Origin of the sequence: Pseudomonas linyingensis (genome assembly GCF_900109175.1) — a bacterium.
Classification (GTDB): domain Bacteria; phylum Pseudomonadota; class Gammaproteobacteria; order Pseudomonadales; family Pseudomonadaceae; genus Geopseudomonas; species Geopseudomonas linyingensis.
Map to the genome: position 1 here is coordinate 161,894 of NZ_FNZE01000002.1, position 113,295 is coordinate 275,188.

Annotated in this window: 93 protein-coding genes (2 of these 93 only partly in view); 45 read left to right on the plus strand and 48 right to left on the minus strand. The window is 68.1% G+C overall.

What is annotated here, in order from left to right:
• Window positions 1-391: the 5' end (the start) of a methionine adenosyltransferase gene (metK, locus tag BMZ19_RS03225; RefSeq protein ID WP_090306773.1), read on the minus strand. The gene continues 800 nt to the left of window position 1, outside the view; 391 of the gene's 1,191 nt are visible here — the first part of the coding sequence; the start codon lies at window positions 389-391; the stop codon falls past the left edge of the window.
• Window positions 392-457: 66 nt separating this feature from the next.
• Window positions 458-1,447 (minus strand): ArsR/SmtB family transcription factor, encoded by a 990-nt coding sequence (locus tag BMZ19_RS03230; RefSeq protein WP_090306776.1) that lies wholly within the window; start codon window positions 1,445-1,447, stop codon window positions 458-460.
• Between the two features lie 235 nt (window positions 1,448-1,682).
• On the opposite strand from BMZ19_RS03230, the gene tkt reads away from it, so the two are divergent.
• The 4 genes from tkt to fba all read left to right on the plus strand — a co-directional run bounded on the left by tkt (window position 1,683) and on the right by fba (window position 7,436).
• Window positions 1,683-3,683, plus strand: a complete 2,001-nt coding sequence (gene tkt, locus BMZ19_RS03235; protein ID WP_090306779.1) for a transketolase — start codon at window positions 1,683-1,685, stop codon at window positions 3,681-3,683.
• A gap of 217 nt (window positions 3,684-3,900) precedes the next feature.
• Window positions 3,901-4,959 carry an erythrose-4-phosphate dehydrogenase gene (epd, locus tag BMZ19_RS03240; RefSeq protein ID WP_090306782.1) on the plus strand — a complete coding sequence of 353 codons (1,059 nt, stop codon included), beginning with the start codon at window positions 3,901-3,903 and terminating at the stop codon, window positions 4,957-4,959.
• Window positions 4,960-4,964: 5 nt separating this feature from the next.
• Window positions 4,965-6,140 carry a phosphoglycerate kinase gene (locus tag BMZ19_RS03245; protein WP_090306785.1) on the plus strand — a complete coding sequence of 392 codons (1,176 nt, stop codon included), beginning with the start codon at window positions 4,965-4,967 and terminating at the stop codon, window positions 6,138-6,140.
• 231 nt (window positions 6,141-6,371) lie between these two features.
• The gene (gene fba, locus BMZ19_RS03250; protein ID WP_090306789.1) at window positions 6,372-7,436 is read left to right on the plus strand and encodes a class II fructose-bisphosphate aldolase; all 1,065 of its coding nucleotides are present in this window, start codon (window positions 6,372-6,374) and stop codon (window positions 7,434-7,436) included.
• A gap of 103 nt (window positions 7,437-7,539) precedes the next feature.
• Here fba and BMZ19_RS03255 read toward each other — a convergent pair whose 3' ends face one another.
• Window positions 7,540-9,345 carry a sensor domain-containing diguanylate cyclase gene (locus BMZ19_RS03255; protein ID WP_090306792.1) on the minus strand — a complete coding sequence of 602 codons (1,806 nt, stop codon included), beginning with the start codon at window positions 9,343-9,345 and terminating at the stop codon, window positions 7,540-7,542.
• Between the two features lie 184 nt (window positions 9,346-9,529).
• Between BMZ19_RS03255 and BMZ19_RS03260 the strand changes: the two genes are divergently transcribed.
• The gene (locus tag BMZ19_RS03260) at window positions 9,530-10,036 is read left to right on the plus strand and encodes a YgjP-like metallopeptidase domain-containing protein (protein ID WP_090306794.1); all 507 of its coding nucleotides are present in this window, start codon (window positions 9,530-9,532) and stop codon (window positions 10,034-10,036) included.
• A gap of 87 nt (window positions 10,037-10,123) precedes the next feature.
• On the opposite strand, the gene BMZ19_RS03265 is transcribed toward BMZ19_RS03260, so the two are convergent.
• The 5 genes from BMZ19_RS03265 to yccS form a co-directional block, all read right to left on the minus strand.
• Complete coding sequence (locus tag BMZ19_RS03265) at window positions 10,124-11,068, minus strand: p-hydroxyphenylacetate 3-hydroxylase reductase component (protein ID WP_090306796.1); 945 nt, start codon at window positions 11,066-11,068, stop codon at window positions 10,124-10,126.
• A gap of 140 nt (window positions 11,069-11,208) precedes the next feature.
• The gene (locus BMZ19_RS03270; RefSeq protein WP_090306798.1) at window positions 11,209-11,562 is read right to left on the minus strand and encodes a hypothetical protein; all 354 of its coding nucleotides are present in this window, start codon (window positions 11,560-11,562) and stop codon (window positions 11,209-11,211) included.
• A complete protein-coding gene (locus BMZ19_RS03275) occupies window positions 11,559-11,951 on the minus strand; it encodes a phage holin family protein (RefSeq protein WP_090306801.1) in 393 nt (130 codons plus the stop codon). Before BMZ19_RS03275 ends, BMZ19_RS03270 begins: the two co-directional genes overlap by 4 nt.
• Before the next feature lie 4 nt (window positions 11,952-11,955).
• Window positions 11,956-12,264 carry an ElaB/YgaM/YqjD family protein gene (locus BMZ19_RS03280; protein ID WP_090306803.1) on the minus strand — a complete coding sequence of 103 codons (309 nt, stop codon included), beginning with the start codon at window positions 12,262-12,264 and terminating at the stop codon, window positions 11,956-11,958.
• 89 nt (window positions 12,265-12,353) lie between these two features.
• A complete protein-coding gene (yccS, locus tag BMZ19_RS03285) occupies window positions 12,354-14,558 on the minus strand; it encodes a YccS family putative transporter (protein ID WP_090306806.1) in 2,205 nt (734 codons plus the stop codon).
• A gap of 169 nt (window positions 14,559-14,727) precedes the next feature.
• Here yccS and BMZ19_RS03290 point away from each other — a divergent pair, with 169 nt between their 5' ends.
• Entirely contained in the window at window positions 14,728-16,104 is a 1,377-nt protein-coding gene (locus BMZ19_RS03290) for an NfeD family protein (protein ID WP_090306809.1), read from the plus strand.
• Between the two features lie 4 nt (window positions 16,105-16,108).
• Complete coding sequence (locus tag BMZ19_RS03295) at window positions 16,109-16,867, plus strand: slipin family protein (RefSeq protein ID WP_090307347.1); 759 nt, start codon at window positions 16,109-16,111, stop codon at window positions 16,865-16,867.
• Between the two features lie 9 nt (window positions 16,868-16,876).
• On the opposite strand, the gene BMZ19_RS03300 is transcribed toward BMZ19_RS03295, so the two are convergent.
• The 3 genes from BMZ19_RS03300 to dbpA form a co-directional block, all read right to left on the minus strand.
• Entirely contained in the window at window positions 16,877-18,073 is a 1,197-nt protein-coding gene (locus tag BMZ19_RS03300; protein WP_280142141.1) for a BaiN/RdsA family NAD(P)/FAD-dependent oxidoreductase, read from the minus strand.
• 64 nt (window positions 18,074-18,137) lie between these two features.
• Window positions 18,138-19,547: a diguanylate cyclase gene (locus BMZ19_RS03305; protein WP_170847694.1), complete on the minus strand. Its 1,410-nt coding sequence runs from the start codon at window positions 19,545-19,547 to the stop codon at window positions 18,138-18,140.
• 248 nt (window positions 19,548-19,795) lie between these two features.
• Window positions 19,796-21,196 (minus strand): ATP-dependent RNA helicase DbpA, encoded by a 1,401-nt coding sequence (gene dbpA / locus BMZ19_RS03310; protein ID WP_090306814.1) that lies wholly within the window; start codon window positions 21,194-21,196, stop codon window positions 19,796-19,798.
• 748 nt (window positions 21,197-21,944) lie between these two features.
• Between dbpA and BMZ19_RS03315 the strand changes: the two genes are divergently transcribed.
• The 4 genes from BMZ19_RS03315 (at window position 21,945) to BMZ19_RS03330 (ending at window position 26,785) form a co-directional block, all read left to right on the plus strand.
• On the plus strand, window positions 21,945-22,205 hold the full coding sequence (locus tag BMZ19_RS03315; RefSeq protein WP_090306817.1) for a DUF4212 domain-containing protein: 261 nt from the start codon (window positions 21,945-21,947) through the stop codon (window positions 22,203-22,205).
• Window positions 22,206-22,211: 6 nt separating this feature from the next.
• On the plus strand, window positions 22,212-23,981 hold the full coding sequence (locus tag BMZ19_RS03320; RefSeq protein ID WP_090306820.1) for a sodium:solute symporter family protein: 1,770 nt from the start codon (window positions 22,212-22,214) through the stop codon (window positions 23,979-23,981).
• Window positions 23,982-24,080: 99 nt separating this feature from the next.
• Window positions 24,081-24,620, plus strand: a complete 540-nt coding sequence (locus tag BMZ19_RS03325) for a hypothetical protein (protein ID WP_090306822.1) — start codon at window positions 24,081-24,083, stop codon at window positions 24,618-24,620.
• 323 nt (window positions 24,621-24,943) lie between these two features.
• A complete protein-coding gene (locus tag BMZ19_RS03330) occupies window positions 24,944-26,785 on the plus strand; it encodes a putative nucleotidyltransferase substrate binding domain-containing protein (protein WP_090306825.1) in 1,842 nt (613 codons plus the stop codon).
• Between the two features lie 61 nt (window positions 26,786-26,846).
• Here BMZ19_RS03330 and BMZ19_RS03335 read toward each other — a convergent pair whose 3' ends face one another.
• From BMZ19_RS03335 to BMZ19_RS03370, 8 genes are all read right to left on the minus strand, one after another.
• Window positions 26,847-27,566: a 3'-5' exonuclease gene (locus BMZ19_RS03335; RefSeq protein ID WP_090306828.1), complete on the minus strand. Its 720-nt coding sequence runs from the start codon at window positions 27,564-27,566 to the stop codon at window positions 26,847-26,849.
• Window positions 27,563-29,497: a putative nucleotidyltransferase substrate binding domain-containing protein gene (locus BMZ19_RS03340; RefSeq protein WP_090306832.1), complete on the minus strand. Its 1,935-nt coding sequence runs from the start codon at window positions 29,495-29,497 to the stop codon at window positions 27,563-27,565. Before BMZ19_RS03340 ends, BMZ19_RS03335 begins: the two co-directional genes overlap by 4 nt.
• 80 nt (window positions 29,498-29,577) lie before the next feature.
• Entirely contained in the window at window positions 29,578-30,126 is a 549-nt protein-coding gene (locus tag BMZ19_RS03345) for a glutathione peroxidase (RefSeq protein ID WP_090306834.1), read from the minus strand.
• Between the two features lie 185 nt (window positions 30,127-30,311).
• Window positions 30,312-32,489, minus strand: a complete 2,178-nt coding sequence (locus BMZ19_RS03350; RefSeq protein ID WP_090306837.1) for a malate synthase G — start codon at window positions 32,487-32,489, stop codon at window positions 30,312-30,314.
• 878 nt (window positions 32,490-33,367) lie between these two features.
• Window positions 33,368-34,252, minus strand: coding sequence for an EamA family transporter RarD (gene rarD, locus BMZ19_RS03355; protein ID WP_090306839.1), 885 nt, complete (start codon window positions 34,250-34,252; stop codon window positions 33,368-33,370).
• A gap of 134 nt (window positions 34,253-34,386) precedes the next feature.
• Window positions 34,387-35,361, minus strand: coding sequence for a serine/threonine protein kinase (locus BMZ19_RS03360; protein ID WP_090306842.1), 975 nt, complete (start codon window positions 35,359-35,361; stop codon window positions 34,387-34,389).
• 59 nt (window positions 35,362-35,420) lie between these two features.
• Window positions 35,421-35,600, minus strand: coding sequence for a hypothetical protein (locus BMZ19_RS03365; RefSeq protein ID WP_090306844.1), 180 nt, complete (start codon window positions 35,598-35,600; stop codon window positions 35,421-35,423).
• A gap of 93 nt (window positions 35,601-35,693) precedes the next feature.
• Entirely contained in the window at window positions 35,694-36,398 is a 705-nt protein-coding gene (locus tag BMZ19_RS03370) for a ComFC family protein (protein ID WP_090306847.1), read from the minus strand.
• Between the two features lie 109 nt (window positions 36,399-36,507).
• Here BMZ19_RS03370 and bioB point away from each other — a divergent pair, with 109 nt between their 5' ends.
• The 7 genes from bioB (at window position 36,508) to BMZ19_RS03405 (ending at window position 44,869) form a co-directional block, all read left to right on the plus strand.
• Window positions 36,508-37,560 carry a biotin synthase BioB gene (gene bioB, locus BMZ19_RS03375; protein ID WP_090306850.1) on the plus strand — a complete coding sequence of 351 codons (1,053 nt, stop codon included), beginning with the start codon at window positions 36,508-36,510 and terminating at the stop codon, window positions 37,558-37,560.
• A gap of 102 nt (window positions 37,561-37,662) precedes the next feature.
• Entirely contained in the window at window positions 37,663-38,841 is a 1,179-nt protein-coding gene (gene bioF / locus BMZ19_RS03380; RefSeq protein WP_090306852.1) for an 8-amino-7-oxononanoate synthase, read from the plus strand.
• Window positions 38,838-39,560, plus strand: a complete 723-nt coding sequence (locus BMZ19_RS03385) for an alpha/beta fold hydrolase (RefSeq protein WP_090306855.1) — start codon at window positions 38,838-38,840, stop codon at window positions 39,558-39,560. Before bioF ends, BMZ19_RS03385 begins: the two co-directional genes overlap by 4 nt.
• Window positions 39,553-40,353 carry a malonyl-ACP O-methyltransferase BioC gene (gene bioC, locus BMZ19_RS03390; RefSeq protein WP_090306858.1) on the plus strand — a complete coding sequence of 267 codons (801 nt, stop codon included), beginning with the start codon at window positions 39,553-39,555 and terminating at the stop codon, window positions 40,351-40,353. Before BMZ19_RS03385 ends, bioC begins: the two co-directional genes overlap by 8 nt.
• 59 nt (window positions 40,354-40,412) lie before the next feature.
• A complete protein-coding gene (gene bioD / locus BMZ19_RS03395) occupies window positions 40,413-41,096 on the plus strand; it encodes a dethiobiotin synthase (RefSeq protein WP_244517092.1) in 684 nt (227 codons plus the stop codon).
• An 87-nt stretch (window positions 41,097-41,183) separates the two neighbouring features.
• On the plus strand, window positions 41,184-42,989 hold the full coding sequence (locus tag BMZ19_RS03400) for an acyl-CoA dehydrogenase C-terminal domain-containing protein (RefSeq protein WP_090306863.1): 1,806 nt from the start codon (window positions 41,184-41,186) through the stop codon (window positions 42,987-42,989).
• A 107-nt stretch (window positions 42,990-43,096) separates the two neighbouring features.
• Complete coding sequence (locus tag BMZ19_RS03405; RefSeq protein WP_090306865.1) at window positions 43,097-44,869, plus strand: acyl-CoA dehydrogenase C-terminal domain-containing protein; 1,773 nt, start codon at window positions 43,097-43,099, stop codon at window positions 44,867-44,869.
• A 365-nt stretch (window positions 44,870-45,234) separates the two neighbouring features.
• Here the strand turns inward: BMZ19_RS03405 and feaR (BMZ19_RS03410) are convergent, their stop codons facing one another.
• Both feaR (BMZ19_RS03410) and BMZ19_RS03415 read right to left on the minus strand, forming a co-directional pair.
• On the minus strand, window positions 45,235-46,185 hold the full coding sequence (feaR, locus tag BMZ19_RS03410; protein WP_090306868.1) for a transcriptional regulator FeaR: 951 nt from the start codon (window positions 46,183-46,185) through the stop codon (window positions 45,235-45,237).
• 214 nt (window positions 46,186-46,399) lie between these two features.
• Window positions 46,400-47,821 (minus strand): APC family permease, encoded by a 1,422-nt coding sequence (locus tag BMZ19_RS03415; RefSeq protein ID WP_090306870.1) that lies wholly within the window; start codon window positions 47,819-47,821, stop codon window positions 46,400-46,402.
• A 351-nt stretch (window positions 47,822-48,172) separates the two neighbouring features.
• Here BMZ19_RS03415 and BMZ19_RS03420 point away from each other — a divergent pair, with 351 nt between their 5' ends.
• The 7 genes from BMZ19_RS03420 (at window position 48,173) to BMZ19_RS03450 (ending at window position 57,938) form a co-directional block, all read left to right on the plus strand.
• Window positions 48,173-49,471: an NAD(P)/FAD-dependent oxidoreductase gene (locus BMZ19_RS03420; RefSeq protein WP_090306872.1), complete on the plus strand. Its 1,299-nt coding sequence runs from the start codon at window positions 48,173-48,175 to the stop codon at window positions 49,469-49,471.
• 35 nt (window positions 49,472-49,506) lie between these two features.
• Entirely contained in the window at window positions 49,507-49,866 is a 360-nt protein-coding gene (locus BMZ19_RS03425) for a cupin domain-containing protein (RefSeq protein ID WP_090306874.1), read from the plus strand.
• A 288-nt stretch (window positions 49,867-50,154) separates the two neighbouring features.
• Complete coding sequence (locus BMZ19_RS03430; protein WP_090306878.1) at window positions 50,155-51,483, plus strand: alginate export family protein; 1,329 nt, start codon at window positions 50,155-50,157, stop codon at window positions 51,481-51,483.
• Window positions 51,484-51,562: 79 nt separating this feature from the next.
• The gene (locus BMZ19_RS03435; protein WP_090306881.1) at window positions 51,563-53,248 is read left to right on the plus strand and encodes an arylsulfatase; all 1,686 of its coding nucleotides are present in this window, start codon (window positions 51,563-51,565) and stop codon (window positions 53,246-53,248) included.
• A gap of 62 nt (window positions 53,249-53,310) precedes the next feature.
• Entirely contained in the window at window positions 53,311-55,635 is a 2,325-nt protein-coding gene (locus BMZ19_RS03440) for a cytochrome c3 family protein (protein ID WP_090306883.1), read from the plus strand.
• 137 nt (window positions 55,636-55,772) lie between these two features.
• The gene (locus tag BMZ19_RS03445) at window positions 55,773-57,122 is read left to right on the plus strand and encodes an alginate export family protein (RefSeq protein WP_244517093.1); all 1,350 of its coding nucleotides are present in this window, start codon (window positions 55,773-55,775) and stop codon (window positions 57,120-57,122) included.
• A 123-nt stretch (window positions 57,123-57,245) separates the two neighbouring features.
• Entirely contained in the window at window positions 57,246-57,938 is a 693-nt protein-coding gene (locus tag BMZ19_RS03450; protein WP_090306889.1) for an SDR family oxidoreductase, read from the plus strand.
• A 15-nt stretch (window positions 57,939-57,953) separates the two neighbouring features.
• On the opposite strand, the gene BMZ19_RS03455 is transcribed toward BMZ19_RS03450, so the two are convergent.
• Entirely contained in the window at window positions 57,954-59,030 is a 1,077-nt protein-coding gene (locus BMZ19_RS03455; RefSeq protein ID WP_090306893.1) for an extracellular solute-binding protein, read from the minus strand.
• Between the two features lie 320 nt (window positions 59,031-59,350).
• On the opposite strand from BMZ19_RS03455, the gene BMZ19_RS03460 reads away from it, so the two are divergent.
• Both BMZ19_RS03460 and BMZ19_RS03465 read left to right on the plus strand, forming a co-directional pair.
• On the plus strand, window positions 59,351-60,850 hold the full coding sequence (locus BMZ19_RS03460) for an aldehyde dehydrogenase family protein (RefSeq protein WP_090306895.1): 1,500 nt from the start codon (window positions 59,351-59,353) through the stop codon (window positions 60,848-60,850).
• A 241-nt stretch (window positions 60,851-61,091) separates the two neighbouring features.
• Window positions 61,092-61,637, plus strand: a complete 546-nt coding sequence (locus BMZ19_RS03465) for a hypothetical protein (protein ID WP_090306897.1) — start codon at window positions 61,092-61,094, stop codon at window positions 61,635-61,637.
• Window positions 61,638-61,692: 55 nt separating this feature from the next.
• Here BMZ19_RS03465 and tatA read toward each other — a convergent pair whose 3' ends face one another.
• From tatA to tyrS, 7 genes are all read right to left on the minus strand, one after another.
• On the minus strand, window positions 61,693-61,926 hold the full coding sequence (gene tatA / locus BMZ19_RS22865) for a twin-arginine translocase TatA/TatE family subunit (protein ID WP_090306899.1): 234 nt from the start codon (window positions 61,924-61,926) through the stop codon (window positions 61,693-61,695).
• A gap of 70 nt (window positions 61,927-61,996) precedes the next feature.
• Window positions 61,997-63,334 carry an alginate export family protein gene (locus BMZ19_RS03475; protein WP_090306902.1) on the minus strand — a complete coding sequence of 446 codons (1,338 nt, stop codon included), beginning with the start codon at window positions 63,332-63,334 and terminating at the stop codon, window positions 61,997-61,999.
• Window positions 63,335-63,495: 161 nt separating this feature from the next.
• Window positions 63,496-63,951, minus strand: a complete 456-nt coding sequence (locus BMZ19_RS03480) for a Cif family virulence factor (protein WP_090306904.1) — start codon at window positions 63,949-63,951, stop codon at window positions 63,496-63,498.
• Window positions 63,952-63,955: 4 nt separating this feature from the next.
• Complete coding sequence (locus tag BMZ19_RS03485) at window positions 63,956-64,336, minus strand: c-type cytochrome (RefSeq protein ID WP_090306906.1); 381 nt, start codon at window positions 64,334-64,336, stop codon at window positions 63,956-63,958.
• Entirely contained in the window at window positions 64,333-65,793 is a 1,461-nt protein-coding gene (locus BMZ19_RS03490; protein ID WP_090306909.1) for a flavin monoamine oxidase family protein, read from the minus strand. Before BMZ19_RS03490 ends, BMZ19_RS03485 begins: the two co-directional genes overlap by 4 nt.
• Before the next feature lie 157 nt (window positions 65,794-65,950).
• A complete protein-coding gene (gene feaR / locus BMZ19_RS03495) occupies window positions 65,951-66,922 on the minus strand; it encodes a transcriptional regulator FeaR (protein WP_170847695.1) in 972 nt (323 codons plus the stop codon).
• 133 nt (window positions 66,923-67,055) lie between these two features.
• Complete coding sequence (tyrS, locus tag BMZ19_RS03500; protein WP_090306916.1) at window positions 67,056-68,294, minus strand: tyrosine--tRNA ligase; 1,239 nt, start codon at window positions 68,292-68,294, stop codon at window positions 67,056-67,058.
• 559 nt (window positions 68,295-68,853) lie between these two features.
• Between tyrS and hpaC the strand changes: the two genes are divergently transcribed.
• The gene (gene hpaC, locus BMZ19_RS03505; RefSeq protein ID WP_090306919.1) at window positions 68,854-69,360 is read left to right on the plus strand and encodes a 4-hydroxyphenylacetate 3-monooxygenase, reductase component; all 507 of its coding nucleotides are present in this window, start codon (window positions 68,854-68,856) and stop codon (window positions 69,358-69,360) included.
• Window positions 69,361-69,541: 181 nt separating this feature from the next.
• Here the strand turns inward: hpaC and BMZ19_RS03510 are convergent, their stop codons facing one another.
• Complete coding sequence (locus BMZ19_RS03510; RefSeq protein WP_090306921.1) at window positions 69,542-71,065, minus strand: 4-hydroxyphenylacetate 3-hydroxylase N-terminal domain-containing protein; 1,524 nt, start codon at window positions 71,063-71,065, stop codon at window positions 69,542-69,544.
• A gap of 101 nt (window positions 71,066-71,166) precedes the next feature.
• On the minus strand, window positions 71,167-71,904 hold the full coding sequence (locus BMZ19_RS03515; protein WP_090306925.1) for a LuxR C-terminal-related transcriptional regulator: 738 nt from the start codon (window positions 71,902-71,904) through the stop codon (window positions 71,167-71,169).
• Window positions 71,905-72,199: 295 nt separating this feature from the next.
• Between BMZ19_RS03515 and BMZ19_RS03520 the strand changes: the two genes are divergently transcribed.
• Window positions 72,200-73,459, plus strand: coding sequence for an MFS transporter (locus tag BMZ19_RS03520; protein ID WP_244517094.1), 1,260 nt, complete (start codon window positions 72,200-72,202; stop codon window positions 73,457-73,459).
• Window positions 73,460-73,582: 123 nt separating this feature from the next.
• Here BMZ19_RS03520 and ntrC read toward each other — a convergent pair whose 3' ends face one another.
• The 5 genes from ntrC to glnA all read right to left on the minus strand — a co-directional run bounded on the left by ntrC (window position 73,583) and on the right by glnA (window position 79,159).
• Window positions 73,583-75,013, minus strand: a complete 1,431-nt coding sequence (gene ntrC, locus BMZ19_RS03525; RefSeq protein ID WP_090306931.1) for a nitrogen regulation protein NR(I) — start codon at window positions 75,011-75,013, stop codon at window positions 73,583-73,585.
• Entirely contained in the window at window positions 75,010-76,095 is a 1,086-nt protein-coding gene (glnL, locus tag BMZ19_RS03530; protein ID WP_090306934.1) for a nitrogen regulation protein NR(II), read from the minus strand. Before glnL ends, ntrC begins: the two co-directional genes overlap by 4 nt.
• A gap of 293 nt (window positions 76,096-76,388) precedes the next feature.
• Window positions 76,389-77,003: a DUF4124 domain-containing protein gene (locus BMZ19_RS03535; RefSeq protein WP_090306936.1), complete on the minus strand. Its 615-nt coding sequence runs from the start codon at window positions 77,001-77,003 to the stop codon at window positions 76,389-76,391.
• 4 nt (window positions 77,004-77,007) lie between these two features.
• Window positions 77,008-77,556, minus strand: a complete 549-nt coding sequence (locus BMZ19_RS03540) for a DUF4124 domain-containing protein (RefSeq protein ID WP_090306938.1) — start codon at window positions 77,554-77,556, stop codon at window positions 77,008-77,010.
• 196 nt (window positions 77,557-77,752) lie between these two features.
• Window positions 77,753-79,159: a type I glutamate--ammonia ligase gene (glnA, locus tag BMZ19_RS03545; RefSeq protein ID WP_090306941.1), complete on the minus strand. Its 1,407-nt coding sequence runs from the start codon at window positions 79,157-79,159 to the stop codon at window positions 77,753-77,755.
• Between the two features lie 330 nt (window positions 79,160-79,489).
• Here glnA and thiI point away from each other — a divergent pair, with 330 nt between their 5' ends.
• The 4 genes from thiI to BMZ19_RS03565 all read left to right on the plus strand — a co-directional run bounded on the left by thiI (window position 79,490) and on the right by BMZ19_RS03565 (window position 84,614).
• Window positions 79,490-80,944: a tRNA uracil 4-sulfurtransferase ThiI gene (thiI, locus tag BMZ19_RS03550; RefSeq protein ID WP_090306943.1), complete on the plus strand. Its 1,455-nt coding sequence runs from the start codon at window positions 79,490-79,492 to the stop codon at window positions 80,942-80,944.
• 141 nt (window positions 80,945-81,085) lie between these two features.
• Window positions 81,086-82,906 (plus strand): translational GTPase TypA, encoded by a 1,821-nt coding sequence (gene typA, locus BMZ19_RS03555; RefSeq protein WP_090306945.1) that lies wholly within the window; start codon window positions 81,086-81,088, stop codon window positions 82,904-82,906.
• Between the two features lie 218 nt (window positions 82,907-83,124).
• Window positions 83,125-83,379 carry a DUF2790 domain-containing protein gene (locus BMZ19_RS03560; RefSeq protein ID WP_090306948.1) on the plus strand — a complete coding sequence of 85 codons (255 nt, stop codon included), beginning with the start codon at window positions 83,125-83,127 and terminating at the stop codon, window positions 83,377-83,379.
• 299 nt (window positions 83,380-83,678) lie between these two features.
• Entirely contained in the window at window positions 83,679-84,614 is a 936-nt protein-coding gene (locus tag BMZ19_RS03565) for a LysR family transcriptional regulator (RefSeq protein ID WP_090306950.1), read from the plus strand.
• On the opposite strand, the gene BMZ19_RS03570 is transcribed toward BMZ19_RS03565, so the two are convergent.
• Genes BMZ19_RS03570 through BMZ19_RS03585 form a run of 4 tightly spaced genes read right to left on the minus strand, consistent with a single transcriptional unit; the run spans window position 84,602 to window position 89,379 of the window.
• Entirely contained in the window at window positions 84,602-85,483 is an 882-nt protein-coding gene (locus BMZ19_RS03570; RefSeq protein WP_090306952.1) for an efflux RND transporter periplasmic adaptor subunit, read from the minus strand. The two genes, BMZ19_RS03565 and BMZ19_RS03570, sit on opposite strands and share 13 nt — an antisense overlap.
• Before the next feature lie 14 nt (window positions 85,484-85,497).
• Window positions 85,498-85,713 carry a DUF1656 domain-containing protein gene (locus BMZ19_RS03575; RefSeq protein WP_425287157.1) on the minus strand — a complete coding sequence of 72 codons (216 nt, stop codon included), beginning with the start codon at window positions 85,711-85,713 and terminating at the stop codon, window positions 85,498-85,500.
• Window positions 85,703-87,865, minus strand: a complete 2,163-nt coding sequence (locus BMZ19_RS03580; protein WP_090306955.1) for an FUSC family protein — start codon at window positions 87,863-87,865, stop codon at window positions 85,703-85,705. Before BMZ19_RS03580 ends, BMZ19_RS03575 begins: the two co-directional genes overlap by 11 nt.
• Window positions 87,862-89,379: an efflux transporter outer membrane subunit gene (locus BMZ19_RS03585; protein ID WP_090306959.1), complete on the minus strand. Its 1,518-nt coding sequence runs from the start codon at window positions 89,377-89,379 to the stop codon at window positions 87,862-87,864. Before BMZ19_RS03585 ends, BMZ19_RS03580 begins: the two co-directional genes overlap by 4 nt.
• 257 nt (window positions 89,380-89,636) lie before the next feature.
• Between BMZ19_RS03585 and BMZ19_RS03590 the strand changes: the two genes are divergently transcribed.
• A complete protein-coding gene (locus tag BMZ19_RS03590) occupies window positions 89,637-90,710 on the plus strand; it encodes an AraC family transcriptional regulator (RefSeq protein ID WP_090306962.1) in 1,074 nt (357 codons plus the stop codon).
• Window positions 90,711-90,856: 146 nt separating this feature from the next.
• The gene (gene hpaD / locus BMZ19_RS03595; protein ID WP_090306964.1) at window positions 90,857-91,708 is read left to right on the plus strand and encodes a 3,4-dihydroxyphenylacetate 2,3-dioxygenase; all 852 of its coding nucleotides are present in this window, start codon (window positions 90,857-90,859) and stop codon (window positions 91,706-91,708) included.
• 48 nt (window positions 91,709-91,756) lie between these two features.
• Here the strand turns inward: hpaD and BMZ19_RS03600 are convergent, their stop codons facing one another.
• On the minus strand, window positions 91,757-92,167 hold the full coding sequence (locus BMZ19_RS03600) for a YkgJ family cysteine cluster protein (RefSeq protein WP_090306967.1): 411 nt from the start codon (window positions 92,165-92,167) through the stop codon (window positions 91,757-91,759).
• A gap of 185 nt (window positions 92,168-92,352) precedes the next feature.
• Here BMZ19_RS03600 and BMZ19_RS03605 point away from each other — a divergent pair, with 185 nt between their 5' ends.
• The 3 genes from BMZ19_RS03605 to bamE all read left to right on the plus strand — a co-directional run bounded on the left by BMZ19_RS03605 (window position 92,353) and on the right by bamE (window position 94,292).
• Window positions 92,353-93,360 (plus strand): class 1 fructose-bisphosphatase, encoded by a 1,008-nt coding sequence (locus BMZ19_RS03605; RefSeq protein WP_090306970.1) that lies wholly within the window; start codon window positions 92,353-92,355, stop codon window positions 93,358-93,360.
• A gap of 3 nt (window positions 93,361-93,363) precedes the next feature.
• Window positions 93,364-93,966, plus strand: a complete 603-nt coding sequence (locus tag BMZ19_RS03610) for a DUF924 family protein (protein WP_090307356.1) — start codon at window positions 93,364-93,366, stop codon at window positions 93,964-93,966.
• A gap of 71 nt (window positions 93,967-94,037) precedes the next feature.
• Window positions 94,038-94,292, plus strand: a complete 255-nt coding sequence (gene bamE, locus BMZ19_RS03615; protein WP_090306972.1) for an outer membrane protein assembly factor BamE domain-containing protein — start codon at window positions 94,038-94,040, stop codon at window positions 94,290-94,292.
• Between the two features lie 47 nt (window positions 94,293-94,339).
• Here the strand turns inward: bamE and BMZ19_RS03620 are convergent, their stop codons facing one another.
• The gene (locus BMZ19_RS03620) at window positions 94,340-94,771 is read right to left on the minus strand and encodes a CBS domain-containing protein (protein WP_090306976.1); all 432 of its coding nucleotides are present in this window, start codon (window positions 94,769-94,771) and stop codon (window positions 94,340-94,342) included.
• Window positions 94,772-95,054: 283 nt separating this feature from the next.
• Between BMZ19_RS03620 and BMZ19_RS03625 the strand changes: the two genes are divergently transcribed.
• Complete coding sequence (locus tag BMZ19_RS03625) at window positions 95,055-97,016, plus strand: PhoX family protein (RefSeq protein WP_090306979.1); 1,962 nt, start codon at window positions 95,055-95,057, stop codon at window positions 97,014-97,016.
• Window positions 97,017-97,219: 203 nt separating this feature from the next.
• Here BMZ19_RS03625 and BMZ19_RS03630 read toward each other — a convergent pair whose 3' ends face one another.
• From BMZ19_RS03630 to BMZ19_RS03640, 3 genes are all read right to left on the minus strand, one after another.
• Window positions 97,220-98,617, minus strand: a complete 1,398-nt coding sequence (locus BMZ19_RS03630) for a sodium-dependent transporter (RefSeq protein WP_090306982.1) — start codon at window positions 98,615-98,617, stop codon at window positions 97,220-97,222.
• A gap of 65 nt (window positions 98,618-98,682) precedes the next feature.
• Window positions 98,683-99,726 carry a Glu/Leu/Phe/Val family dehydrogenase gene (locus BMZ19_RS03635; RefSeq protein WP_090306984.1) on the minus strand — a complete coding sequence of 348 codons (1,044 nt, stop codon included), beginning with the start codon at window positions 99,724-99,726 and terminating at the stop codon, window positions 98,683-98,685.
• Between the two features lie 77 nt (window positions 99,727-99,803).
• Window positions 99,804-103,271 (minus strand): indolepyruvate ferredoxin oxidoreductase family protein, encoded by a 3,468-nt coding sequence (locus BMZ19_RS03640; protein ID WP_090306987.1) that lies wholly within the window; start codon window positions 103,269-103,271, stop codon window positions 99,804-99,806.
• A 197-nt stretch (window positions 103,272-103,468) separates the two neighbouring features.
• On the opposite strand from BMZ19_RS03640, the gene BMZ19_RS03645 reads away from it, so the two are divergent.
• The 3 genes from BMZ19_RS03645 (at window position 103,469) to BMZ19_RS03655 (ending at window position 106,348) form a co-directional block, all read left to right on the plus strand.
• Window positions 103,469-103,936, plus strand: a complete 468-nt coding sequence (locus BMZ19_RS03645; protein WP_090306989.1) for an Lrp/AsnC family transcriptional regulator — start codon at window positions 103,469-103,471, stop codon at window positions 103,934-103,936.
• Window positions 103,937-104,126: 190 nt separating this feature from the next.
• Window positions 104,127-104,642: an ATP-dependent zinc protease family protein gene (locus tag BMZ19_RS03650; protein ID WP_090306993.1), complete on the plus strand. Its 516-nt coding sequence runs from the start codon at window positions 104,127-104,129 to the stop codon at window positions 104,640-104,642.
• A gap of 101 nt (window positions 104,643-104,743) precedes the next feature.
• A complete protein-coding gene (locus BMZ19_RS03655; RefSeq protein ID WP_090307359.1) occupies window positions 104,744-106,348 on the plus strand; it encodes an FMN-binding glutamate synthase family protein in 1,605 nt (534 codons plus the stop codon).
• Window positions 106,349-106,357: 9 nt separating this feature from the next.
• Here BMZ19_RS03655 and BMZ19_RS03660 read toward each other — a convergent pair whose 3' ends face one another.
• Window positions 106,358-109,072 carry a cation-translocating P-type ATPase gene (locus BMZ19_RS03660; protein ID WP_212633196.1) on the minus strand — a complete coding sequence of 905 codons (2,715 nt, stop codon included), beginning with the start codon at window positions 109,070-109,072 and terminating at the stop codon, window positions 106,358-106,360.
• A gap of 188 nt (window positions 109,073-109,260) precedes the next feature.
• On the opposite strand from BMZ19_RS03660, the gene pip reads away from it, so the two are divergent.
• The 3 genes from pip (at window position 109,261) to BMZ19_RS03675 (ending at window position 111,970) form a co-directional block, all read left to right on the plus strand.
• Window positions 109,261-110,232: a prolyl aminopeptidase gene (pip, locus tag BMZ19_RS03665; protein ID WP_090306999.1), complete on the plus strand. Its 972-nt coding sequence runs from the start codon at window positions 109,261-109,263 to the stop codon at window positions 110,230-110,232.
• Window positions 110,229-110,666 carry a D-aminoacyl-tRNA deacylase gene (gene dtd / locus BMZ19_RS03670; RefSeq protein WP_090307001.1) on the plus strand — a complete coding sequence of 146 codons (438 nt, stop codon included), beginning with the start codon at window positions 110,229-110,231 and terminating at the stop codon, window positions 110,664-110,666. Before pip ends, dtd begins: the two co-directional genes overlap by 4 nt.
• 95 nt (window positions 110,667-110,761) lie before the next feature.
• Entirely contained in the window at window positions 110,762-111,970 is a 1,209-nt protein-coding gene (locus BMZ19_RS03675; protein ID WP_090307003.1) for a YbfB/YjiJ family MFS transporter, read from the plus strand.
• Window positions 111,971-111,988: 18 nt separating this feature from the next.
• Here BMZ19_RS03675 and BMZ19_RS03680 read toward each other — a convergent pair whose 3' ends face one another.
• Both BMZ19_RS03680 and tatC read right to left on the minus strand, forming a co-directional pair.
• A complete protein-coding gene (locus tag BMZ19_RS03680) occupies window positions 111,989-112,699 on the minus strand; it encodes a 16S rRNA (uracil(1498)-N(3))-methyltransferase (RefSeq protein WP_090307005.1) in 711 nt (236 codons plus the stop codon).
• Window positions 112,696-113,295 carry the 3' portion of a twin-arginine translocase subunit TatC gene (gene tatC, locus BMZ19_RS03685; RefSeq protein WP_090307008.1) on the minus strand. 225 nt of this gene lie beyond the right edge of the window, so only the last 600 of its 825 coding nucleotides appear in the window; its start codon lies off the right edge, out of view — the gene reads right to left on this strand; its stop codon occupies window positions 112,696-112,698. The genes BMZ19_RS03680 and tatC overlap by 4 nt, the downstream gene beginning before the upstream one ends.

Genomic DNA, 113,295 nt, shown 5'->3' on the forward strand with positions numbered 1-113,295 from the left:
CGTTGCTGGCGTAGCCGAACATCAGGCCCTGGTCGCCGGCGCCCTGGTCTTCCGGCTTGGCACGGTCGACGCCCTGGTTGATGTCCGGGGACTGCTTGCCGATGATGTTGACGATGCCGCAGGTGGCGCCGTCGTAGCCGACGTCGGAGCTGTTGTAGCCGATGTCGACGATCACGTCGCGGACCAGCTGCTCGAGGTCGATCCACGCGCTGGTGGTGATCTCGCCGGCGACGATGGCCACACCGGTCTTCACCAGGGTCTCGCAGGCCACGCGGGCGTGCTTGTCCTCGGCGATGATGGCGTCGAGGACGGCATCGGAAATCTGGTCGGCGATCTTGTCCGGATGGCCTTCGGACACGGACTCGGAGGTGAAAAGGGAATATTCGCTCATCAATCGGTTCCTGTTATTACCGGTGGGTGAGTCGGCCTCGCGGCCGTGTCAAGACAACAGTGTGGTTCATGTTCGGGATGCCGCTTCGGCGCGGGCGAAGTGGCGCACCTGGATCTGGAAGCCGTTGCGCAGGCCCAGGTACAGGCTTTCGCCGGCGACCAGGCCGGCCTCTGCGGCCCAGCGCGCCAGCTCGTCCTGATCGAAGCCGAGCCAGATATCGCCGCAGGCCTCGCGGGCCCAGCTCTGGTGGTGGCTGCACAGCTCGGTGAGCAGCAGACTGCCACCGGGGTTGACCAGCCGCGCCAGCTGGCCCATCGCCGCGGCCGGGTCGGCGAAGTGGTGCAGGACCATGTTCAGCACCACGCAATCGGCCGCGGCTTCTGCGTCATGCAGGGCATCGGCCAGTTTCAGCTCGACGTTGGCCAGGCCCTCGGCGGCGCAGCGCTGGCGGGCCAGCTCGAGCATCGCCGGGCTGCTGTCCAGCGCGCTGACGCGGGCGAAGCGCCGGGCCAGCTCGGGCAAAAAGGCGCCGTCGCCGGGACCGACCTCCAGCGCCGTGGCGCTGGCGGGAAAGTGCAGGGCATCGAGCAGGGTCAGCAGGCTGTCGCGGTACTGCGCCAGCCCTGCGATCAGGTCCTGCTGGGCGCGGAACTTCTCCAGGGTGCGGGCGAAGAAATCGCGCGCCGCCGCCGAGCGCTGCGCCTGCACCTCCTTGATGCGGGCCTGCACTTCGCCGGGCAGCTGCAGGGCGTCCACCTCGTCGAGCAGCGCGGCATGCAGCGCACCGCCGGTCTGCTCGCTCTGCGCCAGGGCGCGGCGGTAGAAGATCGCGTTGCCTTCGCGGCGCGTCGCGACCAGCCCGGCCTGGGCCAGCACCTTGAGGTGGTGGCTCATCCCTGACTGGCGCATGGCGAAGATCTGCGCCAGCTCCAGCACGCCGAACGAATCGCTGGCCAGCACGCGCAGCACGCTCAGGCGCAGCGGGTCGCCGCCGGCCTTGCACAGGGCGGCCAGTTCGTCGCTGGGGTCGTGGCGGAATGCGGGCTGGGTACTCATAAGGCGGCGAAGTCTAGTCGCCGCGGCGACGGGCTGCAACTTCTGCATCAAAAAGTTTTGATATTGCCGGGCGCCGACCGGGGCGGATTGGCCCTGCGCCGCCGCCGCGGCCGGGCGCTGGCGGCGCGTGCCGGCAGCCAATTCGTTCGCTGCGACCATCTGTGATTGCCCGTTCCCCTCCGGCTGGGCGAAAATAGCCGCCTTTTTGATCAGCCCCCCCTGCAGGAGACCAGCGATGCCCAGTCGTCGTGAGCGAGCCAATGCCATTCGTGCCCTCAGCATGGATGCCGTGCAGAAAGCCAACAGCGGCCATCCCGGTGCACCCATGGGCATGGCGGACATCGCCGAAGTGCTGTGGCGCGACTTCCTCAAGCACAACCCGCAGAACCCGCAGTGGGCCGACCGCGACCGCTTCGTGCTGTCCAACGGCCACGGCTCGATGCTGGTCTACTCGCTGCTGCACCTGACCGGTTACGACCTGGGCATCGACGACCTCAAGCAGTTCCGCCAGCTGCACAGCCGCACCCCTGGCCACCCGGAATACGGCTACACCCCGGGCGTCGAGACCACCACTGGCCCGCTGGGCCAGGGCATTGCCAACGCGGTCGGTTTCGCCATCGCCGAGAAGGTGCTGGGCGCGCAGTTCAACCGTCCGGGCCACGCCATCGTCGACCACTTCACCTACGCCTTCCTCGGCGACGGCTGCATGATGGAAGGCATCAGCCATGAAGTCTGCTCGCTGGCCGGTACCCTGGGCCTGGGCAAGCTGGTCGCCTTCTACGACGACAACGGCATCTCCATCGACGGCGAAGTCGAGGGCTGGTTCACTGACGACACCCCGGCGCGCTTCGAGGCCTACGGCTGGCAGGTGATCCGCAACGTCGACGGCCACGACGCCGACGAGATCAAGACCGCCATCGAGACCGCCCGCGCCGAAACCGCGCGGCCGACCCTGATCTGCTGCAAGACCACCATCGGCTTCGGCTCGCCGAACAAGGCCGGCAAGGAAGAGTGCCACGGCGCGCCGCTGGGCGCCGACGAGATCGCCGCGACCCGCGCGCAACTGGGCTGGAACCACGGGCCGTTCGAAATCCCCGCCGACATCTACGCCGAGTGGGATGCCAAGGAAGCCGGCGCCGCCCGCGAAGCCGCCTGGAACGAGCGTTTCGCCGCCTACGCCGCCGAGTTCCCCGAGCTGGCTGCCGAGTTCCAGCGCCGCATCGCCGGCAAGCTGCCGGCCGACTTCGCCGAAAAAGCCGCCGCCTACGTCGCCGACATCGCCGCCAAGGGCGAGACCATCGCCAGCCGCAAGGCCAGCCAGAACGCGCTGAACGCCTTCGGCCCGCTGCTGCCGGAATTCCTCGGCGGCTCGGCGGATCTCGCCGGTTCCAACCTGACCCTGTGGAAGGGCTGCCAGAGCCTCACCCACGCCGACGCCTCCGGCAACTACCTGCACTACGGCGTGCGCGAGTTCGGCATGAGCGCGATCATGAACGGCGTCGCCCTGCACGGCGGCTTCATTCCCTACGGCGCGACCTTCCTGATCTTCATGGAATACGCGCGCAACGCCGTGCGCATGTCGGCGCTGATGAAGCAGCGCGTGCTCTACGTGTTCACCCACGACTCCATCGGTCTGGGCGAGGACGGCCCGACCCACCAGCCGATCGAGCAGCTGGCCAGCCTGCGCGGCACGCCGAACCTCGACACCTGGCGTCCGTGCGACGCGGTCGAGTCCGCGGTGGCCTGGAAGTACGCCATCGAGCGCAACGACGGTCCGAGCGCGTTGATCTTCAGCCGCCAGAACCTGCCGCACCAGGCGCGCGACGCCCAGCAGTTGGCCGACGTGGCCCGCGGCGGCTACGTGCTCAAGGACTGCGCCGGCGAGCCGGAGCTGATCCTGATCGCCACCGGTTCGGAAATCGGTCTGGCCGTGCAGGCCTTCGATGCACTGACTGCCCAGGGCCGCCAGGTGCGCGTGGTGTCGATGCCGTCGACCAGTGTGTTCGACCAGCAGGATGCCGCCTACAAACAGGCCGTGCTGCCGGTGCAGGTCGGTGCGCGCATCGCCATCGAGGCCGCGCATGCCGACTTCTGGTACAAGTACGTCGGCCTGGAAGGCCGCATCATCGGCATGACCACCTTCGGCGAATCCGCACCGGCGGCGCAGCTGTTCGAGGAGTTCGGTTTCACCCTCGACAACGTGCTGAGCACCGCCGAGGAGCTGCTGGACGTCTGAAAACCTTGAATAAATCTGCTGCGCTCGATATCTCGCGTTTCGGCGGTGCTCGGAATCCTCACGTATTTCAATACGTTGCGGTTCCTGCGCCCGGCGTCACGCGACCTGTCTTCGCTCGCGACGATTTCTTCGAAGGTTTTAAGTGCCAAATAGAGTCCCGGTAGGGTGGAAAACCGCAACGCGGTTTTCCACCTGCCCAGCCGAGCAAAGAGCACCCATGCCCAACCGCCCCTACAAAGTCGCCCTAAACGGCTACGGCCGCATCGGCCGTTGCGTGCTGCGTGCGCTCTATGAACGTGGTGCGGATGCCGGGCTGGAAATCGTCGCGCTCAACGACCTGGCCGACCAGGCCAGCATCGAGTACCTGACCCGCTTCGACTCCACCCACGGCCGCTTCCCCGGCGAGGTGAAGGTGGCCGGCGACTGCCTGCACATCAACGGCGACTGCGTGAAGGTGCTGCGCGAGGCCACCCCGGAAGCCATCGACTGGGCCGCGCTGGGCGTCGATCTGGTGCTGGAGTGCACCGGCGTCTACCACACCCGTCTGCAGGCCGAACGCTTCCTGGCTGCCGGTGCGCCGCGGGTACTGTTCTCCCAGCCGATGGCCAGCGAGCACGACGTCGACGCCACCATCGTCTACGGGGTCAACCAGGCCAGCCTGAGTGGCGCCGAGCGTTTGCTGTCCAACGCCTCCTGCACCACCAACTGCAGCGTGCCGCTGCTCAAGTTGCTCGACGAGGCCATCGGCCTCGACTACGTGACCATCACCACCATCCACTCGGCGATGAACGACCAGCCGGTGATCGACGCCTACCACCACGAGGACCTGCGCCGTACCCGCTCGGCGTTCCAGTCGGTGATCCCGGTGTCGACGGGCCTCGCCCGCGGCATCGAGCGCCTGCTACCCGAGCTGGCGGGCCGCGTGCAGGCCAAGGCGATCCGCGTGCCGACGGTCAACGTGTCCTGCCTGGACATCACCCTGCAGACCCGCCGCGACACCAGCGTCGCCGAGATCAACCGCGTGCTACGCGAGGCGGCCGAGCGCGGCCCGCTCAAGGGCCTGCTCGACTACACCGAGCTGCCCCACGCCAGCTGCGACTTCAATCACGATCCCCATTCGGCCATCGTCGATGGCAGCCAGACCCTGGTTTCCGGCCCGCGGCTGGTCAACCTGCTGGCCTGGTTCGACAACGAATGGGGCTTTGCCAACCGTATGCTCGACGTGGCGGACCACTTCCTCCGCGTCGCCCATTGCCCACAGCCCATGAAGGACTGAAGCCCATGACCACGCCGTTCGTAAAAATAGCGAAGATGTCCGACCTCGACCTCGCCGGTAAGCGCGTGCTGATCCGCGAAGACCTCAACGTCCCGGTGAAGGACGGCGTGATCAAGAGCGACGCCCGCATCCTCGCCTCGTTGCCGACCATCAAGCTGGCGCTGGAGAAGGGCGCCGCGGTGATGGTCTGCTCGCACCTGGGTCGCCCGACCGAGGGCGAGTTCTCCGCCGAGAACAGCCTCAAGCCGGTTGCCGACTACCTGAGCAAGGCGCTGGGCCGTGAAGTGCCGCTGGTTCAGGACTACCTGGGCGGCGTCGACGTGCAGCCGGGCCAGATCGTGCTGTTCGAGAACGTGCGCTTCAACAAGGGTGAGAAGAAGAACAGCGACGAGCTGGCCCAGCAGTACGCCGCGCTGTGCGACGTGTTCGTCATGGACGCCTTCGGCACCGCCCACCGCGCCGAGGGTTCGACCCATGGCGTGGCCAAGTTCGCCAAGGTCGCCGCGGCTGGCCCGCTGCTGGCCGCCGAACTGGACGCGCTGGGCAAGGCGCTGGGCAGCCCGGCGCGGCCGATGGTGGCCATCGTCGCCGGCTCCAAGGTGTCGACCAAGCTCGACGTGCTGACCTCGCTGGCCGACATCTGCGACCAGTTGATCGTCGGTGGCGGCATCGCCAACACCTTCCTCGCCGCCGCCGGCTACAAGGTCGGCAAGTCGCTGTGCGAAGCCGACCTGCTGGATACCGCCAAGGCCATCGCCGCCAAGGTCAGCGTGCCCCTGCCGGTCGACGTGGTGGTCGCCAAGGAGTTCGCCGAAACTGCCGCAGCGACGGTCAAGCTGATCGCCGACGTGGCCGACGACGACATGATCCTCGACATCGGCCCGCAGACTGCGGCGATGTTCGGCGAAATGCTCAAGGCCTCCAAGACCATCCTGTGGAACGGCCCGGTCGGCGTGTTCGAGTTCGACCAGTTCGGCAACGGTACCAAGGTGCTGGCCCAGGCCATCGCCGCCAGCGATGCCTTCTCCATTGCCGGCGGTGGCGACACCCTGGCGGCCATCGACAAGTACGGCGTGGCCGAGCAGATCTCCTATATTTCCACCGGCGGCGGCGCCTTCCTCGAGTTCGTCGAGGGCAAGGTCCTGCCGGCCGTGGCCGTGCTCGAAGAGCGCGCCAAGTAAGCACGCCCGGCACCCCGCCATGATGGCGGGCGGGATGCCGTGGTTGCGGACCGTCGACGCCCAGGACGGGCGTCGTCGAGCCTACAGGGAGGTATCCACGGCGTGTCCGTAGCCGCGGTATCCCGCTTGCAGCGAGCCTGCCCGTCGATGGCAGGCGCGAACACTTGAACCCGGCTCGCCCCTGCGGCAGGCTGGTCTCCGAATAAACGACCCTTACTGGGAGCTACACAGATGGCACTTATCAGCATGCGCCAGATGCTGGACCACGCCGCCGAATTCGGCTACGGCGTGCCGGCCTTCAACGTCAACAACCTCGAGCAGATGCGCGCCATCATGGAAGCGGCCGACAAGACCGACTCCCCGGTGATCGTCCAGGCCTCCGCCGGTGCCCGCAAGTACGCCGGTGCGCCGTTCCTGCGTCACCTGATCCTCGCCGCCATCGAGGAATTCCCGCACATCCCGGTGTGCATGCACCAGGACCACGGCACCAGCCCGGACGTCTGCCAGCGCTCGATCCAGCTGGGCTTCAGCTCGGTGATGATGGACGGCTCGCTGCGCGAAGACGGCAAGACCCCGGCCGACTACGACTACAACGTGCGCGTGACCCAGCAGACCGTGGCATTCGCCCACGCCTGCGGCGTCTCCGTGGAAGGCGAGCTGGGCTGCCTGGGCAGCCTGGAAACCGGCCAGGCCGGTGAAGAGGACGGCGTCGGCGCCGAAGGCACCCTCGACCACAGCCAGATGCTCACCGATCCGGAAGAGGCCGCGGCCTTCGTCAAGGCCACCCAGGTCGACGCCCTGGCCATCGCCATCGGCACCAGCCACGGCGCCTACAAGTTCACCAAGCCGCCGACCGGTGACATCCTCGCCATCGACCGCATCAAGGAAATCCACAAGCGCATCCCCAACACCCACCTGGTGATGCACGGCTCCTCCAGCGTTCCGCAGGAGTGGCTGAAGGTGATCAACCAGTTCGGCGGCGACATCAAGGAAACCTACGGCGTGCCGGTCGAGGAAATCGTCGAGGGCATCAAGCACGGCGTGCGCAAGGTCAACATCGACACCGACCTGCGCCTGGCCTCCACCGGCGCCATCCGCCGCATGATGGCCGAGCAGCCGAGCGAGTTCGACCCGCGCAAGTTCTTCGCCAAGACCATCGAGGCCATGCGTGACATCTGCATCGCCCGCTACGAAGCCTTCGGCACCGCCGGCAACGCCTCGAAGATCAAGCCGATCTCCCTGGAAGGCATGTACCAGCGCTACGCCAAGGGCGAGCTGGCCGCCAAGGTCAACTGATCCGGCGCGTTCGCTTCAGTTAGTCCCACAAGGCCCGCTGCGTGCGGGCCTTGTGCTGTCCGGGGCTCCGGTTCGCCCACGGCAGGGATGCGCGCGGCGCCGATCACAGGCATTCGATGCGGTTGCGGCCGCTGGACTTGGCGCGGTAGAGCGCCATGTCGCTGCGCGAAAGGGCGGCATCGACGCTGGTATCGCTGGCAGTCAGGACGGCGATGCCGATGCTGAGGGTCATGGCGATGCACTGATCGCCGTGCTGCAGCGGGTTTTGCGCCAGTTGTTGCTGCACGCGCCGGGCAAAGGCCGTGGCCTCGGTGAGGTTCGCACCGCTGAGGATCACGGCAAACTCCTCGCCACCGACCCGGCCGGCCATGTCGCTTTTGCGCAACTGCGCGCGCAGGATGTCTGCGAAATGCCTGAGCGCCAGGTCGCCGGTCGCATGCCCCCACCGGTCGTTGATCGACTTGAAGTGGTCCAGGTCGCACATCAGCACCGCCGCGCAGTGGCCCGCGCTGCGCTGCATGCGCGCCAGCTCGGCCTCGATCTGCGTCATCAGGTGGCGCCGATTGGGCAACTGGGTGAGGAAGTCGGTGGTGGCGAACTCCAGCAGCTCGGCCTCGATGCGCTTGCGCTCGGTCACGTCAGTGATGAAGCCGTGCCACAGGGTGCTGCCGTCCTCCAGCCGCCGCGGTTGCGCGGCGCCGTGTCGCCAGCGCAGTCCCTGTCTGGGCAGTCGGACGCGGTACTCCAGGTCCCAGGGCGTCAGGCTGGTCGCCGAGGCGTCGAGCGCAGCCCTGTAGGCGGGCAGGTCATCCGGGTGAATCAGCGCGTCGATCATCGCGTCGCTGTCGGCGACCTGCTCCGGGGTGACCTCGTAGATAGACTGGATGCCGGCGCTGGCGTAGGAGAACAGCGACTCGCCAGTCGGCCAGCGCCGGTACTGGAAGACCAGGCCGGGAACCTCATTGGTCAGGTTGGTGAGCAGGTCGACGGACTGCTGCAGCCGCTCCGACAGCGCGTGCATGGCGGTGATGTCGGTGGTGGTGCCGATCATGCGCAGCGGTCTGCCCTCGCGGTCGCGGCTGACCACCTTGCCGCGGCTGGAGATCCACTTGTAGCGGCCATCCTTGCAGCGGATGCGGTGCTCCACCGCGTAGCCTTCCGTCTTGCCCTCGAAGTGCGCCTGGATAGTGGCCTGCACGTAGGCCAGGTCGTCGGGATGGATGCGCTGGTAGCTGTCTTCGATGCGATTGCCGACCTCGGCATCCGCATAACCGAGAATCGCTTTCCAGCCGCTGGAGTAGTGGATCTCCCCGGTCTGCACATTGCGGTCCCAGATCCCGGTGCCACTGCCGGCGATGGCCAGTGCCATTCTGCGTTCGCGGTCACGCAGGTCGGCGGTATCCGCCTGCAGCCGGGCGGCAGCGCGGTCGCTTTCCACGCTGGCGGCCGCCAGGCGGGCAAGGTCGCGGAAGCATTCGCGCTGCCCGCCATCCAGTGCCTGCGGCTGGTCGTCGAGCAGGACAAAGACCCCGATCGTGCTTCCGTCCGCGGCGAGCAGTGGGCAGGCGGCATAGAAGCGCATGCACGGATTGTCGATGACCAGCGGGTGGTGGCGAAAGCGCTCGTCGGTGTGGGTATCGGGCACCACCAGCATCCCGTCGCCAAACAGTGAGTGCTCGGAGAACGGCAGGTCGCCGGGCTTTTGCCCGCCGGGTGGGCCGGCGCAGGAGACAAGTCGTTGCCGGTCGGCGTCGATCCGCATGATCAGCGCGACGGCGACGCCGAAGTGGCGTTTCGCCAGACGAGTCAGGCCGTCAAAGCGCTCGTCCGCTACCGGGGGCGTAGCGTCGGGCGATTTGCGGCTCGCGATCTGCGGGCTGGCGGCGTCAGGGGGCGCGGAAGTCAGCATATCCAGTTAACTCGACGGTGGCCGGGAGGCGATGCGTTGGGTACAGGAAGGACAACTGTAGCCTGTAGTCTAGCTGCGTGCTGCAAGGCTCGGTGGGCAGACCTGGTCTGTCTGACGGAGTGGCACGCCCGCAGTTGCCGCGGCCGGGTAGAATGCGCCCATTGTCTGCCGCCCCCCGATGCCCATGACCCCGCTCAAATACCTTTCCGCCTACCCCCTGCAATTGCAGGACCAGGTACGCCGGCTGATTGCCGACGAGCGCCTGGGCGAGTACCTGGCCAAGCGTTACCCCGAGCGCCACGCGGTGCAGAGCGACAAGGCGCTGTATGCCTACGTCATGGAACTCAAGCAGCAGTACCTGCGCAATGCGCCGGGCATCGACAAGGTGCTCTACGACAGCAAGCTGGACGTGGTGCGCAAGGCCCTCGGCCTGCACACCGCGGTCTCAAGGGTGCAGGGCGGCAAGCTCAAGGCGAAGAAGGAGATCCGCGTCGCCGCGCTGTTTCGCGACGCGGCACCGCAGTTCCTGCAGATGATCGTGGTGCACGAGCTCGCGCACCTGCGCGAGTTCGACCACAACAAAGCGTTCTACCAGCTCTGCGAGCACATGCTGCCGGGCTATCACCAGCTGGAGTTCGACCTGCGGGTCTATCTGACCTGGCGCGAGCTGGGCGCCAACCAGCCCGTGTAGGCGGCCCGACCCTGGGGCGATGCTCCTGGCCCTTGGCGGACCTGCGGATCGCATCGCGGCGAGGGCGCGCTTCTCCGGGTCGAGTCCTTATTGCGCCGCCATCACCACCTTCAGCACCTTCTTGAAGGTCTCGATTTCCTCGGTGCTGACCCCGGCGAACACCGCTTCCTGTTGGCGCCGGGAGATGTCCCACAGCGCCTCGGTCTGCGCCCGACCGGCGTCGGTCAACTGGTGGCCGGCGGTCGTTTCGCTGACCAGGCCCTTCTGTTGCAGGTTGGCCAGCGCCTCCTTGATCTCGCGGGTCGGCATCGCCACCTCGCGCTGCAGGGCGACCAGGTCCAGCTGGGCGCTGTCTTCCAGCACCATCAGCATGCGCGCCTCGCTGGTGCTCAGGCCGGTGGACAGCTGCTTGGGGGCGTAGCTGGCCTGGTAGGCGTTGACCGCCTGGATCATCAGATAGAACAGGTTGCTGCTCATCAGCCGGCCGTGCATGGTGGCTGGCGCGGCGTTCGGGTCGCTCTTCTTCGGCGCGCGCGGATGCGGCAGGACCATCGAGTAGGCGCCCTGGTGGTAGAGCAACGGCGAGCGGCCGAAGTCGTCGAAGGCGGCGACCTTGCCGATCAGGATCCAGTGGTCGCCGCCGTCCACCTGCTGGAAACGCTCGCACTGGAAGCGTGCCGCGCAGTCGGGGAACAGCGGCGCGCCGCCCAGGCCGGCTTCGTAGACGACGCCGGCGAACTTGTCCTCCTGCGGGCGGGCGAAGTGGTTGGACAGCTCGATTTGGTCGGCGGCGAGGATGTGTACCGCGAAGTGGCTGGCGGCCTCGAATACAGCCTGGCTGCCGGAGCGCTTGTCGATGCTCCACAGCACCAGCGGCGGCTCCAGCGACACCGAGTTGAAGCTGTTGGCGGTCACCCCGACCTGCTCGCCGGACGGGCTGCGGGCGGTGACGATGGTGACGCCGGTGGCGAAGTTGCCGAGGGCGCGGCGGAACACTCGGGGGTCGAAGCCGGTTGCGCTGGTTGTGGTCATTGCGGACTCTCCGGTCGTGGCGTCTGGGGCCTGCCTGCACCGGCAGGCTGGGCTGCGTGGCGCTTGTGAATTTCAGTCTAGGGTGGCTGGGTGGGCAAGACCAGCGGCCGGGGCGCCGTGTCCCGCTCGGCGTGCGGGCCTCAGGGCGGCGGCTGGCCTGGCGGCGGCGCTGCACCACGTGGCTGGGGCGTGCCGAGCAGGCGCAGGGCGCTGACCAGCAGCGGTACGTAGGGGCCGGCCTGGCGCAGCCAGCGGCGCAGGCCGCCGATGTTGCGGCCGCCGAAAAAGCCCAGCAGGGTGACACCGGCCAACCCCCACAGCGGCGCGTGGCGCAGGTTCATCTGCTGTTGCCAGGCGCGCACCTGCTGCAGCGGCTGGGTCAGGCGCAGGGTTTCGTAGTGCAGCTCCTGGCGATGCAGCTCCAGTCGCATGCGCACCAGCGCCTTGCGCATCTGTTGCGGGGTGGCGTGCTCCGGCAGGCGAGGCGGGATCATGGCAGCAGTTGCTCGCGGTCTCGCGCCAGCTCTTCGAGACTGGCGCTGAAAGGGGAGGTCTGCCGGCGCAGGGCGGCGAACAGGCGCCACAGCGCGAGCAGGCAGCCGAGGCCGTGGCACAGGCACAGCACGATGATCGCCTCCAGGCGGTGGCTGTCCCAGAACAGCAGCAGCACCAGAACGCTGAGGGCGAACAGCAGCAGGAGGCCGAACAGCAGGGCCAGACCGGCGTACAGCAACTGGCGCAGGCTGGCGGCCTTCTGCTCTTGCAGTTCGATGCCCAGCAGTTCGAGGTGAGCGTGCAGCATGCCGAGGGCAGCCGCGCCCGCACCGCGCAGCGCGGAGTTGCCAGCGGGGCTGGATGTGCCGTCCTGCGCTCCCTCGCTCATAGCTTCAGCGTCGCGCGATCAGCATACCGAGCAGCACGCCGAGGCCGGCACACAGGCCGAGCGACTGCAGCGGGTGCTCCTGTACATAGTGTTCGGTCGCCTGCACGCCGGCCTTGCAGCACTCGCGCACCGACTCCTGGTTGGCGTTCAGGCTTTTGCGGGCACGCACGAGGCTGGCCTGGATCTGCTCGCGCAGCCCCTCGGCCTGATCGCCAACCAGGCTGGCCGACTGCTGCAACAGCTTCTCGGTGTCCTGAACCAGTGCCTGGAAATCTGCCAGCAGCGGATCCACGGAAGGGGTCTTGTGGGCCATGGGCGGTTCTCCTCGGTTGAGTGAGCCTTGAGTGTAGGACGGCCTGCCGGCATTTGCCCGGGTCTTCACGGCCGCTCGACCGCCGGGCTTCAGGCCGCCGGCGGCAACGCTGCGGCGGGCTCGCTGTCCGGGTGCAGCAGGCGCTCCGCCAGGCTGCGCAGGGGCGCCAGCTGGCGACAGATCAGCGCCAGTGCGGTGCGCAGCAGGCGCTGGCGCTCGTCGATGTCCTCCGGCAGCTGCTCCAGCTCGCGGGCCAGGGCCTCCTCGTCGAGGGCCGGACTGGCCGGCGCGCGGCGCTCGACGAGGCCGGCGGCGATCGCCTCGAGACTGCCGGCCAGGTGCGCGGCGGCCTGTTCGATCAGCCCGCCGCGCAGCTCGACCGGCAGCGCCGCACGGTGCGCGCCGAGTGCCGACAGGTAGCTGAGCAGGGTGTGCGACAGCGCCAGGCAGCGAAAGCCGATATCCGCCTCGCGGCGAAAGTGGCCGGGCTCCAGCAGCATGCTGGCCAGGGTGGCGGACAGCGCGGCGTCGGCGTTGTGCGCGTTGCGCCGGGCCAGGCGGTAGGCGAGGTCGTCGCGCTTGCCGCTGGCGTACTGCTCGATGATCTGCCGCAGGTAGCGGCTGTGGCAGCTCAGGGTACTGGCCACCACTCGGTGCAGGCGCCGGCCCTGCCAGTCGGGGAGGATCAGGAACACCGCCAGGCCGGCGATCAGGCTGCCGAGCAGGGTATCGACCAGGCGTGGCCAGATCAGCCCGTAGCCGTCGCCGACCTGGTTGAAGCAGAACAGCACCATCAGGGTGATCGCCGCGGTGGCCAGGGTGTAGCGGCTCGAGCGGGTGACGAAGAAGGCCACCCCGGCGGCCACGGCGATCAGCGACTGCACGACGGCGCCGGGGAACAGGTCGAACAGCGCCCAGCCGACGAGCAGGCCGAGCACGGTGCCGATGATGCGCTGGACCAGCTTGGTGCGGGTGGCGCCGTAGCTCGGCTGACAGACGAACACCGTGGTCAGCAGGATCCAGTAGCCCTGGGTGGGATGGATGGCGTGCAGCACGCCGTAACCGGCGGCCAGCGCCAGGGCCAGGCGCAGGGCGTGGCGGAACAGCAGCGAGGTGGGGGTGAGCTGCTGGCGCAGACGCTCCCAGACCTCGCGCAGGCTGTGCGGGTCACGGTCGTGCAGGGTGCTGTCCTGCTCCTCGGCCAGCGCCTCCGGATTGCTCGCCGCACCGAGCAGCTGCTCGAGGGTGCCGAGGTTGCCGGCCAGTGCGCGCAGCGAGCGCAGCAGGCCGCGCCACTGCGGGTTGTCCTGCGCCTGCAGGTGGTCGAGGGAGGCGCGCAGGTCGTCGAGCGCCTGGGCGCTGGCGCGCTGGTAGTCGAATGGCTGGCGCAGCTCGATGGCCGCGGCCAGCGCGCGACAGGCCTTGCCCTGCTGGCGCAGCAGCAGCTGGCAGCGGAACAGCACGTCGCTGTGGAAGAACGCCTCGGCCAGGCGGTTGTACGGGTAGTGCGAGGAGCTGGCGCGCTCGTGGATGTCCTGGGCGAGGAAGTACAGCTTCAGGTAGCGGCTGACCTGCGGGCTGGCGCGGCCCTTGCCGACCCGGTGGAGGATGATTTCCTTGGCGGCGTTGAGCGCCGCCACCAGGCGGCCGTTCTGCTGCGCCAGCTCGAGGCGGCGCTGCTCGACGTCCAGCTCGCGCACCGGCTCGAACAGCGCTGCCTTGAGGCGCAGGTACAGGCCCAGTTCGCGGAATACCCGGGCCAGCGCCTGCTGCACCGGCTGCTGGCTGAACAGCGCCTGCCAGAGCACCGAGAGCAGGCCGTACCAGGCCGCGCCGGCGACCAGCAGCAGCGGTTGGCGCCACAGGTCGGCGACCTCGCCGCCGCGCTGGTCGACGGCGATCATGGTGTAGATGGACAGGATCAGGGTGCCCGAGGCGATGGTGCCGTAGCGCTCGCCCAGCGCGCCGAGCAGGGTCAGGCCGAAGGTCGACAGCGCCAGCGCGGCGACGAACAGCCAGGGATAGGGGAACAGCAGCTCGACGGCGAAGGCCGCGGCGGCGAAGCACAGCAGGGTCACCAGCAGCGCCTGCAGGCGGCCGCGCCAGCTGTCGTCGGTCTCCGCCAGGGCGCTGGCGACGATGCCGAGGAACAGCGGAATCAGCAGGTCCATGCGCTCCTGCTGCCAGCACAGCGCCATGCTGCCGGTGAGGGCGACGAACACCCGCAGGCTGTAGCTGAACTTGTCCAGCGCCCAGAGGCGGCGCAGGGATTGACGGAGCGAGGTGGCGGGCATGGAGCGTCCTGGCTGAAAGGCGTGCGGCGGCTGCGCGGCTGCGGCAACCGTCTCGCGGCATTCTAAACACAGCACAGGCTGTCGGGCAGCTCCCGCCGCGGTGGGGCGCCGGGGCGTGGTTCGGCTATTCTTGAAGTGTTCCCCTACCAGACATGTCGGGAGGCAGGCCATGTCGCCACTCGCGCACGGCTGGCGCTGGATGCTCGCGTGGTGCTTGCTGGTGCCGTCGCTGCTGTTCGCCGCGCCGTCACCGGTCGCGGTGCTGACGGTGGAGGGCGCGATCGGCCCGGCCAGCGCCGACTATGTGCTTCGCGGTCTGGCGCGAGCCGGAGAGGAAGGCGCGCAGCTGGTGGTGCTCGACCTCGACACCCCGGGCGGGCTGGACACCTCGATGCGCGCGGTGATCAAGGCGATCCTCGCCAGCCCGCTGCCGGTGGCCACTTACGTGGCGCCCAGCGGCGCGCGGGCGGCCAGCGCCGGCACCTACATCCTCTATGCCAGTCACGTGGCCGCGATGGCGCCGGGTACCAACCTCGGCGCCGCGACCCCGGTGCAGATCGGCGGCCTGCCCGGTGCACCGCCGCAGCCACCGGGGCAACCCGCAGCGCCAGAGAAGAACGAGCCGGCGCCCGCCGATACCCTCAGTCGCAAACAGATCAACGATGCCACCGCCTATATCCGCGGCCTCGCCCAGCTGCGCGGACGCAACGCCGAGTGGGCCGAGCAGGCGGTGCGCGAGGCGGCCAGCCTGAGCGCCGAGGATGCCCTGCGCCTCAAGGTGATCGACTACTTGGCCAGCGACCTGGCCGACCTGCTGCGCCAGCTGGACGGCAAGCGGTTCGCGGTGGTCGACGGCAGCGTGACCCTGGCCACTGCCGGCGCCGAGGTACGCCTCTATCCGCCGGACTGGCGCACGCGGCTGCTGACGGTGATCACCAATCCCAGCGTGGCGCTGATCCTGATGATGCTCGGCGTCTACGGGCTGTTCTTCGAGTTCTCCAATCCCGGCCTGGGCGTCGGCGGCGTGCTCGGCGGGATCTGCCTGATTCTCGCCCTGTATGCCCTGCAGCTGCTGCCGGTGAGCTATGCCGGGGTGGCGCTGATCCTGCTCGGCATCGCCTTCATGACCGCGGAGGCGTTCATGCCCAGCTTCGGTGTGCTCGGCATCGGCGGCGTGGTGGCCTTCGTGGTCGGTGCGCTGATCCTGATCGATACCGAGGTGCCCGGCTTCGGTATTCCGCTGCCGCTGATCCTGACCCTGGGGGTCGGCAGCGCACTGCTGATCGTGTCCATCGCCGGTATGGCCCTGAAGGCCAGGCGGCGCGCGCCGCAGAGCGGTGATGCCGGGCTGGTCGGCAGTCTGACCGCGGTGGCCGGGCTGCAGGCCGGCGATCCGCAGGCCGGCTGGGTGCATCTGCAGGGCGAGCAGTGGCAGGTGCGCTGCGCGACGCCGTTGCAGGCGGGCCAACGGGTGCGGGTCATCGCCCGCCGCGGTGTGTGGCTGGAGGTCACGCCCGCTGACGGGATCTCCTCGGGAGGAAACTGACATGATGGGTTTCGAGTTGAGCTTTGGTGTACTGCTGCTACTGCTGGTCAGTCTGCTGGCGTCGATGTTCCGCATCCTGCGCGAGTACGAGCGCGGCGTGGTGTTCCAGCTCGGCCGCTTCTGGAAGGTCAAGGGACCGGGACTGATCATCCTCATCCCCGGCATCCAGCAGATGGTGCGCGTCGATCTGCGCACCATCGTGCTGGATGTGCCGACCCAGGACGTGATCTCCCGTGACAACGTCTCGGTGAAGGTCAACGCGGTGGTCTACTACCGGGTGCTCGATCCGCAGAAGGCGATCATCCAGGTCGAGGACTACCAGGCGGCGACCAGCCAGCTGGCGCAGACCACCCTGCGCGCGGTGCTCGGCAAGCACGAGCTGGACGACATGCTGGCCGAGCGCGAGCGGCTCAACGCCGACATCCAGCAGGTGCTCGACGCGCAGACCGACGCCTGGGGCATCAAGGTGGCCAACGTCGAGATCAAGCACGTCGACCTCGACGAGTCGATGATCCGCGCCATCGCCAAGCAGGCCGAAGCCGAGCGCGAGCGGCGCGCCAAGGTGATCCACGCCGAGGGCGAGCTGCAGGCTTCGGAAAAGCTCATGCAGGCCGCCGAAATGCTCGGCCGCCAGGACGGCGCCATGCAGCTGCGCTACATGCAGACCCTCGGCGCCATCGCCGGCGACAAGAGCTCGACCATCGTCTTCCCAATGCCCATCGACCTGTTGCAGAGCCTGGTGGAGCGGGACAAGAAGGGCTGACGCGCCGCGTTACACCACTTCCCCGGCAGCATGCCCCGAGGCCCAGGCCCACTGGAAGTTGAAGCCGCCGAGGTGGCCGGTGACGTCGAGCACCTCGCCGACGAAGTACAGCCCGGGGGCCTTCTGCGACTCCATGGTCTTCGACGACACCTCGCGAGTGTCCACGCCGCCGAGGGTGACCTCGGCGGTGCGGTAGCCCTCGGTGCCGGCCGGCACCAGCCGCCAGGCGGACAGCTGCGTGGCGACGGCCTGCAGTTCGCCCGGGGTGTACTGCTTGAGTGGCTTGCTGGCGCACCACAGCTCGCAGAGCAGGCCGGCCATCTTCTTGGTGAACACCTCGCCGAGCAGGGTCTTCAGCTCGATGTTCGGCCGCTCGGCCTGCTGGCCGGTCAGCCAGTCCAGCGCGTCGCGATCGGGCAGCAGGTTGATTTCCAGGCTGTCGCCGCTGTGCCAGTAGGAGGAGATCTGCAGCATCGCCGGGCCGCTGAGACCGCGGTGGGTGAACAGCAGGTTCTCGCGGAAACTCTTGTCGTTGCAGCTGACCATGCAGTCCACCGAGGTGCCGGACAGCTCGGCGCACAGCGCCTTGAGCTGCGGGTCGGTGATGGTGAACGGCACCAGGCCGGCGCGGGTCGGCAGCACGTTGTGGCCGAACTGGCGGGCGATCTGGTAGCCGAAGCCGCTGGCGCCGAGGGTCGGGATCGACAGGCCGCCGGTGGCGATCACCAGCGACTGGCAGGCGACCTCGCCGGCGCTGGTGGCCAGTCGGTAGCCATCGTCGCTGCGCTCGATCTGCTCGATGGCGGTATCCAGGCGGATCTCGGCGCCAGACTCGGCGCATTCGACCAGCAGCAGCTGGAGGATGTCGCTGGCCTTGCGGTCGCAGAACAGCTGGCCGAGCTTCTTCTCGTGGTAGGGCACGTCGTGCTTGCACACCAGCTCGATGAAGTCCCACTGGGTGTAGCGGGCCAGCGCCGACTTGCAGAAGTGCGGGTTGTGCGAGAGGAAGTCGGCCGGCTCGGTGTACATGTTGGTGAAGTTGCAGCGCCCGCCGCCGGACATGAGGATCTTCTTGCCGGCCTTGTTGGCGTGGTCCAGCACCAGCACGCGGCGCCCGCGCGCGGCGGCGGTCAGCGCGCACATCAGGCCGGCGGCGCCGGCGCCGATGATCACAACGTCGGAGGTCTCAACAGCGGGACTGGACACGGCGGGGTTCTCTGGCAGGCGGGAAGGGCGCGCATGGTAACAAAGCGTCGCCGGCCTGCGCAGATCAGAGCTCGTCCGGCGGGATCGGCGCGTCCTGCGGCTGGTCTTCGGTGTGCTGACGGCCGAGCTGGGTGCAGTTGCGTCCGGCGGCCTTGGCCTGGTACATCGCCTGGTCGGCCTCGCGCAGCAGGTCGTTGCCGGTGCCACAGTCCTCGCCGAAGCTGATGCCGATGCTGGCGCCGATGCGGATGCTCAGCGTGCCCAGCAGGAAGGGCTGGCTGAGGGCGTCGAGAATGCGCCCGGCCAGTGCCTGGGCCTGCTGCGGGCTGCCGATGCTTTCGCAGATCAGCACGAACTCGTCGCCGCCCAGGCGCGCTACCAGATCGGTGGTGCGGGCGCTGGCCTGCAGGCGGCGGGCGACCTCGATCAGCAACTGGTCGCCGACTTCGTGACCATGGCAATCGTTGACCGGCTTGAAGCCGTCGAGGTCGAGCAGCAGCACGGCGAGCATCTCGTGGCGCCGGCGCGCCCGCTGCCAGGCCTGCTCCAGATGCTGGCGTAGGGCCATGCGGTTGGCCAGGCCGGTGAGCGGGTCGCGCATGGCCAGTTCGCGCAGGCGCTCATTGGCGGCAGCCAGCGCCTCGGTGCGTTCGGCCACCCGCTGCTCGAGGATTTGCTCCTGCTCCTGCAGGGCCCGCAGGCTGTGCGCCTGGGCGGCGTTCTTCTCGAGCTTGAGGGCGTTGAGGTGCGCGGCCAGGGCGTAGGACAGCAGCAGCATGTGCAGCGCCGAGCCGAGCAGCAGGGCGTTGCTGGTGAGGGGGTTCGACGGCAGCAGGCCGACGATGCGCAGCGCCAGCAGCAGCGCGCCACCCTGCAGCAGCAGCCAGGCGGCGACGAAGATACGCGCTGCCGGCACCCGGCGCAGCATGCCGTCGAAGCCGCAGAGCGACAGCAGCAGGAGATTGCCGGCGCTGAGCAGCGCGAGGGCGTGCAGCAACGGCTGGACCGGCAACAGCGGGCTGCCGAGGGCGATGGCCAGGAGGATCGCGATGTCCAGGGTCAGCAGACGGTCCCAGCGCGGCGCCTGGCGCACGGTATCGAGGAAGCTGCGACCGAACAGCAGCGCAAAGATATTGGCCAGGGTGATGAAGACCGGCAGGGCGTGGCTGTCCCATGCTCCCCCCGGCGGCCACAGGTACTGGTTGCCGAGACCGCTGACGCCGAGCATGGCGCCGACGAAGCTGGCCGCGAACAGGACATAGAGCAGGGTGCTGCGCTCGCCCAGGGCGAGGAACAGCAGCAGGTTGTAGCCGATCAGCCCCAGCAGCATGCCGAAGTACAGCGCCAGCAGGACGGTGGCGCTGTCGGAGTCGAGGGCGTGGCCATTCTCCAGCAGGGGTGTCAGGGCCGACTGGCCGACGGCGGGCAGCGCCAGCAGGGCGAGCAGCGGGAGCAGGCTGAGCAGCCGCAACACGAGCCCCCCAGCGGGACGGACAACCGCCCGTACCGGCTCGGGCGGGCGGGCGCTCCGGCTGGATGCGTGGTGCATGGAGTGGCTCGTGAATCCCGTCGCGGTTAGCGGCGTCGCGGTGCCGGAAGGGCACAACAACTCCGTCATGGCCGATTGCCATGCCTCAACTGTAGCCACTGGCCGCCGGGGGCGCCGGGAGAAAGCGCGTCGCCGTGCAGTCGGCGCTCAGGCGCCGACGAGCGGTGGCGGACTCAGAGAATGCGGGCCTTGAAGCTGCGCCCCTTGACCTTGCGTTCGCTCAGGCGCTGCAGCGCGTCTCGGGCCAGCTCGCGCTCGACCGCCACGTAGGCGTTGTAGTCGTACAGGGTGATCTTGCCGATGCGTGCGCCGGGCAGACCGTCTTCGCCGGTGAGGGCGCCGAGCAGGTCGCCGGCGCGCAGCTTGTCCTTGCGCCCGCCATTGATGCACAGGGTGGTCATCGGCGGCAGCAGGCGCTCGTCGCCCAGCGGCTTGAGCTTGTCCAGGCTGGCCCAGTTCAGCGGCGCCTGTTGCAGTGCCTCGATGGCAGTGGCCCGGTTGGCCTCGCTCGGCGCCACCAGCGACAGGGCCAGGCCCTTGGCGCCGGCGCGGCCGCTGCGGCCGATGCGGTGGATGTGCACCTGCGGGTCGCGCGCCAGCTCGAAGTTGATCACCGCCTCCAGGGTGTCGATGTCCAGACCGCGCGCGGCCACGTCGGTGGCCACCAGCACGCAGCAGCTCTGGTTGGCGAACATCGCCAGCACCTGGTCACGCTCGCGCTGATCGAGGTCGCCGTGCAGGGCCAGTGCGGAGATCTTGCGCGCGTTGAGCATCGCCGCCACTTCCTGGCACTGCAGCTTGGTATGGCAGAACACCACGCTGGAGGCCGGGCGGAAGTGCAGCAGCAGGCGGGCCACCGCCTCCATGCGCTGGTCGGGGTCGACTTCGTAGAAGCGCTGCTCGATCTGGCTGTCATCGTGCTGCGACTCCAGCTCGATGCGCTGCGGCTTGCGCATGAAGCGCGCGGCCAACTGCTCGATGCCTTCCGGGTAGGTGGCGGAGAACAGCAGGGTCTGCCGCTTGGTCGGGGTCTGCTCGATGATCTCGCTGATCGAGTCGACAAAGCCCATGTCGAGCATGCGGTCGGCTTCGTCGAGGACCAGGTGGTTGAGGCCGTCGAGCTTGAGGGTGCCCTTGCGCAGGTGTTCGAGGACGCGCCCCGGGGTGCCGACGACGATGTGCGCGCCATGCTCCAGCGAGCCGATCTGCGGGCCGAAGGGCACGCCACCGCACAGGGTCAGCACCTTGATGTTGTCGGCGCCGCGCGCCAGCAGGCGGATTTCCTTGGCCACCTGGTCGGCCAGTTCGCGGGTCGGGCACAGCACCAGCGCCTGGCAGCCGAAGTAGCGCTGATTGAGCGGCGCTAGCAGGCCGAGGGCGAAGGCGGCGGTCTTGCCGCTGCCGGTCTTGGCCTGGGCGATCAGGTCGTGACCGGCGAGGATCAGTGGCAGGCTCTGCGCCTGGATCGGTGTCATCTGCCGGTAGCCAACGGCGTCCAGACTGGCAAGAAGGCTGGCGGGCAGTGGCAGGGAGGAGAAGGCGTCGGTCACGGTGTCGGGTCTGTATGAGCACATGGATGGACAGTGTAACAGGCTGGCGTCCAGGTGCCGCCGCTGGCAGGCGGTCGGCAGTGCTTCTGTAATGGTCCTGGAAGCCCGTGCAGGTTTCTTTGTTAATAGTGCTGAAGATATTTTGTTGGCTTTTTTAGGCTGTGCGCGATTTTTAATTGAATGGTTGTTGCTGTGTTTTTGGTTGTTTAATAAATATTCTGGTCGAGAGATTGTGATTTGTTGATGTTAATGGTTGGCAAGGCCTTGAGTTGTGTGTGGTGCGTTTTCATATTTCAATGAATATTGTTTTCTTGTCTGCGGGATATTGTAGTGCTGCGGCCATGATTCCCGATTCTTCAGGTTCATCCTGTATGGCGGCGCGCAGCAACCGGCCAGATAAGTGTGCAGCGGGCGCGCGGGCCGGGATGGCCAGCGTCAGTTCCGGGCTGGCATCGGCAGCGGCTGGAGCCGCAGGGACTGCGCATGGACAACCCGGTCGCCTGCGGGCCGATCGGGCGAGCGCCTTGCTGCTTGGGTGGGAGATGCTTGGGGCGTGATGCGTGCCTGCCGGCCCATCTCGGCCTGGCAATGCTCTACGTCAGGCTTGCCGGGGCGCGGTAGCGGCGAGGAGTGGCCTGGCTGAGCCGATCGGGAAGAGTTTTTTGGCGCTTCCTTGAGACTAAAGTCGGGGCTTTCTTTTTGTAGTGGCACTTTGTTAGATTCAATATGTGTGTTTCTTTCACCTGTAATAAAAACAAAACGGAGAAAGGCGATGGCAGACGATAAAGCGAATGCTGCTGCGTACTGGAAGGCGAACGTTAGCCTCATCACATGGAGCCTGGTGGTATGGGCTCTGGTCTCATTTGGTTTTGGCATCCTCTTGCGCCCGATGCTGATGAATATCTCAGTCGGTGGGGCGGACCTGGGCTTCTGGTTCGCTCAACAGGGCTCGATCATCACGTTCATTGCGATCATCTTCCACTACGCGTGGCGGCTGAACAAACTGGACAAGCAATTCGGCGTTGAGGAGTAAGCCAGCATGAGCCAATTTGTAATCAATATGCTATTCGTGGGGGCGTCCTTCGCTCTCTACTTCGGTATCGCAGTCTGGGCACGCGCCGGATCGACCAAGGAGTTCTACGTCGCCGGTGGCGGCGTGCACCCGGTAACCAACGGTATGGCCACTGCGGCCGACTGGATGTCCGCAGCGTCCTTCATCTCCATGGCTGGTCTGATCGCTGCCGGTGGCTACTCCACCTCCGTCTACCTGATGGGTTGGACCGGTGGTTATGTACTGCTGGCCATGCTGCTGGCGCCCTACCTGCGCAAGTTCGGCAAGTTCACCGTACCGGACTTCATCGGTGACCGCTTCTACAGTCGTGGCGCACGCCTGGCCGCGGTCATCTGCCTGCTGCTGATCTCCCTGACCTACGTAATCGGTCAGATGGCTGGTGCCGGTATTGCCTTCTCCCGCTTCCTCGAAGTGAGCAACTCGGCCGGCATCTGGATCGCCGCAGCCGTGGTGTTCGCCTACGCGGTATTCGGCGGCATGAAGGGCATCACCTACACCCAGGTTGCCCAGTACGTGGTACTGATCATCGCCTACACCATCCCGGCGGTGTTCATCGCCTTCCAGCTGACCGGCAACCCGATTCCGTCGCTGGGCATGATCGGTACCCACGTCGAATCCGGCGAGCCGCTGCTGGCCAAGCTGGATGCCGTGGTCACCGACCTGGGCTTCGCCGCCTACACCGCCGACACCGACAACAAGCTGAACATGATCCTGTTCACCCTGTCGCTGATGATCGGTACCGCTGGTCTGCCACACGTCATCATCCGCTTCTTCACCGTACCGAAGGTAGCTGATGCTCGCTGGTCCGCTGGCTGGACCCTGATCTTCATCGCCCTGCTGTACCTCACCGCTCCGGCCGTGGCCTCCATGGCGCGCCTGAACCTGATGACCACCGTGTACCCGCAGGGTACCGAGGCTGCTCCTCTGGCCTATGAAGAGCGTCCTGAGTGGGTGAAGACCTGGGAAGAAACCGGTCTGATCAAGTGGGAAGACAAGAACAGCGATGGCCGCGTGCAGTTCTACAACGACGCCAACGCCACCTTCAAGGCAACCGCTACCGAGCGTGGCTGGAACGGCAACGAGCTGACCGTCAACAACGACATCATCGTGCTGGCCAACCCGGAAATCGCCAACCTGCCGGGCTGGGTCATCGGTCTGATCGCTGCGGGCGCCATCGCCGCTGCACTGTCCACCGCTGCCGGTCTGCTGCTGGCCATCTCCTCCGCTGTGAGTCATGACCTGATCAAGACTCTGATCAATCCGAAGATCAGCGAAGAGAGCGAAATGAAGGCGGCCCGGATCTCCATGGCGGTGGCGATCCTGCTGGCCACCTGGCTGGGCCTGAATCCTCCGGGCTTCGCGGCACAGGTAGTGGCTCTGGCCTTCGGTCTGGCGGCAGCGACCCTGTTCCCGGCGCTGATGATGGGTATCTTCTCCAAGCGCGTGAACGACAAGGGCGCGATCGCAGGCATGACTGTCGGCCTGCTGGTCACCATCGTCTACATCTTCATGTACCTGGGCTGGTTCTTCATTCCGGGCACTGCGACCTTCGCCAACACTCCGGATAACTGGCTGTTCGGCATCTCCCCGCAGGCCTTCGGTTCCGTCGGTGCGATCATCAACTTCGCCGTGGCCTACGCCGTGTCGCTGGTTACCGATGCTCCGCCGAAGGCAGTGCAGGACCTGGTAGAGAGCGTGCGTACTCCGAAAGGCGCTGGCGCCGCTCTGGACCACTAAGTGATAATGAAACCAGAAGTCAGATTAATAATCTGAACCACGGTTGAAACAGATATCGGGCTTCCAATTGGAAGCCCGATTCTTTTGAAGGAACTGAATATGATATGGCATCTGATTGCCGCAATCTGCGCTGCCCTGGCGGGTGCGGGGATCGCATTGATACTGCGCAGTCTGACGCGCCAGTGGCTGCCGAAGTGGATCATTCCGGCATTCGCCGGTCTGGGCATGCTCACCTATACCATCCACTACGAATACACCTGGTTCGATACCAAGCAGGCGCAACTGCCGGCAGGCTCGCTGGTGGTGGCCAGCGAAACCGGCGACATGCTCTGGCGCCCCTGGACTGCCCTGTTCCCGATGCCGCTGTCCTATACGGTGCTTGATTCCGCCAATGCGCAGATCGAGGAAACCAGCCAGGGACGCATGGGGCGTTTCGTCCTGTACCGCTTTGAAAAGCATCATCTGATGTCCACCGTGAAAAGCGGCGCTCATCAATTGCTCTGCAGCGAGAAGGTGATGTTCAGCCTGAACGAGGCCGGACAGGCCAAGTTCGAGACCCTGACCAAGCTGGATATCAATGCACCGCTCTACCGGGCCATCTGCGAGCCCAACGGTCTGCAGGCCTCCCCGGGCAACTGATCCGGCCGCAGGATGCAATGGCGGTCGCCTGACCGCCAGCAGCCTTGGCAGTGTCGGCTGACGACAGCGCCCGGTTTGGGCGTTCAGCCGCTGCGCTGCATCCACGTGCTGCAACTTGTTCAGTCGACTCCGGTCAGGCGACTGAGGCCGTATCCGCGCCTGCCGGAACGGCATCCGCAGTGCCTGGCATTGATGCGTGACACCTCCCGCCTTTGTCGCTTTAATCATGCTCATGCATCTGCTTGCCTGCAGGATGGCGAGGCTGGGCAGGCTTGCCGCTGCGAATAGCGGACAGGAACCATAATTAAAGCGGAGCGCTTGCCATGTCTGATTCGTTCAAGATGGATAACCTGCCCTTCAGTCTGCTGGATGCCCGCGAGCAGGCCCTGGTGAACGATAACCTCGAGACCGCCTGCTTCCAGAAGGGCGAGGTGATCATCGAGGCGGGCAAGCCGCCGCAGGGCGTATTCATCATCGCCACGGGACGGGTCGCGGAAAGCGATGTGAGCGAGCCGGACGCGGATGGCAAGCCGCTGGCCAGCCATGTCTTCGTGCGTTACGAGGACGAGGATTATTTCGGCGGCTGGTCGGCGATCAATGGCGTGGCGATTCACAACTTCGTGGCGGTCGAGGAAACCGTCTGCCATGTCCTGCCTACCAGCATCCTGCTGGAGTTGATGACCAGCAACCATCTGTTTGCCGATTACTTCCAGCAGAATCTGAGCGCCAAAAGGGAAATCGTAGCCCAGCATGGGCAGGGCCAGGACATGGCCGAGTTCATGCTGGCAAGAATCAGCGATGGCCTGATTCGTGAGCCGCTGATCGTTCCTGAGGGGACCAGTCTGCATGAGGCGACACGCCTCATGCGCGAGATGAAGTCAGACTGCCTGCTGGCGCAGAAGAGAAGTCGTCATGGCATGGTGACCCGGACGGATCTGCTCGATGCGGTGGTCCTCAAGGGCATGCCGCTGGAAACCGATGTCTGCGAAATCGCCAGCTATCGACTGATCACCGCCGACCCGGAAGACTACCTGTTCAATGCGCTGATCCTGATGACCCAGCATCAGATCGAGCGCGTCGTGGTCATGGGCGAAAACCACCGGTTGGTCGGGCTGGTCGAGCTGACCGATGTGCTCAGCCACTTCTCCAGCCACTCCCACGTCATCGGCCTGCGGGTCGAGCGCGCCAACACGCTCGAGGAGCTGCGCGAGGCGGCGCTGGGGCTCACCGACCTGATTCGGGCGCTGATCTCGACCGGGGTGAAGATCCGCTTCACCATGAAGCTGCTGGCCGCCATGAATGGGCGGATCATTTCCAAGCTGTTCGATCTGATCATCCCCAGCGACATGCGTCCCCACGTCTGCCTGATGGTGATGGGCTCGGAAGGGCGCGGCGAGCAGATCATGAAGACCGACCAGGACAATGCGCTGCTGGTGCGCAACGGTCTGGAGTGGCCAGGGCTGATGGATACCATGCGCCACTTCAGCGAGACGCTGATCAGCTTCGGCTTTCCGCCCTGCCCGGGCAACATCATGGTGTCCAATCCCGAGTGGGTGAACTCGATCGACGAATGGGCGCGCAAGCTGACCCAGTGGAGCCAGAACTGCGATGGCCTGTCGGTGATGAATCTGGCGATTGCCGTGGACAGCAAACCGATTGCCGGCAACATCGCCCTGTTCAAGGTGGCGAGAAATGCCTTCCTGCGCCGGGTGCACAGTAACGACATCTTCTTCTCGCACTTTGCCAAGGCCGCGCTGAGCTTCGATACCCCATTGACCCTGTTCGGCAACCTGAAGGACAAGGAGCAGCTGGACGTCAAGAAGGGCGGCATCTTCCCCATCGTCCACGGGGTAAGAACCATGGCGCTGGAGCAGCGCATCCTGGAGACCAATACCTTCAAGCGCATCGAGGCGCTGGTGGCGATGGGGCGAATGGACAAGGCCATGGGCGAGAACCTTGGCGAGGCGTTGTCCATTTTCATCCAGTTGCGCCTGAACCAGCAGATGCAGCGGGTCGAAGCCAGTGAAGAAGGCCTGGACAGGACGCCCAATACCATCGATCTGCAGAAGCTCAACAAGCTGGAGCGCGACCTGCTGCGCGATGCCCTGCACATCGTCAAGGACTTCAAGAAGCTGTTCGCGATGCGCTACCACATCAGCAGCTGAGTCGGGGGCCGGGTTTCCTGCAGGAGCCAGCAAGCCAGCCCTGCAGGATCAGGCGCAGCACTCAGATCGAGCCGAGCGCGGCCTGGCGGGCACGTTGCCAGTACCTGGCCCGCTGGGCCAGCTCCTCGACCCGCTCGATGCCCATGCGCTGGGCCCGGTTGAACAGGATCAGGGCGATTTCCGCGGTGGCCAGGGCATCCGCCGAGGCGTGATGGCGTTGCGCGATGTCGATGCCGAAGTAGTTCATCCAGTAATCCAGACTGCCACGCCGGGTCAGCACTTCCGGAAACAGCATGGGCGCCAGGTCGGCGACGTCCAGGAAGGGATTTTCCAGGTTGTAACCCAGCTCGTTCTTCAGGGCGCGGGCCAGCATGCGCTGATCGAAGGGCGCGTGGAAGGCCAGCATCACGCTGTCGGCGGCGAACTCCATGAAGCTGAGCAGGGCCTCGGCCGGCGGCTGGCCGGCGGCCAGCTCGCTGGGGGCGATGCCGTGGATCAGCACGGCCTCGTTGACCTTGACCTGGCGGCGCAGGGTGCATTCGAACTGCTGGGCCATGTCGATGGCTCCGTCCTCGATGGTGACCGCGCCGATCGAGATGACAATGTCGCGGTTGAGGTTCAGGCCGGTGGTTTCCAGGTCGAGCACCACGAAGCGCTGCTGGTGCAGCAGGGCATCCAGGCAGGGCGGCGGCGGCAGCGCCTTGAGGCGCTGGCGCTGCGCTTCGTCGAGGGCCAGATGGCGGCGCTGGAGTCGGGCGAACAGGGCGCGGATCAGGTTCATAACTGGTACCTGACCCCCAGGCTGGTCTGCAGGCGCTGGGCCTGGCGGAAGGATTCGCGCAGGATGCGCCGATCCAGCTGATTCAGGGTGTCGGGGTCGAGGCGGTTGCTCAGCGGCTGGCCGGCGCGTTTCTGACGCTGATGCAGTTGCATGCGGGTCATCTGGATGAAGTCGTAGGCCTCCTCGTAGGCGGCGGCAGCCTGAGGCTTCAGCACGCCCCGCGCGCCGAGCTGACGCAGGCGTTCAAGGGTGTTGCACTCGCTGATGCCATGGGCCAGGGCGAGGATGCGTACCCCTTCGACGAAGGGCATCAGGCCCTCCACCTTGAGGTCCAGGGTGTCCTTGTCGGCACCGAGTCTGGCGACGATGAAGTCGCGGAAACGGCCGATGGGCGGCGGATGGCGCAAGGCGTTGGCGGCCATCATGTGCTGGAACAGGCTGTTGCCTTCGATCATCTGCAGCAGCGCCTCGCTGAGCTGCCGGCAGCCTTCGCTCGGGCCCCAGACCGAGCGCAGATCGAAGAAGATCGACGAGTGCATCAGGTTGTCGCGGGTCGGGTTCTGGATGATCCCCATGAAGCGGCGCAGCCACTCCTGGCGCGACAGGCACAGCTCCGGGTTGCTGGCCATGATGTTGCCGTTGCACAGGGTGAAGCCGCAGCGATCCAGGGCCTCGTTGATCCTGCGCGCCAGGGGCAGCAGGCGCTGGCGGATCTGCTCGGCCTCTTCGGGACTGCCGGCCTCGAACAGCATGCCGTTGTCCTGGTCGGTGAGCAGCGCCTGCTCGCGGCGCCCTTCGCTGCCGAATACCAGCCAGGTGAAGGGCACGCCGGGGTCGCCGTGCTCCTCGATCATCAGCTCGATGACCCGCGCCACGGTGTGGTCGTTGAGCTGGGTGATGATATGGGTCAGCTGCTCCGGGTTGGCGCCGTGGGCGAGCATGTTGTCGATCAGGTGGGCGATCTCCTCGCGCAGCTCGACCAGGCTGTCGATATGCGGGGCCGCGCTGATGGTGCGCGCCAGATGGACCAGATCGACCCGCTGCAGCGAGAACAGGTCGCGCTCGGACAGCACGCCGACCAGGCGGCCCATCTCCACCACGCAGATGTGGGCGATCTGCTTGCGAGTCATGGTCAGCGCGGCATCGAAGGCGGTGGCGGTCGGTGGCAGGTGGATGGGGTCGGGAGTCATCAGTTCGTCGAGCGGCTGCTGCAGGTCGCCGCTGCCATCGGCGATCACCCGGCGCAGGTCGCGCAGGGTGAAGATGCCGATCGGATAGTCGCTGTCGTCGACCATCACCAGGCTGCCGACGTGATGCTCGTGCATCAGCTTCACCGCCGCGCGAAGGCTGATGCCGCTGCGGCAGGTCACTGGGTTGGCGGAGGCGAGGATGTTCAGGCGGGTTTCCAGCGAATACTGGGCGCCGAGGGTTTCTGCGGCCTGCAGCTGCACCTGCTGGTGCACCTGGCCCACCAGGCTGCTGACCCCACGCAGGGCGAAGTCGCGGAAGGCTTCCGACTGGTTGTAGGTGCGCACGAAGGCGGCGCGGCCGAGCTGCAGGCAGAAGGTGTCCTCGGCGGCGATGTAGTGGCTGCGGGTGGCCCGCTCGCTGACCATGGCCGCCACCGGGAAGCACTCGCCCGGGGCGATCTCCTGGGTGGTCTCCAGGCCATCGCCGCTCTGGGTCGGGCGCTGGCCCAGCACCAGCCCCTGCTTGACGATGTAGACATCCTCGATCGTGCCGTCGCCGGGACCGACGATGGGATCGCCGGCGGCATAGAAGCGCAGCCGGCACTGCTCGACCATTTGCGCCAGATGGCTGAGTTCCATCTGGTTGAACGGGGCATAGCGCAGCAGAAAGTGCATGGTGCCCTGGATGTTCTGCATCACGGCGGTCTTGCCGACCGCCGCGAAACCATCGTTCTTGCTCATCTTGTTGTTCTCCGGGGGCGTCCGTTGATGATTCGCGCGGGGCCCGGCGCAGCCCCTGATCTGCGCCGGGGACGCCTCGTTCAGGGCTGCGAGGCGATGGCCTGTTCCACGGCCGCGATCAGTTTCGCATCGTCCGGTCGGGTCATGCTGGAGAAGCGCGCCACCACCTTCCCCTGGCGGTCGATCACGTACTTGTAGAAGTTCCAGCGTGGCGCGCCGCTCTGTGCGGCGAGCTTGCGGAACAGCGGGATGGCCGCGTCACCGGTGACCTTCTGCGCGGCGCTCATGCTGAAGGTGACACCGTAGTTGACGTAGCAGACGCTGGCGGTTTCCGCACTGTCGTCGGCTTCCTGATGGAAGTCGTCGGAGGGCACGCCGAGCATTTCCAGGCCCTGGCCCTTGTAGCGCTGGTAGAGCGCCTCGAGGCCTTCGAACTGGCCGGTGAAGCCGCAGTGGCTGGCGGTGTTGACCACCAGCAATGGCTTGCCGGCGAACCGGCAGAGGTCGATGGTCTGCTGGCCGCGCAGGGCCGGCAGGCTGCCTTCCAGCAGCGGGCCGCAGTCGGCGGCCTGGGCAGCCGCGCCGCCGAACAGCAGCGGCAGGCCGAGGAGAAAACGTAAGCGACGCATGGCAGTCTCCGAATGGGGCTGTCAGGTACCCATGGCGCCACGCTAACCGTGCGTCGCCTGGCTGGCAATCAGCCATTGGCAGGGCAGGCCCACAAAGCACAACGCGCCGCCTCCCGGAGGAGCGCGGCGCGTTGTGGTGGGGAGCGCAGGGCGCTCCCGGAGTCGGCATCCGTGCCGACGCGGTATTACAGACCGTTCTTGGCCTTGAACTCGCGGCGACGGCGGTGCAGCACCGGCTCGGTGTAGCCGTTGGGCTGCTTGGTGCCCTCGACGCACAGCTCGACGGCCGCCTGGAAGGCGATGTTGTCGTCGAAGTTCGGTGCCATCGGGCGGTACAGTGGGTCTTCGGCGTTCTGGCGGTCAACCACCAGCGCCATGCGCTTCATTGTTTCCATCACCTGCTCGACCGAGCACACGCCGTGGCGCAGCCAGTTGGCGATGTGCTGGCTGGAGATGCGCAGGGTGGCGCGGTCTTCCATCAGGCCGATGTCGTTGATGTCCGGCACCTTGGAGCAGCCTACGCCCTGGTCGATCCAGCGCACCACGTAGCCGAGGATGCCCTGGGCGTTGTTGTCCAGCTCGTTCTGGATCTCTTCCGCGCTCCAGCTGACGCTCGGCGCCAGCGGGATGGTCAGGATGTCGTCCAGCGAGGCGCGCTCGCGCTGGGCCAGCTCCTGCTGACGGGCGAACACGTCGACCTTGTGGTAGTGCAGGGCGTGCAGTGCGGCGGCGGTCGGCGATGGTACCCAGGCGGTGTTGGCGCCGGCCATGGGGTGGGCGATCTTCTGCGCCAGCATGCCGGCCATCAGGTCGGGCATGGCCCACATGCCCTTGCCGATCTGCGCGCGGCCGGACAGGCCGGCCTTCAGGCCGATGTCGACGTTCCAGTTCTCGTAGGCGCTGATCCACTTGGCGCCCTTGATGTCGCCCTTGCGGATGAACGCGCCGGCTTCCATGGAGGTGTGCAGCTCGTCACCGGTGCGGTCGAGGAAGCCGGTGTTGATGAACACCACGCGCTCCTTGGCGGCCTCGATGCAGGCCTTGAGGTTGACCGTGGTGCGGCGCTCCTCGTCCATGATGCCGACCTTGAGGGTGTTGCGGGTCATGCCGAGGACGTCCTCGACGCGGCCGAACAGCTCGTTGGTGAAGGCGGCTTCTTCCGGGCCGTGCATCTTCGGCTTGACGATGTACACGCTGCCGGTGCGGGTGTTCTTGCGGCTGGTGTTGCCGTTGAGGTTGTGCAGGGCGATCAGGCTGGTGACCAGGCCGTCCATGATGCCTTCCGGCACCTCGTTGCCGTCCTTGTCGAGGATGGCGTCGTTGGTCATCAGGTGACCGACGTTGCGCACGAACAGCAGGGAACGGCCGTGCAGGGTCAGCTCGCTGCCATCCACGGCGCTGTACACGCGGTCCGGGTTCATGGTGCGGGTGAAGGTGGTGCCGCCCTTGGCCACTTCCTCGGCCAGGTCGCCCTTCATCAGGCCCAGCCAGTTCTTGTAGGCGATGACCTTGTCGTCGGCATCGACGGCGGCGACCGAGTCTTCGCAGTCCATGATGGTGGTCAGCGCGGCTTCCATCAGCACGTCCTTCACGCCGGCCGCGTCGGTCTTGCCGATCATGCTGGTCGGATCGATCTGGATCTCGAAATGGATGCCGTTGTTCTTCAGCAGCACGGCCTGCGGCGCGCTGGCATCGCCCTGGAAGCCGACCAGCTGGGCCGGGTTCTGCAGGCCGGTGGTCGAGCCGTTGGCCAGGCTGACGACCAGCTTGCCGCCTTCGATGCGGTAGCCGGTGGAGTCGACGTGGGAGGCGCCTTCCAGCGGTGCGGCTTCGTTGAGGAAGTCGCGGGCGAAGGCGATGACCTTGGCGCCACGCACCGGGTTGTAGCCCTTGCCTTTCTCGGCACCGTCTTCCTCGCTGATCGCGTCGGTGCCGTACAGCGCGTCGTACAGCGAGCCCCAGCGGGCGTTGGCGGCGTTGAGGGCGAAGCGCGCGTTCATCACCGGCACCACCAGCTGCGGGCCGGCCATGCGGGCGATCTCGTCGTCGACGTTTTCGGTGGTGATGGCGAAGTCCGCGGGCTCCGGCAGCAGGTAGCCGATTTCCTGCAGGAAGGCCTTGTAGGCAACGGCGTCATGGGCCTGGCCGGCACGCGCCTGGTGCCAGGCGTCGATCTGCGCCTGCAGGGCGTCGCGCTTGGCCAGCAGGGCCTTGTTCTTCGGGGCCAGGTCGTGAATCAGGGCGTCGGCACCCTGCCAGAACTGCTCGGCGCTGACGCCGGTGCCGGGAATGGCTTCGTTGGTGACGAAGTCGAACAGGACTTTGGCGACCTGCAGGCCACCGGCTTGAACGCGTTCAGTCATTGCTTGCCTCACTCTGCTTGGGAGCCGCATCGGACTGCGGCCCGCCGTTCGTGTAGTACCGATCGCAGGATACTACATGAAGCCGGATGAGAAATGTATGAAGGGCGGGCAACCCTTCGACAAAAGTCGTGGAGAACCGCGACCCAAGGCTGATGCGCGCAGTTGTACACAGGCGCCGCTGGGCGCGGGCAACACACTTGTGCACAAGGCTGGCGCTGTCGCCGCAGGCGGCCACCGTGAGTTGTTCACAGTTGTCCCCGTTTGCCGTGGACCCGCCTGTGGACAAGCCTTGGGTACAGTGCTGCAGCCTTAGTGCCGCAAGGCCTGCAGAGGATTGTGCGATATTCGTACAGGACTGCGGAGGTTATGCACTGCTGGGCTGTATGGAGTTGTGGATAACCACTGGAGCCCTTGCTACAGGCCATGTATGGCGCGGCCTGCAGACGTCTGGCGGTTTTTTGTGCAATTGGTCAGGCGATGCTTGGGGACAACCATGACAAATTGACTATCAGCTCCGGTGGATAAGCGCAGGATTGTCCACAATCGACGTGGGCCAGGCTGTGGACAAGCTGCGTGCACATTGCTGCAGGCCAGCAGGCACGGGGTCTGTGGCGATATGGTCGAATTTCGTACAGGGCGTGACGGGGCGATTTTTCCTCGACTTGTCCACGATTGCGGGGGACCAGCCTGTGGATAAGCTCGGGATGGATCGCCAGGGCCCAGCGCGGCCGGGCGCTGGCGGGGCGTTGGCGATTTCTTGACCAGTCCGCGCGCCCGGGCTTGTGCACATCCGGCGGGGATCAGTGTGTGGATAACCTTGGGGCAATGCCCTGCAGGCCACGGCGGGCGTGGCCTGCAGGGCATCGTTCAGAAAGTGATCAGCTGCGGCGGAGGACTCGCCAGATGTCCAGGCTGTACACCAGCAGGGCCGCCCAGATGCAGGCGAAGGCCAGCAGGTTGGCCGGCGCCAGCGGCTCGTCGTAGAGGAACACTGCCAGCAGCAGCACCAGGGTCGGCGCCAGGTACTGCAGAAAGCCCAGGGTGGCGTAGGGCAGGTGGCGCGCGGCGGCGTTGAAGCAGATCAGCGGGATCAGCGTCACCGGTCCGGCCATGGCCAGCCACCAGCCCTGCGAGCTGTCCCAGAAGTCTGCCTGGCTGCTCGCCGCCGTGGGGTTCAGCCACAGCCAGCCGAGGGCGACCGGCAGCAGCATCCAGGTTTCCACCGCCAGGCCGGGCAGCGCCGCCACCGGCGCCTGCTTGCGGATCAGCCCGTAGAACGCGAAGGACAGCGCCAGCAGCAGCGATACCCAGGGCAGGCTGCCGAGCTGCCAGACCTGCTGCGCCACGCCGCTGGCGGCCAGGGCCACGGCCAGCCACTGCAGGCGGCGCAGGCGCTCGCCGAGCAGCAGCAGGCCGAGCAGCACGTTGACCAGCGGATTGATGTAGTAGCCGAGGCTGGCCTCGAGCATGTGGCCGTTGTTCACCGCCCACACATAGATCAGCCAGTTGCAGGCGATCAGCAGTCCGGACAGCGCCAGCATGGCCAGGCGCCTGGGGTGGGCGCGCAGCTCGCGCCACCAGCCCGGATGCTTCCACACCAGCAGCAACAGCACGGCGCCCATAGCCGACCAGAGCACGCGGTGGACGACGATCTCGAGGGCGGGGATCTGTTCAAGTGCCTTGAAATAGAGAGGAAACAGGCCCCAGATGACGTAGGCGGTCAAGCCGAGGGCGTAGCCGCGGCGGGGATTGGCGGTGCTCATGGACGCTCCAATATTTAGGAAGCTAAATAAAATGGTGCGCCATTCTAGTGCATGGGTTTGCGGGCTGTCTGCCGTGGCCGCTGTGGGCGGCCGGCAGGTGGCGAAGCTAGCTGTAAACCTTTCCTGACGCCGACTCAGAACAGCCGCAGCGGCTCCTCGTCCAGCGCCGCCAACTGCTCGCGCAGCATGAGGATCTGCTCGCCCCAGTAACGCTCGCTGCCGAACCAGGGGAAGCTCATGGGGAACGCCGGATCGTCCCAGCGCCGCGCCAGCCAGGCGCTGTAGTGCATCAGGCGCAGGCTGCGCAGGCCCTCGATCAGCGCCAGCTCGCGAGGGGCGAAGTCGTGGAATTCCTGGTAGCCGTCGATCAGCTCGGCCAGTTGCAGCAGGCGTTCCTGGCGCTCGCCGGCCAGCAGCATCCAGAGGTCCTGCACCGCCGGACCCATGCGGCAGTCGTCGAGGTCGACCACGTGGAAGCGCTCGTCGCGATACAGCAGGTTGCCCGGATGGCAGTCGCCGTGCAGACGGATCGAGCTGTAGTCGATGCGGGAGAACAGCGCGTCGAGGCGCGCGAGCAGGTCGCGGGCCACCGATTCGTAGGCCGGCAGCAGGCTGCGCGGCACGAAGTTGCCTTCCAGCAGGGTGGCCAGCGACTCGTGGCCGAAGTTGTCCACCGTCAGCGCCTCGCGGTGGGCGAACGGCCGGCTGGCGCCGATGGCGTGCATCCGCCCTAGCAGCTGGCCGAAGCGGTACAGCTGGTCCAGGTCGCCCGGCTCCGGCGCGCGGCCGCCGCGGCGCGGGAACAGCGCGAAGCGAAAGCCGGCGTGCTCGAACAGACTCTCGCCGTCACGCAGGAGCGGCGCCACCACCGGCACCTCGTGCTCGGCCAGCTCGAAGCTGAAGGCATGCTCCTCGCGGATCGCGGCGTCGCTCCAGCGTGCCGGGCGGTAGAACTTGGCGATCAGCGGCGTCTCGCCCTCGATGCCCACCTGATAGACGCGGTTCTCGTAGCTGTTCAGCGCCAGCACGCGGGCATCGCTGAGAAAGCCGAGGCTTTCCACGGCATCCAGCACCAGATCGGGGGTGAGGGTGGCAAAGGGATGGCTCATGGCGGGCTCCAGTCGATGGACGTGGAGTGTACCCCTTGTCGCTGCGCTTTGGCCCGACCCTAGGTCTGGCCGCCCAGGGTGAACAGGAGAAACATCAGCACCGCGAGAATCACGAAGAACAGGGCGTACTTCAGCGTCAGGGCCAGGGCACTCTCGCCGGGGATCTCGGCGCCGCAGTGCGGACAGATGCCGACGGTACGGGGTATCTCCTTCTTGCACTCTCTGCAGTGGGTGGCCATGCCATTCTCCTCGCGTGCGGCGCCAGGGCGGCGCTCGGCTGTTCCCTGCCAGACAGAGTAGTCGAGCATTGGCCGCCGATCGGCACGGCGGGCTCAGCCCGGCGCCGGCGTGCGCGCCAGGCAGTAGACGTCCACCCGCGCCGCGCCGGCCTTGAGCAGCAGGCTTGAGAGTGCCTCGGCGGTGGCGCCGGTGGTCAGCACGTCGTCGACCAGCGCCAGGTGGCGGCCGGTAACGGCTGTCGGGTCGGCGAGGGCGAAGGCGCGGCGCAGGTTGCCCCGCCGTGCCGCGGCGTCCAGCTGCTGCTGGGCGGCGGTGTCCTGCGGGCGCAGCAGCAGGTCCTCGCGCCAGGGCAGCGCCAGCTCGACGGCCAGCCAGCGCGCCAGCAGACCGGCCTGGTTGAAGCCACGTCGACGCAGACGCGGTCGGGCCAGCGGCACCGGCAGCAGCAGGTCGGGGCGCGGCAGGCCTTCCAGCCAGGCATGGCGCAGGTGCTCGGCGAGCAGGCCGGCGAGCAGATGGCCGAACGGCCAGGCGCTCTGGTGCTTGAAGCGGGTGATCAGGGTGTCGACCGGGAAGGCGTAGCGCCACGGCGCCTCGACGCGCTGGAAAGCCGGCGCGCGGCGCAGGCAGCCGGCACACACCAGGCCGTCCGCCGGCAGCGGCACGGCGCATACCCGGCAATGCGGGCCGAGCCAGGGCAGCTCGCGTTCGCAGTCGCTGCACAGCGGCAGGCGGGTATCGGTGGGCAGGTCGCAGAGCAGGCAGTACTGGCTGCTTTTTAACCACTGGTAGACCATGCGTTCCCTCGCAGTTGACAACGCCCAAGGCGGCCATGGAATATGCGGCGATCCGTGCCGCCCCGGGATTCTACTGCGGGTGCGCTGCCCCATAACAAGGAAACCGCCCATGAGTGCCAACGCTTCCCTGCGCCACGACTGGACCCTCGCCGAGGTCCGCGCCCTGTACGAACAGCCGTTCAACGACCTGCTGTTCCAGGCACAGACCGTGCACCGCCAGCACTTCAATCCCAACCGCGTGCAGGTCTCCACCCTGCTGTCGATCAAGACCGGCGCCTGCCCGGAAGACTGCAAGTACTGCCCGCAGTCCGGCCACTACAACACCGGTCTGGATAAAGAGAAGCTGATGGAGGTGCAGAAGGTCCTGCAGGCCGCCGCCGAGGCCAAGGCCATCGGCTCGACCCGCTTCTGCATGGGCGCGGCGTGGAAGCACCCGTCGGCCAAGGACATGCCCTACGTGCTGGAGATGGTCAAGGGCGTCAAGGCCATGGGCCTGGAGACCTGCATGACCCTCGGCCGCCTCGACGCGGAGCAGACCAAGGCGCTGGCCGACGCCGGCCTCGACTACTACAACCACAACCTCGACACCTCGCCGGAGTTCTACGGCAATATCATCACCACGCGGACTTATGCGGAACGTCTGCAGACCCTCAGCTACGTGCGCGAGGCGGGGATGAAGATCTGCTCCGGCGGCATCCTCGGCATGGGCGAGTCGCTGGACGACCGCATGGGCCTGCTGATCCAGCTGGCCAACCTGCCGGAGCACCCGGAGTCGGTACCGATCAACATGCTGGTCAAGGTGGCCGGCACCCCGCTGGAGAAGGCCGACGACGTCGATCCGTTCGACTTCATCCGCACCCTGGCGGTGGCGCGCATCCTCATGCCGGAGTCCCACGTGCGCCTGTCCGCCGGCCGCGAGCAGATGAACGAGCAGATGCAGGCCCTGGCGTTCTTCGCCGGCGCCAACTCGATCTTCTACGGCGAGAAGCTGCTGACCACCGGCAACCCCGACGCCGACCGCGACATGCGTCTGTTCGCCCGCCTGGGCATCCAGCCCGAGGCCCGCGAGGAGCACGCCGACGAGGTGCACCAGGCGGCCATCGAGGAGGCGCTGATCGAGCAGCGCAACAGTGCGCTGTTCCACGACGCCGCCGCGGTCTGATCCGTCCATCCCCGTAGGGGCGAATTCATTCGCCTGACGTAGCCGCGCCGGGCGAATGAATTCGCCCCTACGGGAGCCCGCCTTACCCAGCATCGAGCCGCCATGCCCTTCGACCTCGCCTCCCGTCTCGCCGCCCGCCGGGCGGACAACCTGTTCCGCCAGCGCCCGCTGCTGCAGAGCCCGCAGGGCCCGGAGGTGGTGGTCGACGGCCAGCCGCTGCTGGCCTTCTGCTCCAACGACTACCTCGGTTTGGCCAACCATCCCGAGGTGATCCGCGCCCTGCAGCAGGGCGCGGAAAAATGGGGCGTCGGCGGCGGCGCCTCGCACCTGGTGATCGGCCACAGCCAGCCGCACCACGAGCTGGAGGAGGCGCTGGCCGAGTTCACCGGCCGCCCGCGCGCGCTGCTGTTCTCCACCGGCTACATGGCCAACCTGGCCGCGGTCACCGCGCTGGTCGGCCAGGGCGACAGCGTGCTGGAGGACCGCCTCAACCATGCCTCCCTGCTGGATGGTGGCCTGCTGTCCGGCGCGCGCTTCTCGCGCTACCTGCACAACGACGCCGACAGCCTGGCCAAGCGCCTGGACAAGGCCGAGGGCAACCGCCTGGTGGTGACCGACGGCGTGTTCAGCATGGACGGCGACCTCGCCGACCTGTCCGCGCTGGCCGCCGCGGCGAAGGCCAGGGGCGCCTGGCTGATGGTCGACGACGCCCACGGCTTCGGTCCGCTGGGCGCCACGGGCGGCGGCATCGTCGAGCACTTCGGCCTGGGCATCGACGAGGTGCCGGTGCTGGTCGGCACCCTCGGCAAGGCCTTCGGCACCGCCGGCGCCTTCGTCGCCGGCAGCGAGGAACTGATCGAGACGCTGATCCAGTTCGCCCGCCCGTACATCTACACCACCAGCCAGCCGCCGGCGGTGGCCTGCGCCACCCTGCAGAGCCTGCAGCTGCTGCGCTCCGAGGGCTGGCGCCGCGAGCATCTGAATGCGCTGATCGCCCGCTTCCGCGCCGGCGCCGCCGCGCTGGGCCTCGAACTGATGGACAGCCCGACGCCGATCCAGCCGATCCTGATCGGCGACAGCGCCCGCGCCGTCGAGTTTTCCCGCCTGCTGCGCGAGCGCGGCCTGCTGGTCGGCGCCATCCGGCCGCCCACCGTGCCGGCCGGCACCGCACGCCTGCGGGTGACCCTGTCCGCCGCGCACACGACCGAGCAGGTCGATCGCCTGCTGGCCGCGCTGGGCGAATGCCAGGCGCTGTTGCCGAGCGAGGAGGGCAACCAATGAACCGTCTGATTCTGCTGCCCGGCTGGGGCCTCGGCCCGGCCGCGCTGCAACCGCTGGTCGATGCCCTCAACGGGCTGGGCCTGTCGTCCGAGCTGGCCGCACTGCCGGCGCTGACCTCGAGCGATCCCGAGGTCTGGCTAGACGAGCTGGACGCGCGCCTGCCCGCCGATTGCTGGCTGGGCGGCTGGTCGCTCGGCGGCATGCTCGCCGCGGCCCTGGCTGCCCGGCGCGGCGCGCGCTGCCAGGGTCTGCTGACCCTGGCCAGCAATGCCTGCTTCGTCGCCCGCGCCGGTTGGCCGAATGCGATGGATGAGCAGACCTTCGCCGCCTTCCGCGCCGGCTGCGCCAGCGATGCCGCCGCCACCCTCAAGCGCTTTGCCATGCTCTGCGCCCAAGGCTGCAGCGAGGCCCGCGCGCTGGGCCGCCAGCTGCAGCAGGGCCTGCCGGCGCCAGACGGTGCGCAGCTGCTGGCCGGCCTCGACGTGCTGGCCACGCTGGACAACCGCGCGGCGCTGGCGAGTTTCGCCGGGCCGCAGCTGCACCTGCTCGCCGATGCCGACGCGCTGGTACCGGCCGAGGCGGCCGAGGCGCTGCTGGCGTTGCTGCCGGCCGGCGAGGTCGACCTGTTGGAGGGCAGCGGCCATGCCTGCGTCCTCGAACAGCCGAAGACGCTGGCCGCGCTGCTCGCCGAGTTCGTCCACGAGGCCGGCGATGACTGAGTTGTCCACCGGCACTCTGCCGGACAAGCGCCAGGTCGCCGCCTCCTTCTCGCGCGCCGCGGCCAGCTACGACAGCGTCGCCGAGCTGCAGCGCGCGGTCGGCGCCGAGCTGCTGGCGCGCCTGCCCGCCGATCTGCAGCCGGCGCGCTGGATCGATCTGGGCAGCGGCACCGGGCACTTCAGCCGCGCGCTGGCCGAACGCTTCCCCGCAGGGCAGGGCACCGCCGTCGACATCGCCGAGGGCATGCTGCGCCACGCCCGGCCGCTGGGCGGCGCCAGCCAGTTCGTCTGCGGCGATGCCGAGCGCCTGCCGCTGGCTTCTTCTAGTCAGAACCTGATCTTCTCCAGCCTGGCCCTGCAGTGGTGCGCCGACTTCGCCGCCGTGCTCGGCGAGGCGCACCGCGTATTGCAGCCGGGCGGCGTGTTCGCCTTCAGCAGCCTGTGCGTCGGCACCCTGCAGGAACTGCGCGACAGCTGGCAGGCGGTGGACGGCTTCGTCCACGTCAACCGCTTCCGCCAGTTCGCCGACTACCAGGCGCTGTGCGCGGCCAGCGGCCTCGAGGTGCTGTCGCTGTCCAGCGAGCGGCGCGTGCTGCACTATCGCGACCTGCGCCAGCTGACCCATGAGCTGAAGGCGCTCGGCGCCCACAACCTCAACCCCGGTCGTCCCGGCGGCCTCACCGGCCGCGCGCGGGTGCTGGCGCTGCTCGAAGCCTACGAGCGCTGCCGCGACGCACACGGCCTGCCGGCCAGCTGGCAGGTGGTGTACGGGGTGCTGCGCCGGGCTGCCTGAATGGTGGATAAGGCTGCGCCGTTACCCACCCTAAGATCCGCATGACCAGGAGCATCGCCTTGAGCAGCGCCTTCTTTATCGCCGGCACCGACACCGAGATCGGCAAGACCACCGTGGCCGCCGGCCTGCTGCATGCCGCGCGGCAGCGCGGGCTGTCCACCGCGGCGGCCAAGCCGGTGGCCTCCGACTGCGCAATGACCGAGCAGGGCCTGCGTAACGGTGATGCGCTGGCCCTGCTCGGCGAGTGTTCGCTGGCGCTGGACTATGCCGAGGTCAACCCGTTCGCCTTCGCGCCGGCCATCGCCCCGCACCTGGCGGCGCGCGAGGTGGGCGTCGAGTTGAATGTGGCCGCGCTGCTGCCGCATGTGCAGAAGGTACTGGCGCGCGGCGCCGACCTCACCCTGGTCGAAGGCGCCGGCGGCTGGCGGGTACCGCTGACCGGCGGCGAGAGCCTGTCCGATCTGGCCGTGGCGCTGCAGCTGCCGGTGATCCTGGTGGTCGGCGTGCGCCTTGGTTGCATCAATCATGCGCTGCTGACCGCCGAGGCCATCGCCCGCGACGGCCTGACTCTGGCCGGCTGGGTGGCCAACGTGGTCGATCCGGCCACCTCGCGCCTCGACGACAACCTCGCCACCTTGGCCGAGCGCCTGGCGGCGCCCTGTCTCGGCCGCGTGCCGCGCCTGGCCGAAGCCAGCCCGGCGGCGGTGGCGGCGCATCTCGACCTGGCGTCTCTGCTGGGCTGAGCACCGCCTGACCCTGGCCGGGTTGCCGGCAGGGCCAATCGGTCATACTGTCTCTGAACGACCAGACGGTTTCAGAGGACGACGACCATGCCCGAGTACAAAGCCCCCCTGCGCGACCTGCGATTCGTTCGCGACGAGCTGCTCGGCTACGCGGAGCACTATCAGAGCCTGCCCGGCTGCCAGGACGCCACCGCCGATGTGGTGGACGCGATCCTCGAGCAGACCGCGCAGTTCTGCGAGGAGGTGCTGGCGCCGCTGAACCGGGTCGGCGATATCGAGGGTTGCACCTGGACGGCCGCGGGGGTGAAGACGCCGAGCGGCTTCAAGGAGGCCTACCGCCAGTACGTCGAGCTGGGCATGCCGAGCCTGGCCCACGAGCCGGAGCACGGCGGCCAGGGGCTGCCGGAGTCGCTGGGTCTGGTGGTCAGCGAGCTGGTTGGCGAGGCCAACTGGGCCTGGGGCATGTACCCGGGGCTGGCGCACGGCGCGATGAACACCCTGTCGGCCCACGGCACCGCCGAGCAGAAGGCCACCTTCCTGCCCCGGCTGGTATCCGGCGAGTGGACCGGCACCATGTGCCTGACCGAGCCGCACTGCGGTTCCGACCTCGGCATGCTGCGCACCCGCGCCGAGCCGCAGGCTGACGGCAGCTACAAGATCAGTGGTACCAAGATCTTCATCTCTGCCGGCGAGCACGATTTCGCCGACAACATCGTGCACATCGTCCTTGCCCGTCTGCCCGATGCCCCGGAGGGCACCAAGGGCATCTCGCTGTTCATCGTGCCCAAGTTCCTGCCCGACGCCGCTGGCGGCGTCGGGGTGCGCAACGCGCTGTCCTGCGGCTCGCTGGAACACAAGATGGGCATCCACGGCAACGCCACCTGCGTGATGAACTTCGACGGCGCCACCGGCTACCTGATCGGCCCGGCCAACGAAGGCCTCAAGTGCATGTTCACCTTCATGAACACCGCGCGCATCGGCACCGCGCTGCAGGGCCTGGCGCACGCCGAGGTGGCCTTCCAGGGGGCGATCAAGTACGCCCGCGAACGCCTGCAGATGCGCGCCCTGAGCGGGCCGAAGGCGCCGGACAAGCCGGCCGACCCGATCATCGTCCATCCCGACGTGCGGCGCATGCTGCTGACCATCAAGGCCTTCGCCGAGGGCAACCGCGCGCTGATCTACTACGCGGCCAAGCTGGTCGACGTGGTGCGCTACAGCAGCGATGAGGCAGCGAAAGCAGAGGCCGACACCCTGTTGGCCTTCGTCACCCCGATCGCCAAGGCGTTCGTCACCGAAACCGGCTTCGAGAGCGCCAGCCTCGGCATGCAGGTGTTCGGCGGCCACGGCTACATCGCCGAGTGGGGCATGGAGCAGAACGCCCGCGACAGCCGCATCGCGATGCTCTACGAGGGCACCACCGGCATCCAGGCCCTCGACCTGCTCGGCCGCAAGGTGCTGATGAGCCAGGGCGAGACGCTCAAGGCCTTCACCAAGGTGGTGCACAGGTTCTGCAAGGCCCACGAGGCGGACGAGCAGCTCAAGGAGTTCGTCGCCCCGCTGGCGCAGCTGAACAAGGAGTGGGGCGAGCTGACGATGCAGATCGGCATACGGGCCATGCAGGATCGCGAGGAGGTCGGCGCCGCCGCGGTCGACTACCTGATGTACTCCGGCTACGTCTGCCTGGCCTGGCTGTGGGCCGACATGGCGCGCCTGGCCCAGGAAAAGCTCGCCGCCGGCAGCGACGAGGAAGCCTTCTACCGCGCCAAGCTGCACACCGCGCGCTTCTACTTCCAGCGCCTGCTGCCGCGCACCCGCAGCCACATCGCCTGCATCCAGGCCGGCGCGGGCGGCCTGATGGCGATGGCCGAGGAGGACTTCGAGCTCGGCCATTGACGATGCCCGCTGTAGGGGCGAATTCATTCGCCTGACGGGACCGCGCTGGCGAATGAATTCGCCCCTACAGGTGGGAAAACAACAAGAATCACGCGAGGAATGCACCCATGGCCGACTATCAGGCTCCCCTGCGCGACATGCGCTTCGTCCTCGAGGAGGTCCTCGCCGCTCCCGCGCAGTGGGCGCGGCTGCCGGCGCTGGCCGGCGTGGCGGATGTCGATACCGCGGCCGCCGTGCTGGAGGAGGCCGGCAAGCTGACCTCGGCGACCATCGCCCCGCTCAACCGCAGCGGCGACGAGGAGGGCTGCCACTGGCAGGACGGCGCGGTGCGCACCCCGGCCGGTTTTGCCGCGGCCTGGCGCGCCTGGGCCGAGGGCGGCTGGGTCGGCGTTTGCGGCGATCCGGCATACGGCGGCATGGGCATGCCCAAGGCGCTTGGCGCGCAGATCGAGGAGATGCTCAACTCGGCCAACCTGGCCTTCGCCCTCTACCCGATGCTGACCGCTGGCGCCTGCCTGGAGCTGTCCGCCCACGCCAGCGCAGAACTCAAGGCGCGCTACCTGCCCAAGCTGTACAGCGGCGAGTGGGCCGGGGTGATGTGCCTGACCGAGCCGCACGCCGGCACCGACCTGGGCCTGATTCGCACGCGCGCCGAGCCGCAGCTTGATGGCAGCTACCAGCTCACCGGCAACAAGATCTTCATCACCGGCGGCGAGCAGGACCTGACCGAGAACATCATCCACCTGGTGCTGGCGCGCCTGCCCGATGCGCCGGCAGGCTCGCGGGGCATCTCGCTGTTCCTGGTGCCCAAGTTCCTGGTCAATGCCGACGGCTCGCTGGGGGGGCACAACCCGCTGAGCTGTGGCTCCATCGAGCACAAGATGGGCATCAAGGGCGCCAGCACCTGCGTGATGAACTACGACGGCGCCAGTGCCTGGCTGGTCGGCGAGCCGCACAAGGGCCTGGCGGCGATGTTCACCATGATGAACTACGAGCGCCTGGCGGTCGGCATTCAGGGCCTGGCGGCCGGCGAGCGCTCCTACCAGGGCGCCGTGGCCTACGCGCGCGAGCGCCTGCAGAGCCGCGCGCCGCAAGGCACCCAGGCGCCGGACAGAATCGCCGACCCGATCATCGTGCACCCCGACGTGCGGCGCATGCTGCTGACCATGAAGGCGCTCACCGAGGGCGGGCGCGCCTTCTCCAGCTACGTGGCGCTGCAGCTGGATGCCGCCAAGTTCGCCGAAGATCCGCTTGAGCGTCAGCGCGCCGAAGGACTGGTGGCGCTGCTCACCCCGGTGGCCAAGGCGTTCCTCACCGACCTGGGGCTGGAGATCTGCGTGCACGGCCAGCAGGTGCTCGGCGGCCACGGCTACATCCGCGAGTGGGGCCAGGAGCAACTGGTGCGCGACGTGCGCATCACCCAGATCTACGAGGGCACCAACGGCATCCAGGCCCTCGACCTGGCCGGGCGCAAGCTGGTCGGCAGCGACGGTGCGCTGTACCGCCTGTTCAGTGACGAAGTGCATGCCTTCATCGCCGCTGCCGGTCCCGAGTTGGCGGAGTTCAGCACGCCATTGGCGCAGGCACTGGACAACCTCGACGCGCTGAGTGCCTGGCTGGTCGAGCGGGGCCAGCACGACCCGCGCGAGATTGGCGCGGCCTCGGTGGAGTACCTGCAGGTGTTCGGCTACACCGCCTACGCCTACCTGTGGGCGCGCATGGCCGCCGCGGCGCTGGGCCGGGAGGGCGACTTCTACACGGCCAAGCTGGCCACCGCGCGCTTCTACTTCGCCCGCCTGCTGCCGCGCATCCACTCGCTGAGCGCCGCGGTGCGCGCCGGCAGCGCGCCGCTGTACGGGCTGGACGAGGCGCTGTTCTGAGATGCTGGCATTGTGTAAGCGTAGGCTTACACATTCTGGGGGTTAACCGCCCTAGGAATACCCGGACCGCGCAACTAACCTAAGCACATCTGGACTTGGCGCAGGAAGCGCGAATCAGAACACGGATCACAGGGATCCCATCAGGATGGTGGGGCGATAAGGGATGTCAGGAACAGGTCTGCAAGAGCCCCGCTTCGGCGGGGTTTTTTTTGTGCCCGATATTTGTCATATGCCGCTATTGCGCTCCGATTGCATCCGCATCCGCATCCGCATCCGCATCCGCATCCGCATCCGCATCCGCATCCGCTCTGGCACTGGGCGCCCTGGCAGGCCAGCCCCAGCGGTCGGCCGGGGACGCATGGCACTCAGTGCAGCGCCAGACGCTGCACGCGGTAATCCTTGGGCGACAGCTCGAGTTGCTTCTTGAACGCGCGGCTGAAGTGCGCCGAGTCCGAAAACCCCCACTTGAAGGCGATCTGGGTGATCGATTCGTGGCGCAGCTGCGGGTTGCCCAGGTCCTCGGCGCTGCGCTGCAGGCGCAGGCGCTGGATGTAGCGGCAGACGCTGTCGCCGCTGTCCTCGAACAGCCGGTAGAGCTGGCGGATGGAGATGTGCAGGCGCTCGGCCAGGTACTGCGGGGTCAGCTGCGGCTCCTGCAGCAGCTGGCCGATCAGGCGCTGCGCCTGGTCGCGCAACAGCGCGGCATGGGAGCCCTCGGCCAGGTCGGCGAGGGCAATGCTGCCGCCGCGCAGGGTGGGCAGCAGCAGGGCGATCAGCGCCTCCTGCAGGGCGCTGCCCTCCGCCTGGGTGCAGCTGTCGTCGGCATCGGCATGGATCTGCCCGGCCAGGCTGGCCAGCAGGCGCCCGCTGGTGGAGCCCAGCTCCAGCTTGCCGAACAGTCGCTGGCGGGGCGCGAGGTGGCGACACAGCGCGGCGCGCTCGAGGTGGAAGGACACATGGTCGATGGTATCGGCCGGGAGGATCTCGCAGGCGCGGGTCGAGTCCATCAGCGCCATGTCGCCGGGCGCCAGCTGGATGCTCAGGTTGTCCTGACGCACCTCGGCATGCCCGCTGCGATTGACGATCAGGAAGCAGTGGCGGTCCTCGCCGTGGTCGCTGCTGCACGCCTGGCGGGCAATGCGCCCGGCATTGGTGCGGATGTGCGCCAGCTCCAGGGCGCCGCGCTGCTGCAGGGCGATCTCGCCGATGAAGCGCTCGGCCTGTTCGGACGGCGCGGCATCGAAGTGCCCGCAGACGCGCTGCAGATCTTGCTGCCAGTGGTGGAAGCTCTGGCTGATGGCGTGGAAGCTGGACATGCGACACCTCCTGCTTGCGGGGCAGAGACCCGTATCTCGAGAGTGGGGAGCGGTAACATTGTTAATATGTTAGCAATAACCGCGCCAGCCCCGACCCAGTCCACCCCTCAACCCGGCCAGCCCGCTCGCCACGCGCCCTGCAGCGTTGCGACGCTTGGCGACGCAGAAAAAGCAAGGGCGCCACCTGGGCGCCCCGGTAACACTTGGGCGGATTTCAGCCCTTGGGCATTTCCGCCTGGAACAGGCCGCGCTTCATCACCAGCTTGACCCACAGGGCGGCGATCACGCTGACGATCAGCAGCACCACGCCGGTCAGGCTGTAGACGGTCTGGGTCATTTCCGGCGACGGCGAGTTGTTCAGCGCCACGTAGCCCATGCCGAGGATGCCGACCAGTTGCGGCAGCGGGTAGAACGGCGTGCGGAACGGCCGGGCCAGGCCAGGCTGGCGGCGGCGCAGGACGATCACGTCGAGGTGGGCGATCATGTAGGCCAGCAGCCAGCTGGTCGAGGCGGCGATCAGCAGGGTGATGATCGAGTCGATGCCCAGCAGCAGGAACGGCAGGGCGATGATGCCGGCCATGAACAGGATCGCCACCCACGGCGTGTTGTAGCGCGGGTGCAGGCGCTTGAGCTGGGGGAACGACTGGCCGTTGACCGCCATGCCGTGGAGCATGCGCGGCACGGCGGCGAGCACGGTGTTGACGGTGCTGCAGGTGGCGGTGATCGCCATCACGGTGGCGACGATCAGCCCGGCCTTGCCGAACACCGCTTCGACGTAGTCGAGGTAGGGCAGCGGCGAGGTGGTCAGGGTGTCCAGCGGCAGGTAGAGGCTGGCGCCCAGGCAGAACAGGAAGAAGATGGCGAAGATCAGGCACAGCGACAGCATCATCGCCCGCGGCACGTTGCGCTCGGGATTGCGCACCTCCTGGATCAGCGGGCAGACGAACTCGACGCCGACCAGCAGCCACATGGCCAGCGCGACCAGACCGAGGAAGCTGCCGTCGAGCACGCCGTCCCAGTTCCATTCGATGGCACCGGCCAACTCAGCCGGCGGCGGGTTGACGCTGCCGGTGACCGCGCTGAGGCCGACCAGCAGCAGGGCGCTGACCATGGCGAAGGTGAAGAGGTTCTGCAGGCGGGCGAACACGTCGGTGCCGAGGATGTTCAGCACCGCCAGCACGCCGAGGATGCCCAGCGGCACCACCATTTCGGGGACCAGCCCCGGGAACAGCTGGCCGATCACCGCATCGACCAGCAGCAGCTCGGCCGACAGGCCGAACATCGCCACCACCACGTAACCGGCGTAGACCGCAACGATGGCGGGGAAGGGACCGAGCGCCGCCTCGGTGTAGCTGCTGAGGGTACCGCCGGCGCGCGGGAACATCAGCGACAGCTCGGCGAAGGTCAGCGCGTTGCACTGGGCCAGCAGGAAGGCCACCGCGGCGGCGGCGAGGAAGCCGGCACCGCCGAATCCGATGCCCTGCAGGGCGCTGACCATGCTGCCCTGCACCACCACCACGCCGATGCAGATGGCGATCATGGTGGCGAAGCCGATGGTCCGGCCCACGGAGCAGGTGCTGCTGGCCGAGGCGGGAAGGGGAGTGTCGGCGACGGCACTCGTTGTGCTCTTGTTCATACGCGTATCTCGTTGCGGATAAGGGGGTGGCACTACCGGTGCCGCTCAGGCCCGCCGGCCGCGTTGCTGCAGGGGTGCAGTCCGCGTGGTCGGTCGAAGTCATCCGGATCATTGAGCAACGCCGCCAGGCGAGTCTTGCCTCTGCGTGCCGCGGCACTTGTCCGTGGTTGCCAAGCGAGTGAGGAGGCGGGGCTCTGGCAGTGCTGGGCAAGAAATCTGGCAGGCAGGGACAAGACGAGGTGTCGGGCGGGGGGCCTAATTGAGGCCATGAAATGCGGCGGTAATCTGGCTGTGCGGGGAAGTCCCGGGTACGCCAGGCCGGTAACGTCAACGTCCCCCCTGGACTGCGCCATGATCAATATCGAAACGCCTACCTACTACACGGCCACCAAGAAGTACGAGCTGAGCTTTCCGTCCCTGGAAGAGGATCTCGAAGCGGACGTCGTGGTGATCGGCGGCGGCTTCTCCGGCATCAACACCGCGCTCGAGCTGGCCGAGAAAGGCATCACCAACATCGTCGTGCTGGAAGGCCGCTACATCGGCTTCGGCGGCTCCGGACGCAACGGCGGCCAGGTGATGGCCGGCATCGGCCACGACCTCGAGGCGATCAAGAGCGACGTCGGCGAGGACGGTCTGCGTCGCATCTTCGAGATCAGCGACCAGGGCGCGCAGATCATCAAGGCGCGTATCGACAAGTACGCCATCGACGCCGACTTCCGCCACGGCTACGGCTACATGGGCTTCAACGCCCGCCAGGAGAAGACCCTGCGCGCCTGGGAGAGCGAGTTCAAGAAGCTCGCCCCGCACCAGGAGATCGAGATGCTCACCGGCTCCGACGTCAAGCGCATCGTCGGCTCCGATGCCTACAGCTGCGGCCTGCTGCACATGGGCGGCGGCCACGTGCACTCGCTGAACCTGCTGCTCGGCGAGGCCAAGGCGCTGGCCAGCCATGGCGTGAAGATCTTCGAATACAGCCCGGCGCTCGAGGTCAGCTATGGAGAGCGGGTGACCGTGCGCACCGCCAAGGGCACGGTCAAGGCCAGCAAGCTGCTGTGGGCCTGCGACAGCTTCCTCAACAAGCTGGAGCCGGAGCTGCACAAGAGCACCATCAACACCTACGCCTTCCAGATCATGACCGAGCCGCTGTCCGACGAGCTGATCCAGCGCATCAGCCCGATCCGCGGCGCCTACAGCGACATCCGCCCGGTGATCGACTACTACCGGGTCACCAACGAAAACCGCCTGCTGTTCGGCGCCGCCACGCCTCTGGTCGAGCACATCCCCAGCGACCTGAAGGCCTGGAACCGCAACCTGATGCTGAAAATCTTCCCCTACCTCAAGGACGTGAAGATCGACCTGGCCTGGGGCGGGCCGATGGCCTGCAGCGCCAACCTGTTCCCGCAGATCGGCACCCTGCCGGGGCGGCCCAACGCCTTCTTCGTGCAGGGCTACTCGGGCTTCGGCGTCACCCCCAGCCACATCGTCTGCAAGGTGCTGGCCGAGGGCATGAGCGAAGGTTCGGCGCGCTACGACCTGATCAGCTCGGTACGCCGCGCCGCGATCCCCGGCAAGGACCAGTTCCGCGCCCTGCTGCTGACCGGCGGCAAGTGCTGGCACCAGGCGTCCGGCTACTGGACCGGCCGCCGCTAACCATTCGCAACACCCATTTTCACGAGGAGCAACTGATGTATCCGATCAAGCAAGGCACCACCATCGCCGAACTGGACGCCTGGGGCACCGTCGCCGATCTCGGCTCGGAGATTCTCGAAGGCGAGGGCAAGGCCTTCGGCAAGATGACCTTCGGCGCGCCGACCGACCCGGTCAGCTCCGCCTACTTCGGCGTGACCCGCAGCAAGTTCCGCATGGTCTACCCGTTCAACGAGCAGGCCACCGTGGTCAGCGGCGAAGTGACCCTGACCGACGAGTCCACCGGCCAGGCCACCACCTACAAGGCCGGGGACAGCTGGTTCGTCGCCAAGGGCACCCCGGTGCTGTGGGACGTCACCAGCGAGGCCTTCGTCAAGCACTACTTCGCCGTGGTCTGAACCGCCCGCTGCGCAACTGCAAGCGCCCCTCCGGGCTTCCGGAGGGGCGTTTTGCATTCTGGCGGCGGAATCTTCCGCAACCGCCCCCTCCGGCTCAGCCTGGCACGCTCAGCCAAGTGGGCAGGCAGGCAGATGCAAGCTAGTTACGATGTAATCATGGATTAATCTTCCTGCGCACGGATGACGCATACCTGCCGCGAGGCGCACCGAGGAGCATGGCCTGATCAACAGGATGCCTGGCCACACGGCGGCCCGCGGCCTATTCCAACAACAAGAGCAGAGGTAAGCATGATCACGGGCAAGGGCCTGCAGGGCTCGCTACTAGCCATGGCGATAGCCCTGGCATCGGCCGGCGCGTCGGCCTACGAACTCCACTCCGCGGATGGGCTGACGGTCAACCTGAACGTCCAGGGCGCCTTCGGGGTGTTCCACAGCGACGAGAGTTACAATCAGGGTGGTCCGATCGATCCGGGTTCGGTGACTTGGCAGGAAGGCTTCCTGCGCTACGGCCTGAGCGGCGAGCAGCGTTTCGCCGGTGCGGCCGATTCCTCGCTGTACGGCGAGTTCAATGTGGTCAGCAATGGCACCTGGGGCGAGGGCGATGCCGCCGGCTACACCGACGGCAGTGAGCGGCGCACTGCCGTCGACAAGGCCTACGGCGGCTGGCGCTCGGGCGACCTGTTCCCGGCGCTCGGCAAGGACGGCATCGACTTCTCCGCCGGCAGCCAGAAAGTCAAGGTCGGCGACGGCTTCATCATCAACGGCGACGGTTTGAGCGTCGGAAAGAACTTCGGCGATGGCAGCCGCGACCGTGGCGGCGCCTACTACCTGACCGCGCGCAACGCCTTCGACCAGACCGCCTGGCTGCGCCTAGGCGGCAAGCAGGGCTGGCGCGGCGACCTCATCTGGATCAAGTCTGACAACGAGGTGAAGGCCAAGCCGGAGTTGGGTGTGGCGGTGCTCGAGCATGTCGCCGAGGCCGGCACCCTGGGCCTCACCTACGTCAAGGGGCTGGACGTCGACGACAAGCTGGCCAACCCGTTCAGCGCCCAGCGCGATGACCTGGAGGTGGTCAGCCTGCGCGGCCAGGGTAACGCCTGGGTCGAGGACTTGTTCCTGTCCTTCGAGTACGCCAGCCAGGACAAGCCGCGGGGCGATGAGAGCGCTTGGTACGTCGAGGGCGGCTGGACCTTCTCCGACGTCGCCTGGCAGCCGCGCGTCGGCTACCGCTACACCCGCTACTCGGAAGACTACGACCCGCTGTTCAGCGGCTTCAGCCGCGGCTACGGCACCTGGTTCCAGGGCGAGGTCGCCGGCAACTACTCCGGACCGTTCCAGCGCAACGCCGGCATCCACATGGCCAGCTTGGGGCTGACCCCCCGCCCCGACGTGGCGATGGGCGTGCTGTACTTTGACTTCGACACCCTCGATCGCAGCCAGGGCGACCTGAGCGGCAAGGAACTGGATCTGTATCTGGACTGGACCGTCGGCCACTTCACCATCAGCCCGCTGGTCGGCCTGTACCAGCCGGAGAAGAGCGCCGAGCAGGGCGGTTCGCAGCAGGGCAGCGACGACCTCAACCTGTACAGCCAGCTGGTGGTGTCCTTCGGCTTCTGAGCCCGCGCCGCCGGCATCCCCGTCGGCGGCCTGCAGACCCACATCCACAGTGCTCTTCAAATTCGCAGGAGACACCACGATGCACAAACAACTGTCCGGCCTCGCCTTGGCCGTAGCGCTCGCCATACCCGCGCTTTCGCTCAGCCCGCTCGCCCAGGCCGCGTCCACCGATCCGGCCCGCCCCAACATCCTGCTGATCGTCGCCGACGACATGGGACAGGCCGATCTGGGCAGCTTTGGCGGCGAGATCGAGACCCCCAACCTGGACTCCCTGGCCGCCTCGGGCGTGCGCATGGGCAACTTCCAGGCCGCGCCGGCCTGCTCGCCGACCCGCGCCGCGCTGCTGACCGGCGTCGATCCCCACCTGGCCGGACTCGGCAACATGGCCGAGGAGCTGGCGCCCAACCAGGAGGGCAAGCCGGGCTATGAGGGCCACCTCAACGAGCGGGTGGTCACCGTCGCCTCGCTGCTCAGGGACGCCGGCTACAATACCTACCTGGCCGGCAAGTGGCATCTCGGCAAGAGCGCGGATACCGGCCCGGACGACCGCGGCTTCGAGCACTCCTTCACCCTGCTCAGCGGCGGGGCGAGCCACTGGCCGGACATGCGCCCCGCCTACGCGCCGACCCCGGACGCCAAGGCGCCCTATGCCGAAGACGGCAAGCCGCTCGACAAGCTGCCGGCGAGCTTCCAGTACTCGTCGCAGTTCTACGCCAACAAGATGATCGACTACATCGCGGCCGACAGGGACAGCGGCAAGCCGTTCTTCGGCATGCTCAGCTTCACCGCGCCGCACTGGCCGCTGCAGGCGCCGGACGAGGCCATCGCCAAGTACCGCGGCCGCTACGACGCCGGCTACGACGCGCTGCTCGCCCAGCGCCTGCAGAAACAGAAGGAACTGGGGCTGATTCCCGCCGATGCCGAAGGCGCGGCGCGGCCGCCCAAGGGCAAGGCGTGGGACAGCCTGACGCCGGAGCAGAAGAAGGTCGAGGCGCGGGCGATGGAGGTCTATGCGGCGATGATCGACCAGATGGACGTGCATACCGGACGGGTCTTCGACTACCTGAAGCGCAACGGCCTGTACGACAACACCATCGTGGTGTTCATCTCCGACAACGGCGCGGAAGGCCACGACCTCGACGAGACCTGGCCGGCTGCCCTGTTCCCGCAGATCCGCAAGGTGGTCGACGAGACCCACGACTTCAGCTACGCGCAGATGGGCCGCCCCGGCTCTTACACCCTGTACGGGCCGAACTGGGCGCGGGTGTCGGCCCCGGCGCTCAGCCTGCACAAGGGCTTCGCCACCGAGGGCGGCACCCGCACCGCCGGCATCCTGCGGGTTCCCGGCGTGACCAGGAGCGGGCAGATCGTCCGCGAGCTGGTCACCGTCAAGGACTTCACCCCCACGCTGCTGGAACTGGCCGGCGTCAAGCATCCGGGCATCAGCTACCAGGGCCGCGCGGTCGAGCCGATGTCGGGGGTGTCGATCCTGCCGCTGCTCAAGGGCGAGAAGGTCGCCGAGCGGCCGTACGGCGGCGAGCTGTTCGGCAAGCGTTTCGTCCGCCAGGGCGACTGGAAGCTGGTGCACATGCCCAAGCCCTGGGGCACCGGCGCGTGGCAGCTGTTCAATCTGCGCAGCGACCTGGCCGAGCGCCACGACCTGAGCGCCAAGCACCCGGAGAAGGTGGCCGAGCTGCAGCAGTTGTGGGCACAGTACGCCCACGACAACAACGTGATCCTGCCCGATCAGGTCAGCGGTTACTGAGTGCGGCCAGCCGAGCGGGGCGGGCGCCGACCAGCTCGGCTGCAGAACGAGAGAGACGGACGATGCGCGAGCGGACCAACCCGAGTTCCGGCCGGCGGGAGCGCTGGCTCGGCCTGCTGCTGATGCTTTTGCCGCTGCTGACGCTCGCCGCACCGCAGGCGCCCCAGCCGCGGCTGGCCGATGGCTACGTCGAGCAGGCGCGCTGCGGCGCCTGCCACGCCGACGCGGCCGCAGCCTGGGCCGGCTCGCACCACAGCTGGTCGCTGCGCGAGGCCACGGCCGGCAACGTGCTCGGCGACTTCGCCGATGCCGAATACCGCGACGAGGCCGGGGTGGTCATGCGCTTCTTCCGCCGCGGCGAACGCTTCTTCGTCAACGCCGAGGGCGAGGATGGCCGGCGCGCCGACTTCGCCATCGCCTACACCTTCGGTTTTGACCCGCTGCAGCAGTACCTGATCGAACGTCCCGGCGGCCGCCTGCAGAGCCTCACCGTGGCCTGGGACAGCCGGCCGCGCGAGGCGGGCGGGCAGCGCTGGTTCTCCCTGTATCCCGGCCAGCGCTTCAGCCCCGACGATGCCCTGCACTGGACCGGGCGCTACCAGAACTGGAACGCCATGTGCGCCGACTGCCACTCCGGCAACCTGCAGAAAGGTTACGACCCCGCTGCCGACAGCTTCCGCACCACCTGGAGCGAGATGGCGGTGGGCTGCCAGAGCTGCCACGGGCCGGGCGAGCGGCATATCGCCTGGGCCGAACGGCGCGGCGCGCAGGCAACGGCCAAGCTCACCGCCGCCGACATGGGCCTGGCGGTCGACTTCCGTGGCGGTGGCCACGGCTACGAGGTGGAGCAGTGCGCGCGCTGCCACAGTCGCCGCGAGAGCCTGGGCGTCGGCAGTGCACCGGGCCGGCCGCTGCTCGACGCCATGCGCCCGACCACGCTGTCCGCCGGCCTCTACCACGCCGACGGGCAGATCCTCGACGAGGTGTTCGAGTACGGCTCCTTCGTGCAGAGCAGGATGTTCGCCATGGGTGTGACCTGCCGCGACTGCCACGAGCCGCACTCCGGCCGTCTGCGCGCCGAGGGCAATGCGCTGTGCGCCGGCTGCCACAACCCGCAGGGCAATCCGCGCTTCCCCAGCCTGCAGAAGAAGTCCTACGACGATCCTTCCCACCATTTCCACCCGGCCGGCAGCCCCGGCGCACAGTGCGCCAACTGTCACATCCCGACGCGCACCTACATGGTGGTGGACGCCCGCCGCGACCACAGCTTCCGCGTCCCGCGTCCCGATCTGGACGCGCGCAGCGGCGCGCCGGATGCCTGCACCGGCTGTCATCAGGATCGCGATGCGGCCTGGGCGGCGCAGGCCATCGAGGCGAAGGTCGGCCAGCCGCAGCGGCCGTCGCACCATGGCGAGGTGTTCGCCGCCGCGCGGCGCCGCGACCCGCAGGTGATCGGCGAACTGGCTCGGCTGATCGAGGACCGCACCCGTCCGGCCATCGTGCGGGCCAGCGCTGTCGAGCTCGCCGCTGGCTACGGCGCGCCTCTACTGGACAGCCTGCAGCAGGCACTGGGTGATGCCGATGCCCAGGTGCGCATGGTCGCGGTGCGTGGTCTGGAGAGCCTGTCGGCCGAGCAGCGCCTGGAGCACCTGACGCCGCTGCTCGACGACCCCAGCCTGGCGGTTCGCGACCAGGCTGGCCACGCGCTCGCCGACCTGCGCGGTGCGCTGCTGGCGGATGACGTACGTGCGCGCCTCGACGCCCTGCTCGGCGATCTGGAGCGGCGCCTGGCGGCCAATTCTGACCTGCCCGGCGCACGGCTCAACCTGGCCGTGTTGCACGAGCGCCTGGGGCGCGAGGCCGACGCCGAGGCGGGCTACCGCATGGCCCTGTGCCAGGATGCCCGCTTCGCCCCGGCGCGCGTGAACCTAGCCCAGCTGCTGGCCGGCCAGGGGCGCCTCGATGACACCGAGAGCCTGTTGCGTGCCGGCCTGGCCCTGCAGCCGGAAGGCGGCGCCCTGGCCGACCAGGCCTATGCCCTCGGCCTGCTGCTGGCGCAGCGCGGCCAAGGCGCGGAAGCGGCTGACTGGTTGCGCCACGCCGCCGACGCCCAGCCGCAGCGGGTGCGCATTCACTACAACCTCGGCCTGCTGCTCGGCCAGCTGGGGCGCATCGACGAGGCCAGTGCCGCACTGCTGCGCGGGCTCGCCTTGGCCGCCACGGACCGCGACCTGCTCTACGCGCTAGCCCATCTCAACTACCGGACAGGGCGCTATCCGCTGGCGCTCGACTACAGCGAGCGGTTGCTGCGCCTGCAGCCGCAGGAGGCAGCCTACCGGCGCCTGCACGAGAGCATTTTGCGCGAGTCGCGACAGGCAGCACCATGAGTTGGCAGTCAGGGGCAATCGCTTGGCAGTCAGGCACAAGACCGCCGCTGGGCGGGCGTGGGATTAATAAGGCCGACGCTGGCCGCACCCGATGCCTGGCCGGCATCCACCATAAGAACAGCGGAGTCTGCCCCCTGATGAATGCAACGAAACATGGAGTGCGCCGCGCGCCCCTCGCGCTGGCGTTGGCCACTGCTCTCGGCGCCGGCCTGAGCGCCGCACCGGCCCAAGCCTACGAGCTGTACAACCAGGGCGACAGCGTCCTCAACGCCGACCTCGAGGCGGTGTTCGGCCTGATGCACAGCGAGGAAAGCTACGAACTGGGCTTCGGCAACCGCAGCAAGGGCAGTTCGAGCTGGCGCGAGGGCTACATCAAGTACGGCCTGAGCGGCAGTCAGGGCCTGGGCGGCGCCGGCAGCCTGTACGGCGCGGTCAACCTGCTCAGCTCCGGCACCTGGGGCGACGGCGACGCCGCCGGTTTCACCCTGGGCAGCGAGCGCGAGACCGACATCGAGGACGCCTATCTGGGCTGGCGCTCCGGCGACCTGTTCCCGGCGCTCGGCGAGAACGGCGTGGACATCTCCGGCGGCCGGCAGAAGGTGGTGGTCGGCGACGGCTTCCTGATCAACGGCGATTCGCTGAACTTCGGCGACGTCGACCTGGGCGACGACTTCGACCGCGGCGGCGGCTACTACATCGCCGCGCGCAAGGCCTTCGACCAGACCGCCGTGCTGCGCCTGGGCGGCGAGCAGGGCTGGCGCGGCGACCTGATGTGGCTGAAATCCGACAACCGTGCCCAGGCCGAGACCGAGCTGGCCATCGCCACCCTCGAGCACATCGCCGAACCGGGCACCCTGGGTCTGACCTGGATTCGCGGCCTGGACGTCAACCAGCGCTACGCCTCCCCGCTGCAGGCCGAGCGCGACGACCTGGATACCGTCAGCCTGCGCGGCTCCGGTGGTCTGGGCGTGGAAAACCTCAACCTGGCCTTCGAATACGCCACCCAGGACAAGGACCGCGACCGCGAGAACGCCTGGTACCTGGAAGGCAGCTGGACCTTCGCCGGCCTGCCGTGGGCGCCGACCGCCACCTACCGCTACAGCCGCTTCTCCGAGGAGTTCGACCCGCTGTTCTACGGCTTCAACCGCGGCTACGGCACCTGGTTCCAGGGCGAGGTGGCGGCCAACTACGCGGGGCCGTTCAACTCCAACACCCAGGTGCACCACGTCGGCCTCAAGGCCAGCCCGCTGGAGAACCTGACCGTCGGCGCGCTGTACTTCGACTTCGACACCCTCGATACCGATCTGGGCAACCTCAGCGGCCGCGAGCTGGACCTGTACGCCGAGTGGATGGTCAACGACCACCTGATGATCAGCCCGGTGCTGGGCTTCTACCAGCCGGAGCGCAGCGCCGAAACCGGCGGTACGCAGCTCGGCGGCGACGGCACCAATCTGTACAGCCAGCTGATGTTCGTCACCTTCTTCTGATCCGTGCTGTTCTGATCCATGTCACCTTCGGCCGGTCCAGCCCGCGGCAACGGGCGGACCGGTCTTTTTTTGTCCGCGATTGCCCGGTGCTAACCTCTGGCGTTTCCATCGAGGGAGATTCACATGCTCAATGTTCTCATCGCCGGCGCCTCGCGGGGCATCGGTCTGGGCCTGGTGCGCGCCTGGCTCGAACGCGGCGCACGGGTGTTCGCCGTGGCGCGCAATCCGGCCGCCTCCGCGGGGCTGGCCGCACTGCTCGCCGAGCATGGCGCGCGCCTGCAGGTCATCGCCTGCGACCTCAACGCCCAGGCGGCCGCTGCCGATATTCTCGCCGCGCTGGGCGAGCAGCGCCTGGATCGCGTGCTGCTCAACGCTGGCGTCTACGGCCCGGCGGCGCAGGACGTGAGCAGTGCCGGCGAGGCCGAGATCGGCCACCTGTTCCTCAGCAACGCCATCGCTCCGCTGCGCCTGGCCCGCGCTCTGCGCCCGCAGCTCAACGCCGGCGCGGTGCTCGGTTGCACCAGCTCGGTGATGGCCAGCCTGCAGCTCAGTCTGGGCGCGCAGATGCCGCTGTATGCGGCGAGCAAGGCAGCGTTGAACAGCCTGCTGCTGAGCTGGGCCGTGCAGCTCGGCGAGTCGCGCGACTTCAGCCTGCTGGCCCTGCACCCGGGCTGGGTGCAGACCGACATGGGTGGGGCGCAGGCGCCGCTGACGGTGGAGCAGAGCGTCGCCGGGCTGGTGGTGGTGGTCGAGGCGGCGGCCGGCACGCGCGAGTGCCGCTTCGTCGACTACCAGGGCGAGACTTTGCCCTGGTAGTGGCAGGACGGCGGCTCAGCGAGTGGCGCTGGCCGGGTACTGGCGCACCAGCTCCCAACGGCGGTCCAGTTCGGCCTTGAGTTTCGGCGAGGGGCTTTCGGCGAAGTACAGGTGGCTGCGCAGCGCCGGATCCGGCAGCAGTTGCGGCAGGCGCTTGGCCAGTGCCTGCAGCTCCGGGGTGTCGGGCCTGAGGCTGCTGTAGAACCAGGTGGCCTGCGAGTTGCGCACCGCGTTGTCGGGGCGCAGCAGGTAGTCGATGAAGCGATAGGCCAGCTCCGGATGCGCGGCGTTGCTGGGGATCGCCAGGCCCTCCATGGCCAGCGGCGCGCCTTCGGTCGGCACCAGGAATTCCAGGCGCTGCGTGCTCCGCGCCGCCGCACCCAGCGCCAGCCCGGCCCAGGCGCTGGTCACGCACAGCTTGCCGGCCTGCAACGCCTCGATGTGGCGGGTGTTGTCGAGCACTTTGGTCTGGCGGCGCAGTGCCAGCAGCTGCTCGCCGACACGGCCCACCTGGCGCAGGCCGCTGCGTGCCAGGCTGCGCCCCTGGTAGGTGAACAGCACGGAGAAGGTTTCCTCCGGCGCGTCCTGCAGGCCGATGCCGCAGGTGGCCAGGCGGGCGCTCTGCTGCGGGTCGAACAGCAGGCTCCAGCTGGCGCTCAGCGGGCCGCCCAGCGCGGCCTCGGCCTTGCTGCGATCCACCGCCAAGCCGAGCATCCCCCACATGTAGGGCACCGCGTAGCGGTTGGCCGACTCCAGGCCGGCAAGGGTAGCCCGCAGTTGCGGGTCGACCGTGTCCAGCTGGCTGAGCCGGCTGGCGTCCAGCTTGCTGAGGCGCTGCTCGCGGATCAGCGCGGGAAGCTGGAAGTGCGACGGCACGATCACGTCGTAGCGCTCGCCGCGACGCAGGGCGGCGTCCAGCTCGTCGGCGCTGGCATGCACGTGGTAGTCGACGCGCACGCCGGTCTCGCGTTGGAAGTCCTCGAGGACCTCGGGGGCGATGTAGTCCGGCCAGTTGGAGACGCGCAGCACCTCCTCGGCCTGGGCGGCACAGGTGGTCAGGGTTAACGACAGCAGCAATGGCAGACGCTTCATGGATCCCTCCGGAAGGGGCAGGCAGGTGGACGGGCGGCCATTAGTGGCGCAAGCCTCGTCGTGGGTCTTGCTCGCGGATGCCGGATGCTTGCCTGTGCGTGCCGTTTTTCGCCCCCTGCGCGGCAGTCGGCATGCACGGTCAACAGGTTGGCAGGCACGGGCAAGGCAGGTTGCGGCCTGCCGACTATCATCGATGCATGCTTTGTGGTCGTGGCGGCTCCGGTCGCCATCGCCTTGCGGCGTCCTGCCAGGACACCGGCGCGCCATGGCGCCCGGGCGGAGCAGGCCGCGGATTCCCCGTTCAGCCCGGAGTTACTGCCATGTCCACCGCACCCCTCGAACCGCTCGCCCAGGTGACGGCCTTCCTCAACCGCCGGCACACCTCCTTCATCGACGGCCGCAGCATCGACGTGCATGCCGGCGAGGTCGCCGAGGTATTCAATCCGGCCAGCGGCGCGCCGCTCGCGCAGCTGGTGATGGCCGGCGCGGAGCAGGTCGAGCAGGCCGTGGCCGCGGCCCAGCGCGCGTTCCGCGCCGGCGTGTGGAGCGGCCTGCGCCCGGCCGACCGCGAGCGCATCCTGCTGCGCTTCGCCGAGGTGGTGGAGGCCCACGGCGAGGAACTGGCCCAGCTGGAAACCCTCAACCAGGGCAAGTCGATCCATATCGCCCGCGCCATCGAGGTCGGCGCCTCGGTCGAGTACATGCGCTACATGGCCGGCTGGGCGACCAAGCTCGAGGGGCAGACCCTTGACGTATCGATCCCGGTGCCGCCCGGCACCCACTACAACGCCTACACCCGCCGCGAGCCGGTGGGCGTGGTGGCCGGCATCGTGCCGTGGAACTTCCCGCTGATGATCGCCATCTGGAAGATCATCCCGGCGCTGGCCGCCGGCTGCACCATCGTCATCAAGCCGGCCGACGAGACGCCGCTGACCGCCCTGCGCCTGGCCGAACTGGCCATCGAGGCGGGCATTCCGCCGGGCGTGCTCAACGTGCTGGTCGGTCGCGGTGCCAGCGCCGGCGCGGCGCTGGTCGCCGATCCGCGGGTCGCCAAGGTGACCTTCACCGGCTCCACCCCGGTGGGCAAGCTGATCGGCACCGCGGCGCTGCAGAACATGACGCGCTTCTCCCTCGAACTGGGCGGCAAGAACCCGATGCTGGTGCTGCCGGATGCAGACCTGGGCAAGGCGGTGGGCGGCGCGCTGATGGGCGGCCTGCTCAACCAGGGCCAGGTGTGCGCCGCGGCCTCGCGCATCTACGTGCAGCGTTCGCGCTACAACGACTTCGTCGAGGCGCTGGCGGCGGCGGTGAAGGGCATGAGCATCGGTGCCGGCATGGATCCGACGGCGCAGATCAACCCGCTGGTGTCGCGCCGCCAGCAGAGCAGCGTGCTCGGCCATCTGGACAAGGCCCGCGCCCAGGGCGCCCAGGTGGTGACCGGCGGCGCGGCGCCGGAACTGCCGGGCTTCTTCGTGCAGCCGACGGTGCTGGCCGGGGTCGAGCAGAGCATGGCCGCGGCGCGCGAGGAGATCTTCGGCCCGGTGCTGTCGGTGCTGGCCTACGACAGCGTCGACGAGGCGCTGACCCTGGTCAACGACAGCCAGTACGGCCTGGCCGCCAGCCTGTGGACCAACGACCTGAGCCAGGCGATGCGCCTGATTCCGCAGATCGAGGCCGGCACCGTGTGGGTCAACACCCACGTGCCGCTGGACCCCAACCTGCCGTTCGGCGGCCACAAGCAATCGGGCGTCGGCCGCGAGTTCGGCCGCGGTGCGGTGGAGGCGTTCACCGAGCTGAAGTCGGTGTGCATCGCCTATTGATGGGCGCTATTGCGCGGAGTTGGGGCTCCGCGAGGAACTGGGAGCGGTAGGCATGAGCAACGTCGGCTGCAGGTTTCGAGCTTGGCAGCGAGCAGCCGGCGTTGCGCTGTGCCACCACGGATGGTCGGTCGTTTGAGGTTCTCGTGAATGAGCGAGAGTTGCCCGCAACACCCCGGCAGCGGTGTTGCGGGCTTTTTTATGTCCGCGCGCCAGCCCTGGCGTGGCCGGCAGAGGAGTGCACATGCGCAAGATCCCCACCTTCATCGCCGTCCTGAGCCTGGCCCTGGCCAGCCTGAGCGCCGGGGCGGCCGACGACGCCTTCCGCGCCGCCCTGGCCAGGGAGCTGGACAATCGCGCCCTGGCCACTCAGGTGGTCGGCGCGCTGGCCGAGCATCACCAAGGCACGCCGCAGGGGCGCTTCTGGGCGGCCTACGCGGCCCTCGAACAGCACAACGCGCCGCGTTACCAGCCGGTGGCCGCCCGCCATGGCTTGGTCGGCGGCGGCTGGTGGATCGCCTTAAAGGCGCGGGGCTCGATCCTCTTCGCCAGGCTGTTCCCCGGGCGTTTTCTCACCATGCTGGCCGGTGACACGCAGAAGTACCTGGCCGCGATGCGCGCGGTCGTGCCGCCGGCGAGTGCCGAGGACGCCGCCTTCCTGCGCTACATGATCGAGCAGGAACGTGTGCAGGCCGGCGCGCTGGCGCACGCGGCCGCGCAGCGCTTCGAGGTGGCGGCCGGCGAGCTAGAGGGCTTCGTGGGAGGGGCCAAGGAGTCTGGCAGGCAGTGAGAGGGTGAAATGCCAGCGCCGCCAGGGATTCCCATGGCGGCGCTGGGTGCCGGGATCAGTCGAGATTGCTGGTGCGCACGGCGTTTGCCAGACGGGACGGCTTACTGTCATTGCTATCGAGCGCTGCCGGGGCGCCTGGCTCGGGTGTGTCCGCGTCCGCCACCGATTTGCGAAAGCCTTTGATGGCTTCGCCGATATCGCTGCCGATGTGCCGGAGTCGCTTGCCGCCGAACAGCACCAGCACGACCAGCAGGATCACCAGCCAGTGCTTCCAGTCGAAGATACCCATGTCGTAATCCTCCTCGGGTGGATTGCTGGAGTATCGCCGCCGCCCGAACGGGGTGCGGCGGCGCGTATGGTCAGAACATGGTGGCCATGATCAGTTGGGCATAGACGTTGGTGTCGTCGTTGCCAAGCTGGGTGCCGCCGTTGCTGGCGTCCGCTTCCGGCTTGTAGAAACCGAGGACCGGCATGACGAACAGGTGCTCGCTGACGCCCCATTCGGCGTATAGATTCAGCTCCCGGCCGTCCAGGTTGAGGCGGTTGTCGGTATCCAGGGTGTCGAAGTCGTAGAGCAGCGCACCGACGCTGAGGTTCTCCAGTGGCGAGGCCTTGAGGCCGACATGGTGGATCTGGGTGTTGTTGTTGAACGGCCCGGCATAGTTCGACGCCACCTCGCCCTGGAACCAGGTCCCCAGCGCGCGGCCGTTGCCGTAGAACAGCGGATCGTAGGTTTCCGAGAAGCGGCTGTAGCGGTAGTTGACACTGGGCGACCAGGGCAGGTCGGCGAAGGTCCAGCCGGCCTCCAGATACCAGGCATTCTCGTCGTCGCCATGGCGGTCCTGATGGGCGTATTCACCGGCGAGGAACAGGTTGTCGACGCCGGCATTGCCCTGGCCGCGCAGGCTGTAGGTCCTGATGCCCTTGCGGCCGACGAAGTCGAACTCCTCGTCGGTATCCAGCACATCGAGGTAGGTCAGGCCCACGGTGCCCTTGTCGGTCACCTGCTCCAGGGTGGCGACCGCCATCTCGGCCTTGCCCTGGGCGCGGTTGTCGGACTTCAGCCACATCAGGTCGCCGCGCAGGCCCTGCTCGCCGCCCAGACGCAGCACGGCGGTCTGGTCGAACGCCTTGCGCGCGGTCAGGTAGTAGGCGCCGCCGCGATCCAGCATGCCGTCGGCGATCTCGTCGCCAAGGTTGAGGGCATCTCCGGAAACCAGGAAGCCGTCGCCGATGACGATGTTCTGCCGGCCGAAGGACAGGTCCACGCCGTTCTCGCCGAGCGCCGCGAAGCGCTGGCCGGAGCGCCAGCCCAGATAGGCGTCCTCGACCTTGGTGGTGCGTTCGCTGCCGTTGCTCCAGCCGGCGGCGTCGCCGTCGCCGAAGGTGGCCGAACTCACCCAGTTGAGCTTGCCGTAGAGCTGGTCGCCGGCGGCGGAGAGGCCCTGGCTGCCGCTCACCCCGTACTTGAAATAGGCCTCCTGCCAGGCGGCCGAGCCTTCTCCCAGGGTGCCGGATTGCGCATAGCTCTCGGCGCTGTGGAACACGCCGAAGGCGGCTTCGAGATCGGCACTGAGCTGGCTGTCGCCCTGGGCGTAGAGTTCGTAGGCCCAGCTGGCGGGGGCGCTGGCCAGCAGGCTGAGCAGGGTGGCGGCGCGAATGGCCCGCGCCAGAGGTTTCTTGCGTGGCTTGCTCATGGAGGCTTCTCCTTGGTGCCCATCCGGTCGGGCTGCGACCGGGGCTTTCTTGTGTGTGGTGGAGAACGTTTGGCGATCCGCGCGCAGCCGCCGTCGCGACAGGCCATGGCCTGCCGACGTCGGTCGCGCGGGATGTGCTGGATGAGTGGTGCGGTGGGAGGTTATTGCGGGATTTCGCCAGAGGCGTACATGTCCGCCACCACCCGCCAGCCCTGCGGCGTCTGCTTCCAGACGAACAGGCTCTTCATCTTGAACGGCTCGCCTTCGTTGGGCACGACCGTCCAGGTCACCCAGCTGTAGGCGCTGTCCTTGTCCAGTGCGGTGACGCGGTTGAGGGCGATGTCGGCGCTCTTGCTGTCCTTGACCAGTGATTCGACCAGCTCGGTGAGCTGTGCGGTCCCGGTATACAGCGTCGGGGTCTGCTCGCCGGTGATCTCGGTTTCCGGCACATAGGTCTCGGCGACGATGCCAGCGGCATCCTTCTGGCCCCACTTGGTCTCGACCACGTCGAGGCGTTCGCGCAGGGCTTGGGTCAGGTCAGCCTGGCTGCCGGCCAGCGCCAGTTGGCTGCTGGCGGCCAAGAGCAGGCCGGCCAGGATGTTGTTGAACTTGTTCATCGGGTCACTCCTTGGGGCTCAGCGATTGCAGGAAGAGGATCAGCGACTGGCGGTCTTCGGCCTTCTTCAGGCCGGAGAAGGGCATGGTGGTGCCCGGAAGCGCGGTCGCCGGGGAGGTCAGAAAGGCATCCAGCCCCTCGGCGCTCCAGCTGCCGGCACTGCCGCTCATGGCGGCGGAGTAGGCGAAGCCCTCGGCCGAGCCGATCTTGCGACCGACCACGCCCTGCAGGTTGGGACCGACGGCATGGCCTGCCGCCGCATCGCTGTTGTGACAGATCGCGCACTTGGTCTGGAACAGCGTCTGGCCACGCTCGAGGCTGGCTTCGGCCTGGGCTTGCGAAGCCGCGGCGAACAGCGCCGCGAAGAGTAGGACTGCGCGGATCATGCCTTGCCCCCGTTGAGCTGCTTGAACACGTTGTGGGCGGTTTCCACCCCGCTCTGGATCGCGCCGTCGATGAAGCCGCGCCAGCCGTTGGCGCTGTCGGCGCTGGCGAAGTGGATCGGGCCTTCCGCCGTGCGCAGCGCCTCCAGGCTGTCGCTGAGCATGCCCGGCCGGTACCAGCACCAGGTGCCCTTCGAGTAGGGATCGACCGTCCACTCGTAGCCGAACACGGCGACCACCTCGGCGCCGGGGATCAGCTGGCGGACCGCCAGCTGGACCTGCTCCTCGTCGTTCTGGTCCAACCCACCGGGCGGGCCGAAGCAGACCAGCAGGGTACCGTCGTCGCGCTCCTGCTCGGTCCACATCTGGGTGATCGGGCTCGGGTAGGGCGCCATGCCGATCCATTTGCCGATCTTCTGCTTGATGTGGATGTAGCACTTGTAGCCGGTGCCGGTATGGCCGGCTTGGGCCGCCTTGACCTTCTGCGCCGACAGACCGGGGGTGAAGGCGATGGAGGACAGCACGTTCTGCGGCACGGCGCAGATCACCGCACCGGCGCTGTAGCTGTCGCCCTTGGCGGTGGTCACGACGCTGCGCCCGCCCTGGGTGGCGACCGCCTTGACCGGGGTGGACAGCAGAAGTTGGGCGTCGCCGTCACCGATGATCGCGTGCGCCAGCGCGCCGGTGCCTTCGGCGATCTTGTAGCGGGCGAGCTTGTCGAACATCAGGAACATGTCGTAGTCGCCCAGCGACCACCAGCGCAGCATGTCGATGAATGCCCCCTGGCTGGGGTCGTTGTGGCAGTTGATGGTGAGCTGGACGTTGAGCAGGTCGCGCATTTCCCGGGAGATCTTCATCTGCTCCAGGCGCTGCATCAGCGACAGCCGATCCCATTCGCGGACCTTGTCACGGGCCAGGAAGGGCTCGTAGGGCCGCGGGAATACCGTACGACCGCCCGCCTCGTCGACGTTGCAGTAGTCGGCCATGGCCTTGCCGATCTGCGGCCAGATTTCCATGGACGGGGCACTCTTGAGCTTGCCGTCGGTGATCCAGGCGGTGGTGTCGGCGGCGGCGCCGGGGGATTCGGTGATGCCCAGGCCGTAGCGGGTCACCTCGTTCCAGACGAAGCCCTGGCTCCAGTGGATCCAGGTGCCGCCCAGTTCGACGTGCTTGCCGCCGTACTCGCTGGTGAAGGTGCGGCCACCGATACGGTTGCGCGCTTCCAGCACCAGGGTCTTCATGCCGCGCAGGGCGCAGTCGCGCGCGGCGGTCAGGCCGGCCATGCCGCCGCCGATGACGATCACGTCGAAGTGGTCACCCGGCTTGGGCGGCTCCTTGCGGCCCTTTTCGACCCGTTCCTGGCCGGCGGCGATCGCATTGGCCGCCAGGGCGCTGGTCGCCATGAGTACGCCGGCATTCCTGAGGAACTGCCGTCGGGAGTTGTTGGTTGCGTTGGTCATTGTTGTTCTCCTCGCCACCCGTCAAAACCGTGGGTACGGCCGGCCCGAAATCAGGCCGGTGGTAGGGAACAAGAATGGAAGAAACGCCAGCGGATGTTTTGCACGATCCGGCCATTTTGCTTGACCGGATCTGCCAGTGCGGGCGGTGAATGGCGGATCAGCCGTCGCTGTCGCCGGCGAGCTGGCGCTGACGATAGAGGCGCGGCGAGACGCCGTACTTCTGCTTGAAGGTGCGCGAGAAGTGGCTCAGGTCGGAGAAGCCGGCGCGGTCGGCGATCAGCGAGATCGGCCGGTCGTCACGGCTCTCGGTCAGGCTGATGGCGCAGCGCTCCAGCCGGCGGTCGAGGACGTAGCGGCTGAGGCTCAGGCCGGCCTGGGCGAACAGGCGGTACAGGGTGCGTTCGGACACGCAGAGCTCCCGGGCCACCGCCACTGCCGAGATGTGCCCCTGATCGAGGCTGGCGTCGATGAAGGCCGTCGCCTTGCGCAGCAGGTGCTGGTTCTGCTGCGGGGAGTCGCCGAGCTCGGTGATGCAGGCGACCGGCTTGAGCAGGGCGGCCAGTGCCTCAAGAAAGGCCAACTCCTCCTCGCGCTCCGGTTTCTCAAGAGACAGGGCGGAGGCTGCCAGCAGGGTGATCATCCGGCTGACCTTGAGGTCGGCGGGGATGCGCTGGCCGCTGCGGACCGGCTTGTGGCGGAACACGTCGTCCACCAGATGGCGCGGCAGGATGATCGACAGCTGCTGGGAGATGCCGTGGTAGTAGAAATCGCTGGGCTGGCTGGCGTCCAGCAGGATCAGGTCGCCCGTTCCCAGGTCGGCATCTTCGCTGTTCTGGCACATTCTGGAGCGGCCGCGCTGCTGCATCACCAGGTAGAAGAAGTCCTGGTCGTCGCGGCTGGCGTCCTTGCGCTGGCGGTAGATGTGCTCGCAATTGGTGGTGATGTAGGAAGTGGACAACGAGCCCGGAGCGGTGACCGGAACCACCTTGCCGACGAAGGCGTGGCGGTCGAAGGCGCGCGATTTGACCGGATGGAAGGCGCCGCACGAGGTGCTCAGGGCGTTGGCCCAGGCGTCGAAGTCGTCGGGGTTGAGAGGGTTCGGGCCGGTAGCAAGCTCTGGTGCGTGCATGGTGGTATTCCGCGTGGTGTTGATGCCGGCATCCTGGCTGCCAGGGAAAAGGAGGCTTTTTCGACAGTAGCACCTGGGGTGCGGGGCAGACCAGAGGGCGCTGGCCGGCAGCGTGCAGGCCAGCGCCACCGGATCACTCGCCCACGGCGATACGCACATGCTGCTTGCGCCCGGCCGACAGCCGCCACTCGTTGCCGTCGCCGCCCAGCAGCTGGTCGGCGTCGCTCACCGCCACGCCGTCCAGGCGCAGGCCGCCGCCGGCGGCCAGGCGGCGCGCGGCGCTGCGCGAGGCGGCCAGGCCCGCTTCCACCGCCAGTTCGGCGAGGCTGACCCCGGCGGCCAGTCGCGCGCGGCTGATCGGCAGGGTCGGCAGGCCCTCGGCGGCGCTGGCACCGTCGAACACCCCGCGCGCGGCGTTGGCCGCCGCCTCGGCGGCTGCCGCGCCGTGGGCCAGGCGGGTGGCCTCGTTGGCCAGGATGATCTTCGCCTCGTTGAGTTCGGCGCCCTGCAGGGCGCCGAGGCGGCGCACCTCGTCCATCGGCAGCTCGCTGAACAGGGCGAGGAAGCGGCCGACGTCGCGGTCGTCGCAGTTGCGCCAGAACTGCCAGAAGTCGAACGGCGCCAGGCGCTCGGCGTTCAGCCACACCGCGCCCTGCGCCGACTTGCCCATCTTGCGGCCGTCGCTGGTGGCCAGCAGCGGCATGGTCAGGCCGTACAGCTGCGGGCCGTCCTGGCGGCGCGACAGCTCGACGCCGTTGATGATGTTGGCCCACTGATCGGCGCCGCCGACCTGCAGGGTGCAGCCGTGGCGGCGCGCCAGCTCGGTGAAGTCGTAGGCTTGCAGCAGGGTGTAGCCGAACTCGAGGAACGACAGCGAATGCTCCAGGCGGCTGCGGATGGCGTCGTAGGTGAGCAGGCGGTTGACGCTGAAATGGCGGCCGACCAGGTTGAGAAAGTCGAGGTAGCCGAGGCCGTCCAGCCAGTCGGCGTTGTTCACCACGGCGGCGTCCTGCGCGCCGTCGCCCAGATGCAGGTAGCGCCGGAAGGCGCTCTCGATGCCGGCGATGTTGGCGGCGATGGTCGCCTCGTCGAGCACCGGCCGGCTGCTGTCGCGGAAGCTCGGGTCGCCGATGCGCGTGGTGGCCCCGCCGATCAACAGCAGCGGCCGGTGCCCGGACTTCTGCAGCCAGCGCATCAGCATCAGGCCCTGCAGGTGGCCGACGTGCAGACTGTCGGCGGTGGCATCGAAGCCGAGGTAGGCGGTCAGCGGGCCAGCGGCCAGGGCGGCGCGCAGGCCGTCGGCGTCGGTGCTCTGGTGGATGAAGCCACGCTCTTCGAGCAGGGCCAGCAGGTCGGTATCAGGATGGGGCATTGCAGTCTCCAGGCGGGAAGGCGAAACGCCTGAGGAGACTTTGGGATCGACCCGGTCCGCCTCAGGCGGATCGGGTGGCGCACACGCCTACCGCCTCGGTGAGGTGCGGTAGGCGTAATAGCGGGCGCGGGAATTCGTTAACAGATTCATGGTTGCCACTCTAGCGGTGCCGGCGCAGCGATTCAAGCCCACCGCTGCAGCGGACCGAGAGGCCGACCTGCGAGAGCTGCGCCCATGTCGGCAAAAGTCCAAGCGGCTTCTCGGCCAATGGCTGCTGAGAAGGTCTGCAGCCCCCTGGAAAGACGGATAAACCCTTGAAGGCGGGCTTTTTTCGCGTGCAGGTGCTTGCCTGCGGTGCGCTGCCGAGGTGGTTTATTTCATGTAAAGTGCAAGTCAAAGTGCGGAAAAGGTATTCTGCAATTTCATTGCGATGTTCATGATCTGGTCATCGTCATCTGCCTAGCACTGCGGCAGCCACGCATTCGACAGCATCCGCCAGCGATGCCGCCGGCCGCGGGATCCGTCCCGGGCCTTCCACCTTGCGCCAGGAGTAGCAAACATGTCCCAGCAGCTCGATCCCAAGCAGCTCGCCTTCCGTAACGCCATGGCGCACATGAGCGCGGCGGTGAACATCATCACCACCGACGGCGAAGCCGGCCGCTGCGGCATCACCGCCACCGCGGTGTGCTCGGTGACCGATACTCCGCCGACCCTGATGGTCTGCGTCAACCGCAACAGCGCGATGAACGCGGTGTTCAAGAGCAACGGCCGCCTGTGCGTCAACGTGCTGTCCGGTGCGCAGGAAGAGGCCGCCAAGCACTTCGCCGGGATGACCGGGGTGGCCATGGACGAGCGCTTCGCCCTCGATCCCTGGACCACCGGCAGCGAAGGCCTGCCGGTGCTGGACGGCGCCCTGGCCAACCTGCAGGGGCGCATCGTCGAGACCCAGGAAATCGGCACCCACTCGGTACTGCTGGTGGAGCTGGACGACATCCACGTGCGCGACGAGGGCGACAGCCTGGTGTACTTCAGCCGCGCGTTCCGTCGCGTCGAGCGCGCCGCCTGAGTCACGCGCCGCTCGCGGCGCTGGCAAGATGCGCCAAAAGGCCGCTGCTTTCAGCGGCCTTTTGGCGTTCCGGGGAGTCCGCCTTGCCGCGCACCAGGCTCGCCCCGCATCCGCCGCTTTCGCGCCGCCAAAACGCAAGAAGCCGGCCCAAGGGCCGGCTTCTTGCTGTGCGGGGTAAGTATTACTTCAGGCCGGGGATGGTCCAGCCGTTCACGTCGTACTCGCTCATGCACTTCTGCGACAGGGCGCGCATCTTGGCCATCTCGCCGGTGGCGCGGGCGCTGCCCAGGCACTGGATGCGGATGGCGTCGGCGGTGCCGGCGTAGTTCAGCTCGTACAGGTGGTGGCGACCGCCGAACTCGGTGCCGACCGCATCCCACATCAGCTTCATGATCTTGATCCGGTCGGTGTGCTTGATGTCGCCGGAGCCGCGGCAGTAGCGGGCCAGGGCGGCGTCGAGCTCCGGGTTCTGCAGGTCGACGTTGCTGCCCGGCAGGTAGATCAGGCCGCTGGCCGCGGTGGTCTTCACGATGTGGAAGATCTTGTCGTAGGCCATCGGCGCGAAGGTGCGGTAGTTGAACGCCGACTCCACCGGCGGCAAGTAGGCACCGTTCTTCCACTCGTCGGCAGCCAGGCACATGTGGTCGGTGATCGACCAGAACAGGTTGCGCCAGGCCACCACTTCACCCAGGTCGGCGGCCACGCCGCGGAACTCGACCGCACCGGTGCACTCCAGTACCTGCTCGAGCAGGCCGGCGAGGAAGTCCAGCTTGACCGCGAAGCGGGTGCAGGCCTGCAGCGGGTACAGACGGCCGAAACCGGCAGCGAAGCCCCACTGCATCAGCTTCTGCTTGTCCTTGTAGATCAGCACGTCTTCCCACGGGATGAACACGTTTTCCAGGATCAGGATCGCGTCGTTCTCGTCGAAGCGCGAGGACAGCGGGTAGTCGAACGGCGAGGCGCTGTCGGTGGCGTTCTTCTCGTAGGACACGCGGGAGATCAGCTTGACCCCCTTGGCGTTCATCGGGGTGATGAACAGCAGGGCGAAGTCCGGATCGTCGCCGATTTCCTGCGCGGCGGTCTGGCCGATGAAGTTGTAGTGGGTCAGCGCGGAGTTGGTGGCCACCACCTTGGCGCCGTTGACGTAGATGCCCTCGGCGGTCTCGCGGGTGACGTGGACGTAGATGTCCTTGACCGTGTCGCTCGGCTTGTTGCGGTCGATCGGCGGGTTGACGATGGCGTGGTTCAGGTACAGGCAGTTTTCCTGGATGCGCTTGTACCAGGTCTTCGCGTTGCCTTCGAAGCGCCCGTAGAACTCCGGGTTGGCGCCCAGGGTGTCGCCGAAGGCGGCCTTGTAGTCGGCGGTGCGGCCCATCCAGCCGTAGCTCATGCGCGCCCATTCGGCGATGGCGTCGCGCTGCTCGAGCATCTCCTCGCGGGAGCGGGCGTAGCGGAAGAACTTGTGGGTGTAGCCGCCGTTGCCGGTGTCGGTCGCCCAGCACAGCTTGTCCTTGGTCTCCGGAGCATGCAGGGCGTCGTAGAGAGAGGCCACGGTCTGCGCCGAGTTGCGGAACGCCGGGTGGGTGGTCACGTCCTCGACGCGCTCGCCGGCATAGTAGACCTCGCGGCCGTCGCGCAGGCTGGCGAGGAATTCCTCGCCATTGAACGGGCGACCGGCTTGCTTGATGTGGCTTTCGGGTTTCATGGGCACGCTCTCTCGATTCTTGTAGTGGGGATCGCTACTACTGAGGAGCTCAGGTTAAGAGAATCGAGCGCAGCGGCCTGTCACCTGAAATTGGGGACAGCTCACTGACAGAGGGCGAACAGCTGCGCGCGGCTGGAAATGCCCAGTTTCTCGTAGGCGCGCTTGCGGTAGGTGACCACGCTGTTGAGCGTGACGCCGAGTTCGTCGGCGATGATCTCGTTCTTCTTGCCCTGCAGCACCGCCTGGCAGACCTGCTGCTCGCGGTGCGAGAGGAAGGCCAGCGGTCCCTGGGCAAGCATCTTCTGGTTGATCAGGTAGTGCTTGACCAGCAGGCTGCTGAGCAGCCGCGCGGCGGCGGATTCCTCCTCCGGGTGGCCGAACACCTCGCTGAAGCTGCCCGTGCGGCGGTACAGATTGAGGTAGTAGTTGCCCGCCTCGTGGCCGCGGATGATCGACAGCTTGTCCTTGAAACCGGGCTCGTCGAAGAAGTGGCGCCGGTAGTTGGGACCCATTTCCGGGCCGCAGTGGTCCAGGTGCAGCACGTGCAGTTGGCCCGGCGGGCACTCCTTGAGCAGGGCGAAGTTGGGGTCCTGCATGTAGCGGCGCTCGCTGATGTAGGCGTGGGCGAGGGCGCGGGCGGACTCGTCCTTGGAGAAGTCCTTGTAGAGCAGGGTGGAGACGGCCTTGTCCGCGGCGCAGAAGAACAGCATGCACTGCTCCGCGCCCAGCGCCTCGTTGACCCAGTCGAGGAAGCGATCGAGGAAGTCGTCTTCGCCGAGGGTGTCGAGAAGGGTGAGGAGGGCGGGGGAGGGCAGCCAGCCGGTGGGAGATGCGGTCATGTATGCGCTCTTGTTCGACAACGTTGTCCGGAATGCAGGCAAGTGTAATCGCCGGGGAGCCGAGTGCGCTGCGCTCGCGCCGAGAGAGTGGCGGGTCCTGTACGCCGGCGCTGGGGGCTGGCAGTCCGGGCAAGGGCTGCCGAGCCGGCCAGGACTGGCGCGTTCGCCGGCAGAACGTTAAGATGTTAAGAATATGCTGTCGCCCGGCACCTGCGGGTGCCCGATCCATTCCGAGGCGGCGGCGTTCCAATTCCCCGATGCAGCCAGACGTGGCCCGCCCGCCACAGGAGGCGCCGTGAATCCTTCCGTCGATCGCCAGTGGCCCGCCGCCGTCCGCGCGCTGCAGTTCGCCAACTTCCGGCTGTATTTCGCCGGTCAGGCGGTGTCGATCCTCGGCAGCTGGATCCAGCAGGTCGCCTTGTCCTGGCTGATCTACCGCCTCACCGGCTCGGTGGCGCTGCTCGGCGTGACCACCTTCGCCGCCCTGCTGCCGCAGCTGATCGTCGGCCCGCTGGCCGGCGCCTGGACCGACCGCCACGACAAGCGCCGCCTGCTGATCATCGTCCAGGGCCTGCTCGCCCTGCAGGCCCTGGCCCTGGCGGCGCTGACCGCGCTGGAGTGGATCGGGCCGGCGCTGATCGTCGCCATGTCGCTGCTGCTCGGCGTGCTCAACGCCTTCGACACCCCGCTGCGCCAGTCACTGATCGGCAGCTTCGTCGGTCACCGCGACGATCTGCCCAACGCGCTGGCGCTCAACGCCATGCTGTTCAACTCCGGGCGCTTCATCGGCCCGCCGCTGGCCGGCCTGTTGCTGGCGCTGACCAGCGAGGCGCTGTGCTTCGCCCTCAACGGCCTGTCGTTCCTCGCCCTGTTGATCGGCCTGCTGCTGATCCGCATCGAGGCGCCGCAGCGGGCCAAGGGCTCGACCGGCACGGTGTTCCGCGAGGGGCTGGCCTATGTCTGGGGGAACCAGCCGATCCGCCTGCTGATCCTCACCCTGGCGATGGTCAACCTGACCGCCTCCAGCTACGCGGTGCTGCTGCCGGTGTTCGCCCGCGACATCTTCGGCGGCGATGCGCAGACCCTCGGCTGGCTGTGGGGCGCCGCCGGCTGCGGGGCGTTCCTCTCCACCCTGTATCTGGCCACCCGCCAGGCGCTGCCCGGACTGGTGGGCATCGTGCTGGTCGGCGCGGTGCTCGGTGCTGCGGCGCTGCTGGCCTTCGCCGCGAGCACCACGGTGGCGCTGGCGCTGGTGGCCATGGCGGTGCTCGGCTTCGCCATCTCGGTGGGCAACGTCGGCGTCAATATGCTGCTGCAGAGCCTGGCTCCGGAGCAGTTGCGTGGCCGCGTGGTGTCGTTCTTCACCTCGACCCGCTTCGGCTTCGATGCCATCGGCGGGCTGCTCGCCGGGCTGCTGGCCGCGCGCATCGGCGCGCCGCTGACCCTGGCGCTCGAGGGTGGCGTGCTGCTGCTGTTCTGTGTCTGGCTGCTGACCCGGCGCCGGGTGCTGCGTGAACAAGTGCGCGACGACCTGCAGGAGCAGGCCGGGCGCTGAACGAATCGGGGGTGCGACCCGTAGGCGAAGGTGTCAGCTCGGTAGCCCCGGCTGATTTCCCGCCAATCCTTGCCCCGGCTGGCCCTGCGCCTGCCGGGGTTTTTTTTGTCTGCGCGGCGGGGTTTACAGGTTCTCGTCCTCGTCGCTGCCCTCAACCGCCATGTCCAGTTCCTTGATCTTGCGGGTCAGGGTGTTGCGGCCCCAGCCGAGCAGCTGCGCGGCGTCGCGGCGGCGGCCGGCGGTGTGCTTGAGCGCGCTCTCGATCATCACCCGCTCGAACACCGGCAGGGCGCTGCCGAGCAGGTCGCTCTGCCCGCGGGTCAGCGCCTGCTCGGCCCACAGGCGCAGGCCCTGTTCCCAGCTGCCGCCGCCCTGCGCTTCCTGCGGCTGCTGCAGCAGCTCCGGCGGCAGGTCGTCGATGTGCACCTCGCGTCCGGAGGCCATCACCGTGATCCAGCGGCAGGTGTTCTCCAGCTGGCGCACGTTGCCCGGCCACGGCAGGTTCTGCAGGTACTCCTCGGTCTGCGGCTTGAGCAGCTTGGGTTCCACCGCCAGTTCCTGGGCGGCGCGGGCGAGGAAGTGGCGGGCCAGCGCCGGGATGTCCTCGCGGCGGTCGGCCAGGCGCGGGATGTGGATGCGGATCACGTTGAGGCGGTGGAACAGGTCCTCGCGGAACTTGCCGGCGCGCACCAGGGTTTCCAGGTTCTGGTGGGTGGCGGCGATGATCCGCACGTTGACCTTTACCGGGGTATGGCCGCCGACCCGGTAGAACTCGCCGTCGGCCAGTACGCGCAGCAGGCGGGTCTGGGTGTCGGCCGGCATGTCGCCGATCTCGTCGAGGAACAGGGTGCCGCCGTCGGCCTGCTCGAAGCGGCCGCGGCGCTGCGCGGCGGCGCCGGTGAAGGCACCCTTCTCGTGGCCGAACAGCTCGGACTCCATCAGGTCCTTGGGGATCGCCGCCATGTTCAGGGCGATGAACGGCGCGTTGGCGCGCGGGCTGTGGCGGTGCAGGGCGTGCGCCACCAGTTCCTTGCCGGTACCGGACTCGCCGTTGATCAGCACGGTGATGTTGGAGTGGCTGAGGCGGCCGATGGCGCGGAACACCTCCTGCATCGCCGCCGCCTCGCCGATGATCTCCGGCGTCGCGGCCTGCTCCTCGGGGGTGGCCAGCGCCTGCTGCTCGCGGGCGTGCAGGGTGGCGCGCTTGACCAGCGACACCGCCTCGTCGACGTCGAACGGCTTGGGCAGGTATTCGAAGGCGCCGCCCTGGTAGGAGGCCACCGCGCTTTCCAGGTCGGAATGGGCGGTCATGATTATCACTGGCAGGCGCGGATACAACTCGCGGATGCGCGCCAGCAGGTCGAGACCGCTGGAACCCGGCATGCGGATGTCGGAGAGGATCACGCTCGGTTGCTCGAGGCTCAGGCGGTTGAGAAGGCTGTCGGCGCTGTCGAAGCTCTGGCTGGGCAGACCAGCCTGTTGCAGGGCCTTTTCCAGGACCCAGCGGATCGAGCGGTCATCGTCGACGATCCAGACGGTTTCCGGTCGGTTCATGGGGTTGATGCTCCTTGTTCAAGCGGCAGAAACAGCGAGAAGACCGTGCGGCCGGGCTGGCTCTCGCACTCGATCAGACCCTGATGCTGGTTGAGGATGTTCTGTGCGATGGCCAGGCCCAGGCCGGTACCGTCGGCGCGGCCACTGACCATGGGGTAGAAGAGGGTGTCCTGCAGCGCCGGGTCGATGCCCGGGCCGTTGTCGATCACCTCGATCCGGCACACCAGGCGGTGGCGCTGGTGGCCGATGGTGAACTGGCGCAGGGTGCGGGTGCGCAGGAGGATGCGTCCGGGCTGCGTCGGATGCTTCTGCTCGGCGATCGCCTGCATGGCATTGCGCACGATGTTGAGCAGCGCCTGGATCAGCTGCTCGCGATCGACCAGCAGCTCGGGAATGCTCGGGTCGTAGTCGCGCTCCAGGGCCAGCTTGCCCTGGGTCTCCGCCTCGACCAGGCTGCACACCCGTTCGAGCACCTCGTGGATGTTGGTCGGCGCCAGCTGCAGCAGCTTGTTGGAGCCGAGCATGCGGTCGACCAGGTTACGCAGGCGGTCGGCCTCCTCGATGATCACGTTGGTGTAATCCTTGAGGCCCTCGTTGGGTAGCTCGCGCGCCAGCAATTGCGCCGCGCCGCGGATGCCGCCGAGTGGGTTCTTGATCTCGTGGGCCAGGCCGCGCACCAGCAGGCGGGTGGTTTCCTGCTTGGCCAGCTGGGCCTCTTCCTTGGTGATGCGCAGCAGGCGGTCGCGCGGGTGCAGCTCGAGCAGCAGCAGGAAGCTGCTCAGGCCGGGAATCGGCGTGGCGGCGTAGTCCACCGCCAGCTGCTGGCCGCTGGCGGTGATCAGCTGGGCCTCGCGCTTGGTGAACGGGTGGCCGCTGGCCACCGCCTGGCGCAGGGCCGGCAGGCCGTCCGGGCTCTCGTTGCACAGCTCGCTGATGAACTGGCCCTGGCTGCGTTGGCCGCTGACGCCCAGCAGCATCTCGGCGGCCGGGTTCATGTATTCCAGGCGCAGTTCGGCATTGAGCAGAAGCACGGCGGTGGTGAGATTGTCGAGCAGCAGGCGCTGCAGTGAGTCGTAGGCCATGGCAAGCATGCGCTCCTGTGAGTGCACCAATTCTGCAAAAAACGCGCCAGCGACTGGCGGTACAGATGTGGGCATGCGTCTGCCGCTTTTTTGTGCATGGTCGCGGCGCCCGGCGGGTGCACCGGTGGTGCGCGCGAAGGCCCGTCGCACAAGGCCTGCCGTCCCGTGCTGACGGGCTCGGCAGGGCGTGCCGCGGCGCGCGACAGGGCGCCGCGGCGGGGGCGGGTTACCTGCCCGGCGTGGGTCAGTATAGGTCGTGGAGCATGCCGGCGCACCATGATGGTGCGTAGTGCTCAGGGCAGGGGCACGCCGAGGAAGCGCCGCGGCTCGGCCGGCTTGTCGGCCAGCGGGCATTCGGGCCGCACGCCGTAGTCGCCGCGCTGGCAGGGGTTGACCCGGCGCTTGTCGGCCAGGGTGGTGCGCTTGAGGTGGAACGGCTGGCTCGGCGTGCGCTCGATGATGCGGCCTTCTGCGTCGACGATCTCCGCGGCCAGCTGGTGGGTGCCGCGGTCGAGGTTGTCTAGGGCGAACACCGGGCTGCGCGCCGGCGCTCCGTGCACCTGGCCGTCCAGCAGCAGGCGGTAGCTGTGCCCCTCGAGCAGGCCGGGGTCGCTCTCCAGGGTGACGATCAGGCCGCCGCTGTTGTCGCGGATGGTCGTGTCCGGCTCTGGCAGGGTGATGCGCAGCAGCTGGTAGGCCGGCAGCAGGGCGGCGGGCAGGGCCGGTGGCGCGTCGGGTGGCGGCGCGGGCAGGCTGGTGCTGTTGGTCGGCGCCAGCTCGATGCGTTCGGCATTGGCGCTGCGCGGCTTGTCGGTGAATACCCGGTTGCCCTCGGCATCCAGGTAGGTATACACGCCGGCGAAGGCCGGCAGGCAGGTCAGCAGGAGGAGGCAGAGCAGGGCGCGCATGGGGTCAGTTGGCCGGTAGCGGTTGCGGGCGGGGGAAGGCCGGGCTCTTGGTGTGCACGCGCTGCAGGGTGAAGCTGACGGTGGCGCTGCTCTGTAGCGGCTTGCCGTCGCGCAGGATCACCGCCTGCAGGCTGTGGGTGCCGCGGTCGACCTGGCCGAGCTGGAAGCTGGTCTGCGTGCCGGGCGGGGTCAGGGGCTGGCCGTCCAGCAGCACCTGCAGCAGGTCGTCCGCCTGCAGGCTCGGCTCCAGGCTGACGCCGACGGTGAAGTTGCCGGCATTGGCGCGCAGGGTGGCGTCGTCATCCGGCACCCCGGTGATCTCCAGGCGGCTGTAGCTGTCGGGGCCGGCTTCGTCCTGGCTTGGCGCGCCGCTGTTCGCGGGCGTTGGCGCGGCGACCGTATTGGTCGGTCCCAGCTGCACGCTCTCCGTGGCAACGCCCTGCGGCGGCTGGTTGGTGTAGACCGGATTGCCGCGTTCGTCGGTGTAGCGATAGATCTCGGCGCTGGCAGGCAGGGCCAGGGCGAGCAGCAGGCAGGCGTGGATCGGGCGCATCGGAGAGTCCTTCCGGTATGAGGCGACGATGGGGCAAGCGTTGCATCGCGGCATTGCGCTGGCAAGTACTGGCGCGGCGGGCTGTGCGGCCGGGCGCACTCGTGGGGTATTTGCGACACGAAAAACGCAAAGGCCTCCCGAAGGAGGCCTTTGCGACAACGTTGCAGGGCCGGGCTTGTGCAGCCCGGCGACTGGCTTAGCAGCTGTAGTACAGGTCGTATTCCAGCGGGTGCACGAAGGTGCGCACCTTGATTTCCTCGGCGGCCTTCAGCTCGATGTAGGAGTCGAGGAAGTCCTTGGTGAACACGCCGCCCTTGAGCAGGAACTCGTGGTCGGCTTCCAGGGCTTCCAGGGCTTCCTTCAGGCTGCCGCAAACCTGCGGGATGTTGGCAGCTTCTTCCGGCGGCAGGTCGTACAGGTTCTTGTCGGCGGCATCGCCGGGGTGGATCTTGTTCTGGATGCCGTCCAGGCCGGCCATCAGCAGGGCAGCGAAGGCCAGGTACGGGTTGGCAGCCGGATCCGGGAAGCGCGCCTCGATGCGGCGGCCTTTCGGGCTGGCCACGTACGGGATGCGGATGGACGCGGAGCGGTTGCGGGCCGAGTAGGCCAGCATGACCGGAGCCTCGAAGCCCGGGACCAGACGCTTGTAGGAGTTGGTCGACGGGTTGGTCAGGGCGTTCAGCGCCTTGCCGTGCTTGATGATGCCGCCGATGAAGTACAGGGCGGTGTCGGACAGGCCGGCATAGCCTTCGCCGGCGAAGGTGTTCTTGCCGTCTTTGGCGATGGACATGTGCACGTGCATGCCCGAACCGTTGTCACCGTACAGCGGCTTCGGCATGAATGTGGCGGTCTTGCCGTAGGCTTCGGCGACGTTGTGCACGCAGTACTTCAGGGTCTGCACTTCGTCGGCCTTGGCGACCAGGGTGTTGAAGCGCACGCCGATTTCGTTCTGACCGCCGGCCACTTCGTGGTGGTGCACTTCGACGACCTGGCCCATCTCTTCCAGAGCGTTGCACATGGCGGTGCGGATTTCGTGGTCCGGATCGCTCGGCGGGGTCGGCAGGTAGCCGCCCTTGACCGCGATGCGGTGGCCATTGTTGCCCTGGCGGCCGTCGACGTCGGCGTCGCTGTTCCAGGCAGCCTGCTCGGAGAAGATCTTGAACATCGAGCCGGACATGTCCGACTTGAACTTCACGGAATCGAAGATGAAGAACTCCGGCTCCGGACCGGCGAACACGGTGTCACCGATACCGGTGGTCTTCAGGTATTCCTCGGCACGCTTGGCGATGGCGCGCGGGTCGCGCTCGTAGCCCTGCATGGTGGACGGCTCGATCACGTCGCAGACCAGGATCAGGGTCGGCTCTTCGGTGAACGGGTCCATCACGGCGCTGCTGTCGTCCGGCAGCAGGATCATGTCGGAGGCTTCGATGCCCTTCCAGCCATCGATGGAGGAACCATCGAACATCTTGCCCACTTCGAAGAAGTCATCGTCGGCGTCGCGTGCCGGCATGGTGATGTGGTGCTGACGGCCCTTCGGGTCGGTGAAGCGCAGGTCAATCCACTTCGCGTCGTGTTGTTGAATCAGTTCAAGCGCCTTCGACATGCTGTCCTCCAGGGTGTAGATGTGGGCGATGGGGGCGCCCGCTATTCGGTTTTTCTTCGGGCACCAGGCCCGCCGGAAAATTTGACCCGATTGCAAAAGCAAGTTGCGTGCCATGCCTCGCGTACAGGCGCTAGGCGCGGAAAATGCGGCTTTTCCGTGCGTCGCCCAAGAATTGGGAAAGGATCGTGCACCAAGGTCGTGCTTTCAAGTGTCGCAGTGAAACATTTTGGTGCAGGAAGGCATCTTGCGGATTTCTGCTCAAAGCTTGAGCAATTTCCGCTATAATCCGCGCCCGTCTTTTTTCCAGCTGTCGCCCTTGCCTGTTCGCCCATGAAACTCATCGTCAAACCCTTCGCGGAAATCACCATCAAGAGCCGGCCGGTGCGCAAGCAGTTCATCCGCCAGCTCGGCAAGAACATCCGCACCGTGCTCCGGGACCTCGATCCCGCGCTGGAGGTTGCCGGTGAGTGGGACAACATCGAGCTGCAGACCGCGCTCAGCGATCCGCATGTGCTGGGCGAGATGCTCGAGCGCCTGCGCTGCACGCCGGGCATCGCCCACTTCCTCGAGGTGCACGAGTACCCGCTGGGCGACTTCGACGACGTCCTCGACAAGTGCAAGACCCATTTTGGTGCGCAACTGGCCGGCAAGATCTTCGCCGTGCGCTGCAAGCGCTCCGGCACCCACACGTTTTCCTCGGTCGAGCTGGCCACCTACGTCGGCAGCCGCCTGCGCCGCGAGTGCGGTGCCGCCGGCATCGATCTGAAGAACCCCGAGGTCGAGGTGCGCTTCGAGGCGCGCTACGACCGCCTGTACATCATCCATGCCCAGCACGACGGCATGGGCGGCTACCCGCTCGGCTCCATCGAGCAGACCCTGGTGCTGATGTCCGGCGGCTTCGACTCCACCGTGGCCTCCTACCAGATGATGCGCCGCGGCCTGCTCACCCACTTCTGCTTCTTCAACCTCGGCGGGCGCGCCCACGAGCTGGGGGTGATGGAAGTCGCCCACTACCTGTGGGAGAAGTTCGGTCGCTCGCACCGCGTGCTGTTCATCAGCGTGCCGTTCGAGGAAGTGGTCGGCGAGATCCTCGACAAGGTCGACAACAGCCACATGGGCGTGGTGCTCAAGCGCATGATGCTGCGCGCCGCCAGCCGTCTGGCCGAGGAGCTGCACATCGACGCGCTGGTCACCGGCGAGGCGATCTCCCAGGTGTCCAGCCAGACTCTGCCCAACCTGTCGGTGATCGACGCGGTGACCGACACCCTGGTGCTGCGTCCGCTGATCGCCGCCCACAAGCAGGACATCATCGACACCGCGACGGCGATCGGCACCGCCGAGTTCGCCAAGAACATGCCCGAATACTGCGGGGTGATCTCGGTCAACCCGACCACCCGCGCCAAGCGCGGGCGCGTCGAGCATGAAGAGAAGCACTTCGACATGGCCATCCTCGAACGCGCCCTCGAGCGCGTGCGCAAGGTGACCATCGACAAGGTGATCGACGAACTGGGCGAGGATATCCAGGTCGAAGAGGTGCGCGAGGCCCTGTCCGGGCAGATCGTCCTCGACATCCGCCACCCGGATGCCGCCGAGGACGCCCCGCTGCTGCTGCCCGGCATCGAGGTGCAGGCCCTGCCGTTCTATGCGATCAACAACCGTTTCAAGGAACTGGATGCCAATCGCCAGTACCTGCTGTACTGCGACAAGGGTGTGATGAGCCGCCTGCATGCCCACCACCTGCTCAACGAGGGGTATGCCAATGTGCGCGTTTATCGTCCGGCTTAAACAGCCGGGCCTGCTGGGCGGCAGTATCCGTCACCGCCCTCCCGACTGCCGGCTGTCGCGTTAATCAAGTTGTCGCCGGCAGTCGGGGATAATCCCCTCCGGCATCCGAATTCCAGCGTTATCTACCGAGAAGACCCACAAGTGATCGAAAATCTGCGCAATATCGCCATCATCGCCCACGTCGACCATGGCAAGACCACCCTGGTAGACAAGCTGCTGCGCCTGTCCGGCACCCTGGACCGCAAAGAAGCGGAAAGCGAGCGCGTGATGGACTCCAACGACCAGGAAAAAGAGCGCGGCATCACCATTCTGGCGAAGAACACCGCGCTGAAGTGGAACGGCTACGACATCAACATCGTCGACACCCCCGGCCACGCCGACTTCGGTGGCGAAGTCGAGCGCGTGATGAGCATGGTCGACTCCGTGCTGCTGGTGGTCGACGCCCAGGACGGCCCGATGCCGCAGACCCGCTTCGTGACCCAGAAGGCGTTCAAGGCCGGCCTGCGTCCGATCGTGGTCATCAACAAGATCGACCGTCCGGGCGCGCGTCCGGACTGGGTGGTCGACCAGATCTTCGACCTGTTCGACAACCTCGGCGCCACCGACGAGCAGCTTGACTTCCCGATCGTCTACGCCAGTGCCCTGAACGGCATCGCCGGCATGGACCACGAGAAGATGGACGACAACATGGACGCGCTGTTCCAGGCGGTCATCGACCATGTGCCGGCGCCCGAGGTGGACGTCGACGGCGCGTTCCAAATGCAGATCTCCCAGCTGGACTACAACAGCTTCCTCGGCGTGATCGGCATCGGCCGCATCGCCCGCGGCAAGGTCAAGACCAACACCCCGGTGGTGGCGGTCGGCGCCGACGGCAAGAAGCGCAACGGTCGTGTCCTGAAGATCATGGGTCACTCCGGCCTGCAGCGCGTCGAAGTCGCCGAAGCCCAGGCCGGCGACATCGTCTGCGTCAGCGGCATGGACGAGCTGTACATCTCCGACACCCTGTGCGACCCGACCGCCGTCGAGGCCCTGCCGCCGCTGTCCGTCGACGAGCCGACCGTGAGCATGACCTTCCAGGTCAACGACTCGCCGTTCTGCGGCAAGGAAGGCAAGTTCGTCACCAGCCGCAACATCAAGGAGCGTCTGGAGAAGGAACTGCTGCACAACGTCGCCCTGCGCGTCGTCCAGGGTGACGATGCCGACAAGTTCAAGGTCTCCGGCCGTGGCGAACTGCACCTGTCGGTGCTGATCGAGACCATGCGTCGCGAAGGCTTCGAGCTGGCCGTAGGCCGCCCGGAAGTGATCATCAAGGAAGTCGACGGCGAGAAGCAGGAGCCCTTCGAGAACGTCACCATCGACATCGAAGAGCAGCACCAGGGTCCGGTGATGGAGCAGATGGGCCTGCGCAAGGGCGATCTGACCAACATGGTGCCGGATGGCAAGGGTCGTATCCGTCTCGAGTACACCGTACCGGCGCGCGGCCTGATCGGCTTCCGCAACAACTTCCTGACCATGACCTCGGGCAGCGGCATCCTGACCAGCACCTTCAGCCACTACGGCCCGGTCAAGGCTGGTGAAGTTGCTCACCGCCAGAACGGCGTGCTGGTCTCCATGGCCACCGGCAAGGCGCTGACCTACTCGCTGGAAACCCTGCAGGACCGCGGCAAGCTGTTCCTCGCCCCGGGCGACGAGATCTACGAAGGCCAGCTGGCCGGCATCAACAGCCGCGACAACGACCTGGTGATCAACCCCACCAAGGGCAAGAAGCTCGACAACATGCGCGCTTCCGGCAAGGACGAAACCATCGCCCTGGTTCCGCCGATCCGCTTCACCCTGGAACAGGCTCTGGAGTTCATCGACGACGACGAACTGGTCGAAGTGACCCCGAAGTCGATCCGCCTGCGCAAGAAGTACCTGAACGAGAACGACCGCAAGCGTTACGAGCGCAGCAGCAAGCTGTAATGCGCTGAGCGGTCCGTAGTGCAAAACCCCCGTCGGCGTGAGCCGGCGGGGGTTTTTTGTGGTGGCCGGATAAGGGGGCGTGGATTGTTGCGCCTCACGTAAAACAGGCTTCTCAACTTGAGCATTTTTCCCTCCCGGTGCCAGGCGGACAATACGTCCATGCCCGAGAGCGAACCAGCAGTCGGGCGCTGCTTTCCACCCAAGAGGTCGAGTTGCTCATGAAATCCAAAGCCCTGTTCCTGACCGTCATGCTGGCCTCCACCGGGGCCTTCGCCGCCGAGGCTTCGGCTGGCAACGACGTGCAGGCGACCCAGTACACCTACGGCATGAATCTGGATGTCGCCGAGGTGATCGCCATCCAGGAAGCGCCCCACGCGCGCTGCGAACTGGTGCCGACCGAGATGACCTACCGTGATTCCCAGGGTCAGGTGAAGTCCATCAGCTACACCAAGCTGGACATGTACTGCGAGTAAGGCGGTGTTTGCTAGTCCGCTTCGTTGCAAGTTTCTCCACGGAGTGCCCCTGGGAAGTCTTGTCGGCTTCTCTACGCTCCCTGTTAGGCAGACTCTGTGAGTCTGCCTTTTTTTATTTCAGCCTCAGGGAAGAACCGTAGGGGACAGGGATGATCGCCACGGCCCAGCCATGCCCGGCGCCGATTCTGCGGGTGAGTGTGGCGGGCCTGCTGGCCGCGGGAGCCGCTGCGCTATGCTGGCGCGGCAGGTCCGCCACGGCGGGGATCGGTCCCACTCATGTTGCGGAGGTGGTTTTTCCCATGGATATCCTGCAGGCCATGCGCGTGTTTACCCGGGTCACCGACAGCGGCAGCTTCACCGCCGCTGCCCAGGTGCTCGGGCTGTCCACCGCCCAGGTGTCGCGGCTGGTGTCCGAGCTGGAGGCCAGCCTGAGCACGCGGCTGCTCTATCGCACTACCCGCCGGCTGCGCCTGACCGAGGCGGGCGAGCGCTACCTGCAGCGCTGCCGGGAGATCCTCGCCCAGGTCGAAGAGGCTGCCGCCGAGGCCAGTGGCGCCCACCTCACGCCCCGCGGGCGTCTGCGCGTGCATGCCTTCACCGGGATGGGCACCCAGTACCTGGTGCCGCTGGTGGCGCGCTACACCGAGCGCTATCCGCAGGTCGACGTCGACCTCACCCTGTCGCAGCGCACCCCCGACCTGCTCGAGGAAGGCCACGACGTGCTGATCACCCACTCCCGCGAGCTGCCCGACTCCGATCTGGTCGCCCAGCGCCTAGGCAGTATCTACAGCGTGGTGTGTGCCGCGCCGGCCTATCTGCGCGAGCGCGGCGTGCCGCAGTGCCCCGAGCAGCTGCGCGAGCACCGCTGCCTGCGCCTGGTTGACCCGGTGTATCCGGGCGACTGGGTGTTCGAGCGCGAGGGCGAGATGCAGGTGATCAGCCCCGGACAGACCTTCCAGGTCAATGTCTCCGAGGCGATGGTGCAGGCCGCGGTGGCCGGCATGGGCGTCTGCCTGCTGCCCAGCTTTGTGGCCGCCAAGGCGCTGCGCGAAGGCGGCATGGTGCGCCTGCTGCCTGAATGGCAGCTGCACGAGCGCAACCTCTACGCGCTGTATTCGTCGCGGCGCTTCCTCGATGCCAAGATCAAGACCTGGGTCGAACTGCTCAAGGTCGATTTGCCGCGGATCCTCGAGCGCGACAGCGCCGATCTGGACAATCCCGCCTACTGGGCCTGAGCCGGCGCGCCGGCCGGTTTGACGATCACCGTGCAGGTGATCCCGGCGGCCAGCAGCACGCCGTCGGGCACCCGGTCGATGCTGATGCGCACCGGCACCCGCTGGGCCAGGCGTACCCAGTTGAAGGTCGGGTTGACGTCGGCGATCAGCTCGCGGCTCTGCGGGTTGTCGCGGTCGTAGATGGCGCGGGCGATGCTATCGATATGGCCCTCGAGTAGCTGGCCGCTCATCAGCTGCATTTCCACCGCATCGCCGACCCTGAGCAGCGGCAGCTTGGTTTCCTCGAAGTAGCCGTAGACCCAGTAGGAGTGGCGGTCGACCACCGCCAGCTGCGCCGCGCCGGCCTCGGCGTAGTCGCCGGGGCGCACCGACAGGTTGGTCACGTAGCCGTCCACCGGCGCCAGCACGCGGGTGCGTGCCAGATCCAACTCGGCTTTCTCCAGCAGCACCTGCGCCTGGCGGTATTCGGCGCGGGCGGCCGCGGCGGCGTTGCTGGCGTCGTCGCGGTCCTCGCGTGAGACCACCTGCTCGTCCAGGGCCAGGCGGCGTTCGGCGTTCTGCTCGCGCATCGCCAGGCTGGCCTGGCGCGCGGCGAGCTGGGCCTTGGCCTCTTCGACAGCCAGCTGGTAGCGCGCCGGGTCGATGCGCAGCAGCAGGTCGCCCTTCTGCACCGCCTGGTTGTCGCGTACCGGCACCTCCAGCACCAGCCCGGCGACGTCCGGTGCCACCGTGACCACGTCGGCGCGCACGCGCCCGTCGCGGGTCCACGGCGATTCCATGTAGTTGACCCACAGGCTGCGGCCGAGCCACAGGGCGGCGGCCACCACGCTCAGGGTGGCGAGAAAGCTGATGATCGATTGACGGGACATGGGCGGCCTCGGGCTCAGGGATGGACGATCAGGGCGAGGCCGGCGAACACGCAGGCGAACAGGCTGATGCGCAGCAGGATCGGGTGCCAGACGTGGCGGTAGACGCCGAGCCCGGCGAGCAGGCGGTCGAGGCCCCAGCTCAGCAGCATGGCGAGCAGGAACAGCGCGCCGACGGTGGGCAGCAGCACGCCGTGGAAGACGATCTCGCGCGGCAGGTGATCAGGCAGCATGGGCGGCTCCGGGGCGGGGCAGGCGCTCGGCCAGCGGCGAGTGTGGGTCGAGCAGGGCGGTGCGGATGAAGTGCAGGTAGCTTTCCAGACGGCGCAGCGGCGAGCTGGCGAAGTGCGGCGCACGCGCCTCGGGGGTGCGCCGCACGGCGTCGATGGCCAGCTCGACCTGGGCCAGCGTCTGGCTCAGGTGGGCTGGCGTGGGATTGGCGAACAGGCGCACCAGCGCCGCGGCGAGGGCGTCGAAGGCGCGCCGCCAGGCGGTGCCCTCGGCATAGCTGGACTCGTCCGGCAGCCTGGCCTTCTCCTGGCGCAGCTCGATCACCGCGTGGCCGATCTCCAGCACCAGAGTCATCCAGCGCAGCAGGTCGCGCTGCACTGCGGGGTGGCCGGCGGCGAGGTCGTGGGCCTGGGTCAGCAGGTCGCGGGTCGAGCTGTCGAACCCGGCGGCCAGGCCCTTGAGCGGCGCGCGCAGCGCATGCACCACGCGGCGGCGCAGGTCGCGTTCCAGGTGGCGCCACAGCCACGGGCGGTTGGGCGGCAGCACGCAGGCCATCACCACCGCGACCAGCAACTGCGACAGCACCAGGGCGATGTAGTTGTTGAGCAGGGTGGCCGGGTCGTGGACGCTGAGATTGGCAGGGATGGTGCCGAAGCCGAACAGGATCAGCAGGCCCAGGCCGTAGCCGGCCCAGCCCGGCCGGGTGGCCAGATACAGGCCGAACAGGAACACCGGTGTCACCGCCAAGGCAAGCATGGGGAAGCCGCTGATCCGCGGGAACACCAGAAAGCTCTCGACGAAGCCCAGCAGCGCGGCGAGGCAGGTGCCGCCGGCCATCTGCAGGGCCATGCGCGCCGGATTGGGCGAGGCCGAGCACAGCGCGCCGATGATCACCGCGGTGATCAGGAACATGTTGCCGCTGGGCCAGGCGGTCTGCAGCCAGAGGGCGCTGCCCAGGCCGCTCAGCAGCAACATGCGCAGGGCGGCGGCGGCGACGGCGAGGCGGTTGGCGCGCGGCGCGAAGCGCTCGCTCCAGCGCTCGCGTGCATGGCGGGTCGGCGCCAGCGCGGCGTGGGTCTGCGCGTAGTCGAGCAGGTCGTCGGCGAGGCGGTAGAGCAGTTCGGCGGCGGTGTCGAAGTCCAGGCGCAGCGGGCTGTCCGGCGCCAGGGCGTCCAGTGCGGTGCGCGCCTGGCGGATCAGCGGCATCAGCTGCGCGCGATAGTCCTCCAGTTGCGCGGCCAGTTCGGCGGCGCCGGGGATGTCCAGGTTGCGCTGGCGCCAGGGGGCGAGCAGCGCGCTCAGGCTGTCCAGGCAGGGGGCGAAGGCGTCCAGGGCCAGGCTGTCGCCCTGGCCGCGCAGGCGCTCGAGCAGCTGCTGCAGGGCGTGGAAGCGGCTGGTCATGGCCATGAAGTCGTGGTTCAGGCGGGTCAGGCGGCCCATGCGCAGGTTGAGCTGCGGGTCGTCGTAGCCGCTCATGCTGCGCAGGGTTTCCAGGCGAACGGTGTGCGCGGCGAGGCGCGCCTGGGCGTCCTCGAAGGCGGCGCGGTCGCCGCCGGGCAGGTGCGTCACGACCACCGCGGCGAAGTCGCCGAAGCGTCGGGCGACCGCCTGGCGCATGGCGGTACCGGTGGTCTGCGGCAGGATGGCGGCGCTGAACACCGAGCAGCACAGCACGCCGAGGCCGATCTCCAGCACCCGCCACAGCGCCTGGAGGAAGGCGGTCTCCGGGTGCTGGATGGCGGTGAGGCTGACCAGGGTGGCGGTGTAGCCGGCCAGCACGCAGCTGTAGCTACGCAGATCGCGGTAGCGCGCCGCGCCGGCGGTGCACAGAGCGACCCAGACCGCCATGCCGCCGAGGAACAGCACCGGCTCCTGGTTGAACAGGGCGATCAGCGGCAGCATGGCCAGCAGGCCGATCAGCGTGCCGAGCAGGCGGTGCAGGCCCTTGGCGATCACCTGGCCGCTCTGCGGCTGCATGACGATGAACACCGCCATCACCGCGGTGCTCGGCTGCGGCATGTCGAGGCGCATGGCCAGCCACAGGGTGGTCAGCGCCGCCGCCAGCATCTTGAAGATGAAGATCCAGCTCAGGCCCTCGCTGCGCGCCCACACGCCCAGCTCGTGGCGCAGGCCGTGGCTGCCGGCGTGGCTCATCGCGGCGCCGCTCCGCCATGGGCGAGCGGCACACTGTGCGGTTCGAGCAGGTGCTCGGCGGGGCTGCGCTGCGGATCGAGCAGGCCGCCGCCGAGGGCGGCCATCAGCTCGGCGTGGGCGGCCAGGCGCGCCGCCCTGACCTGCTGCTGCACGCGCTGCTGGTCGAACAGGCGGGTCTGCGCCTCAAGCACGGCGAGGTAGTCGGTCAGCCCGCCGCGCCAGGCCCGCTCGGCGATGCGCCAGCTGGCCTCGGCGGTGGCCGTCGCCTCGGCGGCCAGGCGCTGCTGCTCGTCCAGCGAGCGCAGGCGGATCAGCTGGTCGGAAATCTCCCGCAGCGCACTGATCAGGGTCTGGTTGTAGCGCGCCACCGCGGCGTCGTAGGCGGCGCTGGCGGCGCCCAGTCGGCCGCGCAGGCGGCCGCCGTCGAACAGCGGCAGGCTCAGCGCCGGGCCGATGCTGCCGCCGAGCTTGTTGGCCTGCAGCAGCGCCAGCGCGCCGCCGCCCACCGCGCCGAAGCCGAGGCTGGCGACCAGGTCGATGTTGGGATAGAAGTCGGCGCGCGCCACGTCGACGCTGCTGGCGAGCGCGGCTACCTGCCAGCGCCGGGCGACCACGTCGGGGCGCCGGCCGAGCAGGTCGGCGGGCAGCACCGCCGGCAGTGTCGGCTGCGCGGTGAGCTGCAGGTTCGGCCGCTGCAGGCCGGCCGCCGCACCGGGACCCTGGCCGGCGAGGGCGGCCAGCTGGTTGCCGGCCAGGGCGATGCGCGCGTCCAGCGCAGCGATCTGCCGGCGGATTTCCGGCAGCGGCGCGCTGGCCTGGCTGACCTCGAAGGCGGTGCCGAGGCCTCCGGCCAGGCGGCGGCGGGCGATGGCGAGGACGTGCTCCTGCTGCGCCAGGGTGGCAATGGCGATGTCGCGCTCGGCATGCAGCAGCGCCAGCTGCACGTAGATCAGCACGATGTTGCGCTCCAGCTCCAGCTGCACCACCCGGCCTGAGGCCGCGGTGGCGTAGGCGGCGTGCAGGGCTCCCCGGCTGGCGCTGCGCTCGCGGCCCCAGAGGTCGAGGGCGTAGCGCAGGCCGAGGCCGGCGTCGCTGTTCCAGTGGCTGCTGCCGCCCAGCGCGCCGGGGCCGTGCAGGTCGTCGTCCGGCCAGTGCTGCCGATCGAGGCGCGCGCTGGCGCCCAGCTGCGGCGCCTCGGCGGCGCGGGCTACGCCGGCCAGGGCCATGGCCTGGCGGACGCGCGCCTCGGCTTCGTCCAGGCTCGGGCTGTGCTCGAGGGCGCGGGCGATCCAGGCATTCAGCTGTGGGTCGTGGTACTGCTTCCACCAGCTCTCCCGCGGCCAGCCGGCCTCGTGCCGCGCCTGGCGCAGGGCGGCGTCGCTGGCCAGGGCATTGGCATCCAGACGGGCTTGCTGGGGGGCAATGCCGCCGGTGCCGAGGCAGCCGGTCAGAGTGACGGCGACGATAATGAGGAGACTGACCAGAGTCAGGCCCGATTTGAGACGGGAAGGCACAGGGGGGAGTCCTGGGAACGACGGGGAAACGCGGGCGGGAACCAGCCCGGTTATTGTAGGAAAGCGCTCTGCGCCGGATAAATCCGGGCAGGCGAGAAGCTTTGTTGTGCCGGGTGTAACAGTGGCGGCTGCTCCGTTGCGCGCTGCCGTGGGCCGCCCGACGGGCCGGCCTTTTGCCGGCCGACTGATCCGGCGCAAGATGGACGGGCGCGGTGGCCGTTAGGCTGCGCGCGGGCAAGACGAGACGGGGACGGGACATGACGCAGACTTCATCGGTGGTGGCCGGCTGGCTGGCGGCGGTGACGCGCACGCTGGAGGCGCTGGGGTACGACGCCGACCAGCTGCTGCTGGAGGCGGGTGCCGACCTGGCCGACAAGTTCGTGCAGGAGGCGCGTTTTTCCTCCGCGCTGACCCGGCGCTTCTGGCCGCTGGCGGTGGCGCGCACCGGCCACGCCGACATCGGCCTGCATGCGGCGCGCTTCGTCTGCCCGACCACCTTCCATGCCCTGGGCTTCTCGCTGTGGGCCAGCGCCTCGCTGTTCGAGGCGCTCGAGCGCATGGTGCGCTTCGCCGCCCTGCTCAACGACGGCGCCGATCTGACCCTGGAAGCCGAGGGCGACAACTACCGCTTCTGCATGCGCGTGCAGGTGATCGATCAGCAGGCGCAGATCGCCCCGGAAGGGGTGGACTACTTCCTCGGCGCGGTGAGCAAGCTGCTGCGCGACATGCGCGGCCCGGCTTTCGCCCCGCTGCAGGTCAACCTGCGCCGCGCCGCGCCGGCCGATCCGCAGCCGTGGCGCGAGCACTTCGCCGCGCCGGTGCACTTCGCCGCCGCTGACGACAGCCTGCTGCTCAACGCCGCCGAGCTGCGCCGGCCGCTGCCCACCGGCAATCCCGAGCTGGCCCGGCAGAACGACCGCCTGGTCGCCGAATACCTGGCCCGTCACCAGCTGCTCAACCCGGCGCTGCAGGTGCGCGCCCGCCTGCTCGAACTGCTGCCTGGCGGCGTGCCAACCCTGGAGACGGTGGCCGCGGCGCTGGGCAGCAACCCGCGCACCCTGCAGTACCGCCTGACCCGCCAGGGCACCTCGTTCAGCGAAATCCTCGACGAGGTGCGCGCCAGCCTGGCCCGCCAGTACGTGCAGCAGTCGCAGCAGTCGTTCAGCGCGCTGGCCTATGCGCTGGGCTTCTCTGAGCCCAGCCACTTCAACCGCGCCTTCAAGCGCTGGACCGGCGAGACGCCGAGCCGCTTCCGGGCGCGGTTGTGCCCGGCGGCTGACAAGGGGGCCGGTTCGCCCCTGCAGGCCACAAAAGCGTCCCCTGCCTCGTAAAACTAGCCTTTGCGTGCAGCGGTTTGCGCGTAAAGGCTAATCTTTTGCCGCCAGCGGCAATGTTATCCCCATGGCCAGTACGGATACTGGACTCACCAGGCGCCACCCGGCGCCAGTCCCCGAGACCACAACAAGAGGAAGCCGCCATGGGTGAAGTCGTTCTCGCCGCCAAGGTCACGCACGTGCCGTCGATGTTCATTTCCGAACAACCCGGCCCGCACCACGGCTGCCGCGCCGCCGCCATCGAGGGCCACCGCAAGCTGGGCGAGATGATCCGCGCCCTTGAGGTCGACACCATCGTGGTCGCCGACACCCACTGGCTGGTCAACGCCGGCTATCACCTCAACGCCAACAGTGACTGCTCGGGCCTGTACACCAGCACCGAGTTCCCGCACTTCATCCGCGACCTGCCCTACGACTACGTCGGCGACGCCGAGCTGGGCGATGCCATCGCCGCTGCGGCCTGCGCCAACGACGTGTTCACCCGCAGCCACACCGACGTGCCGTCGCTGGGCCTGCAGTACGGCACCCTGGTGCCGCTGCGCTACATGGGCATCGACAAGAGCATCAAGATCGTCTCGATCGCCGCCTGGCTGTATGACGCCCATCTGGAGGACTCGAAGACCATGGGCGAGTCGATCCGCCAGGCGGTGGAGCAGTCCGACCGCCGGGTGGCCTTTCTCGCCAGTGGTTCGCTGTCGCACCGCATCGCGCCGAACCGCGAGGTCAGCGACCACCTGCAGAGAATCAGCCGGCCGTTCAACAAGCAGGTCGACCTCAAGGTGATGGACATGTGGCAGCGCGGCGAGCACGCCGACTTCCTCGACATGCTGCCGCAGTACGCCCGCGACTGCGACGGCGAGGGGGGCATGCACGACACCGCGATGCTCTACGGCCTGCTCGGTTGGAAGGACTACCAGGGGAAAGCCGAGGTGCTCACCCCGTACTTCGAGAGCTCGGGCACCGGGCAGTGCAACGTGCTGTTCCCGCTGGCCTGACGCCCGATGGGAAAGACGAAGGGCGCCGAGTTGGCGCCCTTCTTCGTTTCAGCGGTTGTGCAGCGCCTTCTGCTGGTACGCGCAGTAGCCCGGCTTGGGGCCGATCTTCGGATGGTTGCGGCAGGTGTCCGGGCGGTTGGCGTAGACCGTGCACAGACGGGTCTTCTGGTCCAGGTACAGGCAGTCGCCGCTGGAGTGTTGCTCCAGGGTGAAGATGCCGGACTTCTGGTTGAAGCGGCCGACGATGCCTTCCTTGCTCAGGCGCTTGGCGATCTGCTTGGCCGGCTCGCCGGCCTCGAACTCGTCGATCACGCCGAGGCGGATCAGATCCTTGAGGCGCACCTCCACCGGCAGGCTGCAGCAGGTCGCGCGGCAGCTGTGGCACAGGTCGTTGCCGGTGAACTTGATCCAGGTTTCAGTGCGCTCGGGGTCGGCGCCGACCAGCAGGTGTTTGCTCATGGGGGTTCGCAGGGTGACAGGGCGGAAGGCGCGCGATGATAAGCAGTCGGCGGCGGCCTTGCAGCAGTTTTTACCGGCAGCCGGTCGGCTGGATGGCGGCGGATTGATGCGCGGCAGGAGGCGGCGGCGGCCGAGTCGGGTTAAAATGGCGCAATTTACCCCTCGCCCCACCTTCGGAGCCGTCCATGTCCCGCGTTACCCTCAGTCGCTACCTGATCGAAGAGACCCGCAGCAACCATACCCCGGCCGACCTGCGCTTCCTCATCGAAGTGGTGGCGCGCGCCTGCAAGGAGATCAGCCACGCGGTGTCCAAGGGCGCGCTGGGCGGCGTGTTGGGCAGCGCCGGTAGCGAGAACGTGCAGGGCGAGGTACAGAAGAAGCTCGACGTGCTGTCCAACGAGATCCTCCTCGAAGCCAACGAGTGGGGCGGCCACCTGGCCGGCATGGCCTCCGAGGAAATGGACAACGCCTACCAGATCCCCGGCAAGTATCCGAAGGGTGCCTACCTGCTGGTATTCGACCCGCTGGACGGCTCCAGCAACATCGACGTCAACGTTTCGGTCGGCACCATCTTCTCCGTGCTGCGCTGCCCGGACAACTGCGACAACAGCTGCGACCTCGGCGAGGAAGCCTTCCTGCAGCCGGGCACCCAGCAGGTGGCCGCCGGCTACGCCATCTACGGCCCGCAGACCATGCTGGTGCTGACCCTCGGCAACGGCGTCAAGGGCTTCACCCTCGACCGCGAGCTGGGCAGCTTCGTGCTCACCCATGAAGACATCCGCGTGCCGGAAAGCACCGCCGAATTCGCCATCAACATGTCCAACCAGCGCCACTGGGAAGCCCCGGTGCAGCGCTACGTCGGCGAGCTGCTGGCCGGCAAGGAAGGCCCGCTGGGCAAGAACTACAACATGCGCTGGATCGCCTCGATGGTGGCCGACGTGCACCGCATCCTCACCCGCGGCGGCGTGTTCATGTACCCGCGCGACGGTCGCGATCCGTCGATGCCCGGCAAGCTGCGCCTGATGTACGAGGCCAACCCGATGTCGATGATCATCGAGCAGGCCGGCGGCGCCGCCACCACCGGCACCCAGCGCATCCTCGACATCCAGCCGACCTCGCTGCACCAGCGCGTGCCGGTGTTCCTCGGCTCGAAGGAAGAAGTCGAGCGCATCACCGGCTACCACCAGGGCTGAGTGATGGCCGCGCCCTGGCAGCCGCTGCTCGACTGGTGGTTCGGCCCGTCGAGCGAGGCTGCCGAGGTGGCGGCGCAAAAGCATGGCCTGTGGTTCGCCAAGCGGACCACCCAGGACGCCGAAGCGCGCGAGCGCTTCGGCGTTTTTGTTGCTGCGGCGCTGGAGGGCGGTCTGGAGGGCTGGTGTGCCGAGCCGGACGGCTGGCTGGCGCTGCTCCTGCTGCTCGATCAGTTGCCGCGGATGATCCATCGCGATACGCCGCGTGCCTTCGCCGGCGATGCCCGCGCCCGCGAACTGGCGCTGGCAGGGCTCGCCGAGTGCCGCGAGGCGCAACTGCCGGCGATCCGCCGGGTGTTCGTCTATCTGGTCCTCGAGCACGCTGAAGACCTCGCCCTGCAGGACGAGGCGGTGCGCCGTTTCCGCCAGTTGCACGAGCAGGCCGCTCCCGCCGAGCTGGCCGCGTTCACCGGATTTCTCGACTATGCCGAGCGCCACCGCGCGGTGATTGCCCGTTTCGGCCGCTTTCCCCACCGCAACGCCATCCTCGGCCGCCCCTCGACGCCCGCGGAGCTGGCCTTTCTCGCGGAACCCGGCGCCCGCTTCTGACGTCCAATCGGCAGAGCGGCGGGCGCCACTGTGGCAAGCTGCGCCGCTCACTCGTCCACGGGAGTTCGTCCATGTCGTTTCGCTCTGCCCTCGTCCTGGGGGCCTGTCTGCTGCTGGCGGCCTGCAACAAGGTCAACCAGGAAAACTTCTCCAAGCTCAAGACCGGCATGAGCAAGACCGAGGTCGAGCAGATGCTCGGCGCACCGCGCGAGTGCGCCGGCGCCCTGGGCTTCACCAGCTGCACCTGGGGCGACGAGAAGACCTTCATCAGCATCCAGTTCGCCCAGGAGCAGGTGCTGATGTTCTCCGGCTCCGGACTCAAGTAGCCGTCGCTCGCTGCCGGCGGGCGGCGCCAGCCCCTCGCGCCGCTCGGCTAGCCGCGAATGTACTGCTCCAGTTGCTGGATCAGCTCGTCCTGTTCGGCGAGGGCTTCCTTGACCAGGTTGCCCACCGACAGCATGCCCAGCAGGCGCCCGTTGTCGATCACCGGCAGGTGGCGCAGGTGGCCGCGGCCCATCAGGCGCAGGCAGTCGCGACTGGTCTGCTCGGGGGTCACGCTGATCACCGGCGCGGACATCACCGCGCTGACCGGCGTGCCCACCGAGGAGCGTCCCTTGAGCACCATCTTGCGCGCGTAGTCGCGCTCGCTGAGGATACCGACCACCTGGTCCCCTTCGGTGACGATCAGCGCCCCGATATTCTTCTCCGCCATCAGCTGCAGGGCCTGCAACACCGTGGCCGTGGGCGCGATGGTGTAGATGTCCTGGTTCGGCTTGGCGCGGAGCATATGCGCAACGGTCTTCATGCTTCCTCCTGATCGGTTGTCCCTGGGCATGCCCGGCTGGGTTGTTATTGTTGAAGCACGTTTCTTGCCATGGCTTGCGGTGGCAAAGGGCGACAATGCGCAACGGCGCCATGGCCATGTTCTGGCGCGGTGCGCCATCACCAGTATTTAACCGATCCCGGCGGGCGACGCACCTGCCCAAGCGTTGCCGGATATGCCCGTCTTCACCGTTCTGTCACGCCGACGGCCTACAACACAGGGAATTGCCGCCCGCGGGCGGGCGTATCGATGGCAAGGAATCACCATGACTCAAGATCTCCAGCAGTTTCACGCGGCGCTGGCCGCCCCCGACGACCAGTCGATCAACCCCAGCGGCAATCCCGGTCTCGACCAACTGGTCGACCAGGGCCGGCGCACCCTGCTCAAGGGGGGCCTCGGCCTAGCGGCGCTGAGCCTGTTCGGCGGTGTGCTCGGCAGCCGCGAGCTGTTCGCCGCGCCGCCGCAGTTGCTCGGCTTCACGGGCGTGCCGGTGCAGACCGCCGCCGACTTCGACCGGGTGCTGGTGCAGCCGGGCTACACGGCGCGGCCGTTCTTCTCCTGGGGCGACGCGGTGCTGGCCGATGCGCCGGCCTGGAATCCCGATGCCAGCGATGACTGGCAGGCGCAGCTGAGGCAGGCCGGCGACAACCACGACGGCATGCACTTCTTCCCCTTTGCGGAGGCGCCGGACAGTCACGGCCTGCTGGTGATCAACCACGAGTACGTCAACCCGACCCTGCACCCCGGCGGCATGACCTTCGTCGATGGCAGGCGCCCGCTGGCCGAGGTGAAGAAGGAGCAGGCGGCCCACGGGGTCAGCGTCATCGAGGTGCGCAAGGACGCCGCCGGCCACTGGCAGCGGGTGCTGCCCTCGCGCTGGAACCGGCGCATCTCGGCGCAGACGCCGATGGCCATCGGCGGCCCGCTGGCCGGCCACGCGCTGATGAAGACCGCTAGCGATCCGGCCGGGCGCGAGGTGCTCGGCACCCTCAACAACTGCTCGATGGGCGTCACCCCCTGGGGCACCTATCTGGCCTGCGAGGAGAACTGGCCCCACTATTTCGTCAACCGCGACGCGCAGGACTGGGAAGCGCGCGTGGCGCACAAGCGCTACGGCGTCGGCAACGGCGAGCGCAGCAAGTACTACGCCTGGGAAACCGCCGACCCGCGCTTCGACGCCACCCCCGACGCCGGCCAGCCCCACGGCGGCCAGGTCAACGAGCCCAACCGTTTCGGCTGGGTGGTGGAGATCGACCCCTTCGACCCGGACAGCCAGCCGGTCAAGCGCACCGCCTTCGGCCGCTTCAGCCGCGAGTGCGCAGTGCTGTCGCTGGGCGCCGACGGGCGCATGGCCTTCTACTCCGGCGACGACGCCAAGGGCGAGTATGTCTACAAGCTCGTCCCGGCCGGGCGCTTCGATGCGGCCAACCCCGGGGCCAGCCGCGACCTGCTCGACGAGGGCACCCTGTACGTCGCCCGCTTCGACGCTGATGGCAGCGGCCGCTGGCTGGCGCTGGTGCACGGGCAGAACGGTCTGACCGCGGAAAACGGCTTCGCCAGCCAGGCCGAGGTGCTGGTCAACGCCCGCGCCGCGGCGGATCGGGTCGGCGCCACGCCGATGGACCGTCCGGAGTGGGTCGCAGTGCATCCCGTGAGCCGCGAGGTCTACGTCACCCTGACCAACAACGACGGCCGCGGCGAGCAGCAGCCGCTGGATTCCGCCAACCCGCGGCGCGAGAACCTGCACGGGCAGATCCTGCGCTGGAACGAGAAGGACGGCGATCCGGCCGCCAGCGAGTTCCGCTGGGAGCTGTTCCTCCTCGCCGGCGAGCAGCCGGGGGCGAAGGATCCGCAGGGCCAGGCGGTGCCGGCCCATCTGACCGGCACCATCAACGGCGACATCTTCTCCTCGCCGGACGGCCTGGCCTTCGACGGGGCCGGCCGGCTGTGGATCCAGACCGACTACGCCGACGATGAGCCGGCGATGCAGGCGATGGGCTGCAACCAGCTGCTCTGCGCCGATCCGCTGAGCCGCGAGGTGCGCCGCTTCCTGGTCGGCCCGCGCGGCTGCGAGATCACCGGCATCACCTGGAGCCCGGACTACCGGGCGATGTGGATCAACGTGCAGCACCCGGCGCTGAGCTACCCGGCCAGCGACGGCCAGACCCGCGCCCGCTCGACCACGGTGCTGGTGACCCGCGACGACGGCGGGGTGATCGGCGCCTGAAACAAAATGGGGCGTGCCGCGCCTGCGCGCGACCCGCCCCGGGTGCTTGATCAAGCCGGCGTAGAACCGGCTTACGATCTCGCGAGCTAGAGCCAGGCAAGGCGAAATCGGTTGAGGAAGCGGAGTTTGCTTCCTGCAAATGAGCATTCCGAAACCGATTTCAACGCAGCATGGCCGACGCGCAGCAGATCGTCAGCCGGTTCTCAGAACAGGCCGAGGCTGTGCAGAAACATCAGCGCAATCGCCAGCGGGGTGATCCAGCGAATCGCCAGCCACCACAGGCCGAAGCCGCCGTTCTGCTCGAGGCCGAGGGCCTGCGCGGCGATGGCGCGCTGCAGCGCCCAGCCGGTGAACAGCACGGTGAGCAGGCCGCCGAGCGGCATCATCAGGTTGCTGGTCAGGAAGTCCAGGCCGTCGAAGAAGGTCTTGCCGAACAGGGTGACCTCGCTCCAGGCGTTGAACGACAGCACCGAGCCGAGGCTCAGCACCCACACCGTCGCGCCGCTGAGCAGCACCGCCTTGACCCGGCTCATGCCGAAGCGCTCGCCCAGCCAGGCGATGGCCGGCTCGATCAGCGAGATGGTCGAGGTCAGCGCGGCTAGCGCCAGCATGATGAAGAACAGGCCGCCGACCAGCGCGCCCAGCGGCATCTGGCCGAAGGCGATCGGCAGAGTGACGAAGATCAGCCCCGGGCCGGAACCCGGCTCCAGGCCGTTGGCGAACACCAGCGGGAAGATCGCCAGGCCGGCGAGCAGGGCCACCGCGGTGTCGGCCAGCGCGACCATCAGCGAGGTGCGCACGATCGAGGTGCCGGCAGGCAGGTAGGAGCCGTAGGCCATCATCGCGCCGCTGGCCAGGCTGAGAGTGAAGAAGGCATGGCCGAGGGCCATCAGCACGCCCTTGCCGGTGAGCTTGCTGAAGTCGGGGGCGAACAGGAATTCCACCGCCTGCATGAAGTGCCCGGTGGTGGCGGCGTAGCCGACCATCACCAGCAGCAGGATGAACAGCCCCGGCATCATGAAGCGCAGCGCGCGCTCCAGCCCGTCGCGCACGCCGAAAGCGACGATGCCCAGGGTCACCAGCAGCACCAGACTGCCGTAGGCGGTCAGCTTCCACGGATCGGCGAGCAGGGTGTTGAACAGCGCGCCGCTGCTCTCGCCATTCAGGCCGGCGAAGCTGCCGCTCAGCGCCGCGGGGGTGTAGGCCAGCGTCCAGCCGGCGATCACCGCATAGAAGCTGAGGATCAGGAAGCCGGTGAGCACCGCCATGCTGCCGAGGCGCCGCCAGTGCCGGCTGGCGCCGGCCTCGCGGGCCACCGCGGCGATGGCGCCCTCGGGGTTGGCGCGGCCGCGCCGTCCGATCATGAACTCGGCCATCAGCAGCGGGATGCCGATGGCCAGGATGCAGGCCAGGTAGACCAGCACGAAGGCGCCGCCGCCGTTCTGCCCGGTGATGTAGGGAAACTTCCAGATGTTGCCCAGACCGACCGCCGAACCGGTGGCGGCGAGGAAGAATACCCAGCGCGACGACCACAGGCCGCGACCGGCCGCGCTGCGGGTGGAGCCGGCGATGGCGCCGGCGGCGATGCTCTCTTGACTCATGGGGCTTGCCCTCATTGTTGTTGTAGTAGGTCAGCAGGAGGGGGCGGGCGAGCGCCCCCGGTGGATCAGCGGCCGGCCTGCAGGCGCTCGCGCGCCAGGCGGTCGGCAATGCTGGTGGTGGTGGCGCCCTCGGCGTCGGCGCGGGCGAAGATCTCCGCGAGGGTCGCGCTGATGCCGTCGAGGTGCGCCCTGAGCTGGGCGGGCGTGGCGTCGCCGCGCTGCAGGGCGACGTCGATGATGCCGCCGGCGTTGATCGCGTAGTCCGGTGCGTACAGGCAGCCGCGCTGGCGCAGTTCCTCGCCCAGTTCCGGGCTGGCCAGCTGGTTGTTGGCGGCGCCGGCGATCACCGGCGCGCGCAGCGCCTCGAGGCTGTCCCGGTTGATGATCGCGCCGAGGGCGCAGGGGGCGAACACGTCGACGTCGAGTCCGTAGATGTCCTGCTGGCGCACGGCGTGGGCGCCCAGCTCGCTGACCGCGCGCTGTACGTTGGCATCGACGATGTCGGTGACGAACAGCTCGGCGCCGGCCGCGTGCAGGTGGCGGGCGAGGCCGAGGCCGACCTGGCCGACGCCCTGGATCGCTACCTTCAGACCCCTGATGTCGTCGCGGCCGAGGCGGTGGCGCACCGCGGCCTGCAGGCCGACGAACACCCCGTAGGCGGTGGACGGCGACGGATCGCCGTTGAAGCCTTCGCGCGCCTCGGCGCCGGCCACGTGGCGGGTGCGCCGGGCCATCAGCTGCATCTCGGCCACCCCGGTGCCGGAGTCGGCGGCGCTGATGTAGCGCCCGCCGAGGCTGTCGATCAGCGCGCCCATCGCTTCGAACAGCGCCGCGCTCTTGCCGCGGTGCGGGTCGCCGATGATCACCGCCTTGCCGCCGCCCAGTGGCAGGTTGGCCAGCGCCGACTTGTAGGTCATGCCGCGCGACAGGCGCAGCACGTCGCGCAGCGCTTCCTCGTCGCTGGCGTAGGACCACATGCGGCAGCCGCCGAGGGCCGGACCCAGGGTGGTGTCGTGGATGGCGATGATGGCCTTGAGGCCGCTGGCCTGGTCGTGGCCGAAGACGACCTTCTCGTGCTGGTCGAACTCGCAGTGGGAAAACACGGACATCGGGGCACCTCGGGTTTCTTGTTGTTGGGGTTCGCCCCTCTGCCGTGCGGCGGCGAGGGGCTGGGCAGAGGGAAAGGTCAGACGGCCGGCTCGCACAGCTGCACCACCGGGATCGTCCGGGCGCACAGCCGCTCGCGCAGCGCCGCGGCCTGCTCGCGCACCTTGGCCAGCGCGCGCTCCTTGACGTGACCGTAGCCGCGGAGCTCTCCGGGCAGTTCGGCCAGCGCCACGGCGCTGGCGTAGTTGCCGGGGCTTAGGGCGCCGAGCAGCAGGGCGACGTCCTGCTCGTACTCGCCGATCAGCGCGCGCTCCAGACGCCGCTCGGCGCTGTGGCCGAACGGATCGAGGACGCTGCCGCGCAGGAACTTGCCGCGCGCCAGCACGGCGAAGGCCTTGAGCAGCCACGGGCCGAATTCGCGCTTGCGCGGCTCGCCGGTGGTGGGATCGGTCTTGCACAGCCAGGACGGCGCCAGGTGGAACTGCAGGCGGTAGTCGCCCTGGAACTGCGCCTCGAGCTGGCGCTGGAACTCGCCGTCGCTGTACAGCCGGGCCACCTCGTACTCGTCCTTGTAGGCCATGAGCTTGAAGTAGCTGCGCGCCACCGCCTGGCTGAGGCGCTGCGCCGGATCGCGGTCGGCCTGGCGCACCCGCTCGACCAGCGCGCGGTAGCGCTGCGCGTAGGCGGCGTCCTGGTAGGCGGTCAGGCGCGCCACGCGGTCGGCAACCAGCTCGTCGAGGGTCTGGCTGCGCGGCGCCTCGGCGACCTTGGGCGCGGCCAGCTTTTCCACCGCGGCCAGATCGAAGGCGGCGCGGCGCCCCCACAGGAAGGCCTGCTGGTTGAGTGCCACCGCCACGCCGTTGAGCTCGATGGCCTTGGCGATGGCCTCGGCGGACACTGGCACCAGGCCCTTCTGCCAGGCGAAGCCGAGCATGAACAGATTGCTGGCGATGCTGTCGCCGAGCAGTGCGGTGGCCAGGCGGGTGGCGTCGACGAAATGGGTCTTGGCCGCGCCGACCGCCTCGACCAGCGCCTCGTGCATCGCCTGCCCCGGCACCTCGGCGTCCGGATTGCGGGTGAATTCGGCGGTGGCCGCCTCATGGCTGTTGATCACCGCATGGGCGATCTTGTCGTTCAGCTTGGCCAGCGCTTCCTCGCTGGCGGCCACCACCAGGTCGCAGCCGAGCAGCAGGTCGGTCTCGCCGGCGGCGATGCGCACCGCGTAGATGTCGTCCTGTTTGGCGGCAATGCGGATGTGGCTGATCACCGGGCCGAACTTCTGCGCCAGGCCCGCCTGGTCGAGCACCGTGCAGCCCTTGCCCTCCAGATGCGCGGCCATGCCGAGCAGGGCGCCGACGGTGGTCACGCCGCTGCCGCCGACACCGGGCAGGAGGATATTCCACGGCCGCGCGAGATCCGGCTGCTGCGGCTCCGGCAGTTCGGCGAAGGCGGCGTTGCGGCCTTGGGCCTCGGGCTGGCGCAGCTCGCCGCCGTGCACGGTGACGAAGCTCGGGCAGAAGCCCTCGACGCAGCTGAAGTCCTTGTTGCAGGCGTTCTGGTCGATCTGCCGCTTGCGCCCCAGTTCGGTCTCCAGTGGCAGCACCGACAGGCAGTTGGACTTCACGCTGCAGTCGCCGCAGCCCTCGCACACCGCCGGGTTGATGAAGGCGCGCTTCTGCGGGTCGACCAGCTTGCCGCGCTTGCGCCGGCGGCGCTTCTCGGTGGCGCAGGTCTGGTCGTAGAGGATCACCGATACGCCCTTGAATTCGCGCAGCTCGCGCTGCACGGCGTCCAGCTCGCGGCGGTGGTGGAAGCTGACGTTGGGCGCGAAGCCGGCGCGGCTCGGGTACTTGTCCGGCTCGTCGCTGACCAGGGCGATGCGCTTCACACCCTCGGCGAACACCTGCTGGCTGAGCTGGTCGATGCGCAGTTCGCCGTCGATCGGCTGGCCGCCGGTCATCGCCACCGCGTCGTTGTAGAGGATCTTGTAGGTGATGTTGACCCCGGCAGCGACCGCGGCGCGCAGGGCCAGCTGGCCGGAGTGGAAGTAGGTGCCGTCGCCGAGGTTCTGGAACACGTGCGGAGTGTCGGTGAACGGCGCCTGGCCGATCCAGGTGGCGCCTTCGCCGCCCATCTGGGTGAAGGTGTCGGTATTGCGGTCCATCCACTGGGTCATGTAGTGGCAGCCGATGCCGCCGAGGGCGCGGCTGCCCTCGGGCAACTTGGTCGAGCTGTTGTGCGGACAGCCGGAGCAGAAGTGCGGGGTGCGCGCGGTGTGGTGCTTGGGCGCGGCCAGCGCGGCTTCCTTGGCGGCGAGGAAGGCCAGGCGCTCGTCGATGCTGGCGCTGGAGTAGATCGGCGCCAGGCGTTTGGCGATCACCCGGGCGATCATCGCCGGGGTCAGCTCGGCCAGGTTGGGCAGCAGGGAGGCGCCCTGCTCGTCGAACTCGCCGACCACCCGCGGACGCTTGTCCACCGGCCAGTTGTACAGCTGGCCGGTGAGCTGGTCCTCGAGGATGCTGCGTTTCTCCTCGACCACCAGGATCTCGTCGAGGCCCTCGGCGAAGGCGTGCACCGACACCGGCTCCAGCGGCCAGCTCATGCCGACCTTGAGCACGCGCAGGCCGACCTTGGCGCACAGCGCCTCGTCGAGGCCGAGGTCGTCGAGGGCCTGGCGCACGTCCAGATACGACTTGCCGGTGGTGATGATGCCCAGGCGCGGGTTTGGCGAGTCGAGCATCACCTGGTTGAGGTTGTTGGCGCGGGCGAAGGCGCGCGCGGCGTAGATCTTGTAGGTGTTGAGGCGCTTTTCCTGCACCAGCGGCGGGTCGGGCCAGCGGATGTGCACGCCATCTTCCGGCAGGACGAAGTCCTCGGGGAGCTTGACCTCGACGCGCAGCGGGTCGACCTCGACCACCGCGGAGGAATCGACGTTCTCGGCGATGGTCTTCAGCGCCACCCAGCAGCCGCTGTAGCGCGACAGCTCCCAGCCGAGGATGCCGTAGTCGAGGATTTCCTGGACGTTGGCCGGATTGAGCACCGGGATCGAGGCGGCGATGAAGGCGTGCTCGCTCTGGTGGGCGATGCTCGAGGACTTGCAGCCGTGGTCGTCGCCGGCCAGCAGCAGCACGCCGCCGTGCGGGGAGACGCCGGCCGAGTTGCCGTGCTTGAACACGTCGCCGCAGCGATCCACGCCCGGGCCCTTGCCGTACCACATGGCGAACACGCCGTCGTAGCGCGCGCCGGGGAACAGGCTGGTCTGCTGGCTGCCCCACACTGCGGTGGCGGCCAGCTCCTCGTTGACGCCGGGCTGGAAGTGGATGTGGTTGTCCCTGAGGTACTGCTTGGCTTCCCACAGGCTCTTGTCGAGGTTGCCCAGCGGCGAGCCGCGGTAACCGGAGATGAAGCAGGCGGTATTCAGACCGTGGGCGGCGTCGCGCTGCTTCTGCAGCATCGGCAGGCGGGTCAGCGCCTGGGTGCCGGTCAGGTAGAGGTGACCGGTGGCAAGGCGGTACTTGTCGTCCAGACGGATCTCGGCCAGAGACATGGGGCGCTCCTTTTATTCTTATGGCGAGCGAAGCGGCGCCGGTGGGCGCCGCGGTCGGCCTGTCCGCGGGATCGCCGCGGCAGACAGTGTGGACAAGAATATGCGGCAGGCGTGACGGCATTTTCTTTCTATTTTTCCGCTCCGGCCGCCATAATTCGCATGAATTTTTCCATAAGAAATCCAAAAGAGAAAAAATCATGCAAACCCCGCTGAGCCCCCTCGACCGGCGGATTCTCCGCCTGCTGCAGCACGACGCCGACCTGTCGGCGGCGGAGATCGCCGAGAAGGTCGAGCTGTCGCAGTCGCCGTGCTGGCGGCGCATCCATCGCCTGCAGGAGGAGGGGCTGATCGAGCGCAAGGTCGCCCTGCTCGATCGCCGCAAGCTCGGCCTGGCCATGGTGGTGTTCGTCAGCATCAAGCTGTCGGCGCACGGGCGGCGCAATCTGGAAGCCTTCGAGGCGGACGTGGTCGGCTATCCGGAGGTGCTGGAGTGCTACACCATGGCGGGTTCATCCGACTACCTGCTCAAGGTGGTGGCCCGCGACATCGCCGGCTACGAGCGCTTCCTGCGCGACCACCTGCTGCAGAACCCGCTGGTGCAGGAGGCTCACTCGCACATCACCATGAGCGAGGTGAAGCGCACCACCGAGCTGCCGCTGGACTGAGGGTTGCCGTGGGGGACGTTCGTCGGGGAAGGTGTCATGCGTCGCGCCGGGCTGGCCGCGCCGGCGGGGGGTGGCTATCCTGCCCGTCCCCGGATGCTTCCGGGGGCTTCTTTCACCCCTGCCGGTGTGAGTTCTGGCCCGTGTGCCAGGCGCTGCCGGCCGCTGTAAACGAAGAGACGCTGTTCCCCTCATGAAAGCTTCCCTGATCGCCCTGTTCTCCGGCCTGTCGCTGCTGGCGGCCCAGGCCATGGCCGACACCAAGCAGGTCTACGGCCTGCACGAGAAAGCCCTGCTCCCCGAACTGGACCTGACGTTGCCGGCCAAGCTGGACACCGGCGCCGTCACCGCCTCGCTGAGTGCCCGCAATATCGAGACCTTCAAGCGCGACGGCGCACGCTGGGTGCGCTTCCAGCTGGCCGCCGACGGCCACGAGCCGCGCACCCTGGTGCGCCCGCTGGTGCGCATCAGCCAGATCAAGCGCCGCGCCGGCGACATGACGCCCGGCGATACCGCGGCCTACACCGCCCGCCCGGTGATCGAGATGCCGGTGTGCCTGGGCGACAGCGTGCAGCACATCGAGGTCAACCTCACCGATCGCAGCGCCTTCGACTTCCCGCTGCTGATCGGTTCGACCGCGCTCGGCGAGTTCGATGCGCTGGTTGATCCGAGCCGCTCCTACGCCCACGGCCGGCCGGGCTGCGCCTGAGGCACAGGCCTCTTCGGTTGCGGCGCTGGGTCAATGCCGGCGCCGCGCGGCTCGGGTAGAGTGGCCGGCCGACCCGTGAGGAGATGCCCGGAGCCATGTGGATGAACCTGTCGCTGCTCAGCCGTTACGCCTTCTTCGCCGCCTGCGTGCTGCTCACCCTGGTCAGCCTGCCGTGGCTGGCCGAGCTCTGGCCGCTGACCCTGCTGTGCGGGGCGCTGAGCCTCATCGGGGTCAATGACCTGCGCCAGAGCCGCCACGCGGTGCGGCGCAACTACCCGATCCTCGGCAACATCCGCTACCTGGTGGAGTTCGTGCGCCCGGAGATCCGCCAGTACCTGCTGGAGGGCGACAACGAGCGCCTGCCATTCTCCCGCGCGCAGCGCTCGCTGGTCTACGCGCGGGCCAAGAACGAGGGCGCCGACAAGCCGTTCGGCACCCTCAGCGACGTTGGTGCGACCGGCTTCGAGTTCATCGGCCACTCCATGCTGCCGGCCGCGCATGCCGATCCGGCGACCTTCCGCGTCGACATCGGCGGCCCGCAGTGCCGCCAGCCGTACTCGGCGTCGATCTTCAACATCTCGGCGATGAGTTTCGGCTCGCTGAGCGCCAACGCCATCCGCGCGCTGAACCAGGGCGCGGCGCTCGGCGGCTTCGCCCACGACACCGGCGAGGGCAGCATCAGCGCCTACCATCGCGAGCACCGCGGCGATCTGATCTGGGAGCTGGGCAGCGGCTATTTCGGCTGCCGCACGGCGGACGGCCGCTTCGACCCGCAGCGCTTCGCCGTGCAGGCCAACGACCCGCAGGTGAAGATGATCGAGGTCAAGCTCAGCCAGGGCGCCAAGCCGGGCCATGGCGGCATCCTGCCCCGCCACAAGGTGACGCCCGAGATCGCCGCCACCCGCGGCGTGCCGCTGGGCGAGGACTGCATCTCGCCGGCGCGGCACAGCGAGTTCGCCACCCCGGTGGAGCTGCTCGAATTCCTCGCCCGCCTGCGCGAGCTGTCCGGCGGCAAGCCGGTCGGCTTCAAGTTCTGCCTGGGCCACCCGTGGGAGTTCATGGCCATCGCCAAGGCGATGCTCAGGACCGGCATCCTCCCCGACTTCATCGTGGTCGACGGCAAGGAGGGCGGCACCGGCGCGGCGCCGGTGGAATTCACCGACCACATCGGCGTGCCTCTGCGCGAGGGCCTGCTGTTCGTGCACAACACCCTGGTCGGTCTGAACCTGCGCGACAAGATCCGCATCGGCGCCAGCGGCAAGATCGTCAGCGCCTTCGACATCGCCAGCGTGCTGGCCATCGGCGCCGACTGGGCCAACTCGGCGCGCGGCTTCATGTTCGCCATCGGCTGTATCCAGTCGCAGTCATGCCATACCAACAAGTGCCCGACCGGGGTGGCCACCCAGGACCCGCTGCGCCAGCGCGCCCTGGTGGTGACGGACAAGGCGGCGCGGGTGCACAGCTTCCACCGCAACACCCTCAAGGCGCTGGCCGAGATGATCGCCGCCGCCGGCCTCGAGCATCCCTCCCGACTAGAGCCGCGCCATCTGGCCCTGCGCGTGTCGCCCAGCGAGCTCAGCCTGTTCTCGCAGAGGCACGTCTATCTCAAGCCCGGCGAGCTGCTCGGCGGGCAGATCGAGGGCGAGTTCTACGCGCGCATGTGGCGCATGGCGCAGGCGGACAGCTTTGCCCCGGCGGGTGCCTGAGCACGCCGCTCAGCCGCCGTCTGCCACGGGCGCCGCGTCGCGTCTGCGGCGCCGGCGCATCCAGCCCTTGCGCGCCTCCTCGAGCAGCAGCAGGCCCAGGGCGAACGGCAGCATCGCCAGCCAGGCCTCGGCCGGCAGGGCGGCGGTGCCGAACAGGGACTGGCCGAGCGGCGTATAGATGATCGCGGCGATCAGCAGCAGTTCGCAGGCGATGCCCCACAGCAGCAGCGGGTTGCCGCCCAACGGATTGCCGTCCACGCCGCTCTTCAGCAGCGACTCGGTGGGGCTGCGGCAGGCCAGCAGGTTGGCCACCTGCATCACCACGATGGCGGCCAGGCAGGCGCCGGTGGCCTGCAGGTACAGCGGGTCGAGGCGTGGCAGCGGCGTGCCGTACTCCCACCCGCCCCAGGCCAGCACCAGGAAGAACAGGCTCATGCCGGCCAGCGCCTCTAGCGGGCCGAGGAACAGGTAGGCGCGCGCCAGCAGCGGCCAGGACAGCAGGCGCTCGGCGCGTGGCCTGGGCGGGCGCTGCATGCATTGTGGGTCGGGCCGCTCGGCGCCGAGGGCCAGCGCCGGCAGCATGTCGGTGCCCAGATCGACGGCGAGGATCTGGATGATGGTCAGCGGCAGCGGGATGGGCAGCACGACGAAGGCCAGGTAGGGCACCAGTTCTGGGATGTTGGAGCTGAGGATGTAGGTGAGGAACTTGCGGATGTTGGCGTACACCGCGCGGCCTTCCTCTACCGCCTTGACGATGCTGGCGAAGTTGTCGTCGAGCAGCACCATGTCCGCCGCCTCGCGGGCCACGTCGGTGCCGCCGATGCCCATGGCGATGCCGATGTCGGCGCGCTTGAGCGCCGGCGCGTCGTTGACCCCGTCGCCGGTGACCGCCACCACTTGGCCCTTGCGCTGCAACGCCTCGACCACCAGCAGCTTCTGGTCGGCGGTGACCCGGGCGAACAGCACCTCCGGGGCGTCGAGGGCGAACTGCAGCTGGCTCTCGGAGAGGTGGCGCAGGTCGTCGCCGCTGATCACCCGCGGCGCCGCGCCGGTCACCAGGCCGATCTCGCGGGCGATGGCGCTGGCGGTCACCGGGTGGTCGCCGGTGAGCATGATCACCTGGATACCGGCCCCGCGGCAGCGGCGGATCGCCTCCGGCACCTCGGCGCGCGGCGGGTCCTCGATGCCGACCAGGCCGGCGTGGATCAGCTCGCTTTCCAGCTCGACGCGCAGTGCCTCGCCGCCCACCCGACGCCAGGCCAGTGCCAGCACGCGCAGGCCGCGCGCGGCCATGTCCTCCTGGGCCTGGCGCAGGCGCTCGCGCTGCGCCTCGTCGAGCGGCTGCACCCCATCGGCAGTCAGCGCCTGGCTGCATAGCGGCAGCAGCACTTCCGGGGCGCCCTTGCAGTAGAGCAGGCGACCCTCGGCCAGGTCGTGCACGGTGGACATGCGCCGGCGCGTGGTGTCGAAGGCAAACTCGTGGATGCGGGTGGCGTGGCCGGCGTCGTCGCGCGCCTGGCGGCCCAGCTCGACCAGGGCGACTTCCATCGGGTCGCCGAGCACGCTCAGTCGCGAGCCTTCCGAGACTTCGCGCAGGCTGTGGCAGTGGCGGGCGACGTCGAGCAGCGGGCGGCAGCGCTCGAGGCGGTCGCTCGGCAGCGGCAGGTCGAGCGCTTCGCCGGCGACGAACAGCTGGCGCACGGTCATGTGGTTGAGGGTCAGGGTGCCGGTCTTGTCGGTGCAGATCACCGTGGCCGCGCCGAGCGCCTCGACCGCCGGCAGGTGGCGGATCAGCGCGTTCTGCCGGGCCATGCGCTGGGTGGCCATGGCCAGCGCCAGGGTCACGCTGGGCAGCAGGCCCTCGGGGACGTTGGCGACGATGATGCCGATGGCGAAGATCAGGTTGCCCCAGAGCGGCAGGCCCAGCGCCTGGCCGAGCAGGAAGAACAGCACGCCGATGGCCATCGCCAGCAGCGCCAGCTGGCGCGACAGGTGGATGATCTCGCGCTGCAGGGGCGAGTGGCCATCGCTGCCGGTCTGGGTCAGACGGGCGATTTTGCCGAACTCGGTGTGCATGCCGGTGGCGAACACCAGGGCGCGGCCATGACCGGCTACCGCCGTGGTACCGGCCAGCAGCAGGTTGGGTGCGCTCAGCCGATCGGCGGCCTCGCTGGCCTCGGGCGTGCGTGTCTGTGCCAGCGACTCGCCGGTCAGGGTGGCCAGGCTGACGCGCAGGCCGTCGGCCTCGAGCAGCCGGCAGTCGGCCGGCACGCTGTCGCCTTCCTGCACCAGCACCACGTCGCCGGGCACCAGTTGCTCGGCGTGCAGGCGGGTGGCGCGGCCGTCGCGCAGCACGGTGACCTGCTGCGGCAGCAGGCGGGTCAGCGCCGCCATCGCCCGTTCGGCGCGGTAGGCCTGCCAGAAGGAGAAACTGCCGTTGATGAGGATGACGCCGACGATGGCCGCGCCGAGGGTGGCCATGCCCTGGCCGGGGTCGTGGTATTCGGCGAAGAACGCCATGGCCGCCGCCAGCCACAGCACCAGGGCGAAGAAGTGCACGAACTCGCGGGCGAGCTGCCGCCACAGCGGCTCGCCACGAATCCGCTCGATGCGGTTGAGACCGTACTCGTTGCGCCGGCGCTCGGCTTCGGCCGAAGTCAGGCCGCCGCTGCTGCTGTGCAGGCTGGCGAGGGCGTCGCGGGGGACGAGCTGGGCGATGCGCACGATCGGGATCCCGAGGCGGCGGTCCGGACGCAACCGCTCTGGATTCACCATAGGCGCTGGGCTGCACGCCGCAAGTACGGAGCCCGGGCAAACAGATGATTCGCGGCATGCCGCAACGCGCCATTCCTCGCTATGATCCCCTCCACCACGGCAGGACGGATGGTCCTGTGTCAGCCTCGGAGGCCTGCATGCACACCCTGTATCCGGAGATCAAACCCTACGCCCGCCACCAGCTGGCGGTGGACCATCCGCACGAGCTGTACGTCGACGAGAGCGGCACGCCGGACGGCTTGCCGGTGCTGTTCGTCCACGGCGGGCCGGGCGCCGGCTGCGATGCGGCCAGCCGCCGCTGGTTCGATCCGACCATCTATCGCATCGTCACCTTCGACCAGCGCGGCTGCGGCCGCTCGACCCCGCACGCCAGTCTCGACCGCAACACCACCTGGGATCTGGTGGCGGACATGGAACGCATCCGCGAGCACCTGGGCATCGACAAGTGGGTGCTGTTCGGCGGCTCCTGGGGCTCGACCCTGTCGCTGGCCTACGCGCAGACCCATCCCGAGCGCGTGCACGCGCTGATCCTGCGCGGCATCTTCCTCTGTCGCCCCCAGGAGATCCGCTGGTTCTACCAGGAGGGCGCCAGCCGCCTGTTCCCTGACTACTGGGAGGACTATCTGGCGCCGATCCCCCAGGAGGAGCGCCACGATCTGGTCGACGCCTTCTACCGCCGCCTCGCCGGCGCGGACCAGATCGCGCAGATGCACGCGGCCAAGGCCTGGTCGATCTGGGAGGGGCGCACCGCCACCCTGCGCCCCAACGGCCATGTGGTCGAGCGTTTCTCCGAGCCGCAGCGCGCGCTGTCGATCGCCCGCATCGAGTGCCACTACTTCATCAACAATGCCTTTCTCGAGGAAGACCAGCTGCTGCGCGACATGCACAAGATCGCCCACATTCCCGGGGTGATCGTCCACGGCCGCTACGACGTGGTCTGTCCGCTGGACAACGCCTGGGCGCTGCACCAGGCCTGGCCGAACTGCGAGCTGAACATCATCCGTGACGCCGGCCACGCCGCCGGCGAGCCGGGCATCACCGACGCGCTGGTGCGCGCCACCGGCGAGGTGGCCCGACGCCTGCTCGACCTGCCGGAGGGCCACGCGTGAAGGCATTGCTGCAACGGGTGCGCGGCGCGCGGGTGGAGGTGGCCGGCGAGGTGGTCGGCGCCATCGACCAGGGTCTGCTGGTGCTGGTTGGCGTCGAGCCGCAGGACGACGAGGCGAGCGCCGACAAGCTGCTGCACAAGCTGCTCAACTACCGGGTGTTCAGTGACGCCGAAGGCAAGATGAACCTGTCGCTCAAGGACGTCGACGGCGGCCTGCTGCTGGTCTCGCAGTTCACCCTCGCCGCCGATACGAAGAGCGGCCTGCGGCCGAGCTTCTCCAGCGCAGCAAAGCCGGCGCAGGGCGCGGCGCTGTTCGACTACCTGCTGGCGCGCGCCGGTGCGCAGCACGCCCAAGTGGCCAGCGGGCGCTTCGGCGCCGACATGCAGGTGCATCTGGTGAATGACGGGCCGGTGACCTTCCTGCTCGAGGTCTGAGTCGCAGCCTGCGGCGGTTGGTCGCAGGTTTCGCTTGAGGCGACGGGCAGCGGCCTCTAAGGTGTGGCTTCCACCACTGCGCGGGAAGCCAGCCGATGAATTCACAGGGACAACGCATGAAGGTGCTCGGCGCGGGCATCTTCAGTCTCCTCCTCGCCCTCGGCGTCGCCCGCTTCGCCTACACCCCGCTGCTGCCGGTGATGCAGGCGCAGGCCGGACTGGGCCTGGCCGAGGGCGGCTGGCTGGCCGCGCTCAACTACGCCGGCTATCTATCCGGTGCGCTGATCGCTTCGCTGATCAGTGACCTGGTGCTCAAGGATCGCCTGTACCGCATCGGCATGGTGCTGGCGGTGCTCAGCACCCTGCTCATGGGCCTGACCAGCGACTTCACCCTGTGGGCGGTGTCGCGCTTCGTCGCCGGCCTGAGCAGCGCGGCGAGCATGCTGCTGGGAACCGGGCTGATCCTCAACTGGCTGATCCGCCACAACCAGCGCAGCGAGCTGGGCATCCACTTTTCCGGGGTCGGCCTGGGCATCATCGGCTGCTCGGCCGTGGTGGCGCTGCTGGGTCAGTGGCTGGACTGGCGCGAGCAGTGGTTCGCGCTCAGCGCGCTGGCCTGCCTGCTGCTGGTGCCGGCGCTGGCCTGGCTGCCGAAACCGGACCGCAGCCAGCTCACCACGTCCGGCCAGCCGATGCGCGACAATCCGCCGAGCAGGCTGTTCCTGCGCCTGTTCATGGCCGCCTACTTCTGTGCCGGGGTCGGCTACGTGGTCAGCGCGACCTTCATCGTCGCCATCGTCGACCACCTGCCCGGGCTGGCCGGCAAGGGCAGCTGGAGCTTCCTCGCCATCGGCCTGGCCGCGGCGCCGGCGTGCATCGTCTGGGACTTCGTGGCCCGGCGTACCGGCGAACTCAACGCGTTGATCCTCGCCGCCGTCCTGCAGGTGGTCGGCATCCTGCTGCCGCTGAGTGGTGGTATTGCTGGCGCTCTTGCCGGGGCGCTGCTGTTCGGCGGCACCTTCGTCGGCATGGTCAGCCTGGTGCTGTGCATGGCTGGGCGCTACTACCCGACCCGACCGGCGAAGATGATGGGCAAGATGACCCTGTCCTATGGCGCGGCGCAGATCGTCGGGCCGGCGGTGACCGGCTGGCTGGCCGCGGCGCTGGGCAGTTATGCCGGCGGGCTGTACTTCGCCGCGGCGATGATGGTGTTGGGCACCCTGTTGCTGCTGGCGCTCAAGGGCGTCGAGCGCCGTGACGGGCTGGCGGCGGAGATGGCGCGTCAGCCCTGTCCGCAGTCCTGAGGGTGGGTCGGCGTTGAGTCAGAACAGGCGGGCGAGCAGGGCGGTGACCGCCGTCTCCACGCGCAGGATGCGCTCGCCGAGCTGTACCGGCGCGAGGCCAGCCTCCTGCAGCTTGTCCACCTCGTAGGGAATCCAGCCGCCTTCCGGGCCGATGGCCAGGGTTACCGGCGCATCGACCGCGCGCGGGCAGGCCGGCCAGGCACCGGGGTGGCCGACCAGGCCGAGGCTGCCGGCGGCCAGTGCCGGCAGGCGGTCCTCGACGAAGGGCTTGAAGCGCTTCTCGATGGTGACTTCCGGCAGCACGGTGTCGCGCGCCTGCTCGAGGCCGAGGATCAGCTGCTCGCGGATCGCCTCGGGCTGCAGGAACGGGGTCTGCCAGAAGCTCTTTTCCACCCGGTAGCTGTTGAGCAGCACCAGGCGCGGCACGCCCATGCTGGCCACGGTCTGCAGTACCCGCTTGAACATCTTCGGCCGCGGCAGGGCGAGCAGCAGGGTCAGCGGCAGCTTGGCCGGTGGCGGCTGGTCGAGGGTGAGGATCTCGATTTCCGCCTCGTCGGCGTCCAGGCGCAGCAGGCGGCCTTCGCCCATCAGGCCGGCGAGGCGGCCGACGCGCAGGTTGTCGCCGGCCTCGGCGCGGTGCACCTCATGCAGGTGTTTGAGGCGCCGGCCGCGCAGCAGGGCGCGGCCCTCGGCGACGAAATCGCCGTCTTCGAGCAACAGCAGGTTCACGCCTGCGGCGCCGGCGGCTGGTCGTCGTCACGGCTGGCGACGGCGGTGCTGGCGCTGGCCGCGGCATCGGCCTCCGCTTCCGCCTCATCGCGGCGGCGCGCCATGGCGCCGAACAGCAGGCCGACCTCGAACAGCATCCACATCGGCACGGCCAGCAGGGTCTGCGAGAACACGTCCGGCGGGGTGAGGACCATGCCGACCACGAAGCAGCCGACGATCACGTAGGGGCGGCTCTTGCGCAGGGTGGCGACGTCGACGATGCCGATCCAGATCAGCAGGAAGGTCGCCACCGGGATCTCGAAGGCCACGCCGAAGGCGAAGAACAGGGTGAGCACGAAGTCGAGGTACTGGCCGATGTCGGTCATCATCGCCACCCCTTCCGGGGTCACGCTGGCGAAGAAACCGAACATGATCGGGAACACCACGAAGTAGGCGAAGGCCATGCCGCCGTAGAACAGCAGGATGCTGGAGACCAGCAGCGGCACGGCGATGCGCTTCTCGTGCTGGTACAGGCCGGGGGCGATGAAGCCCCAGATCTGCTGGAGGATCACCGGCATGCCGAGGAACAAGGCGACCATCAGGGTCAGCTTGAACGG

Coding starts and splice junctions, on each gene's coding strand:
- BMZ19_RS03635 (WP_090306984.1), bottom strand. CDS start 99,726: ATGTCCGTGTTTTCCCACTGCGAGTTCGACCAGCACGAGAAGGTCGTC.
- BMZ19_RS03535 (WP_090306936.1), bottom strand. CDS start 77,003: ATGCGCGCCCTGCTCTGCCTCCTCCTGCTGACCTGCCTGCCGGCCTTC.
- hpaD (WP_090306964.1), top strand. CDS start 90,857: ATGGGTGAAGTCGTTCTCGCCGCCAAGGTCACGCACGTGCCGTCGATG.
- BMZ19_RS03290 (WP_090306809.1), top strand. CDS start 14,728: ATGTCGCCACTCGCGCACGGCTGGCGCTGGATGCTCGCGTGGTGCTTG.
- BMZ19_RS03515 (WP_090306925.1), bottom strand. CDS start 71,904: ATGACCGCATCTCCCACCGGCTGGCTGCCCTCCCCCGCCCTCCTCACC.
- tkt (WP_090306779.1), top strand. CDS start 1,683: ATGCCCAGTCGTCGTGAGCGAGCCAATGCCATTCGTGCCCTCAGCATG.
- BMZ19_RS03580 (WP_090306955.1), bottom strand. CDS start 87,865: ATGAGCCACGCCGGCAGCCACGGCCTGCGCCACGAGCTGGGCGTGTGG.
- ntrC (WP_090306931.1), bottom strand. CDS start 75,013: ATGAACCGACCGGAAACCGTCTGGATCGTCGACGATGACCGCTCGATC.
- epd (WP_090306782.1), top strand. CDS start 3,901: ATGCCCAACCGCCCCTACAAAGTCGCCCTAAACGGCTACGGCCGCATC.
- BMZ19_RS03405 (WP_090306865.1), top strand. CDS start 43,097: ATGGCCGACTATCAGGCTCCCCTGCGCGACATGCGCTTCGTCCTCGAG.
- BMZ19_RS03415 (WP_090306870.1), bottom strand. CDS start 47,821: ATGAACAAGAGCACAACGAGTGCCGTCGCCGACACTCCCCTTCCCGCC.
- BMZ19_RS03575 (WP_425287157.1), bottom strand. CDS start 85,713: ATGCTGCCTGATCACCTGCCGCGCGAGATCGTCTTCCACGGCGTGCTG.
- BMZ19_RS03620 (WP_090306976.1), bottom strand. CDS start 94,771: ATGAAGACCGTTGCGCATATGCTCCGCGCCAAGCCGAACCAGGACATC.
- BMZ19_RS03295 (WP_090307347.1), top strand. CDS start 16,109: ATGGGTTTCGAGTTGAGCTTTGGTGTACTGCTGCTACTGCTGGTCAGT.
- BMZ19_RS03265 (WP_090306796.1), bottom strand. CDS start 11,068: ATGACCACAACCAGCGCAACCGGCTTCGACCCCCGAGTGTTCCGCCGC.
- BMZ19_RS03260 (WP_090306794.1), top strand. CDS start 9,530: ATGACCCCGCTCAAATACCTTTCCGCCTACCCCCTGCAATTGCAGGAC.
- thiI (WP_090306943.1), top strand. CDS start 79,490: ATGAAACTCATCGTCAAACCCTTCGCGGAAATCACCATCAAGAGCCGG.
- BMZ19_RS03435 (WP_090306881.1), top strand. CDS start 51,563: ATGCACAAACAACTGTCCGGCCTCGCCTTGGCCGTAGCGCTCGCCATA.
- BMZ19_RS03350 (WP_090306837.1), bottom strand. CDS start 32,489: ATGACTGAACGCGTTCAAGCCGGTGGCCTGCAGGTCGCCAAAGTCCTG.
- BMZ19_RS03360 (WP_090306842.1), bottom strand. CDS start 35,361: ATGAGCCATCCCTTTGCCACCCTCACCCCCGATCTGGTGCTGGATGCC.
- bioB (WP_090306850.1), top strand. CDS start 36,508: ATGAGTGCCAACGCTTCCCTGCGCCACGACTGGACCCTCGCCGAGGTC.
- BMZ19_RS03475 (WP_090306902.1), bottom strand. CDS start 63,334: ATGAGCAAGCCACGCAAGAAACCTCTGGCGCGGGCCATTCGCGCCGCC.
- feaR (WP_170847695.1), bottom strand. CDS start 66,922: ATGCACGCACCAGAGCTTGCTACCGGCCCGAACCCTCTCAACCCCGAC.
- BMZ19_RS03655 (WP_090307359.1), top strand. CDS start 104,744: ATGAACCTGTCGCTGCTCAGCCGTTACGCCTTCTTCGCCGCCTGCGTG.
- BMZ19_RS03455 (WP_090306893.1), bottom strand. CDS start 59,030: ATGAAGCGTCTGCCATTGCTGCTGTCGTTAACCCTGACCACCTGTGCC.
- BMZ19_RS03335 (WP_090306828.1), bottom strand. CDS start 27,566: ATGAACCTGATCCGCGCCCTGTTCGCCCGACTCCAGCGCCGCCATCTG.
- dbpA (WP_090306814.1), bottom strand. CDS start 21,196: ATGTGCTCATACAGACCCGACACCGTGACCGACGCCTTCTCCTCCCTG.
- glnL (WP_090306934.1), bottom strand. CDS start 76,095: ATGGCCTACGACTCACTGCAGCGCCTGCTGCTCGACAATCTCACCACC.
- BMZ19_RS03540 (WP_090306938.1), bottom strand. CDS start 77,556: ATGCGCCCGATCCACGCCTGCCTGCTGCTCGCCCTGGCCCTGCCTGCC.
- BMZ19_RS03445 (WP_244517093.1), top strand. CDS start 55,773: ATGAATGCAACGAAACATGGAGTGCGCCGCGCGCCCCTCGCGCTGGCG.
- BMZ19_RS03320 (WP_090306820.1), top strand. CDS start 22,212: ATGAGCCAATTTGTAATCAATATGCTATTCGTGGGGGCGTCCTTCGCT.
- BMZ19_RS03460 (WP_090306895.1), top strand. CDS start 59,351: ATGTCCACCGCACCCCTCGAACCGCTCGCCCAGGTGACGGCCTTCCTC.
- BMZ19_RS03650 (WP_090306993.1), top strand. CDS start 104,127: ATGAAAGCTTCCCTGATCGCCCTGTTCTCCGGCCTGTCGCTGCTGGCG.
- BMZ19_RS03600 (WP_090306967.1), bottom strand. CDS start 92,167: ATGAGCAAACACCTGCTGGTCGGCGCCGACCCCGAGCGCACTGAAACC.
- BMZ19_RS03565 (WP_090306950.1), top strand. CDS start 83,679: ATGGATATCCTGCAGGCCATGCGCGTGTTTACCCGGGTCACCGACAGC.
- BMZ19_RS03570 (WP_090306952.1), bottom strand. CDS start 85,483: ATGTCCCGTCAATCGATCATCAGCTTTCTCGCCACCCTGAGCGTGGTG.
- BMZ19_RS03230 (WP_090306776.1), bottom strand. CDS start 1,447: ATGAGTACCCAGCCCGCATTCCGCCACGACCCCAGCGACGAACTGGCC.
- BMZ19_RS03605 (WP_090306970.1), top strand. CDS start 92,353: ATGTCCCGCGTTACCCTCAGTCGCTACCTGATCGAAGAGACCCGCAGC.
- hpaC (WP_090306919.1), top strand. CDS start 68,854: ATGTCCCAGCAGCTCGATCCCAAGCAGCTCGCCTTCCGTAACGCCATG.
- BMZ19_RS03370 (WP_090306847.1), bottom strand. CDS start 36,398: ATGGTCTACCAGTGGTTAAAAAGCAGCCAGTACTGCCTGCTCTGCGAC.
- BMZ19_RS03450 (WP_090306889.1), top strand. CDS start 57,246: ATGCTCAATGTTCTCATCGCCGGCGCCTCGCGGGGCATCGGTCTGGGC.
- yccS (WP_090306806.1), bottom strand. CDS start 14,558: ATGCCCGCCACCTCGCTCCGTCAATCCCTGCGCCGCCTCTGGGCGCTG.
- BMZ19_RS03365 (WP_090306844.1), bottom strand. CDS start 35,600: ATGGCCACCCACTGCAGAGAGTGCAAGAAGGAGATACCCCGTACCGTC.
- BMZ19_RS03490 (WP_090306909.1), bottom strand. CDS start 65,793: ATGACCAACGCAACCAACAACTCCCGACGGCAGTTCCTCAGGAATGCC.
- fba (WP_090306789.1), top strand. CDS start 6,372: ATGGCACTTATCAGCATGCGCCAGATGCTGGACCACGCCGCCGAATTC.
- BMZ19_RS03280 (WP_090306803.1), bottom strand. CDS start 12,264: ATGGCCCACAAGACCCCTTCCGTGGATCCGCTGCTGGCAGATTTCCAG.
- BMZ19_RS03430 (WP_090306878.1), top strand. CDS start 50,155: ATGATCACGGGCAAGGGCCTGCAGGGCTCGCTACTAGCCATGGCGATA.
- BMZ19_RS03560 (WP_090306948.1), top strand. CDS start 83,125: ATGAAATCCAAAGCCCTGTTCCTGACCGTCATGCTGGCCTCCACCGGG.
- BMZ19_RS03630 (WP_090306982.1), bottom strand. CDS start 98,617: ATGAGTCAAGAGAGCATCGCCGCCGGCGCCATCGCCGGCTCCACCCGC.
- BMZ19_RS03255 (WP_090306792.1), bottom strand. CDS start 9,345: ATGCTGACTTCCGCGCCCCCTGACGCCGCCAGCCCGCAGATCGCGAGC.
- tyrS (WP_090306916.1), bottom strand. CDS start 68,294: ATGCCCCATCCTGATACCGACCTGCTGGCCCTGCTCGAAGAGCGTGGC.
- BMZ19_RS03675 (WP_090307003.1), top strand. CDS start 110,762: ATGAATTCACAGGGACAACGCATGAAGGTGCTCGGCGCGGGCATCTTC.
- BMZ19_RS03485 (WP_090306906.1), bottom strand. CDS start 64,336: ATGATCCGCGCAGTCCTACTCTTCGCGGCGCTGTTCGCCGCGGCTTCG.
- pip (WP_090306999.1), top strand. CDS start 109,261: ATGCACACCCTGTATCCGGAGATCAAACCCTACGCCCGCCACCAGCTG.
- BMZ19_RS03510 (WP_090306921.1), bottom strand. CDS start 71,065: ATGAAACCCGAAAGCCACATCAAGCAAGCCGGTCGCCCGTTCAATGGC.
- BMZ19_RS03315 (WP_090306817.1), top strand. CDS start 21,945: ATGGCAGACGATAAAGCGAATGCTGCTGCGTACTGGAAGGCGAACGTT.
- rarD (WP_090306839.1), bottom strand. CDS start 34,252: ATGAGCACCGCCAATCCCCGCCGCGGCTACGCCCTCGGCTTGACCGCC.
- BMZ19_RS03465 (WP_090306897.1), top strand. CDS start 61,092: ATGCGCAAGATCCCCACCTTCATCGCCGTCCTGAGCCTGGCCCTGGCC.
- BMZ19_RS03625 (WP_090306979.1), top strand. CDS start 95,055: ATGACTCAAGATCTCCAGCAGTTTCACGCGGCGCTGGCCGCCCCCGAC.
- bioF (WP_090306852.1), top strand. CDS start 37,663: ATGCCCTTCGACCTCGCCTCCCGTCTCGCCGCCCGCCGGGCGGACAAC.
- BMZ19_RS03440 (WP_090306883.1), top strand. CDS start 53,311: ATGCGCGAGCGGACCAACCCGAGTTCCGGCCGGCGGGAGCGCTGGCTC.
- tatA (WP_090306899.1), bottom strand. CDS start 61,926: ATGGGTATCTTCGACTGGAAGCACTGGCTGGTGATCCTGCTGGTCGTG.
- BMZ19_RS03345 (WP_090306834.1), bottom strand. CDS start 30,126: ATGCGTCGCTTACGTTTTCTCCTCGGCCTGCCGCTGCTGTTCGGCGGC.
- bioC (WP_090306858.1), top strand. CDS start 39,553: ATGACTGAGTTGTCCACCGGCACTCTGCCGGACAAGCGCCAGGTCGCC.
- BMZ19_RS03420 (WP_090306872.1), top strand. CDS start 48,173: ATGATCAATATCGAAACGCCTACCTACTACACGGCCACCAAGAAGTAC.
- BMZ19_RS03425 (WP_090306874.1), top strand. CDS start 49,507: ATGTATCCGATCAAGCAAGGCACCACCATCGCCGAACTGGACGCCTGG.
- BMZ19_RS03275 (WP_090306801.1), bottom strand. CDS start 11,951: ATGAGCGAGGGAGCGCAGGACGGCACATCCAGCCCCGCTGGCAACTCC.
- BMZ19_RS03340 (WP_090306832.1), bottom strand. CDS start 29,497: ATGAGCAAGAACGATGGTTTCGCGGCGGTCGGCAAGACCGCCGTGATG.
- BMZ19_RS03480 (WP_090306904.1), bottom strand. CDS start 63,951: ATGAACAAGTTCAACAACATCCTGGCCGGCCTGCTCTTGGCCGCCAGC.
- feaR (WP_090306868.1), bottom strand. CDS start 46,185: ATGTCCAGCTTCCACGCCATCAGCCAGAGCTTCCACCACTGGCAGCAA.
- BMZ19_RS03645 (WP_090306989.1), top strand. CDS start 103,469: ATGCAAACCCCGCTGAGCCCCCTCGACCGGCGGATTCTCCGCCTGCTG.
- BMZ19_RS03330 (WP_090306825.1), top strand. CDS start 24,944: ATGTCTGATTCGTTCAAGATGGATAACCTGCCCTTCAGTCTGCTGGAT.
- BMZ19_RS03270 (WP_090306798.1), bottom strand. CDS start 11,562: ATGATCCCGCCTCGCCTGCCGGAGCACGCCACCCCGCAACAGATGCGC.
- bamE (WP_090306972.1), top strand. CDS start 94,038: ATGTCGTTTCGCTCTGCCCTCGTCCTGGGGGCCTGTCTGCTGCTGGCG.
- BMZ19_RS03590 (WP_090306962.1), top strand. CDS start 89,637: ATGACGCAGACTTCATCGGTGGTGGCCGGCTGGCTGGCGGCGGTGACG.
- BMZ19_RS03400 (WP_090306863.1), top strand. CDS start 41,184: ATGCCCGAGTACAAAGCCCCCCTGCGCGACCTGCGATTCGTTCGCGAC.
- BMZ19_RS03610 (WP_090307356.1), top strand. CDS start 93,364: ATGGCCGCGCCCTGGCAGCCGCTGCTCGACTGGTGGTTCGGCCCGTCG.
- BMZ19_RS03245 (WP_090306785.1), top strand. CDS start 4,965: ATGACCACGCCGTTCGTAAAAATAGCGAAGATGTCCGACCTCGACCTC.
- BMZ19_RS03325 (WP_090306822.1), top strand. CDS start 24,081: ATGATATGGCATCTGATTGCCGCAATCTGCGCTGCCCTGGCGGGTGCG.
- glnA (WP_090306941.1), bottom strand. CDS start 79,159: ATGTCGAAGGCGCTTGAACTGATTCAACAACACGACGCGAAGTGGATT.
- BMZ19_RS03385 (WP_090306855.1), top strand. CDS start 38,838: ATGAACCGTCTGATTCTGCTGCCCGGCTGGGGCCTCGGCCCGGCCGCG.
- BMZ19_RS03640 (WP_090306987.1), bottom strand. CDS start 103,271: ATGTCTCTGGCCGAGATCCGTCTGGACGACAAGTACCGCCTTGCCACC.